General features: G+C 63.8%; 113 protein-coding genes and 1 pseudogene (1 of these 114 only partly in view). 58 read left to right on the top strand and 56 right to left on the bottom strand.

Annotated elements, in window-relative coordinates:
- Positions 1-587, bottom strand: partial view of a replicative DNA helicase gene (locus IVA96_RS25710; RefSeq protein WP_247420031.1) — the beginning only. The gene continues 919 nt to the left of window position 1, outside the view; 587 of the gene's 1,506 nt are visible here — the first part of the coding sequence; it begins with the start codon at positions 585-587; its stop codon lies off the left edge, out of view.
- A 755-nt stretch (positions 588-1,342) separates the two neighbouring features.
- Positions 1,343-2,593, bottom strand: a complete 1,251-nt coding sequence (locus IVA96_RS25705) for a cyclopropane-fatty-acyl-phospholipid synthase family protein (protein ID WP_247420028.1) — start codon at positions 2,591-2,593, stop codon at positions 1,343-1,345.
- 278 nt (positions 2,594-2,871) lie between these two features.
- Here IVA96_RS25705 and IVA96_RS25700 point away from each other — a divergent pair, with 278 nt between their 5' ends.
- The 3 genes from IVA96_RS25700 to IVA96_RS25690 all read left to right on the top strand — a co-directional run bounded on the left by IVA96_RS25700 (position 2,872) and on the right by IVA96_RS25690 (position 5,031).
- Positions 2,872-3,849 (top strand): hypothetical protein, encoded by a 978-nt coding sequence (locus IVA96_RS25700; protein ID WP_247420025.1) that lies wholly within the window; start codon positions 2,872-2,874, stop codon positions 3,847-3,849.
- A gap of 107 nt (positions 3,850-3,956) precedes the next feature.
- The gene (locus IVA96_RS25695) at positions 3,957-4,580 is read left to right on the top strand and encodes a TetR/AcrR family transcriptional regulator (RefSeq protein WP_247420024.1); all 624 of its coding nucleotides are present in this window, start codon (positions 3,957-3,959) and stop codon (positions 4,578-4,580) included.
- Complete coding sequence (locus IVA96_RS25690) at positions 4,564-5,031, top strand: PaaI family thioesterase (protein ID WP_247420023.1); 468 nt, start codon at positions 4,564-4,566, stop codon at positions 5,029-5,031. Before IVA96_RS25695 ends, IVA96_RS25690 begins: the two co-directional genes overlap by 17 nt.
- A 112-nt stretch (positions 5,032-5,143) precedes the next feature.
- Here IVA96_RS25690 and rplI read toward each other — a convergent pair whose 3' ends face one another.
- From rplI to rpsF, 4 genes are all read right to left on the bottom strand, one after another.
- On the bottom strand, positions 5,144-5,743 hold the full coding sequence (rplI, locus tag IVA96_RS25685) for a 50S ribosomal protein L9 (RefSeq protein ID WP_247420022.1): 600 nt from the start codon (positions 5,741-5,743) through the stop codon (positions 5,144-5,146).
- Positions 5,744-5,791: 48 nt separating this feature from the next.
- Positions 5,792-6,772 (bottom strand): DUF2232 domain-containing protein, encoded by a 981-nt coding sequence (locus IVA96_RS25680; protein WP_247420021.1) that lies wholly within the window; start codon positions 6,770-6,772, stop codon positions 5,792-5,794.
- A 133-nt stretch (positions 6,773-6,905) separates the two neighbouring features.
- The gene (rpsR, locus tag IVA96_RS25675) at positions 6,906-7,145 is read right to left on the bottom strand and encodes a 30S ribosomal protein S18 (RefSeq protein ID WP_212371059.1); all 240 of its coding nucleotides are present in this window, start codon (positions 7,143-7,145) and stop codon (positions 6,906-6,908) included.
- A 5-nt stretch (positions 7,146-7,150) separates the two neighbouring features.
- Positions 7,151-7,621, bottom strand: coding sequence for a 30S ribosomal protein S6 (rpsF, locus tag IVA96_RS25670; protein ID WP_247281622.1), 471 nt, complete (start codon positions 7,619-7,621; stop codon positions 7,151-7,153).
- A 336-nt stretch (positions 7,622-7,957) separates the two neighbouring features.
- On the opposite strand from rpsF, the gene IVA96_RS25665 reads away from it, so the two are divergent.
- From IVA96_RS25665 to gmk, 9 genes are all read left to right on the top strand, one after another.
- Positions 7,958-8,665 (top strand): TetR/AcrR family transcriptional regulator C-terminal domain-containing protein, encoded by a 708-nt coding sequence (locus tag IVA96_RS25665; RefSeq protein WP_247420020.1) that lies wholly within the window; start codon positions 7,958-7,960, stop codon positions 8,663-8,665.
- Between the two features lie 3 nt (positions 8,666-8,668).
- Complete coding sequence (locus tag IVA96_RS25660) at positions 8,669-9,694, top strand: fatty acid desaturase family protein (RefSeq protein WP_247420019.1); 1,026 nt, start codon at positions 8,669-8,671, stop codon at positions 9,692-9,694.
- Between the two features lie 172 nt (positions 9,695-9,866).
- Positions 9,867-10,826 (top strand): ACP S-malonyltransferase, encoded by a 960-nt coding sequence (gene fabD / locus IVA96_RS25655; RefSeq protein WP_247420018.1) that lies wholly within the window; start codon positions 9,867-9,869, stop codon positions 10,824-10,826.
- 11 nt (positions 10,827-10,837) lie between these two features.
- Positions 10,838-11,575 carry a 3-oxoacyl-[acyl-carrier-protein] reductase gene (gene fabG, locus IVA96_RS25650; protein WP_247281618.1) on the top strand — a complete coding sequence of 246 codons (738 nt, stop codon included), beginning with the start codon at positions 10,838-10,840 and terminating at the stop codon, positions 11,573-11,575.
- Positions 11,576-11,887: 312 nt separating this feature from the next.
- On the top strand, positions 11,888-12,127 hold the full coding sequence (locus IVA96_RS25645; RefSeq protein WP_008551805.1) for an acyl carrier protein: 240 nt from the start codon (positions 11,888-11,890) through the stop codon (positions 12,125-12,127).
- Between the two features lie 108 nt (positions 12,128-12,235).
- Positions 12,236-13,501, top strand: a complete 1,266-nt coding sequence (gene fabF, locus IVA96_RS25640; RefSeq protein ID WP_247281617.1) for a beta-ketoacyl-ACP synthase II — start codon at positions 12,236-12,238, stop codon at positions 13,499-13,501.
- A 125-nt stretch (positions 13,502-13,626) separates the two neighbouring features.
- Positions 13,627-14,910, top strand: coding sequence for an endolytic transglycosylase MltG (mltG, locus tag IVA96_RS25635; protein WP_247281616.1), 1,284 nt, complete (start codon positions 13,627-13,629; stop codon positions 14,908-14,910).
- A 122-nt stretch (positions 14,911-15,032) separates the two neighbouring features.
- The gene (locus IVA96_RS25630) at positions 15,033-15,920 is read left to right on the top strand and encodes a YicC/YloC family endoribonuclease (protein WP_247281615.1); all 888 of its coding nucleotides are present in this window, start codon (positions 15,033-15,035) and stop codon (positions 15,918-15,920) included.
- A gap of 3 nt (positions 15,921-15,923) precedes the next feature.
- Positions 15,924-16,583, top strand: coding sequence for a guanylate kinase (gmk, locus tag IVA96_RS25625; protein WP_247281614.1), 660 nt, complete (start codon positions 15,924-15,926; stop codon positions 16,581-16,583).
- On the opposite strand, the gene IVA96_RS25620 is transcribed toward gmk, so the two are convergent.
- A complete protein-coding gene (locus IVA96_RS25620) occupies positions 16,516-17,751 on the bottom strand; it encodes a hypothetical protein (protein WP_247420016.1) in 1,236 nt (411 codons plus the stop codon). The genes gmk and IVA96_RS25620 overlap by 68 nt on opposite strands.
- A 1,023-nt stretch (positions 17,752-18,774) precedes the next feature.
- On the opposite strand from IVA96_RS25620, the gene IVA96_RS25615 reads away from it, so the two are divergent.
- Positions 18,775-19,392 carry a cupin gene (locus tag IVA96_RS25615; protein ID WP_247420014.1) on the top strand — a complete coding sequence of 206 codons (618 nt, stop codon included), beginning with the start codon at positions 18,775-18,777 and terminating at the stop codon, positions 19,390-19,392.
- 41 nt (positions 19,393-19,433) lie between these two features.
- Here IVA96_RS25615 and IVA96_RS25610 read toward each other — a convergent pair whose 3' ends face one another.
- On the bottom strand, positions 19,434-20,135 hold the full coding sequence (locus tag IVA96_RS25610) for a Crp/Fnr family transcriptional regulator (protein ID WP_247281611.1): 702 nt from the start codon (positions 20,133-20,135) through the stop codon (positions 19,434-19,436).
- Positions 20,136-20,141: 6 nt separating this feature from the next.
- Positions 20,142-20,312, bottom strand: coding sequence for a hypothetical protein (locus tag IVA96_RS25605; RefSeq protein WP_247281610.1), 171 nt, complete (start codon positions 20,310-20,312; stop codon positions 20,142-20,144).
- 244 nt (positions 20,313-20,556) lie between these two features.
- On the opposite strand from IVA96_RS25605, the gene IVA96_RS25600 reads away from it, so the two are divergent.
- Both IVA96_RS25600 and IVA96_RS25595 read left to right on the top strand, forming a co-directional pair.
- On the top strand, positions 20,557-21,381 hold the full coding sequence (locus IVA96_RS25600; RefSeq protein WP_247420012.1) for a Crp/Fnr family transcriptional regulator: 825 nt from the start codon (positions 20,557-20,559) through the stop codon (positions 21,379-21,381).
- Positions 21,378-21,605, top strand: a complete 228-nt coding sequence (locus tag IVA96_RS25595; RefSeq protein ID WP_247281608.1) for a hypothetical protein — start codon at positions 21,378-21,380, stop codon at positions 21,603-21,605. Before IVA96_RS25600 ends, IVA96_RS25595 begins: the two co-directional genes overlap by 4 nt.
- A gap of 61 nt (positions 21,606-21,666) precedes the next feature.
- Here IVA96_RS25595 and IVA96_RS25590 read toward each other — a convergent pair whose 3' ends face one another.
- The 9 genes from IVA96_RS25590 to lptF form a co-directional block, all read right to left on the bottom strand.
- Positions 21,667-21,849 carry a hypothetical protein gene (locus IVA96_RS25590; RefSeq protein ID WP_247281607.1) on the bottom strand — a complete coding sequence of 61 codons (183 nt, stop codon included), beginning with the start codon at positions 21,847-21,849 and terminating at the stop codon, positions 21,667-21,669.
- Between the two features lie 404 nt (positions 21,850-22,253).
- Complete coding sequence (locus IVA96_RS25585) at positions 22,254-22,490, bottom strand: hypothetical protein (RefSeq protein ID WP_247420010.1); 237 nt, start codon at positions 22,488-22,490, stop codon at positions 22,254-22,256.
- Positions 22,491-22,565: 75 nt separating this feature from the next.
- The gene (locus tag IVA96_RS25580) at positions 22,566-23,624 is read right to left on the bottom strand and encodes an alcohol dehydrogenase (protein ID WP_247281605.1); all 1,059 of its coding nucleotides are present in this window, start codon (positions 23,622-23,624) and stop codon (positions 22,566-22,568) included.
- 116 nt (positions 23,625-23,740) lie between these two features.
- On the bottom strand, positions 23,741-24,598 hold the full coding sequence (rsmA, locus tag IVA96_RS25575; RefSeq protein WP_247420008.1) for a 16S rRNA (adenine(1518)-N(6)/adenine(1519)-N(6))-dimethyltransferase RsmA: 858 nt from the start codon (positions 24,596-24,598) through the stop codon (positions 23,741-23,743).
- Entirely contained in the window at positions 24,598-25,623 is a 1,026-nt protein-coding gene (gene pdxA / locus IVA96_RS25570) for a 4-hydroxythreonine-4-phosphate dehydrogenase PdxA (protein ID WP_247420007.1), read from the bottom strand. Before pdxA ends, rsmA begins: the two co-directional genes overlap by 1 nt.
- Positions 25,623-26,549 carry a SurA N-terminal domain-containing protein gene (locus tag IVA96_RS25565; protein ID WP_247281602.1) on the bottom strand — a complete coding sequence of 309 codons (927 nt, stop codon included), beginning with the start codon at positions 26,547-26,549 and terminating at the stop codon, positions 25,623-25,625. The genes pdxA and IVA96_RS25565 overlap by 1 nt, the downstream gene beginning before the upstream one ends.
- A 68-nt stretch (positions 26,550-26,617) precedes the next feature.
- Positions 26,618-29,104: an LPS-assembly protein LptD gene (locus IVA96_RS25560; RefSeq protein WP_247281601.1), complete on the bottom strand. Its 2,487-nt coding sequence runs from the start codon at positions 29,102-29,104 to the stop codon at positions 26,618-26,620.
- Positions 29,104-30,201: an LPS export ABC transporter permease LptG gene (gene lptG / locus IVA96_RS25555; protein ID WP_247281600.1), complete on the bottom strand. Its 1,098-nt coding sequence runs from the start codon at positions 30,199-30,201 to the stop codon at positions 29,104-29,106. The genes IVA96_RS25560 and lptG overlap by 1 nt, the downstream gene beginning before the upstream one ends.
- Positions 30,198-31,367: an LPS export ABC transporter permease LptF gene (gene lptF / locus IVA96_RS25550; protein WP_247281599.1), complete on the bottom strand. Its 1,170-nt coding sequence runs from the start codon at positions 31,365-31,367 to the stop codon at positions 30,198-30,200. Before lptF ends, lptG begins: the two co-directional genes overlap by 4 nt.
- A gap of 338 nt (positions 31,368-31,705) precedes the next feature.
- On the opposite strand from lptF, the gene IVA96_RS25545 reads away from it, so the two are divergent.
- From IVA96_RS25545 to IVA96_RS25535, 3 genes are all read left to right on the top strand, one after another.
- On the top strand, positions 31,706-33,205 hold the full coding sequence (locus IVA96_RS25545; RefSeq protein WP_247420006.1) for a leucyl aminopeptidase: 1,500 nt from the start codon (positions 31,706-31,708) through the stop codon (positions 33,203-33,205).
- Positions 33,202-33,654 carry a DNA polymerase III subunit chi gene (locus IVA96_RS25540; protein ID WP_247420004.1) on the top strand — a complete coding sequence of 151 codons (453 nt, stop codon included), beginning with the start codon at positions 33,202-33,204 and terminating at the stop codon, positions 33,652-33,654. The genes IVA96_RS25545 and IVA96_RS25540 overlap by 4 nt, the downstream gene beginning before the upstream one ends.
- Before the next feature lie 165 nt (positions 33,655-33,819).
- Entirely contained in the window at positions 33,820-34,311 is a 492-nt protein-coding gene (locus tag IVA96_RS25535; RefSeq protein WP_247420236.1) for a hypothetical protein, read from the top strand.
- Positions 34,312-34,547: 236 nt separating this feature from the next.
- Here IVA96_RS25535 and IVA96_RS25530 read toward each other — a convergent pair whose 3' ends face one another.
- Positions 34,548-34,916: an antibiotic biosynthesis monooxygenase family protein gene (locus tag IVA96_RS25530; protein ID WP_247420002.1), complete on the bottom strand. Its 369-nt coding sequence runs from the start codon at positions 34,914-34,916 to the stop codon at positions 34,548-34,550.
- Positions 34,917-35,013: 97 nt separating this feature from the next.
- Here IVA96_RS25530 and IVA96_RS25525 point away from each other — a divergent pair, with 97 nt between their 5' ends.
- Positions 35,014-35,484, top strand: coding sequence for a MarR family winged helix-turn-helix transcriptional regulator (locus tag IVA96_RS25525; protein ID WP_247281686.1), 471 nt, complete (start codon positions 35,014-35,016; stop codon positions 35,482-35,484).
- Between the two features lie 134 nt (positions 35,485-35,618).
- On the top strand, positions 35,619-36,584 hold the full coding sequence (locus IVA96_RS25520) for a tripartite tricarboxylate transporter substrate-binding protein (protein ID WP_247281595.1): 966 nt from the start codon (positions 35,619-35,621) through the stop codon (positions 36,582-36,584).
- A gap of 153 nt (positions 36,585-36,737) precedes the next feature.
- Here IVA96_RS25520 and IVA96_RS25515 read toward each other — a convergent pair whose 3' ends face one another.
- The 3 genes from IVA96_RS25515 to IVA96_RS25505 form a co-directional block, all read right to left on the bottom strand.
- The gene (locus IVA96_RS25515) at positions 36,738-38,597 is read right to left on the bottom strand and encodes an ABC-F family ATP-binding cassette domain-containing protein (protein ID WP_247420000.1); all 1,860 of its coding nucleotides are present in this window, start codon (positions 38,595-38,597) and stop codon (positions 36,738-36,740) included.
- Positions 38,598-38,705: 108 nt separating this feature from the next.
- The gene (locus tag IVA96_RS25510; protein ID WP_247281593.1) at positions 38,706-38,879 is read right to left on the bottom strand and encodes a hypothetical protein; all 174 of its coding nucleotides are present in this window, start codon (positions 38,877-38,879) and stop codon (positions 38,706-38,708) included.
- A 232-nt stretch (positions 38,880-39,111) separates the two neighbouring features.
- Positions 39,112-39,369: a sulfur globule protein precursor gene (locus IVA96_RS25505; RefSeq protein ID WP_247419997.1), complete on the bottom strand. Its 258-nt coding sequence runs from the start codon at positions 39,367-39,369 to the stop codon at positions 39,112-39,114.
- Between the two features lie 313 nt (positions 39,370-39,682).
- Here IVA96_RS25505 and ndk point away from each other — a divergent pair, with 313 nt between their 5' ends.
- Together ndk and IVA96_RS25495 are read left to right on the top strand one after the other, a co-directional pair.
- Entirely contained in the window at positions 39,683-40,105 is a 423-nt protein-coding gene (gene ndk / locus IVA96_RS25500; protein ID WP_035715388.1) for a nucleoside-diphosphate kinase, read from the top strand.
- Positions 40,106-40,149: 44 nt separating this feature from the next.
- The gene (locus tag IVA96_RS25495) at positions 40,150-41,010 is read left to right on the top strand and encodes a TerC family protein (RefSeq protein ID WP_247419994.1); all 861 of its coding nucleotides are present in this window, start codon (positions 40,150-40,152) and stop codon (positions 41,008-41,010) included.
- A gap of 3 nt (positions 41,011-41,013) precedes the next feature.
- Here IVA96_RS25495 and ppx read toward each other — a convergent pair whose 3' ends face one another.
- The 4 genes from ppx to IVA96_RS25475 form a co-directional block, all read right to left on the bottom strand.
- Complete coding sequence (gene ppx / locus IVA96_RS25490) at positions 41,014-42,516, bottom strand: exopolyphosphatase (protein ID WP_247419991.1); 1,503 nt, start codon at positions 42,514-42,516, stop codon at positions 41,014-41,016.
- A 15-nt stretch (positions 42,517-42,531) separates the two neighbouring features.
- Entirely contained in the window at positions 42,532-44,724 is a 2,193-nt protein-coding gene (locus tag IVA96_RS25485; protein WP_247281685.1) for an RNA degradosome polyphosphate kinase, read from the bottom strand.
- 139 nt (positions 44,725-44,863) lie between these two features.
- Positions 44,864-45,541 carry a DnaA/Hda family protein gene (locus tag IVA96_RS25480; RefSeq protein ID WP_247419988.1) on the bottom strand — a complete coding sequence of 226 codons (678 nt, stop codon included), beginning with the start codon at positions 45,539-45,541 and terminating at the stop codon, positions 44,864-44,866.
- Positions 45,542-45,630: 89 nt separating this feature from the next.
- Positions 45,631-46,173: a CDP-alcohol phosphatidyltransferase family protein gene (locus IVA96_RS25475; RefSeq protein WP_247419985.1), complete on the bottom strand. Its 543-nt coding sequence runs from the start codon at positions 46,171-46,173 to the stop codon at positions 45,631-45,633.
- 154 nt (positions 46,174-46,327) lie between these two features.
- Between IVA96_RS25475 and purM the strand changes: the two genes are divergently transcribed.
- Together purM and purN are read left to right on the top strand one after the other, a co-directional pair.
- On the top strand, positions 46,328-47,401 hold the full coding sequence (gene purM, locus IVA96_RS25470; RefSeq protein WP_247419982.1) for a phosphoribosylformylglycinamidine cyclo-ligase: 1,074 nt from the start codon (positions 46,328-46,330) through the stop codon (positions 47,399-47,401).
- Positions 47,401-48,054 carry a phosphoribosylglycinamide formyltransferase gene (gene purN / locus IVA96_RS25465; protein WP_247419979.1) on the top strand — a complete coding sequence of 218 codons (654 nt, stop codon included), beginning with the start codon at positions 47,401-47,403 and terminating at the stop codon, positions 48,052-48,054. Before purM ends, purN begins: the two co-directional genes overlap by 1 nt.
- Before the next feature lie 459 nt (positions 48,055-48,513).
- Here purN and IVA96_RS25460 read toward each other — a convergent pair whose 3' ends face one another.
- The 3 genes from IVA96_RS25460 to IVA96_RS25450 form a co-directional block, all read right to left on the bottom strand.
- Positions 48,514-48,930: a type II toxin-antitoxin system VapC family toxin gene (locus IVA96_RS25460; protein ID WP_247419976.1), complete on the bottom strand. Its 417-nt coding sequence runs from the start codon at positions 48,928-48,930 to the stop codon at positions 48,514-48,516.
- The gene (locus tag IVA96_RS25455) at positions 48,927-49,196 is read right to left on the bottom strand and encodes a hypothetical protein (protein ID WP_247419973.1); all 270 of its coding nucleotides are present in this window, start codon (positions 49,194-49,196) and stop codon (positions 48,927-48,929) included. Before IVA96_RS25455 ends, IVA96_RS25460 begins: the two co-directional genes overlap by 4 nt.
- A gap of 166 nt (positions 49,197-49,362) precedes the next feature.
- Positions 49,363-49,569 carry a cold-shock protein gene (locus IVA96_RS25450; protein ID WP_008551638.1) on the bottom strand — a complete coding sequence of 69 codons (207 nt, stop codon included), beginning with the start codon at positions 49,567-49,569 and terminating at the stop codon, positions 49,363-49,365.
- A gap of 374 nt (positions 49,570-49,943) precedes the next feature.
- Between IVA96_RS25450 and IVA96_RS25445 the strand changes: the two genes are divergently transcribed.
- On the top strand, positions 49,944-51,122 hold the full coding sequence (locus IVA96_RS25445; RefSeq protein ID WP_247419970.1) for an autotransporter outer membrane beta-barrel domain-containing protein: 1,179 nt from the start codon (positions 49,944-49,946) through the stop codon (positions 51,120-51,122).
- Between the two features lie 8 nt (positions 51,123-51,130).
- Here IVA96_RS25445 and IVA96_RS25440 read toward each other — a convergent pair whose 3' ends face one another.
- Positions 51,131-52,171 carry a LysR family transcriptional regulator gene (locus tag IVA96_RS25440; RefSeq protein WP_247419967.1) on the bottom strand — a complete coding sequence of 347 codons (1,041 nt, stop codon included), beginning with the start codon at positions 52,169-52,171 and terminating at the stop codon, positions 51,131-51,133.
- Between the two features lie 77 nt (positions 52,172-52,248).
- Here IVA96_RS25440 and IVA96_RS25435 point away from each other — a divergent pair, with 77 nt between their 5' ends.
- The 5 genes from IVA96_RS25435 to IVA96_RS25415 all read left to right on the top strand — a co-directional run bounded on the left by IVA96_RS25435 (position 52,249) and on the right by IVA96_RS25415 (position 55,798).
- Positions 52,249-52,854: a hypothetical protein gene (locus tag IVA96_RS25435; protein WP_247281583.1), complete on the top strand. Its 606-nt coding sequence runs from the start codon at positions 52,249-52,251 to the stop codon at positions 52,852-52,854.
- Positions 52,841-53,461, top strand: a complete 621-nt coding sequence (locus IVA96_RS25430; protein ID WP_247419964.1) for a GNAT family N-acetyltransferase — start codon at positions 52,841-52,843, stop codon at positions 53,459-53,461. The genes IVA96_RS25435 and IVA96_RS25430 overlap by 14 nt, the downstream gene beginning before the upstream one ends.
- Before the next feature lie 25 nt (positions 53,462-53,486).
- Positions 53,487-54,050 (top strand): isochorismatase family protein, encoded by a 564-nt coding sequence (locus IVA96_RS25425; RefSeq protein WP_247281581.1) that lies wholly within the window; start codon positions 53,487-53,489, stop codon positions 54,048-54,050.
- 32 nt (positions 54,051-54,082) lie between these two features.
- The gene (locus IVA96_RS25420; protein ID WP_247419960.1) at positions 54,083-54,250 is read left to right on the top strand and encodes a hypothetical protein; all 168 of its coding nucleotides are present in this window, start codon (positions 54,083-54,085) and stop codon (positions 54,248-54,250) included.
- A 165-nt stretch (positions 54,251-54,415) separates the two neighbouring features.
- The gene (locus tag IVA96_RS25415) at positions 54,416-55,798 is read left to right on the top strand and encodes an aspartate aminotransferase family protein (protein WP_247281580.1); all 1,383 of its coding nucleotides are present in this window, start codon (positions 54,416-54,418) and stop codon (positions 55,796-55,798) included.
- A gap of 171 nt (positions 55,799-55,969) precedes the next feature.
- Here the strand turns inward: IVA96_RS25415 and rnd are convergent, their stop codons facing one another.
- From rnd to IVA96_RS25390, 5 genes are all read right to left on the bottom strand, one after another.
- The gene (rnd, locus tag IVA96_RS25410; protein ID WP_247419957.1) at positions 55,970-57,118 is read right to left on the bottom strand and encodes a ribonuclease D; all 1,149 of its coding nucleotides are present in this window, start codon (positions 57,116-57,118) and stop codon (positions 55,970-55,972) included.
- A gap of 414 nt (positions 57,119-57,532) precedes the next feature.
- Positions 57,533-58,867: an ABC transporter substrate-binding protein gene (locus IVA96_RS25405; protein WP_247419954.1), complete on the bottom strand. Its 1,335-nt coding sequence runs from the start codon at positions 58,865-58,867 to the stop codon at positions 57,533-57,535.
- An 11-nt stretch (positions 58,868-58,878) separates the two neighbouring features.
- On the bottom strand, positions 58,879-59,748 hold the full coding sequence (locus IVA96_RS25400; protein ID WP_247419951.1) for a carbohydrate ABC transporter permease: 870 nt from the start codon (positions 59,746-59,748) through the stop codon (positions 58,879-58,881).
- Positions 59,745-60,695, bottom strand: a complete 951-nt coding sequence (locus tag IVA96_RS25395) for a sugar ABC transporter permease (protein WP_247419948.1) — start codon at positions 60,693-60,695, stop codon at positions 59,745-59,747. The genes IVA96_RS25400 and IVA96_RS25395 overlap by 4 nt, the downstream gene beginning before the upstream one ends.
- Position 60,696: 1 nt before the next feature.
- Complete coding sequence (locus IVA96_RS25390; RefSeq protein ID WP_247281575.1) at positions 60,697-61,545, bottom strand: phosphodiesterase; 849 nt, start codon at positions 61,543-61,545, stop codon at positions 60,697-60,699.
- Positions 61,546-61,736: 191 nt separating this feature from the next.
- On the opposite strand from IVA96_RS25390, the pseudogene IVA96_RS25385 reads away from it, so the two are divergent.
- Positions 61,737-62,268, top strand: a pseudogene (locus IVA96_RS25385) (transposase).
- A 175-nt stretch (positions 62,269-62,443) separates the two neighbouring features.
- Here IVA96_RS25385 and IVA96_RS25380 read toward each other — a convergent pair.
- On the bottom strand, positions 62,444-63,916 hold the full coding sequence (locus IVA96_RS25380; RefSeq protein WP_247419944.1) for a protein adenylyltransferase SelO: 1,473 nt from the start codon (positions 63,914-63,916) through the stop codon (positions 62,444-62,446).
- A gap of 196 nt (positions 63,917-64,112) precedes the next feature.
- Between IVA96_RS25380 and aspS the strand changes: the two genes are divergently transcribed.
- Complete coding sequence (gene aspS / locus IVA96_RS25375; protein WP_247419941.1) at positions 64,113-65,885, top strand: aspartate--tRNA ligase; 1,773 nt, start codon at positions 64,113-64,115, stop codon at positions 65,883-65,885.
- Between the two features lie 178 nt (positions 65,886-66,063).
- Here aspS and IVA96_RS25370 read toward each other — a convergent pair whose 3' ends face one another.
- Entirely contained in the window at positions 66,064-68,034 is a 1,971-nt protein-coding gene (locus tag IVA96_RS25370) for a hypothetical protein (protein WP_247419938.1), read from the bottom strand.
- A 248-nt stretch (positions 68,035-68,282) separates the two neighbouring features.
- Between IVA96_RS25370 and IVA96_RS25365 the strand changes: the two genes are divergently transcribed.
- Both IVA96_RS25365 and IVA96_RS25360 read left to right on the top strand, forming a co-directional pair.
- Positions 68,283-70,592 (top strand): NADP-dependent malic enzyme, encoded by a 2,310-nt coding sequence (locus IVA96_RS25365; RefSeq protein ID WP_247419936.1) that lies wholly within the window; start codon positions 68,283-68,285, stop codon positions 70,590-70,592.
- 176 nt (positions 70,593-70,768) lie between these two features.
- Positions 70,769-71,221, top strand: a complete 453-nt coding sequence (locus IVA96_RS25360; RefSeq protein ID WP_247419934.1) for a DoxX family membrane protein — start codon at positions 70,769-70,771, stop codon at positions 71,219-71,221.
- Between the two features lie 164 nt (positions 71,222-71,385).
- On the opposite strand, the gene IVA96_RS25355 is transcribed toward IVA96_RS25360, so the two are convergent.
- From IVA96_RS25355 to IVA96_RS25325, 7 genes are all read right to left on the bottom strand, one after another.
- Positions 71,386-71,640, bottom strand: a complete 255-nt coding sequence (locus IVA96_RS25355) for a hypothetical protein (protein ID WP_247419932.1) — start codon at positions 71,638-71,640, stop codon at positions 71,386-71,388.
- Between the two features lie 65 nt (positions 71,641-71,705).
- Positions 71,706-71,948, bottom strand: a complete 243-nt coding sequence (locus IVA96_RS25350) for a hypothetical protein (protein ID WP_247419930.1) — start codon at positions 71,946-71,948, stop codon at positions 71,706-71,708.
- Complete coding sequence (locus IVA96_RS25345) at positions 71,945-72,184, bottom strand: hypothetical protein (protein ID WP_247419928.1); 240 nt, start codon at positions 72,182-72,184, stop codon at positions 71,945-71,947. Before IVA96_RS25345 ends, IVA96_RS25350 begins: the two co-directional genes overlap by 4 nt.
- 417 nt (positions 72,185-72,601) lie before the next feature.
- Positions 72,602-73,153 carry a dihydrofolate reductase gene (locus tag IVA96_RS25340; RefSeq protein WP_247281567.1) on the bottom strand — a complete coding sequence of 184 codons (552 nt, stop codon included), beginning with the start codon at positions 73,151-73,153 and terminating at the stop codon, positions 72,602-72,604.
- A gap of 7 nt (positions 73,154-73,160) precedes the next feature.
- Complete coding sequence (locus IVA96_RS25335; RefSeq protein ID WP_247281566.1) at positions 73,161-74,180, bottom strand: polysaccharide deacetylase family protein; 1,020 nt, start codon at positions 74,178-74,180, stop codon at positions 73,161-73,163.
- A 162-nt stretch (positions 74,181-74,342) separates the two neighbouring features.
- Positions 74,343-74,906, bottom strand: a complete 564-nt coding sequence (locus IVA96_RS25330) for a glutathione peroxidase (RefSeq protein WP_247419925.1) — start codon at positions 74,904-74,906, stop codon at positions 74,343-74,345.
- Positions 74,907-75,066: 160 nt separating this feature from the next.
- The gene (locus tag IVA96_RS25325; protein ID WP_247419924.1) at positions 75,067-76,671 is read right to left on the bottom strand and encodes a L,D-transpeptidase; all 1,605 of its coding nucleotides are present in this window, start codon (positions 76,669-76,671) and stop codon (positions 75,067-75,069) included.
- 208 nt (positions 76,672-76,879) lie between these two features.
- Between IVA96_RS25325 and IVA96_RS25320 the strand changes: the two genes are divergently transcribed.
- From IVA96_RS25320 to IVA96_RS25310, 3 genes are all read left to right on the top strand, one after another.
- Positions 76,880-77,428, top strand: a complete 549-nt coding sequence (locus IVA96_RS25320) for a CreA family protein (RefSeq protein ID WP_247281563.1) — start codon at positions 76,880-76,882, stop codon at positions 77,426-77,428.
- 323 nt (positions 77,429-77,751) lie between these two features.
- Complete coding sequence (locus tag IVA96_RS25315; protein WP_247419923.1) at positions 77,752-78,099, top strand: hypothetical protein; 348 nt, start codon at positions 77,752-77,754, stop codon at positions 78,097-78,099.
- 34 nt (positions 78,100-78,133) lie between these two features.
- Positions 78,134-78,496 (top strand): hypothetical protein, encoded by a 363-nt coding sequence (locus tag IVA96_RS25310; protein ID WP_247281561.1) that lies wholly within the window; start codon positions 78,134-78,136, stop codon positions 78,494-78,496.
- An 8-nt stretch (positions 78,497-78,504) separates the two neighbouring features.
- Here IVA96_RS25310 and IVA96_RS25305 read toward each other — a convergent pair whose 3' ends face one another.
- Entirely contained in the window at positions 78,505-78,750 is a 246-nt protein-coding gene (locus tag IVA96_RS25305) for a DUF6719 family protein (RefSeq protein WP_247419922.1), read from the bottom strand.
- A gap of 67 nt (positions 78,751-78,817) precedes the next feature.
- Positions 78,818-80,284: a PLP-dependent aminotransferase family protein gene (locus IVA96_RS25300; RefSeq protein ID WP_247420235.1), complete on the bottom strand. Its 1,467-nt coding sequence runs from the start codon at positions 80,282-80,284 to the stop codon at positions 78,818-78,820.
- Between the two features lie 73 nt (positions 80,285-80,357).
- Here IVA96_RS25300 and IVA96_RS25295 point away from each other — a divergent pair, with 73 nt between their 5' ends.
- The 5 genes from IVA96_RS25295 (at position 80,358) to kynU (ending at position 85,591) form a co-directional block, all read left to right on the top strand.
- Positions 80,358-81,083: a pyridoxamine 5'-phosphate oxidase family protein gene (locus IVA96_RS25295; RefSeq protein WP_247419921.1), complete on the top strand. Its 726-nt coding sequence runs from the start codon at positions 80,358-80,360 to the stop codon at positions 81,081-81,083.
- Positions 81,084-81,137: 54 nt separating this feature from the next.
- Positions 81,138-82,415, top strand: a complete 1,278-nt coding sequence (locus IVA96_RS25290; RefSeq protein ID WP_247419920.1) for an ArgE/DapE family deacylase — start codon at positions 81,138-81,140, stop codon at positions 82,413-82,415.
- 281 nt (positions 82,416-82,696) lie between these two features.
- A complete protein-coding gene (locus IVA96_RS25285) occupies positions 82,697-83,506 on the top strand; it encodes an alpha/beta hydrolase (RefSeq protein ID WP_247419919.1) in 810 nt (269 codons plus the stop codon).
- Positions 83,507-83,540: 34 nt separating this feature from the next.
- Positions 83,541-84,380 (top strand): tryptophan 2,3-dioxygenase, encoded by an 840-nt coding sequence (kynA, locus tag IVA96_RS25280; protein WP_247281555.1) that lies wholly within the window; start codon positions 83,541-83,543, stop codon positions 84,378-84,380.
- 8 nt (positions 84,381-84,388) lie between these two features.
- Positions 84,389-85,591 carry a kynureninase gene (kynU, locus tag IVA96_RS25275; RefSeq protein ID WP_247419917.1) on the top strand — a complete coding sequence of 401 codons (1,203 nt, stop codon included), beginning with the start codon at positions 84,389-84,391 and terminating at the stop codon, positions 85,589-85,591.
- Positions 85,592-85,706: 115 nt separating this feature from the next.
- Here kynU and IVA96_RS25270 read toward each other — a convergent pair whose 3' ends face one another.
- Positions 85,707-86,489 carry a cobalamin-binding protein gene (locus tag IVA96_RS25270; RefSeq protein ID WP_247419915.1) on the bottom strand — a complete coding sequence of 261 codons (783 nt, stop codon included), beginning with the start codon at positions 86,487-86,489 and terminating at the stop codon, positions 85,707-85,709.
- Positions 86,490-86,607: 118 nt separating this feature from the next.
- Here IVA96_RS25270 and IVA96_RS25265 point away from each other — a divergent pair, with 118 nt between their 5' ends.
- Positions 86,608-87,009 carry a PaaI family thioesterase gene (locus tag IVA96_RS25265; protein WP_247281553.1) on the top strand — a complete coding sequence of 134 codons (402 nt, stop codon included), beginning with the start codon at positions 86,608-86,610 and terminating at the stop codon, positions 87,007-87,009.
- 148 nt (positions 87,010-87,157) lie between these two features.
- Positions 87,158-87,763 carry a GNAT family N-acetyltransferase gene (locus tag IVA96_RS25260; protein WP_247303525.1) on the top strand — a complete coding sequence of 202 codons (606 nt, stop codon included), beginning with the start codon at positions 87,158-87,160 and terminating at the stop codon, positions 87,761-87,763.
- Positions 87,764-87,822: 59 nt separating this feature from the next.
- Here the strand turns inward: IVA96_RS25260 and IVA96_RS25255 are convergent, their stop codons facing one another.
- From IVA96_RS25255 to IVA96_RS25235, 5 genes are all read right to left on the bottom strand, one after another.
- Complete coding sequence (locus IVA96_RS25255) at positions 87,823-88,128, bottom strand: hypothetical protein (RefSeq protein WP_015686575.1); 306 nt, start codon at positions 88,126-88,128, stop codon at positions 87,823-87,825.
- 94 nt (positions 88,129-88,222) lie between these two features.
- Positions 88,223-88,909: a DUF2161 family putative PD-(D/E)XK-type phosphodiesterase gene (locus IVA96_RS25250; RefSeq protein ID WP_247281551.1), complete on the bottom strand. Its 687-nt coding sequence runs from the start codon at positions 88,907-88,909 to the stop codon at positions 88,223-88,225.
- Positions 88,910-89,020: 111 nt separating this feature from the next.
- Entirely contained in the window at positions 89,021-89,701 is a 681-nt protein-coding gene (locus IVA96_RS25245; protein ID WP_247420234.1) for an SDR family oxidoreductase, read from the bottom strand.
- Between the two features lie 22 nt (positions 89,702-89,723).
- Positions 89,724-90,467: a tyrosine-protein phosphatase gene (locus tag IVA96_RS25240; RefSeq protein ID WP_247419913.1), complete on the bottom strand. Its 744-nt coding sequence runs from the start codon at positions 90,465-90,467 to the stop codon at positions 89,724-89,726.
- A 406-nt stretch (positions 90,468-90,873) separates the two neighbouring features.
- On the bottom strand, positions 90,874-91,077 hold the full coding sequence (locus IVA96_RS25235) for a DUF2735 domain-containing protein (RefSeq protein ID WP_247419911.1): 204 nt from the start codon (positions 91,075-91,077) through the stop codon (positions 90,874-90,876).
- 539 nt (positions 91,078-91,616) lie between these two features.
- Here IVA96_RS25235 and IVA96_RS25230 point away from each other — a divergent pair.
- The 10 genes from IVA96_RS25230 to IVA96_RS25185 all read left to right on the top strand — a co-directional run bounded on the left by IVA96_RS25230 (position 91,617) and on the right by IVA96_RS25185 (position 102,301).
- Positions 91,617-92,651, top strand: a complete 1,035-nt coding sequence (locus IVA96_RS25230) for a glutamine synthetase beta-grasp domain-containing protein (RefSeq protein ID WP_247419908.1) — start codon at positions 91,617-91,619, stop codon at positions 92,649-92,651.
- Between the two features lie 194 nt (positions 92,652-92,845).
- Entirely contained in the window at positions 92,846-93,547 is a 702-nt protein-coding gene (locus IVA96_RS25225) for a GrlR family regulatory protein (protein WP_247419906.1), read from the top strand.
- An 18-nt stretch (positions 93,548-93,565) separates the two neighbouring features.
- Positions 93,566-94,252, top strand: a complete 687-nt coding sequence (locus tag IVA96_RS25220) for a substrate-binding domain-containing protein (RefSeq protein ID WP_247419904.1) — start codon at positions 93,566-93,568, stop codon at positions 94,250-94,252.
- A gap of 32 nt (positions 94,253-94,284) precedes the next feature.
- A complete protein-coding gene (locus IVA96_RS25215; protein WP_247419901.1) occupies positions 94,285-95,106 on the top strand; it encodes a tetratricopeptide repeat protein in 822 nt (273 codons plus the stop codon).
- Positions 95,107-95,288: 182 nt separating this feature from the next.
- Positions 95,289-95,438, top strand: coding sequence for a hypothetical protein (locus tag IVA96_RS25210; protein ID WP_247419899.1), 150 nt, complete (start codon positions 95,289-95,291; stop codon positions 95,436-95,438).
- A 255-nt stretch (positions 95,439-95,693) separates the two neighbouring features.
- Entirely contained in the window at positions 95,694-96,398 is a 705-nt protein-coding gene (locus IVA96_RS25205) for a GrlR family regulatory protein (RefSeq protein ID WP_247419897.1), read from the top strand.
- A gap of 234 nt (positions 96,399-96,632) precedes the next feature.
- On the top strand, positions 96,633-97,016 hold the full coding sequence (locus IVA96_RS25200) for a hypothetical protein (RefSeq protein WP_247419895.1): 384 nt from the start codon (positions 96,633-96,635) through the stop codon (positions 97,014-97,016).
- Between the two features lie 51 nt (positions 97,017-97,067).
- Positions 97,068-98,774: an efflux RND transporter periplasmic adaptor subunit gene (locus tag IVA96_RS25195; protein WP_247419893.1), complete on the top strand. Its 1,707-nt coding sequence runs from the start codon at positions 97,068-97,070 to the stop codon at positions 98,772-98,774.
- A 7-nt stretch (positions 98,775-98,781) separates the two neighbouring features.
- Positions 98,782-101,901 carry an efflux RND transporter permease subunit gene (locus IVA96_RS25190; RefSeq protein ID WP_247419892.1) on the top strand — a complete coding sequence of 1,040 codons (3,120 nt, stop codon included), beginning with the start codon at positions 98,782-98,784 and terminating at the stop codon, positions 101,899-101,901.
- A 28-nt stretch (positions 101,902-101,929) separates the two neighbouring features.
- Complete coding sequence (locus tag IVA96_RS25185) at positions 101,930-102,301, top strand: hypothetical protein (RefSeq protein WP_247419890.1); 372 nt, start codon at positions 101,930-101,932, stop codon at positions 102,299-102,301.
- A 378-nt stretch (positions 102,302-102,679) separates the two neighbouring features.
- Here IVA96_RS25185 and IVA96_RS25180 read toward each other — a convergent pair whose 3' ends face one another.
- A complete protein-coding gene (locus IVA96_RS25180; protein ID WP_247419888.1) occupies positions 102,680-103,276 on the bottom strand; it encodes a phasin family protein in 597 nt (198 codons plus the stop codon).
- Between the two features lie 238 nt (positions 103,277-103,514).
- On the opposite strand from IVA96_RS25180, the gene IVA96_RS25175 reads away from it, so the two are divergent.
- Positions 103,515-104,456: an alpha/beta hydrolase gene (locus IVA96_RS25175; protein WP_247419886.1), complete on the top strand. Its 942-nt coding sequence runs from the start codon at positions 103,515-103,517 to the stop codon at positions 104,454-104,456.
- A gap of 154 nt (positions 104,457-104,610) precedes the next feature.
- On the opposite strand, the gene IVA96_RS25170 is transcribed toward IVA96_RS25175, so the two are convergent.
- Positions 104,611-105,141, bottom strand: a complete 531-nt coding sequence (locus tag IVA96_RS25170; RefSeq protein ID WP_247419884.1) for a DUF992 domain-containing protein — start codon at positions 105,139-105,141, stop codon at positions 104,611-104,613.
- Positions 105,142-105,484: 343 nt separating this feature from the next.
- Between IVA96_RS25170 and IVA96_RS25165 the strand changes: the two genes are divergently transcribed.
- Positions 105,485-107,107 carry an ABC-F family ATP-binding cassette domain-containing protein gene (locus IVA96_RS25165; RefSeq protein WP_247419882.1) on the top strand — a complete coding sequence of 541 codons (1,623 nt, stop codon included), beginning with the start codon at positions 105,485-105,487 and terminating at the stop codon, positions 107,105-107,107.
- Here the strand turns inward: IVA96_RS25165 and IVA96_RS25160 are convergent.
- Complete coding sequence (locus tag IVA96_RS25160; protein ID WP_247419879.1) at positions 107,104-108,087, bottom strand: glycerophosphodiester phosphodiesterase family protein; 984 nt, start codon at positions 108,085-108,087, stop codon at positions 107,104-107,106. The genes IVA96_RS25165 and IVA96_RS25160 overlap by 4 nt on opposite strands.
- Before the next feature lie 141 nt (positions 108,088-108,228).
- Here IVA96_RS25160 and IVA96_RS25155 point away from each other — a divergent pair, with 141 nt between their 5' ends.
- Entirely contained in the window at positions 108,229-109,104 is an 876-nt protein-coding gene (locus IVA96_RS25155; protein ID WP_247419876.1) for an MBL fold metallo-hydrolase, read from the top strand.
- 55 nt (positions 109,105-109,159) lie between these two features.
- Here IVA96_RS25155 and IVA96_RS25150 read toward each other — a convergent pair whose 3' ends face one another.
- Positions 109,160-109,408: a hypothetical protein gene (locus tag IVA96_RS25150; protein ID WP_247277308.1), complete on the bottom strand. Its 249-nt coding sequence runs from the start codon at positions 109,406-109,408 to the stop codon at positions 109,160-109,162.
- 200 nt (positions 109,409-109,608) lie between these two features.
- Between IVA96_RS25150 and IVA96_RS25145 the strand changes: the two genes are divergently transcribed.
- A complete protein-coding gene (locus IVA96_RS25145; RefSeq protein ID WP_247419873.1) occupies positions 109,609-110,037 on the top strand; it encodes a cupin domain-containing protein in 429 nt (142 codons plus the stop codon).
- The last annotated feature ends 96 nt before the right edge of the window (positions 110,038-110,133 follow it).

Genomic DNA, 110,133 nt, shown 5'->3' with positions numbered 1-110,133 from the left:
TCGCGCTGGAACGCCTTCGCCGCAAGATCGACGGCGACCGTCAGCGCCTGCGAGAATTTCTGGAAACCGCCGTCATAACGGCCAGACTCGGCAAGTTCGTAGAGCTTGCGTTCGGCGTCCTCAATCTGCGCCCGCGGCTGGAAATCGACGGGCGCGTCGTATGCGACATTGACCATGTCCTCGCCGATGCCGATCAGGTCGCGCCTGAGCGACAGGTCGTAGACGGTGCGGCCGTAATCCTGGGCGTTGATGATGGTGGTCGCTTCGGCGGCGAGCCGCGCCAGATATTGTCCGATGGTCATGCCGCCGACATCGGTATCGGCGGGAAGGAACGTCTTCAGCGTGACGGGCGTCGCGATCTTGCCCATCCGGATCAGGGTGCCGGCGGTCTCGAAAATGGTCTGGTGTAGCGGCTCGAAGAAATGCTTCGCCTCCAGGAAGTCGGAGACGCGATAGAAGGCGTCGTTGTTGACTAGGATCGCGCCCAGGAGGCTCTGTTCCGCCTCGATATTGTGCGGCGCGCTCCGATAGGCGGGCGTTCCGGCGTCGGGCGCGAGTTTGAGAACGTTCGAATCAGTCAGGGCCATGGTCGGACGTGCTTAGCAATTTTCTTGGGCGGATGCGGGGCGGGGATAAAGCGCCGCTGCAGGCGAAAGCGGAAGCAAAAGCTGACCGCTATCAACCGTTCAGTGAAAATGGTGGATGATTGGCCGCCGCAGCACGCCCGCGCTTGACGGATTTTCGCGGAACCGGGTGCGGCTTGGGAGCGGACGCACCCGCGCGGTGGAAAAAGCCTGAAGCCGTGAACCTTATGGATTGGCGCGCAGACCCATCGAAGAGCGCGCGAATTGACGCACGCTGGGAGCTTTCGGCTGGGATTCAGACCAGCAGGAGGTAGACCAGCGCAGCCAAGGCCGCCCCGACGCCAGTGACGATCAGGGCGTAATCGGTGCGGAGGTCGTTCTGCACGTCGAATGCGGTTTGGGTCTCTTTGCGCATGGCGACGATCTAAGCCAAGTCCGACCAGCTTTGTGTGAAGCAGATCACATCTTCCCGGATTCTTTCGGGTAGAGCCGGAACAGGCCGGCGGGCAGGGGGTTGTCCCCGACCCGCCAGCAGGGAGACGCAAGCGATGCGGCCAGAACGGCAGCAGCAGATGTGGCGAAGCGAGGCAGGCAGCCGGCTTTGGCTAGCTGGACTGATCGCGGCCATGGAGCACGCCGAGCGGCCTGAAGTGCGGCGTCAGCCGGTTGCACCTGAAGTGCTTTTGGAATTGCGGACGCAACTGGCGCTAAGCGCCTCCTTGCGGCTTTCCCAGATTTCCGGCCTGCATCATTAGGGCCTATTCACCTGCCAGCTTGAGCCTGGGCTTGGCGCCGCCCTCGATGGCCCGCAGCCGGGCCTCTTCGCGCGCGATGTAGTCGCGCGTCATCGGCACGATGCCCTGGCGCCGGGTGAGCTGGATCTGGAAGTTCATCATCGCCTGCTTGCGGAAGGTCATTTCGCAGGCCGCCAGGTAGAACTCCCACATCAGCGCGAAGCGCTCATCGTAGAGCTGCACGGCCTCCTCGCGCCGCGCCATGAAGCGCTCTCGCCAGGCTTTGAGCGTCTCGGCGTAGTGCAGGCGCAGGATCTCGATATCGCAGACCAATAGACCCGCCCGCTCGATCGACGGCAGCACCTCGGACAGAGCGGGGATGTAGCCCCCGGGGAAGATGTATTTGGCGATCCAGGGATTGGTCGAGTCCGGTCCCTGCGAACGGCCGATCGAATGCAGCAGCATGACGCCGTCCTCGCTCAGGAGCTCGGCGCAGCGCTGGAAGTAGGTGTCGTAGAAGCGGGCGCCGACATGCTCGAACATGCCGACCGAGACGATGCGGTCGAATGGGCCTTCGATGTCGCGGTAGTCCTGCAGCAGGAATTTGGCCGAGCCCGTCAGGCCCTTTTCGGCGCCGCGTGCATTGGCGATCCGCAATTGCTCGGTTGACAGAGTGATGCCGGTGACGTCGGCGCCCGCGATCTCGGCAAGATAGAGCCCGAGCCCGCCCCAGCCCGAGCCGATGTCGAGCACACGCTGGCCGGCCCCGACGAGCAGCTTCGCGGCGATGTGCCGCTTCTTGGCGAGCTGCGCGTCATCGAGCGTGGTCTCCGGCGTCTCGAAATAGGCGCAGCTATATTGCTTGTCGGCATCAAGAAAGAGCGAATAGAGCCGGGCGTCGAGATCGTAGTGGTGCGCCACGTTACTGCGCGAGCGCGAGCGCGGATTGAACTGCTTGAGGTGGCGTGTCAGATAGCGTAGGTGCCACCACGGTTTGGCCCATTGCGGCAATAGGTCGGGTTGATCCAGCAGGATCGCGAGGGCATCAGCTATGGTGCCGTGTTCGACCACGAACTCGCCATCCATGTAGGCTTCGCCAAGCCCGAGTTCGGGATTGATGAGGATTTTTCGTTCTGCGTCTTTCGTGACGAAGCGGACTGCGACCGGGGCGCCGGAGCCGTCGCCGACGGTGAACGTCGTCCCGCTTGCGCTGGTCACCGTCATCGACCCGCGCCGGATGAATTGAGACAGAAACTTATGCAACAAGCGGTCCATCGGCATTTCCTCTCGAGCGGACCCGAAAGATGCGACTAACCCGGCCTTCATATCTGACGCCCAGGCGCCGCAGCGGTTCCTATGCGTTTGCATCTAAAATCTAGCGAGCCAGTTCCGCCTCCGCCATTGCGCTGTGCTCAAAGCCGATATTCGAAAAGCGCTTAATCACATCCTTGCGCGGGGGCCTGCTTCCATTCGCGGCTCAATCGGATAAAAGGTGACCGCCGCCGCGCGGGACGCCGGCTGCACCTCTCGTATTTCAGTGGAGATGATGGGAAATGTCGAGCCGAGCGTTCAGTCTCGCGACGGTATTGCTTCTGATCGGCTTCGGCGCGACCGATACCATTCTTGCGCAGGCAACGAACCTCGAGGCCGGCAAGACTCCGTCCCAGCTCTTCGCGCAGACCTGCAATGCCTGCCACAAGAGCCCGCGTGGACTTCTGAAGTCCGTGGCGCCGAGTTCGCTGCCGGGATTCCTGCGCCAGCACTACACCACGAGCTTGGACATGGCGGGCATTCTCGCCTCCTACCTCGTCTCCAATGGTGCCACCGACACCCGGTATCAGGCCAAGGACGGCAGGGACAAGAAGGACGGCGCCAGGGAGCGAGAAGCCAATACAGCTCCGGGCCAGTCCGAACATCAGGGCCGCCGCCAGCGCTCGCAGGAGGCCGCCAAGCCGGAGGGCGAGGGGTCCGCTCCTGCGGCCGACGGCCCGCGCCAGAAGCGTGCTGCGCGGCCGGCCGACGAAGGCATGAAATCCGAAGGCCAGGCAGCACCCGAGGGACGCAAGGCCAAGCGCCGCGGCAAGCCCGGCACTGAGGAAGCACCGAAGGTCGACGCCGCCGCGCCGGCCACTGAAGACAAGAAGAGCGAGCCGAAGGCCGAGTCGAAGCCTGAGACGGCCAAGCCCGACAGCGCCAAGGTCGAGCCGGGTCGTGACGAGACCAAGCCCGACAGTGGCACGGCATCGGAGAAGCCCGCCGACGCCAGTCCTGATAGCGGGAAGGTCGAGCCGCGCGGCAGTGAAGCTCCGCCGCTGCGCCCGGATCCGGTGCCGCCGGTGACGCCGTCTGCACCAGCCGCCGTGAAGCCGACCGAGCCGGCCGCGCCCAGAGCGACGGAAGAGGCGGCTCCGACCGCGCCTGCTGCCAGCTCCGAACCGGCCAAGGCGCCGGCACCTCCCGCGACCGCTGCAGCCCCGCCTGCGCCGCCGGCCGAGTCGTCCGGCCCGCCGACGCCGCCGATCTCGCGCTAAACCAGCTTGGTCTTGATGGACATGCGCCGACCGCGTTGATCGCGGCCTCCGCACCGTATTGACGAGGCCTAGAGTGATACTCTAGTTTAATGCTCTAGGAGGCGGCAATGACGTCGAACGTGCGAGACGACCTGTTGGCGGCCGGGCTGATCGTGTTCGACCGCGTCGGCTTCGAAGCCGCGACGGTGGCTGCGATCCGCACCCGGGCGCGCGCCTCCAATGGCAGCTTCTTTCACGCCTTCGGCTCAAAGAAGGAGCTCGCCGGTGCGCTGTTCCTGCAGGTCCTGCGGCACTATCACGCCGCAATGCTGACCGCGCTCAATCCCGTGCCCGGTGCGGAGCAGGGCATCGATCGGCTGATCCGGGCGCATCTTGAGTGGGTCGTGACCAGCCGGCGCGAGGCGCGCTACCTCTTCGAGATTTCCCGCAGCGAGTGGGGCGAGGAGGTTCGCGATGCCCAGCGCGCGCAGAACGCGCGCCTCGCCGACGGCATCGAGCGCTGGCGCGCGCCGCTGGTTGCACGCGGTGAGCTCTTGCCGATGACGCCGGCAATGTTCATCAGCCAGCTGATCGGGCCGGCGCAGATCTTCTGCCGCGCCTTCCTGTCGGGACGCGACCACACCGACCCTCGCGGGGAGGCCGACATGCTGATCGCCTGCGCCATTCGGGCGCTAAGGCCGTTCGACCGCATCAACCAGCAACAGGAGAGAGTGCATGTCAGCCGCAGCTGATCCGGAGTTCGCACCGATTGCCGACCGCATCCACGCCAATGTCGGCCGGCAGGGCTTCATGACCCTGGTCGGCGCCGAGCTTTCGGACTTGTCGCGCGGCAGCTGCACGATCGCCGTGGATCGCCGGCCGGAGCTGCTGCAGCAGCACGGCTTCTTCCACGGCGGCGTCACCGCCTTCCTGATCGACAACGCCACAACGATCGCAGCCGCGACCTCGCGTGGCCAGCCGGCGCTGACGGCGGAGTACAAGCTCAATTTATTGTCGCCTGCAGTCGGCGAGAAGCTGATCTGCCGTGGCCGGGTGATCAAGCCGGGCCGTCAGGTCTCGGTGGTTGCGGCCGACGTATTCTGCGTCAGCGACGGCGTCGAGAAGCACACGGCAACGGCGCTGGCCTCGATTGCGATGTTGAGCGAGGACGTCGCCGCGAAAACGAAAAGCCCGGCCGCCTGAGGCAGCCGGGCTGATTTTGAGCTCGTCATTCCGGGGCTCGCGAAGCGAGAACCCGGAATCTCGAGATTCCGGGTCTGGTCCTTCGGACCATCCCGGAATGACGACATTGGAGTTACTTCTCTTCCGTAGCCGGCACCGGCTCGACCTCGTCGTGCTGGGCTTCCGGATCGAAGAACTCGCCGGCCGCGGCGATTGCCTCGGCAGCCGCGTCGCGGTCCTCGTTGCGGGTCGAGATGTCCTCGCCGCGGTTGATGCGCTCGGCCTCGTCCTGGCTGCGCGCGACCGTCACGGTGATGTCGACCTCGACCTCCGGGTGAACGGCGACGGTGACCGTGTGCTTGCCGATTGTCTTGATCGGTGCGTCGAGCTGCACCTGCGGGCGGTCAAGATGGACGCCGTCGGTTTCGAACGCCATGACGATGTCGCGCACGGTGACCGAGCCGAATAGCTGGCCGGCTTCGGAGGCCTGGCGGATCACGATGATGTTCTTGCCCTGGATCTTTTCGGCGACCTTGGACGCTTCGCCCTTGGCCTGGAGGTTGCGAGCCTCGAGCTCAGCCTTCATGCCGTCATACTTGGCACGGTTGTCGGCAGTGGCGCGCAGCGCCTTGCCGCGCTTGAGCAGGAAATTGCGGGCATAGCCGTCGCGAACCTTCACGACTTCGCCCATCTGGCCGAGCTTGGTGACGCGTTCCAGCAAAATGACTTCCATATTCGTTCTCCTTTGAAGGGATCTGAGTTTCAGTTTCCGGGGTTGAACTTAAGAGGTTGGCAGCGGCGGCGGCCGCCGGCTGCGCAGGAAGCGCTCGCGGAAGCCGAACACGGCATCCGCAAGACCGAGGATCACCATCGCGATGACGGGCCATCCGAACACGACGACGACGGCGTAGGTCGAGCCGAGCCAGAAGGTGCGGCTCTTCAGCGCCAGTGTCAGCGTATGCAGCACGGCAAAACCGGTCAGCGCATAGCCCATCATCAGCGCGGCCGTGGTGATCTGCGCGACGATCGCGAGCAGCCCGCCGGTGAAGCAGAAGGCGAGCGCGATGCAGAGCGCCACGAGCGTCATCGGCGGCAGCTCGGCCGCCTTCAGGTCCGGCCAGGGACGACGCAGCCGGCCCGACGTCGCGGTCACCTTGGCGCTGAGCCAGAGGCTGAGAGTCAGCGTCATCATCGCGACGATGGTGGCGGCGGCCGGTGCAATGCGCACGAGTGCGTCAACGAACTGGCTGGCTTCACCCGAAGTTTGCGGATCGGCGGCGGGGAGGAGGCGCATCAAGCCCCGCCGCAGCGTGCCGCTGATGGTGTCGGCGTCGGTGCCGAGCGTGAGCAGGGCGGCAATGGTGGTCAGCGCGGCGAAGCCTGCGATCCAGAGCAGGATGCGGCCGACCGGATACCACTCGATCTCGGGCTCGGCCGGCGGCTCGACGGCAGAGGTGTCTGGTGCGACGCTTCCCACTGGCCGGCCAAGCAGGACGAGATGGCCGAGCCACCAGGCCGGCAATGCGACGGTGACGGCGAAGGCGATGCAGTAGGGCAGGCCGAACAGCGCGCCGAGGCCGATTGCGGCGGCAATGCCGCCGAGGCACGCGCAAAGCGGCCCCCAGCCGATCGCGGCGACCATCAGCGGCAGCGGTGCGAGATAGAACAGGACGAGCGAGATCAGCGCGCCCGAGATGATCGAGGCGAACATCAGCGCCGACGCGGCGCCGGCGATCAGGGCTATCAATCCAAAGGCCATCATCAGCTGTCCCGCTCCCTTCGAGCGGTTAGAGGCGTCGTTTGCCCCAACCATCGGCGACCGGATGACCCGGAGGCCTTATGAGTTCAGAATATGACGACCGGCGGCTCGGCGGCCGCCGGTCGAATTGGTCGTGTCAGCGAATGACGTAGGGCAAGAGGCCCAGGAACCGCGCGCGCTTGATGGCGCGGGCGAGCTCACGCTGCTTCTTCGCGGACACCGCGGTGATGCGGCTCGGCACGATCTTGCCGCGCTCAGAGACGTAACGCATTAGCAGCTTGGAGTCCTTGTAGTCGATCTTGGGAGCATTGGTGCCCGTGAACGGGCAGCTCTTGCGACGACGGAAAAACGGACGGCGTGCACCAGCTTCAGCCATTGATCTTACTCCGCATCCGCAGTGGTTTCAGCTTCTTCGCGCGGACGGCGCGGGCCGCGGTCACCGCGGAAGCCGCCCTCGCGGTCGCCACGGAAGCCGCCTTCACGCTCGCCGCGGAACCCACCGCCGCGGTCGTCACGCTCGCGATCACGATCGGCCTTGCGCATCATCGCGGACGGGCCTTCCTCGAGTTCCTCGACGCGGACGCTGAGATAGCGGATCACGTCTTCGCTGATGCGCTCCTGGCGCTCGATCTCGGCGATCGCCGCGGACGGCGCATCGATGTTGAGCAGCACGAAATGAGCCTTGCGGTTCTTGTTCATGCGATAGGTGAGGGAGCGAACGCCCCAATTCTCGGTCTTGGTAACCTTGCCGCCGAGGCCCTCGACGATACCGGTCATCTGTGCAGTCAGCTCTTCGACCTGCTGCGGGCTCGCGTCCTGACGCGCGAGAAAAACATGCTCGTAAAGAGGCATGGAAGTCCTTTCCTCATGTTGGCGCATCGCCCGGCGTCAAGCCCTTAAGAGACCTTCGGAAAGGACTCTGGGATTAAGCTCAGAAGGCGGAAACACGGGACGACGGGCCGACTGGCCCTGCCACACCAAAATCACGAATGATTTGCTGAGACCGTCCGTTCAGCTCCCGGCCGGGGTCTGCGGATGGGCGCCTTATACGGATTTTGCCTGGCTTTGCAAGGTTGGGGCCCAAGTCTCGGCTCGCACAATCGAAGGCGGGTGGTGGTCGGCCCTCAAATCGAACCAGCTTGACCTACTTGTTTGTATAACATACAAACAAGTCAGCGGGAGGATCCAATGGCAGACAATTCTGCCCATGCTCCGTTCGAACCGGGCGCCAGCGACCCCAAGCACGCCGCGCGCGCCACACGCACGGCCGGCCGCAAGATGCGGTCGCTGCTGTTGGATGCGGCAAGCCCGCTGTTCCGGGAGCGGGGGCTGTCGGGCACGTCGATCACCGACATCGCGGCCGCGGCGGACGCGTTCCCGAGCCAGATCACTTACTACTTCCGCACCAAGGAGGCGCTGTTCGTCGAATGTGCCTGCCGCGAGCTGCTGTATCTGGCGCGCGCGACGGAACAGGCGGCGCTGAGGACGCGCACGCCGCAGGAATACACGCACGCGCTGGCGGAGACGGTCACGGCGAGCGATTCGGTCGCCTTCTTCGCCGAAGCCCTGACACTGACGCGGCGGCGGCAGGATCTGGCGCCACTGGTTGAACGCACCATCGAACGGCTGCACAGCGAAGGCGCGCGGGCCTATGCAAGCCAGGTTGCACGACACGGCTGGCGCTCGCTGCGCGCGCCCGATGAAAGCTCGCGGCGGTTCTGGGCCGTCGCTATCGGCGTCATCCTCGAAGGCTACGCCATGGGCCGATCGCCGGAGGAGCTCTGCAGCGAGATGCTGCGCGTGCTCGGTGAGCAGGCGAAATCCACGGGCGAGGCTGCGCGCCTGCGTCTCGTCGAGCAGCGCGACGCGCCGAGCAATTCGAACGAGGAGAGTTAGGCCATGACCGCGCTTCGCATGCGTGCCCGCGATTTCCTGACGGACGATCAATTGGCCGACGTGCGCCAGCGCGTGACGTGGAAGGGCGTTGCGCTGATCGCGCACGCCTGGGCGCTCATCATCGGTGCGATCGCTCTGGTCGCGTGGTGGCCCAATCCGCTGACGTACATTCTCGCCGTCGCCATCATCGGCTCGCGCCAGCTTGGACTTGCCATCCTCATGCATGACGGCGCGCATGGCTGCTTGTCCGCCGATGAGAAAACCAATCTGGCGCTGAGCCAATGGTTCTGTGCCTATCCGCTGTTTGCGGAGACGCGGAGCTACCGGCGCTACCACTTGCAGCATCACGCGCGCACCCAGCAGGACGACGATCCCGATCTGGTGCTGTCGGCGCCGTTTCCGATCACCAAGCTGAGCTATCGCCGCAAGTTCATTCGCGACATCACCGGACAGACCGGCTACCAGCAGCGCAAGGCGCAATTGCTCAACGCGCTCGGGCCAAAGGACTGGGCATGGCGGCAGCGTGCGGCGCATTTCTGGGGGAAGCTCGGCCCACAATGCGTCGTCAATGCCGCAATGTTCGCTGCGCTCGCGGCGGCCGGCGTGTGGTGGGCCTATCCATTGCTATGGCTGGTGCCGCTGCTGACCTGGATGATGGTCATCACCCGCATCCGCAACATCGCCGAGCACGCCGTCGTCCCTGACAGCAATGATCCCTTGCGCAACACTCGGACCACGCATGCCAATTTTCTCGAGCGCCTGTTCATCGCCCCGTACTACGTGAATTATCATCTCGAGCATCACCTCTTGTTCTATGTGCCCTGCTACAATTTGCCGAAGGTGCATCGCCTGCTGAGCGCCAGCCGGCATGCCGACCGCATGGAGGTGCAGCCGGGCTACGCCGCGGTGCTGCGGCTTGCCACCGCGAAGCCAAACCAGGACGATCGGCCGGGGCAGCTGGTCAACAGCGCGCGCCGCGCGCGGGCGGGGGCAGAGGTCGACGTCAACCAGACGGCCGGCGGATTCTAGGAAACCGTATCACCGGTTGAATCCGGCCGGGGTTCCCATCTTGGCTTGACATTCCGACCCCGGACAGTGTCTACGGCCCCCTTTGGAGCGTGATCCGGAACCTTGGGCTGAGGCCGCGCGTAGTCGGCTGCCGGTTCTCGTGAGGATCACGCCCGACATGCAGGGAGCGCCGATGACGGCAGCATTTACATTTCCGGGGCAGGGGTCCCAGGCGGTTGGCATGGGCAAGGCCCTCGCCGACGCCTTTCCGGCAGCGCGCGCCCTGTTCGACGAGGTCGATGCTGCGCTTGGGGAGAAATTGACGGCGACCATTTGGGATGGTCCGGCCGAGACCCTTCAGCTTACCGAAAACGCCCAGCCAGCGCTGATGGCGGTCTCCCTCGCAACCCTGCGCGTGCTGGAGAGTGAAGCCGGTTTTTCCGTCGGGCGGGACGCAGCCTTCGTCGCTGGCCACTCGCTTGGTGAATATTCGGCGCTGGCTGCGGCCGGCAGCCTGAGCATCTCCGATACCGCTCGGCTGCTTCGCACCCGCGGTCTCGCAATGCAAAAAGCCGTGCCAGTCGGTGCCGGCGCAATGGCCGCGCTGCTTGGCCTCGACTACGAGGCCGCCATCGAGGTCGCCGATGAGGCGGCGCAGGGGCAGGTCTGCCAGGCCGCCAACGACAATGGCGGCGGGCAGGTGGTGGTCTCCGGCGACAAGGCGGCGGTCGATCGCGCCGTCGAGATCGCCAAGGGCAAGGGCGCCAAGCGCGCGATGCTGCTGCCGGTGTCGGCGCCGTTTCATTGCAAGCTGATGCAACCGGCCGCCGACGCCATGGCGGAGGCGCTCTCGACGGTCACGATCAAGGCGCCGGCCGCGCCGTTGGTGTCGAACGTGCTGGCGAGCGCCATCACCGATCCCGACGAGATCCGTCGCCGCCTGGTCGAGCAGGTCACGGGCACGGTGCGCTGGCGTGAATCGGTCGCCTATATGGCAGGGCAGGGCGTCACCCGTTTCTTCGAGATCGGCGCGGGCAAGGTGCTTACGGGACTCGTCAAGCGCATTGCGGACGGTGCCGTCGGCGTTGCGGTTGGCGGTCCGAGCGATATCGCTGCCGCCAAGGATGCACTGGCCGCTGCCAAGCAGGCTTAGAGGAGTACTTCATGTTCGATCTGACTGGCAGAAAGGCGCTCGTCACCGGCGCGACCGGCGGCATCGGCGGCGCGATCGCGCAGGCGCTGCATGCGCAGGGCGCTGCCGTTGCGATTTCCGGAACACGCAAGGACGTGCTGGACGAGCTTGCCGGCAGGCTCGGCGAGCGCGCCTTTGTGCTGCCCTGCAACCTCTCCAAGGCCGATGAGGTCGAAGCGCTGGTGCCCGCCGCGGAAGCCGCGATGGGACAAGTCGACATCCTCATCGCCAATGCCGGCATCACCCGCGACAATCTCTTCGTGCAGCTTCGTGACGAGGATTGGGAGGAGGTCATCAATGTCAATCTGACCGCGACCTTCCGCCTGGCGCGCGCGGCGACCAAATTGATGATGCGCAAGCGCTTCGGCCGCATCATCGCCATCACTTCGGTGGTCGGCGTCACCGGCAATCCGGGACAGGGCAATTATACAGCATCGAAAGCGGGCCTGATCGGCATGATCAAGACGCTCGGCGCCGAATACGCCAAGCGCGGCGTGACCGCCAATTGCATCGCGCCCGGCTTCATCAAGACGCCGATGACGGATGCGCTCAATGACAAGCAGCGCGAAACGATTCTGACCAAGGTTCCGGCTGCCCGCCTGGGGACGCCCGAAGACATCGCGGCAGCCGCCGTCTACCTGAGCTCGAACGAAGCGGCTTACGTCACCGGGCAAACCATCCACGTCAACGGCGGCATGGCCATGATCTGACGCCTCGTGCCGCACCGCCGGTCAGGCCGGTGCCGGATGCGGCAAACGGCCGTTTCCGGAGCGAAATGAGGCTTGTAGTCAAGGCAATTGAAGTATGATAACCGGACCTACAACGGATGGGCAAAGAACGCCATTGCAGGTTTTTGAAACCCTGTATATTGGCGATGCGGAGCCTTTGGCCGTCGTTCGCCGGGGCCTGCATCGGTTAGGATGGGCCAAATCAAAGTTCGTAAGCGAAGGCAGTCAAACGACCACGACGGCTCGTATCGTCCCGGGGGGTCGGGTCTACAGGGAACAACACGAGGTTAAGCAATGAGTGACATTGGCGAGCGGGTTAAGAAGATCGTGGTCGAACACCTTGGTGTTGAACCCGAGAAGGTTGTCGACAACGCGAGCTTCATCGACGACCTCGGCGCCGACAGTCTGGACACCGTCGAACTGGTGATGGCGTTCGAAGAGGAATTCGGTTGCGAGATTCCGGACGACGCTGCGGAAACGATTCTCACCGTCGGCGACGCTACGAAGTTTCTCGAGAAGAACGCGAAGAGCTAAGGCTCTTCAATTTCGCGGGGACAACATTGAAACCGGACGGGCCGCTTCGCAGCGGTCAGCCGGTTTCTTGTTATTGGCCGTGAATCTTTCGATACGGAGTTTTCGGATATGAGGCGGGTCGTCGTCACGGGTCTCGGCATGGTGTCGCCACTCGGCTGTGGCGTCGAGCCGACCTGGAAGCGCATCCTCAACGGCGAGAGCGGTGCGCGCAGAATCGAGAGCTTCGACGTCTCCGATCTTCAAACCAAGATCGCCTGCACGGTCGTGCGCGGCGACGGGTCGAACGACACGTTCAATCCTGACAAGTGGATGGAGCCGAAGGACCAGCGCAAGGTCGACGACTTCATCATCTTCGGCATGGCCGCAGCCGGCCAGGCGCTCGACGATGCCAACTGGCATCCCGAGACCGAAGAGGACAAGTGCGCGACCGGCACCATGATCGGGTCCGGCATAGGCGGCCTCAACGGCATTGCCGACACCGCGATCCTGCTCAAGGAGCGTGGGCCGCGCCGAGTGTCGCCGTTCTTCATTCCCGGTCGTCTGATCAACCTCGCCTCTGGCTACGTGTCGATCGCGCACGGGCTGAAGGGACCGAACCATTCGGTGGTCACAGCCTGCTCGACCGGCGCGCACGCGGTCGGCGATGCCGCTCGCCTGATTGCGCTCGGCGATGCCGACGTCATGGTTGCCGGCGGTGCGGAATCGCCGATCAGCCGTATCGGCATTGCCGGATTCAATGCCGCGCGCGCGCTGTCCACCGGTTTCAACGAGACGCCCGAAAAGGCCTCGCGTCCCTATGACAAGGACCGTGACGGCTTCGTGATGGGTGAGGGCGCCGGCGTCCTGGTGCTCGAGGAGCTCGAGCACGCCAGGCGACGCGGCGCAAGGATCTATGCCGAGGTGATCGGCTACGGCCTTTCCGGCGATGCGTATCACATTACCTCGCCGTCGCCCGATGGCGATGGCGGCTTCCGCAGCATGTCGGCCGCGCTCAAGCGTGCTGGTCTCACGGCATCCGATCTCGACTACATCAATGCGCACGGCACCTCGACACCGCTCGGCGACGAGATCGAACTCGGTGCGGTGGAGCGCCTGCTCGGTAACGCTGCCTCCAAGGTTGCGATGTCCTCGACCAAATCGTCGACGGGTCATCTCCTCGGCGCGGCCGGTGCGATCGAGGCGATCTTCGCCATTCTCGCGATTCGCGATAATGTCGTGCCGCCGACCATCAATCTCGACAATCCGTCGGTCGAGACCGCGATTGATCTCGTGCCGCACACGGCGAAGAAGCGTGAGGTCAATGTCGCATTGTCGAACTCTTTTGGTTTTGGTGGCACCAATGCGTCGGTGATCGTCCGGCGTTTGGCCAATTAGTTTGCGTTTGAGACGAATCCACCGTTTTGCCGTATTCGGCGATAGTCATAGAAGTGGGCGCGTGCATTTGGCTCGGCAAGTCATTGTCAGGCCGCGATTGAACCGGCAGGATTCAGGTTGCTTCGATGAGTGAAAGGCCGCCCATTTCGCCCCGGAGTCCGCGGGCTGCACTCGAGCCCGAGCAGGTCCCGCCGCCGCCCAAGCGATCGGACCGTGCGCGCAATCCCTTCGTGGTGGTTGGCAACGCGATCATCACGCTGCTGTTGCTCGCCATGCTCGGTGCCGGCGGCGTCTATTATTACGGCCGGCAGGTACTCGAGGCGCCAGGACCGCTGAAGGAAGACAAGATCGTCAACATCCCGCAGCGCGCGGGCAAGCGCGACATCGCCGAGACGCTGAACCGGGAAGGCGTGACCGACGTCAATCCGTGGGTGTTCATCGCCAGCGTCGCCGCGTTGAAGGCGAGCTCGGACCTCAAGCCCGGTGAGTATTCGTTCCAGAAGAACGCATCCTTGCGCGACGTCATCGCCACCATCGTCGAGGGTAAGGTGGTGCAGCATGCCGTGACGATCCCGGAAGGCCTGACCTCCGAGCAGATCGTGGCGCGGCTGTCCGACAACGACATTTTCACCGGCACCGTGCGCGAGCTGCCGCGCGAGGGCACGTTGCTGCCGGAGACCTACAAGTTCCCGCGCGGCACCACGCGCGAGCAGGTGATCCAGCGCATGCAGCAGGCGCACAAGCGGGTGCTGGCCGAGATCTGGGAGCGCCGCAACCAGGACATTCCCGTCAAGACGCCGGAGCAACTGGTGACGCTGGCGTCCATCGTCGAGAAGGAGACCGGCAAGCCGGACGAGCGCAGCCGCGTCGCGGCGGTGTTCGTGAACCGCCTAAAGCAGAGGATCAAGCTGCAGTCCGATCCCACGATCATATACGGCCTCGTCGGCGGCAAGGGCACGCTGGGCCGTCCGATCAAGCGCAGCGAGATCACGCAGCCCTCTCCCTACAACACCTATGTGATTGAGGGCCTGCCGCCGGGGCCGATCTCCAATCCGGGCCGAGCCTCGCTCGAGGCCGCCGCCAACCCGGCCCGCACCCGCGATCTCTATTTCGTCGCGGACGGCAGCGGCGGGCACGCCTTCACCGAGACCTACGACGCGCATCAGAAGAACGTCGCGAAGCTTCGTGCGATCGAGAAGCAGATCCAGAACGACACGGTCGAGCCGGCCGAGGACGCGCAGCCGCCGGCCGCTGCTGCGCCCGGCGCCGCCGATACACCGACCGCGACCACGCCGGCGCGGTCCAACCAGCAGAAAAAGCCACCCGCGGCCCGGCCGGCCAATCCAGCCAATCCCGCGCCGGCCCGGCAGGGCGCGGTGCAACCCTCGCCGCCGGTGGTCCAGCGCTAGGCCGGGGCTGCGCGCAGCGCCGTCCATCACACTTTGCGGATTACACTTTCCGGCAAAATAGTCTTAAGATTCGCGTGGCTTGATGTCCTCGCGAATCCCGAGTTTCTGGAGAATCTCAACCGATGGCGCTGTCGTCCATGACCGGGTTTGCCCGAAGCAACGGCGCAAGCGGGCCGTACACGTTCGAATGGGAATTGAAGTCGGTCAACGCCAAGGGTTTTGACCTCAGGGTGCGGCTGCCGCAGGGGTTCGACGAGCTCGAGGCCCACGCCAAGAAGCGCGCCGGCGAGCTGTTGTCGCGCGGCACGGTCTACGCCAATCTCAACGTCAAGCGCACCAACGCCGCCGCCACGGTCCGCATCAACGAGGACGTGCTCAACGCCGTGCTGAAGGCGGCGGCGCTGATCGCCGGCAAGGTCGATGCGGTGGCGCCGAGCGTCGACGGCCTGCTCGCCATCAAGGGCGTCGTCGAGGTCGCCGAGCCCGACGGCGACGAGGAGGAGGACAAGGCCGCACGCGCCGCCGTGGCGGAGGCCTTCGACAAAGCGCTTGCCGATCTCGTAGGGATGCGCAAGCGCGAGGGCATCTCGCTGGGGCAGATCCTGACCCAGCGCGTCGACGAGATCGAGCAATTGGCGAAGAAAGCGGAGGCTGCGCCCGGCCGCAAGCCGGAGGCGATCAAGGCGAAGCTCACTGAGCAGATCGCGGCCCTGCTCGACACCTCCGATCGTTTCGATGCCGATCGCCTGATGCAGGAAGCGATCCTGATCGCGACCAGGGCCGACATCCGCGAGGAGCTTGATCGCATCGCCTCCCACATTGCGCAGGCGCGCGAGCTGATCGGCAAGGGCGGTCCGATCGGCCGCAAGCTCGATTTCCTGGCGCAGGAGTTTCACCGCGAGGTCAATACCTGCTGCTCGAAGTCGAATGACATCGAGCTCACCAATACGGGACTCGCCATGAAGAATGTGGTCGAGCAGTTCCGCGAGCAGGTCCAGAATCTGGAGTGATCGATGACGACGGGCAGTCACGGAACTGACGGTGTCGAGCGCCGCGGATTGATGTTCGTGCTGTCCTCGCCCTCGGGCGCGGGTAAGACGACGCTGTCGCGGATGTTGCTTGAGCGGGAGCCCGGCCTGAAGATGTCAGTGTCGGCGACCACGCGCGAGAAGCGGCCGGGAGAGGTCGAGGGGCGCGACTATTTCTTCGTCGGCAAGCGCAAGTTCGAGACGATGGTGGAGCAGGGCGAACTGCTCGAATGGGCCACCGTGTTTGACAATCTCTATGGGACGCCGCGTGCTCCGGTGGAGGCAGCACTGTCGGCCGGGCAGGATGTGCTGTTCGACATCGACTGGCAGGGCACGCAGCAACTGCACCAGAAAGCGAGCGTCGACGTCGTTCGCGTCTTCATCCTGCCGCCCTCCGCGGCCGATCTCGAAAAGCGCCTGCATTCGCGCGCACAGGATTCCGACGAGGTGATCCGCAAGCGGATGAGCCGCGCCAGCCACGAAATGAGCCACTGGGCCGAGTACGACTATATCGTCATCAACCACGACGTCGACCAGGCCTTCGCCGAGGTACAGTCGATCCTGAAGGCCGAGCGCCTCAAGCGCGAGCGGCGGATTGGCCTTGTAGGCTTCGTGCGAAGTTTGCAAGGTCAGCTTCAAGGTTAGGCCGCGACAGGCGCGGCCCTTCCTTCACCAGCTGTTCCAGCATCGTCGTGATGACGTCGACGTCGACCGCATCCTCGTCGCGGCCTGCAGGCGCCTCATCGCGATCCTTGCCGATCTCGTTGGCGGCGAGCCGGGGCGCAGCGGCCTCGATTTCGAAATCCCGGTCGAACATCTTGATCTTGGCCTCGGCGGGCCTGACCTCGTCGGGTTCTGCGGCAGGGATCGCGGCACGCGACTTGCGCGCGTCGATCAGATCGATCTCGCGACCGATCGCGGCAAGTTTTGTCGCTTGTTTCGTCGCTTGCGGACGCGGCGCATCGAAGTCGATGGGGCGCGACGGCTGGGCGTTGGCCGACGTCGCATCGAGCCAGGGCGCGCGGCTTGCGTCCTGTTTCTGCGGCTCCCAATCGTCCCAATGTATGCGGCGGTCGGCGGACTGGACCCGGACGCGCGCGCCGGCGAAGCGGTAGATGAGGCTGGCGAGGATTCCGGCGAGCGCCAGCGCACCGCCAATCACGAGCAGCAGCATCTGGACCGAGCCGGTCGGCTTGTCGGTCGTGCTGTCTGCCGCGGCGGGTGCCGGGGAGGAAGGGGATTTTGATGGCTTTGCGCTCGGCTGGGCGGCTGTCGCGACAACGGCAGGCGCCGGCTGCGGCGCGGGCGGGGCGGAGGTTGCGGAGACGTCGGGCCACGGCGTGGCGGATTGTTGCGCGTTGCCGTCAGCGGTCTGATCTGCAGATGGTTGCGCCGGTGTCGCGCCTGCGGCTTGCGCAGTTGCGTTTGGTGCTTTGGCGGCGACACCGCTCCGTGCTGTCAGATATTCGGCGCGCGCATCCTGCGCCGGGTGCTGCTGCTGTTGCTGCTGCTGCTGCGCCGGCGCGACTCCGGTCGGCGTATCGCTCGTAGCCTGCGCGCTCTGCACGGATTTCGCGCCGTCCTTGTCGTCGGCGGCGCGCAGATACCAGCACTGCCGCTTGGTCCCGCGCTCGATGCGATAGTACCAGTGCTGCCCCTGCGGCGCGGCGCCCTTGGGCGAGACGAGGCAGTCGGCGGCCGCGTTGGCCGTGCTCGGCGCGTTCTGCGCGTTCTGCGACACGGCGGCCAGTGGCGCGCCGGCAATGATGCTGCCGACTAGCGCGGATATGAATTTTGCGGTGCGGTTGCCCATCCTGGTCTCCCGGTTACGCATGACGCAACTCTTACTCGCCCCTTTGTCATCAAAGACTTGGGTGGCAATGAGCCGCAAATCCGGAGAGGATGTGGCTTGAATCGGGCTCGCGGCGCGTTGGTTCCGCCGCGAAATCGGGCCTTTTCGCGTCGCTGCTGGTCCCGCCGAACTCCAGGTCCGCCGCAGCTGCAACCGCTGCGGCCGCCGGCGCGCTCCCCGCGGCGCGTTTTTATTGCCCCCGTCGCCACTGCCGATGATTGATGCACGTGCCCGGTCGGGCCGCCACATCACCGCAGGACTTGACGCACAGACCCCGAGCGTCAGGACCACACGACTTCTCCGTCCGCGGACGGTCCCGCCTGAATGGCTGGAGGCTTGCGTGTGCCCGCCCCCGGCATCAACGAGACCGCTGTTACAGCATCGTGTCGCACCGCGCCGTGTGAGGACTCACGGTTGGCCGCCCTGTCAACCCACGGTTCGCGCCGACGCTGCCGCGTCCACCGCCACCCGGCCCGCGTCTCGTGACGGTCGCGAACGCCCCTTTGGGAGGGCCGGGTTGTCGCGGTGTATGCCACAATCCGAAATTCGGAAAAGAAAAATCTTTCGCGGCGAGGGCTTGACGAGGTGTTTTGCTCGGCGGCCCCGGGGGCAACATCAACCCCGCCGCCCGTCGTCTCGGATTCTACGTCATTTGCAAGCAAGCGGAGCCGAAGCGGCTACGCACTGGCAGCCTTCGTTTCTGGGCGCTCCTTCTATTAGTCGTGATGGAAATAATCCGAACGTATTTCGTCGTGACTGGAAAGGTTGCGGCCAACGCCCTCACGTCAGACAACTCCGGACTATCGCCCTTCATGCAGCGCCGCGCACGGCCTCACCAATTGCATCGAAGGTCTACCGATTTTCGGCGGCTTGTTGCGGCGGCTGCGCAACGTACCGGAGTAGAAATCAAATGGCAGGCTGCGCAGGTTCTCCGTTGGAAACTTATCATCTCCGCAGCCGTTGAATCGCGGCTGAGGCGACGCTATGCCGGTTAAGGACCAGATCAAGAATCTCGCCAAGAAGCTGGTGGAGGAGCATCCCGACGCGGCGACACTGCGGGCGCTGGTGCGGGCTCGGAAGCCGGTGGCCATCCATTTCAGGGACGACGGCGTCGTGCCGAACAACCCGCATTTTCCGCTCTTGCACTATCGCGGGGCGGTGAACCTCAAGCCTCGGCGTTTTGCGCCAGAGGTCATCATCGACACGCTGTTCGATGCGAACGGCTGGGGCCGGTCATGGCGCGATACCGTGTACGACTTTGTGCACTATCATTCGCAAGTCCATGAAGTGATGGGTGTGGCGCGCGGCACGGCCAAGATCGAGTGCGGCGGGATCAAGGGGCGGGTTCTGCGCGTGAAGGCCGGCGACGTTCTGGTGCTTCCCGCAGGCATCGGACACCGGCTCATCGAGGCCAGCCGAGACTTTCTGGTCGTCGGAGCGTATCCGCGGGACGGAACGTATGACGAGTGCACCGACACAAGGGAGCGTCCAGACGCCATCAAACGCATCACCAAGGTGCGCAGGCCGAAAACAGATCCGGTGCTGGGACGTAACGGCCCGCTGCGCAAATCATGGCGGACGAAGCCGCGAGCGAGAGGGTAATGCGTCCAGCCCCAGCTCGAGCATGCGTTCACTCGCTGCGTTCAGCTCAGATAGTCAGGCGCAAAATCCGCAAGCCTTCGCAGTTCTTCGGGCTGCAACAGCTCGATCTCGCTGCCTTCCCACGCGATCAATCCGCGATGTCTCAGCTCCTGAATGGTGCGATTGACATGGACGATGGACAGTCCGCAGGCGTCCGCCACGTGCCGCTGTGTCATCGGCATCTGAAAGCAGCCGTCGGTGACGAGCCCGACGATCTCCAGCCTCGCGGCGAGCTCGCAAATGAGATGCGCTACCTTCGGCAGCGCTGCCTGAGCGCCGAGGCGGGCGATCCATTGCCGCGAGATCGCCGCGTCAATCAGCGTCTCGCGCCAGAACGCGCGGGTCAGGTGGACGGAGCCATCGAGAAGCTGCCTGAGCTGACTGTGCGCGACGGTGCCGACGATGCTTGGCCCGAGGCCGACGAGGTCCGCATCCATGGGTGATACCAGCAGCGTGTGCAGGCACGGCATGTCGCCGGGCACGTGGAATGCAAGGATCTGGCTGCGATCACCGACGATGCGGGCCTGATAGAAGAAGCCGCTCACAACAAAGACACAGCGCGTGGCGGCCTCGCCCTGGCGCAACACGATCTCGCCGTCCGCGACCTGGCGCAGCGTAGACGGCAAGCCGGCGATTTGCCGGCGTTCGTCCTCGGAAAGGCCTTCTATGGCATCGAGGCGCGCGATGAAATTCGGATGCGGCATGAGACTTCAGTCGTCACGGGGCACGTCGACGAAGCGCCGCGAGAGCTTTGCGACGGTCCAGTCGGAGACGGGCATAGCGCGGAACTCGCGGATAACGTGGGCGAGTTCCTGATCCGACATCGGCCGGACCGGCTCGTTCAGCGTTCCCTTCAGGAAAGCATCGTTGATGCTGTCCAAGTGCTCGCTTCCCAAGTGCTCGCTTCCCAAGTGCTCGCTTCGCTCCGATGCGAACAGACGGCAGATGCGCTCCAGGATCGTGGTAGGGCTCATGACAAGGCCGGCTCGGTTCGCGGGTGGAGTGGAAGCGAACCGGTGCCATCGCAAACCGGTTAGCAACCTGTGCTTCCGGCTCGCGTTCTAATCCGCTGGATACACGTCAGATGTATCATTTGATAGAACCAATGCGATTTTTGGCGGCCGTATGGAAAAAGCCCACGAGGTGCTGATCCGGAACCTGTGCGAGCACACCGCGCTCGAAGAGGAGGATATTGCCGAAGTCCGCGCACTCACCTTCACGGTGCGCGACTATGCACCGAACGAGGATTTCATCCGTCAGGGCGACGAACCTGAACATTCGGTATTGGTCGTGTCGGGCATGGTCGCGCGCTACCATCTGCTTGGTAGCGGGCGGCGGCAATATCTCGCGTTCCATCTCACCGGCGACCTGCCGGACGCGCAAGGCCTGTTCATCGACCAAATGGATCATGGGCTGAGTGCGTTGGGGCCTGCTTCGGTCGCCTTCATCCCGCATCGCGAATTGTTCGCCGCGTTCAGGCGGCGATCGCTTTTCGGAATGGCCGTCTGGCGCGAGACGCTGCTCGACGCGGCGATCTTTCGCGAAGCCATCACCAACAACAGCGCCCGTCCCATGCAGGCGCGCATGGCGCACCTGTTCTGCGAGCTGTTCTATCGCGCCCGCGCCGCGCAGCTGGTCCGCGGCAATCGATGCCGCATGCCGATCAGCCTGGCGCAGCTCGGCGAGACACTGGGCATGGCGATTGCGACCGTGAACCGGACGCTCGCCGATCTCAGGCGGAGCGGGGCCATGGATCTTCGCGATGGCGAGCTGATCGTGCTGAAATGGCGCGAGTTGCAGCGGCTCGGGGATTTCAACCCGGCCTATCTGCACCAGAAGCGCCAGTCGCCGCCGCAAGCGGCAGCGCACGTCGGCGCGAGGTCCGGCTCGAGAGCGGGGAACAACTCTGTCGCGGGCACGTCATCCATGGGACGAGGGAGATGCCCATGAAAGCACTCATCGTAGCAATTACATTTGCAGCCATGGCCGGGCCCGTCATCGCTCAGAATACCGGGCCCGCTCCACAGAGCGGCATGGAAAGGCCGGAGAACACCAACGGCGCCACGGAAAAGGGGACGATGGATACCACCGGCATGAATGCAAATCGGGCAAATCGGCCCGGCATGACCGATGCGTCCAAACAAGAGAACGGGACCGACCGCAAGAAAAAATAAGGGCCGGCGCCATCCACGGCGCCGGCTTTGCAGACATATTTGTGTATGATCTGCAATTGTCTCACTCGCGCGCGCAGCAATCGACCAGCGCGCGCCAGATACGTTCGGCCTGCAATTTCCGTTGACGTTCGAAGACGGCGTCGTCCTCCGCCCGAGGCGATGTCGCGGTCGGCGTGTCGCGCGGCTCAATCCAGCGCTCCGAGATGGGATCGTACCATCGGCCGAGACTGGTCACATCCAACATTCCCCTCATCGTCTATCCCATGTGCCTGTTGCTGGTGTTCTGGGTGAGTTTGCCATGCGCATCCTGCTCGCGAATGTCTTGCTTCTCGTCATCGCGGGAACTGACGGCGCGCGACCGGCCGCCGTGGGACTCCGGTTCTGCTTGGGAACCGATCGCACCGTTTCGCCCACGGCTTTGTCCTGCGCACCAACTCCACCGTTGCTGATGTAGGATCAATGCAATGAACGTTCGCGGCGTTCCAAATGGTGCCGTTACGTTCCAGATCCCATTGAACTCTGTTCTCTGCCGGAGAACTACGGGCACCGGCGCCGGTTGCGCGTGCCTGCGGTGTTCAGGAGTGAACACACAGGAGTGAACGCCTGGCAACCGGCGTCTCGGATGCGCCGGGTAGCCGCCGAACACCATCATCCAAGGCGCGCTTCACGTTGCGCGGCGGCGTTGCTGCTCGCCGCATGCACGCGGTAAGCATCGATCGCCCGGTTGGCGAGCATCAACTGCCGGCGCTCCCCGGTTCGAAGCTGCGCTTCAATGGCGTCGAGAATGACATTGGCGCTCTCGTCCGGAGGACCGAGCTCGCCGCTCTTCTCCAGGCAGCTCCAGGCGATGAAGAATGCGCTTTCGACGGTGCAACGGATCGACATGCGCTGCCAACGCGGCGCGGCCGCAGGTGTTCCGTACGGGCGGGCGAGACTTGCGTCAGGCCCGTCGCGCTTCGGTCAGTTCTTGAGCACGATGCGGCCGACCACCTTGCCGGCGCGGAGCTCGTCGATCCATTTCTGGACCTCGCCCATCGGCTCCTCGCGCATCGGCGTCGGTTTGATCTTGCCGGCGCGTGCGAGCGCCATCAGCTCGTGGGCTTCCGCGAGGGTGCCGACCATGAAGCCCTCGATGGTCATGCGCTTGTAGACCCATTGCACCATCGGCAGCGTGAACTGGCCGCCCATGAGGCCGGAGACGACGATCTTGCCGCCGCGCGCGGCAACCGCGACGGCAAACGCCATCGATTTCTCGTTGCCGGCGAAATCGACGATCTCGTCGAAGCCGCCCTCGCTCTCCTTGAGGATGCGCTTGATCACGTCGGGCTCGGCCGGATCGTAGGCGTTAGCGGCGCCGTTCTTCAGCGCGGTGTCGCGAGCGGCCGGTGAGAGGTCGGCGACCGTAATCGGCTGCTTGAACATCGCCTGCGCAAACGACAGGCCCATCATGCCGACGCCGCCGAGCCCGATCAGCAAGAGGTTACGCTGGCGCGGACGGTCGACCAGGCGCTTGAGCGCGCCGTAGGCGGTCACGCCGGAGCACATCAACGTCGCGGCCTGGTTGACGGGCAGAGGATCGTAATCGAGCAGATACTTGGCGTCGGGCACCAGCACATGGGTGGCAAAGCCGCCGTCGATGGAGACGCCGAGGAAGCGCTGCTTGACGCAGAGATTCTCGTCGCCGTTCTGGCAGTCGCGGCACTGGCCGCAGCCGATCCACGGGAATACCGCCTTCTTCGCGCCGACGAGTCCGGCAGGAACGTCGGCGCCGACTTCGTCGACGACGCCGGCGATCTCATGGCCGAGCGTGAAGGGCAGCGTCATGCCGCGCGTGGTGTCGAGCTTCTTGCCGCCGCCGAGATCGGCATAGCCATCCTGGATATGCAGGTCGGAGTGGCAGAGGCCGCAGCGCTCGATGCGCACCAGGACCTCGCGACCTTGCGGCTTGGGCGTTTCGACGATGGTCTCGCACAAGGGCGCGTCGAACTTGACCAGGGACTGCCTGCGCATCAGCGCCATATTCTTTCCTCCGAAATTACCGCTAAAACGCTTGGCGCTTTAGCCGATTGTTCGAGCATGATCTGTTTGGGAAAACCGCTTCACACCTTGCGCTAACGCGGCCCTTCGCGTTCGGATCACGCTGCTTCGCTTCGTATATTGGCCAATTCACGGGCCATGGCAACAAAGCCGGCAATCGGAATGGTCTCCGCACGCCGCGTCGCATCGACGCCGGCAGCTTGCGCGAGCCGCGCCGGATCGACGCCCAGCGACTTCAGGCTTTGCCGCAGCATCTTGCGGCGCTGGCCGAAAGCTGCGGCTGCGACCTGTTCGAGCAGCCGGCGATCACAGGCAAGTGGGTGTGCACGCGGCTTAAGGCGCACCACGGAGGAGGTGACCTTCGGCGGCGGCACGAAGGCTGACGGCGAAATGTCGAACAGGATTTTGGTCTCGCAGCGCCAGTTGGCGAGCACGCCGAGCCGGCCATAGGCCTCCTCGTCCTCGCGCGCAACGATGCGCTCGCCGACCTCGCGTTGGAACATCAGCACCATCGTCTCGTACCAGGGTGGCCAGGGCTCGGTGGTGAGCCAGTTGATCAGCAGCTGGGTCGCGATGTTGTAGGGCAGGTTGGCGACGATTTTTGCTCTTTCGCCATCGAGCAGCGGACGCGGGTCGAAGGTCATGGCATCGCCATGCACGATCTCGAGCCGGCCGGGATAGCGCGCGGCGATATCCCCAAGCGCCGGGATCGCGCGCTCGTCATGCTCGATGGCGATGACGCGCCTCGCGCCGAGCGCGAGCAAAGCGCGCGTCAGCCCGCCCGGGCCGGGGCCGATCTCGACGATGGTGGAGTCCTCGAGCGGCGCGGCGGCGCGCGCGATGCGCGCGGTGAGGTTGAGGTCGAGCAGAAAGTTCTGGCCGAGCGATTTGCGGGCCGACAGCGCATGCTGGCGGATGACCTCGCGCAGCGGCGGGAGGTCGTCGATCGCGTTCATCAGAGGTTCGCAGCCGCCATGCGGCTGGCGAGCCGAAGCGCGGCGATCAGGCTTGCCGGATTGGCCCTGCCGGTGCCGGCGATGTCGAAGGCGGTGCCGTGATCGGGCGAGGTGCGGATAAAGGGCAGGCCGAGCGTGACGTTGACGGCGTCGTCGAAAGCGACCGTCTTGATCGGGATCAGCGCCTGGTCGTGATACATGCAGACGGCGCAGTCATAGGTCTGTCGCGCGGCCTCGTGGAACATGGTGTCGGCAGGCAATGGACCCCTGGCTTCGATGCCCTCGTTGCGCAGCGCCTTCAGCGCCGGCGCGATGATGGTCTGCTCCTCGTGGCCAAGCGAGCCGTCCTCGCCGGCGTGCGGATTGAGGCCGGAGACTGCGATGCGCGGCCTCGTGATGCCGAAGCGGGATTTGAGCTCGGTCGCAACGATTCGAACGGTCGAGGCGATCAATTCGCTCGTGAGTTGGGCCAGCGCCTCGCGCAGCGAAACGTGGATGGTCACGGGCACCACGGCGAGCTGCGGCGACCACAGCATCATCACGGGCTGCGGGACGTGGCCGTCCGTCGCGGCGAGCTCGGCGAGGTATTCGGTGTGGCCGGGATGACGGAATCCTGCGCGGTAGAGCACGCTTTTGGCGATCGGATTGGTGACGACGGCGCCGGCGCGGCCCTCGCGGACGTCGGTGACCGCCTGGCGGATCGAGGCGAGCGCGGCCGGCGCGCTCGATGCGTCGGGCTTGCCGGGCTCGGCCGTGGCGTGCTCGCCGGTGGCAACCACTGGCAGGGCGTCCGCGAAGGCGGCGTTGGCCTCACTGGGGTTCACCGCGGCAATGCTGATGTCGGCGCCGAGCGCCTTGGCGCGCCGGGCGATCAGCGCCTCGTCGCCGAGCAGGTAGAAGGCGGGCAGGTTCAGCTCACGGCGCCTGAGCCAGGCCGCGATGGTGATGTCGGGGCCGATGCCGGCGGGCTCCCCCAGGGTCAGGGCGAGGGGTTTTGCTGGGCGCGCTGAGGAGGGCTCGGCCATCAGCGGTTGCGATATTCGATCATCGCCGCTTTGCGGAGCTCTTCGAGATAGGCCTTTTGGGTCTTCTCGTACTTCTCCTGATACATCTTCTCGCGGACCTCGCGCTTCTTCGGCGTGTCGATCATGGTCGGCTTGCGCGCGCACAGCACCACCATCTCGATGCCAGCCTTGGTCACTTCGGGCGCGGTGAGGTGGCCGATCGGCGTGTCGTCGAGTACCTTGCGCAGCGCCTCGGGCAGTTCTGCGGTGGTCTTGGTGACGGTGTCGCGGATGGTGGCGTTCGGTGTCGAGCGGAACAGCGAGTTGGCTTCCTCGCAGCTTCCGACGCGCGCGCGGTAGGTGTCCGCTTCCTTCTTCCGTGTTTCCACGAACGCCGGCGAGGAGCCGCGCGGCACGATCAACACGATCGGCTGCATCTTGTATTCGGTGCCCTCGACCTGAAGCTTGTCGCCGGTCTGGGCCTGCACGGCTTGCGCGACGTCGCGCTCGCCGACCTGGAGGCGCTCCTTGTAGCGGCCGCGGACGAGGCTGGTCCAGACCATCTCGGCCTTCATGCGGCCCTTCAGCGTCTCGGGGCGGACGCCCTTGGATTCAAGCGACTTGGTGAGCTGGTCCGGCGTGATGCGCATGCGCTGCGCCATCCCCTCATAGGACTGGTTGATGTCGGAGACGCCGGGATCGACCCCGTACTTCTTGCCTTCCTTCATCTTCACCTTGTCGTCGATCAGCTCGTTGATGACCTGCTCGCGGCTCGGGGTCTTCTGCGTCGTGAGCTGGTCGAGCTTGGAGCGCTGCTCGATGTCGAAATCGGTGATGGGATCGCCATTGACCATGACGACGATGTTCTGCCCCCGCGCCGGCGCACCGGCCAGGAACAGGGCGGCGAGGACGAGAAGGAGGCGGAAGATCGGCAACGGAATCGTCATGGTTATCGCTCGCATGTCAGCCGCGCCGAGCCTGTGGTGGGGCAAGCGCGGCCGGCACTTCAAACCGCTCACTGGAGGCCCGAGGAACCGCTGGTCGTCGAAGAGGTCGCCAGCGTGCGCAGGCCGATCTGGAACATGAACGCGTGGCTCAGAACGGGCGGTGCGGATCCCGCGGAATAGCTATAGGAAGTTACATAGTTCGCCGCCAGCACGAAGCAATCGTCGACATAGCCGGCCCCGAGCACATACTGATTGATCTTGTTGGCCTCGAGATCCCAGCGGGCCGAGCCCGACACCACCCAGTTGGCGGCGACCTTCAGCGAGCCTGTCGTCAGGATGCCCTCGCGGCGGGTCAGGTAGCCGAGTTCCGGCTGCGCTGCGTAATTGCCATACAGCATGCTGACTGACCAGCGATTGAAATTGGCGCGGCCTTCCGCCTCGAAACGCTGGACGTTCCAGGTCTGCTCGTCCATGCGGGAGCGGACGCTGAACGTATACGTGCTGTTGGGTGAGTAGCTGGCGCTCGTGACGTAATCGGAGCGCGGCTTGTCGAGGCCGGAATTGAGACCGGTATTGAGGGTGTCCTGGACCGTAAAGGAGTTCAGGCCGAACAGGTGGTAGGACTGGCCGAACAGCACCTTGACGGCACCGCCCTTGTCGAACTGCGTGGTGGATTGCACGCCGACATTGGCGCGGCCACCGCCCTCGACGCGATCGTAGCCGGAGAACTTGTCGACGCTGAACAGGTTCGAGGCGTCGAACACCATGCTCTGGGCGTCCTCGTTCGGGAGCTTGCCGGCATAGGTCTCGTTCGGCCGGATGATGATCTGTGCGATCGGCTCGATGGTGGTCGAGCCCCAGGGCTGAATGTTGATGAAGGGGTAGCGGTATTCCAGGCCCACGGTCGGCATCAGGCGGAACGCCTGGGTGTCGCCGACGGGCAGGTAGTTCGACACGCCCGGCTGGTTGGAGACCGAGGAATTGATCGCATCTGCGCGCAGGCTGGCGAACGGCGTCCAGATCTGGCCGAACGGATCGGTGAAGGACTTGCGCCACTGCGCTTCTGCGGTGAGGCGGGTGTAGGTGCCGGGGAAGCCGCGCAGGAGGCACTGCGAGGGCGTACGGGCCAGCGGATCGGCCGATGCCGTCGTGCACAGGCTGCTGGTATTGGCGACCGTCGTGATCGGATCGAACACCGCTCCGTCACGCGACAGGTTCACGAAATTGGTCTTGTAGCTGAACTCGCCGCCGAAAACGGGATAGTTGAGCACGTTCGAATAGTCGATCACCGGATAGACGATCGGCACCTGGCTCTGGTTACCCGAATAGCTCAGCCAGTACATCGTGCGCGCATCGAAGAAGCTGCGATTGCCGACGCCGGTCAGATAGAGCTGCGACAGCGCTTCCGTCGGCAGCAGCAGGAACGAGCCGAGCGGGTCGCGGTACTGATAGAGCCGGTAGTCCGAGAAGAAATAATAGTCGGACATCAGGACGCCGTCCCAACCCCAGACCCATTTGTCGTTCAGCGCGAACTGGCCCTTGGTGTCGACCGCGCCGCGGAACTGACGGTCGCCGGGCTGCCCGGCGAACGCTCCGGGATCGAGCTGGTCGATGCCATAAGCGCGGATCTGGTAGGCGCCGTCGATCAGGCGCTGCCGGAATTCGCCCTGCAGCATCACGCCCTGCCGCGTCATGAAGCGGGGGGTGATGGTTGCGTCCATGTCGGGCGCGATCGCCCAATAATAGGGAATTTCGGCGCCGAAGCCGGTGTTCGTCGTGCCCGGGAAATAGCCCGGCATCAGGAAACCGGACTTGCGCTTCACCGTCGGGTCGGGCGTCGAGAAATAGGGCATGTAGGCGAGCGGCACGCCGAAGAATTCGAGCTGTGCCGTCTCGAAATACAGCATCTTCTCCTGCTGGTCGTGGATGATGCGCGCACCCTTGACCTGCCACAGGGGCGGCTTCTTCGGATCGTCCTTACACGGTGCGCAGGCGGTGTAGACGCCGTTCTCGAACACCGTGTAATTGCCGCTGGAGCGGTCGGCGCGGCTCGCGGCCATGCGGGTCTGGTCGGCGGTATCCACGCGCAGCGAATCGACGAAACCGTCGCGGTAATCGTCGGAGAGATCCATGATCTCGGCATAGGTGATCTTGCCGTCGGCATCCGTCATGCGGATGTTGCCTTCGGCATGGAGCCGCTTGGTCTTCTGGTCGTAAATGACCCTATCGGCCTCGACGCTGGTGCCGTTGTAGAACAGCTGGACGTTACCGACCGCGGAGACGCGCGAATTGTTGTAGTCGTAGTCGACCTCGGTCGCCTGCACCAGCATCTGGTTGTCGTTGGGGCCCCTCTGCGGCTTCGGACGCGGTGGCAGCGGATTATAGGTGTACTGGGCGGAGGCGGGCATCACTGCAGCAAGGTCGATCACCGCGCCGAGCGAAGCGGCAGCGGCGACTGCGAGCAGAAGCCTGCGAACGGACCAGCCGCGCCCGTTCGCGCGCACCAATGTGCGCCGCGTCGAACGAGACACGAGCCCTCGGTGGACGGCAGTCACTATCCGTCCTCCTGATAGAGCAAGGCCAAAAAGCCGGTGAGGCCGCCCACCACAACGGGCAACCACGCCGCAGCGATCGGATGCATCAACTCAGCCTTGCTCAAATCCTCAGTTACTTTCGACAGGACGTAGAGCAGAAAGCCTGCGCCCACGCCACTCAAAACCATCTTCTGCACGCCGCCCATCCGGAAGAAGCGCAACGACACGGAGGCCGCCAGCATCACCATGGCCGCCAGCAAAAACGGCTGTGCCAGAAGCTTCTGATACTGGAGTCGGTATCCTGCTGTCGCGAAGCCCGAGCTTTCGGAGGAGCGGATGTAGCTCGGTAGTTGCCAAAAGGACACAGTCTCTGGTGTGGAAAAGCTGTTGCGGACCTGCGCCTCGGTCAGTGTCGTCGGGATCTCGAGGCGGGCCTGGTCGACTGGCGGGGAGTCCAGCGAGAAGCGGCGGACGCCCTTGAACAGCCAACGGCCAGCCTCCAGCGTCGCCTCGCGCGCTTCGATCCGTTCCTTGAAGTGCTGCTCCGTATCAAACCGGAACAGCGTGAGGCCGGTGAGCCGGACGCCCTGCTGCTCGCTGCGCGCCGCATTGATGATGGTCTGGCCGTCGCTGGTCACCTGATTGAGCCAGAAGCCGGACGCATCCTGGATGCCGCCGCCGGGCGCCGAGCCGAACAGCTCCGCCTCCATGCGCTTGGAGAGTTCGCGCAAGTTGGCCGACATCGGATTGTAGGCGACGGTGGCGATCACCCCGATCAGGAGCGCGCTGCCGAGCGCCGGCGAGATGAACTGCCAGGCGGAAATGCCGGCAGCGCGCGCGACCACGAGCTCGAGCCGGCGGGAGAGCGCGAGATAGCAGGTCATCGCGCCGATCAGCATGCAGAACGGCGTCAGCTTCTCCAGGAGCTGCGGCACCCGGAACAGCGAGGTCTCGGCCACCATGATCGCCGAGGCGGACGCAAGGCCGGAGGTCTTGCGCACCATCTCGATGTAGTCGACCAGCACCAGCAGCAGGAAGATGCTGGCGAACACGCCGAGCGCGGCGACCACGAAGCGGCCGGCGAAATAGCGCCCGAGTGTGTTGGTGAGCATGCTCATGCGATGGCCGGCCGTCTGAACAGCCGCGCGATCCGTGCGTTCGATCTGTTGATGGCCTCCATGAGGCGCGGAGGCGGCTCGACCACCACGCCGCCGATGATCATCCAGAGCCCGACGCCGATGGCGCCCATGACCATCGCGTATTGCACCAGCACCGCCCCCGGCGATTTCACCGCCATCACCGAGCAGGCGAAGCCGGCCATGCGCAGGCCGAACACCGCGAGGATCGAGGAGCCGATCGAGAAATTGCGGCTTTGGCGGGTGGTGCGAGGCGCACCCAGGAATGCAAAGGTCAGCACAGCAAAGGCGAAGGGATAGATCGGCGCCAGGATGCTGTCGTGCAGGGCCGAACGGAACTGGCCGGGAATCTGCTTGTAGACCGGATCGTCCTCGGACGGCGAGAACAGCTCCCAGAGATAGCGTTCGCGGATGCCGAGGGTGACGTCGCGGCCCTGGCCCGAGAATTTGGACATGTCGAAGCCATAGCGGCCGAACGCCACCAGCGCCGGGTCGCGCTTGCCGGCTTCGAAGCGCTGGAGATTGCCCGTCTCCAGCACCAGGAACGATCCGGTCTCGTTCTTCACCACCTCGCCGTGCTCGGCGACGATCGAGACGCGCTCGTTCGGATCGCGGCGATCGTCGATGAAGATGCCGGCGAGGATGCCGCCGGGCTGGCGCTCGCGGATCCGGATCGTCAGATTCTTGTCGAGCTGGGCGAAGCGGCCGGGTTGGAGAATGTTGGTGAGCACGTCGGCGGTGATCTCGGCGTCCCATTGCTTGATCCGCCGCATTCCGTCGGGAGCGAGATAGGCCGCGATGAAGGCGACCAGCAGCGCCACCACACAGGTGGCGTAGAAGAACGGATAGAACAGGCGGAACGGCGAGAAGCCCGCCGCATTCATCACGATGATCTCGGAATCGGTCGCCAGCTTGTTCAGCGTGTGCGAGATCGCGATCATCAACGCGATCGGCGAGATGATCAGGACCAGGGCCGGGATGACGAGGCTGGTGATGCCGAGGAAGGTGAGGATGGTCTGACCCTGGCTCGTCATCAGGTCAATGCCGCGCAACGCTTGCGTAATCCAGATCACGCCGGTGAGGCTGACCAGGACCAGCGCAAACGACGCGAGCGTCGTGCGGAAGATATACTTATCAATCGACCCCATGCGCTACCGCACGAATCCCACCAAGCCCCAATGCCGGCCGGAATCCGGCTGCCCGACCCAATCCCGAAACGGGATCCCCAAGGGACGGCCAGCCATCGGTTCCGCCAGCTTACTCTCTCACTAGCATCCCTTTGATCCGTCAACAAAATGGCTGCCCCGTGGCACCCTCAATATATGGTTAATATTTCGCTCGTTGTGGCCTGAGGGCCACGGCGGCGCTTGGCATCTGGCGGGCTGCTGGCCCATAGTACGAAAACCTCAGTGAATCGCCGTTCAGCTCCGGCCCCTGGCCGGGATCGCAGGACGGCGAAAAGCCCCACATTTTGGAGGAGTTACCCATGTCCGATGCCATCAAGGTCGGCTTTGTCCCGCTGTCTGCCGCCCCCCGTGGCATCCTGGTTGTGTTCTGCGACGATGGCCTGAAGCTCGGCCCCGCGACGGCAAAGGCGCTCGGCAGCGCCGCTGACCTCGTGAAGCGGGCGGCCTCCGCGGCCGCCTTCAAGGGGAAGAGCGGGGCCGCGCTGGACATCCTGGCACCTGAGGGTGTGAAGGCCACCCGCCTGATCGTGATCGGCGCGGGCAAGGCGGCCAGCCTGAAGGCGAACGATTTCCTCAAATTCGGCGGCGTGGCGGCAAGCAAGCTTCCGGCCGGGACCGCGGCCATGACGATCCTGGCGGAGCTGCCCGATGGCGCCATGACCAGCGAGCAGGCGGTCGCGGTCGCCTCGGGCCTTCGCTTACGCGCCTACAAGTTCGACCGCTACAAGACCAAGAAGAAGGACGGCGAGGAGGGCGGCTCGCGCGCCGACATCTCGCTTGCGGTCGGCGATGCCACTGCTGCGAAGAAGGCGTTCGCCGCGGCCGGCCACGTCGTCGATGGCGTGATCATCGCGCGCGATCTCGTCAACGAGCCGCCGAACGTGCTTTTCCCCGAGGAATTCGCGCGCCGCGCCGGCCAGCTCCGCAAGCTTGGGGTCAAGGTCGAGGTGCTCGACGTCAAGGCGATGCAGAAGCTCGGGATGGGCGCGCTGCTCGGCGTCGGCCAGGGCTCGACGCGGCCCAGCCGCACCGTGATCATGCGCTGGGACGGGGCCAAGAAGGGCGAGGCGCCCGTCGCTTTCGTCGGCAAGGGCGTCTGCTTCGACACCGGCGGCATCTCGATCAAGCCGGCCGGCAGCATGGAGGACATGAAGGGCGACATGGGGGGAGCTGCCTGTGTCGTCGGCCTGATGCATGCGCTCGCGGCGCGTAAGGCCAAGGTCAACGTGGTCGGCGCCATCGGTCTCGTCGAGAACATGCCCGACGGCAATGCGCAGCGGCCGGGCGACATCGTCACCTCGATGTCGGGCCAGACCATCGAGATCATCAACACCGATGCCGAAGGCCGCCTCGTGCTCGCCGACGTGCTCTGGTACGTTGCGAAGAAGGTGAAGCCCAAATTAATGGTGGACCTGGCGACGCTGACCGGTGCCATCATGGTCGCGCTCGGCACCGAGCATGCCGGCATGTTCTCCAACAATGACGAGCTCGCCGACCGGCTGATCGCGGCCGGCCTCGAGAGCGGGGAAAAGGTCTGGCGCATGCCGCTCGGTCCCGAATACGACAAGCTGATCGATTCCCAGTTCGCTGACATGAAGAACACCGGCGGCCGTCACGGCGGCTCGATCACCGCGGCGCAGTTCCTGCAGCGCTTCGTCGACGATGTGCCCTGGGCGCATCTCGACATTGCCGGCACCGCCATGGGCGCGCCGAAGACCGACATCAACCAGAGCTGGGGAAGCGGCTATGGCGTCCGTCTGCTGGATCGTCTGGTCGCAGATCATTACGAGCGCAAATGACCGAAGTGCTGTTCTATCATCTGCAAAACATGACGGTGGAGAACGTGTTGCCGCCGCTTCTGGAGAAATCCCTCGAGCGCGGCTGGCGCGTCGTGGTGCAGTCGACGTCGGAGGAGCGCGCCGATGCGCTGGACGCGCATTTGTGGACCTATCGCGACGATTCCTTCCTGCCGCACGCGACATGGCGCGTGAACGATGCCGCCGACCAGCCGATCGTGCTGGCGATCGAGGCGGACAATCCGAACGGCGCCAATGTCCGCTTCCTGGTCGACAACGCCGCGCTGCCGCAGGACGCGGAGGGCTACGAGCGCATGGTGTTGTTGTTCAACGGGGACGATCCGGACGCGCTTGCGCTCGCCCGCAGCGCCTGGGCCGATTGCAAGGCGCGGGGATTTGATGTCACCTATTGGCAGGCCGACGAGCGGGGCCGGTGGCAGAAGCGGAATTAGAGACTGCTCGCAATTAATGATAATTTGCACTTTTCGAACGATGCTGGCTTCGGTCACCTTCGTGCCGCAAAGGGATGTTGGGACAATCGTTTAGGGCTGGTCCTTCACGCGGGGAATTAGTTTATCGTGCGACATCAAAAGCTTCCCGGCTCGCTCATGATTGCGTTGGCTGCCGTAGCACCGCTGGTCGCGGGCTGCTCTGGCGGGACTGATCTGTTGTCGAAGGACGCAGAATGGTTCCAGAAGCCCGGCCGTCTCTTCATCAAGAACATCTCGATCGAATCGCCGCCACTCACGCCTGATAAACCGGTGGGAGCCGAGGATCTCGTCAGTGCCGACGGTGGCTGTCCCGGCATGGCGCCGCCTCCCGGGCCGGCAGACGCCAATGCATCGAGCACGGCGCCCGCGCCGATGGGCGGCACGGTCGCGCTTGGCCATACCGAATGCGACGTGGTGCGCGGCATCGGCGCGCCTTCGTCGGTCAACCTCTCCAACGACGCCATCGGCCGCCGCGTTGCTGTGGTGACCTGGACGACCGGTCCGCGAGCGGGGATCTATACGTTCACCGCCGGACGCTTGTCCTCGATCGAGGGCAATCCGGAGCCGCAGCCGGCGCCGAAGGCGACCAAGCCGAAGCCGAAGAAGAAGTCGGCATAAGCGCGGCCGCGTGACATGACTTGTTTCCCAGAGAGCCGACGCTTGCGGTCGCCATTGTTCTCTGTGTCTAAGCGGTTCAATCTCAACGCTCCGATGAACGCGGCAGGAAGCCGTTGAATTCGGAGTCCCATTGCTGGCTCTTTGCCATCCGTCTCGGCTGAACACATGCGCCGAAGAAGTTGGTCGCCTTTTCGGTTCTGATTGCTGGCTCCCTCCGCGAATGCTCGCGGGGCGGATTACGCCGTGCAGACGCCTGCCACCGCGACCTTCTGGAACAGATGCGGAGAAGCGGCTGCGGACGCGGGATAGGCCGCGATCTTTGATCTGAATTCGGTGTGCGTGAACGCAGCCCTGAAGTGGGCAGTCGATTCCCAGACAGCATAGTTCAGATAGGTCGGACTCTCGCCGATCGCGCGATGAAGCTGAGTGGCAATGAAGCCGGGCTGCCGCTTCATGAAGACCGCATCGTCCTGCCAGACCTCGAGGAAGGTTTGCTCATCGGCCTTGTCGAGGGTGAAGACATTCACCAGGACGACGGGGCCGGCGTCAATGCCGAGTTGACGGTCGATCGGAAAGGAAGGGTCCAGCGGGCGTAGCAGCGACATGAAGGCCTCCGGCAACTTGGTTGTATGATGTCAGTGTGGTACTATGGATACGATGTCAAATCGACATTATGATGTCAATACGGTCTATGGTGACGATATGTTGAAGTCGCAGCGAACGTCGGCCGGCGATGCCCTGACCAAGCTCATGCTTGACTTGTTCCGGCTGAACAGCCTGCTCTTGACCGCGGGTGACCGTCTGGTGGCCCGGCTCGGACTTACGAGCGCCCGTTGGCAGATACTGGGCGCCATTGTGCAGGCGGAGCGTCCCCAACCGGTGGCTTGGCTCGCCCGCGATCTGGGCGCCAACCGCCAAAATGTGCAGCGGATCGTCAACGACCTGCACGCGGACGGCCTTGTCGCCTTCGAGGCCAACCCGCATCACCGCCGAGCGCAGCTTGTTGTCCTCACTGACAAGGGACGGCGCGCTTTCGATGCCGCGATGGCTTTGCAGGCGCCGTGGGTCAACAGCCTTTCGGAAGGGCTTGCGGTGAAGGACCTGCAAACCGTCCATCGCATCGTCGCGGCACTACGCAAGAAGCTCGAGAGCGAGACCGAGGAGCAGACGTAACGCTCGGCGAGCGTGGCACGCGCGTCCGGGGTGCGTCATCATCGTGATCGCGACATGGCTGTTGAACCTGCTTTCCTGATGGTCTTGCCGCCACGAATACGCTCATATGGAGCTACAAGAATTTGGAGGAGACTATGCGGTTCATTGCCTTCATATCGGCTCTGCTTCTGCCGCTCGGCGCGGCGGTCGCCCAGGACTATCCGGCGAGGCCCATCACCATCCTGGTGCCCTTCGCCGCCGGCGGACCGACCGACACCATCGCGCGCCTGACCGCGGCAGGCATGGCGAAATCCCTGGGACAGCAGGTCATCGTCGAGAACGCGACCGGCGCCGGCGGCACCATCGGCACGACCCGCGCCGCGCGCGCGCAGCCGGACGGGTACACGCTCTTGATCCATCACGTCGGCATCTCGACCGCCGCGACGCTCTACCGCAATTTGAGCTACGACACGAAGACGGCTTTTGCGCCGATCGGACTTGTGACCAACGCGCCGATGACCATCATTGCGCGTCCGGATTTCCCGGCCGACACGCTCAAGGACCTGGTCGCCTATGCCCAGCAGCAGGGCGACAAATTGACCTACGCCAATGCCGGGCTCGGCGCGGCGTCGCATCTCTGCGGCATGCTGTTCATGACGGCGATCCAGAAGCAGCTCACCACGGTGCCCTACAAGGGCAACGGCCCCATCATGAACGACCTGCTCGGCAGGCAGATCGATCTCACCTGCGACCAGGCGACGAACACCACCGGACCGATCACGGCCAAGCAGGTCAAGGCCTATGCGATCACCACCAAGGAGCGGCTGAGGAGCCTGCCCGATCTGCCGACGGCCGACGAGGCCGGCCTCAAAGGTTTCGAGCTCGGCGTCTGGCACGGCATCTATGCCCCCAAGGGCACGCCGCCGGCGATCGTTCAAAAGCTGACGGCTGCGCTCCAGACGGCGCTCAAGGATCCGACGCTGATCGCCCGGTTCAACGACATCAACACCGAGCCTGTCCCGCAGGACAAGGCGACGCCCGAGGCGTTGGGTGCGATGCTGACGAGCGAGATCGACCGCTGGGCGCCGATCATCAAGGCAGCCGGCCAATACGCCGACTGAGTCATCCCAGTATAATGGTGCCGACATCGCCGCCGGGCGGCGCCGACCGCGCCGTAAAAGAACATTCAGTGCAACGGCTCATTTCCAGGTATTTACATACCGGTACTGTGCATGGGGTTGTTTTCACGATTTTGATGAGGCGGCCTTTCGGCGTTACCCCGCCGCCTCATCGTATTGCGTGCTCGCCTCGAGCCATTGCTCCTCCGCGCGCGCCAATGCGTCGGCCGCGTTCGCGCGGGCCTTCGACAGTTGCGCAGCCTGCTTGGGGTCGCGGGTGAAGATGTCGGGCAGCGCCAGCGCCGTGTCGATCTTGCTGATGATCTCGCTCACGCGGGCGATCTCGGCTTCGGCTTCCGCGATGCGCTTCTTCAGCGAGCCGCGATTGTCCGACCTCACGCGCTGCGGCTTCTCGCTCGCGACGCTGCGCTCGCGCGGCGCTTCGGCGTTGCGCGCGGACAGCACCAGGCGGCGGTACTCGTCGAGGTCGCCGTCGTAATTGGTCACGGTGCGGTTGGCGACGATCCAGAGCCGCTCGGCGCAGGCCTCGATCAGGTAGCGGTCGTGCGAAACCATGATCACTGCGCCGGGAAACTCGTTGATCGCCTCCGCGAGCGCGGCGCGGCTGTCGATGTCGAGATGATTGGTCGGCTCGTCCAAAATGATCATGTTGGGGCCGAAGAAGGTCGCTAGCCCCAGCAGCAGCCGTGCCTTCTCGCCGCCCGACAGTTTTCCGGCTATGGTGTCGGCGGCCTTGCCGGAAAAGCCGATCGCGCCGGCGCGGGCGCGCACCTTGGCTTCCGGCGCATCGCCCATCAGCTTGCGCACATGGTCGTAGGCGGAGGCGTCCTCGTTCAGTTCGTCGAGCTGGTGCTGGGCGAAATAGGCGGTCGACAGCTTGTCCGCGCGGGTCACTCTGCCAGAGAACGGAGCGAGCCGTCCGGCGAGCAGCTTGACCAGCGTCGACTTGCCATTGCCGTTGGCTCCGAGCAGCGCGATGCGGTCGTCATTGTCGATGCGTAAGGTGACGCGGCTCAGCACAGGCGTTTCCGGATCGTAGCCGACCGAGACGTTGTCGACGGCGATGATCGGCGGGGACAGGATCTTCTCCGGCGCCGGAAAGCTGATCTCGCGCACGTCCTCGGTGACCAGCGCCGTGATCGGCTTCAGCCGCTCCAGCATCTTGACGCGGGACTGCGCCTGCCGCGCCTTGGAGGCCTTGGCCTTGAAGCGGTCGACGAAGGCTTGCAACCGTGCGCGTTCGGCTTCCTGGCGCTTGACCTGCTTGGCATCGAGCAATTCGCGCGCGGCGCGCTGCTCCTCGAAGGAGGAATAGGTGCCCTTGTAGAGCGTGAGCTTGCCGCGCTCCAGATGCAGGATCTGGTCGACCGAGCTGTCCAGGAGGTCGCGGTCGTGGCTGATCACGATCACCGTGCGCGGATAATGCGCGAGGTGATCCTCCAACCACAGCGTGCCTTCGAGATCGAGATAGTTGGTGGGCTCGTCGAGCAGCAACAGGTCGGGCGCCGCGAACAGCGTCGCGGCGAGCGCGACGCGCATGCGCCAGCCGCCGGAGAACTCGGCGCAGGGGCGGAGCTGATCGGCGGCGGAGAAGCCGAGGCCGGAGAGGATCGCGGCCGCACGGCTCGGCGCCGAATGCGCGTCGATATCGACGAGGCGGGTCTGGATCTCGGCGATCCGGTGCGGATCGGTCGCGCGCTCGGCCTCGGCGAGCAGCGCGTCGCGTTCGAGATCGGCCCTGAGCACGACAGAGATCAGGCTCTCGGGGCCGTTCGGCGCCTCCTGCGCCAGGCTGCCGACGCGCCAGCGCGGCGGCAGCGTCACCGAGCCGTGCTCGGCCGCGAGATCGCCGCGGATCACCTTGAACAGGGTCGACTTGCCGGTGCCGTTGCGCCCGACCAGGCCGACGCGGGACCCGGGCGTGATCTGCACGGAACTCTGGTCAATCAGAAGGCGTCCGGCGAGGCGGACGGAGAGATCGGTGATGGACAGCATGCGGCCTTGTCACCGCAGGGCGCGTCGAACGCAACCCGTTTTTCCAAGCTTGTCGTTCAGCGTGACCCTTCGGAAAACCGCTTCACACCTTTCCCGATCATGCTCCCATCAGTGCGATTCGCGCTCGCGCTGCCTCAATTCGTTGAGCAACTTCTCGAGGTGCGTCGGGAGGCGGGGATCGGGGCGCAGACTCTGCTGAAGCCGTTCGCCCACGGCATCGCGAATCGAGCGGCTGGTGCGCCGGTCGATCTGTTCGCTGTCATTGGCAAAAAGGCCAGCCATCGCGCGGTTCCGTGTTCTCAGAGTAAGGACACGGTACCAAGTCATTGCGCCCAAAATGGTTTCGCTGCTTGCGGGGAATCCCCGGGATTCTCGTAAAAATTGTATTATGCCAGCCATGTCCGCCCAAATAAAAGGCCCCGGCGCGGACGCCGGGGCCTCTCCTGAAGGGTTACCTTGGGGGCATAGGTAACCCCTTTGTTCAGGAAGGTGCTTGCGGAAGGTGCTGTCGGGCTCAGTAGCAGCGGTTGATCAGCCGCCAGCGGGGTCCCCAGGGGGTCGGGACCAGCCGGCGCACGTAGCAGCCGCCATAACCGTAGGAGACGGGACCGCCGACATAGAAACGCGGTCCGCCCCAGCCGCGGTGCCAGCCGCCGCCGTGCCAGCCTCCACCGTGCCAGCCGCCATGCCAGTGGGCGGAAGCGGAGGTCGGCGCCAGCGCGGCACCGAGCGCGACCGCGGCAACGGCGGCAAGCGAAAGTTTCCTCAACATGGTGATCTCCTCAACAACTGCCGGCGCGGGGCTATCGCGCCGATGGAAAGGCCGCCGAAACGCTCTGCCTCATGGTCAGGCTTCGGTTTCGATAGCCCCGACCTTACGCCCGCGAAGCTGAACCGAACCCTGATGCGGGTTTCAGATTCGGTTCATCTGAGTGAAATCGGTGTAATCCATGTTGAATCGCGGGCTGCGAGGCCTGCGGCGAAGCGCCTATGCGGCTGTTTCGGCGGTCGCTTGCCGTCCGGCAATGGCGCCGATATAAGCCCCGCAACTGCGAACCCCCGCATTCTCCCCGAGGACAAGATTTATGGCCATCGAACGCACTTTCTCGATCATCAAGCCCGACGCGACCGAGCGTAACCTGACCGGCGCGGTCAACGCCGTGATCGAAAAGGCGGGCCTGCGCATCGTCGCACAGAAGCGTATCCGCATGACCAAGGAGCAGGCCGAGACCTTCTATGCCGTGCACAAGGCGCGCCCGTTTTTCGGTGAGCTCGTCGACTTCATGACCTCGGGCCCGGTCGTGGTGCAGGTGCTGGAAGGCGAGGGCGCGATCGCCAAATACCGCGAGGTGATGGGCGCGACCGATCCGGCCAAGGCTGCCGAGGGCACCGTCCGCAAGCTCTACGCCAAGTCGATTGGCGAGAATTCGGTGCACGGCTCGGATGCGCCGGAGACGGCCGCGATCGAGATCGCGCAGTTCTTCTCTGGCAACGAGATCGTCGGCTGATCTATCAGCCGATAGGTTAGGTACGACGGGCGAAAGGACTCATTGTGGACTGGCTCTGGCAGATCTTCGATCCCGCTACGATCGGGGCATTCTTCACCCAGTTCCGCAACGAAATGGCTGCGCCGACCTTCTGGATCGCGGTTGGCAAGATCATCTGGATCAATATCCTGCTTTCCGGCGACAACGCGCTGGTGATCGCGCTCGCTTGCCGCGGCCTCAGCCCGCGGCATCGGCTGTGGGGCATGATCTTCGGTGCCGGCGCGGCGGTGATGCTGCGGATCATCTTCACCGGCATCGTCGCGACGCTGATGGAGCTGCCGTATCTCAAGCTCGTCGGCGGCCTTGCGCTGATCGTAATCGCGGCAAAGCTCTTGGTGCCGGAAAACGAGGACGAGGATGACGTCGAGTCGGCCTCGCATCTGTTGCAGGCCATTCAGATCGTCGTGGTCGCCGACATCGTCATGAGCCTGGACAACGTCATTGCGGTCGCTGCCGCAGCCAACGGCAGCGTGCCGCTGCTGATCCTCGGCCTCGCCATCAGCGTGCCGCTGATCGTCGCAGGTGCCGCGCTGATCATGGCGCTGCTCGCAAAGCTGCCGGTCCTGGTTTGGGCTGGTGCTGCGCTGCTCGGCTGGATCTCGGGAGAAGTGATCGCGACCGATCCCGGCGTCGCGCCGAAGCTGCACACGCTGTTCGACGGCCCGCTCGGCGCCTCGCTGGACAGCATGCTCGGCGCACTTCGCATCCCGCCGCAATTCACCCATGGCGGCGGAGGCGGCGAATATCTTTGCGCGCTTCTCGGCGTCGTCGTCGTGCTGGTCGTCGGCACCATCTGGCGTCGGCGTAGCCTGGGCGCGGCCGCGCTCGAATCCTCGGAGCGCCACGCCAAGGCCTCGGTCGAATAGTTTTCAGCGACGGACGATCGAGCCGGCGCGGCCAATCAGGCGGGCGAGCTGGCGGAAGCGGCTGCCGACGCGGTCGGCGACGAGATCGCCGAGGCGGTGTTCGAACACCAGCATCAGCTTGCGGCTCTGGCTGCGGAAATGCGTGGCGGGTAGCACGCCCGGCCGCGCCGCCGAAATCAGGTGCGCGACGCGGAACGCTGCTCCCAGGAGGCGGGCGCGCTCGAGCTGCGCCGGCGTCAGCAGGCTCTGCATGGTGAGCGGCGGCTGGTTTTCCTCGCTCAGGCCCGCATAGCGATAGAAAACCGACAAGCCGACGAAGGCGCGCTCGGTGTGGGTGATCGCGCCGAAATTACCATTGACGACGAGGCTCAGCGTCTGCTCGCCGCGATGATCGGGGTGCACGCGCCAGCCGATGTCGGAGAGCAGGCACGCGGTGTGGCGCAGGCGGCGGTCCTCTTCGGTCTCGCGCAGCTTCACGACGCGCGCAAGGCGGTCGGTCCAGGCGATCAGCTCGCGGGCATGCTTCGCCGAGCGCGACAGCAGCTGGTTGAGCTCCTCTGCGGCGCAGATCAGCCCGTCCTTGTTGCGTTCGGAGTCCGAGAGCTTCTCGTGCAACAAACCCTCGCGCACGCCGAAGGTCGAGAACACGATGGTTTTCGGCTTCGCCACGCGGATGATGTGCTCGAGCACCAGGGCGGCGTAGGTGAGGAGGGGGCGGCGTGCATCAGCAACGATCTCGATATCGGCCAGCATGTCGGCGGCCGCAAGCCGGCGCAGACGCCGCGAGAAGTCGAGCGCCTCGGCCGCCGAAATCGAATAGCCGTGCATCACCTGGAGCGGATAGCCGCTCTGGATGATGTGAATACGCGCGAGCGCACGCCAGGTGCCGCCGACCGCGTAGAAAGTGCGGCCGCGACCCGCGGCGAGCTGCGGCACCTCGTCGAGCGCCTCGCGCACGATGCGGTCGGCGCGCTTGAGCGATTTGTGTGCGAGGTCCTGGAGCGCGAGGCCACCGAGCGGCAGCGTCACGCCGCTGCGCACGCTATTCCTGCGCACGTCGATCAGCTCGAGCGAGCCGCCGCCGAGATCGCCGACGATGCCGTCGGGATGATGGATGCCGGAGATCACGCCGAGCGCCGACAGCCGCGCTTCGCGCGGCCCCGACAGGATCTCGATCTTCACGGCGCAGATGCGCTCGGCCTTCGCGATGAAGTCGGGACCGTTGGAGGCGTCGCGGCAGGCGGCAGTCGCAATCGCGAACACGCGTCCGACCTGCATCACGCGGCACAGGGCGCGGAACCGCTTCAGCGAGGTCAGCGCCTTGTCGACGGCGTCGGGCGCGAGCAGGCCCGTGCTCTGCACTTCGCGCCCGAGGCCGCACAGCGTCTTCTCGTTGAAGATCGGAATGAGGCTGCGCGCCAGCGCCTCGTAGACGACGAGGCGGACCGAGTTCGAACCTATGTCGATGACCGCGACGCTCGAGCCGCGCTTGCGCGGCTGCTTCACGTTGAGAATCCGGGATCAGGATTGATGACGTTCATTACGCCGCGTGAGACGGCGCGGCGAGGATTCCTTGAGCGACTTTCCACGGCCAGACAGACTCGGATTCGTCATGAAGTAGTTGTGGACGTTGAAAGGCTCCTCGCCCTTCGCGGCTTTCATACGCGTTGAGGACCCGTCCGGCAACAATTGCCAGCTCTGCTCATTGTCCTTCAGGTTCGCGACCATGATCTGTTCGAGAACCTGCTGATGCACCGTGGGATTTTGCAGCGGACACAGCACCTCGACGCGGCGGTCGAGGTTGCGCGGCATCATATCGGCCGAGGAGATATACACAGCCGCTTTTGCGCTCGGCAGGCCTTGGCCCATGCCGAAGCAGTAGATTCGGCCGTGTTCCAGGAAACGTCCGATGATCGACTTGACACGGATGTTCTCCGACAGACCGGGGATCCCGGGCCTGAGACAGCAGATGCCGCGCACCACGAGCTCGACCTGGACGCCGGCCTGCGAGGCCTCATAGAGCGCGTCGATGATGTCGGGGTCGACCAGCGCGTTCATCTTCATCCAGACCGCGCCGTGCCGGCCGTGCCGTGCATGCGCGGTCTCGCCCTGGATGTGCTCGATGATGCGCTTGCGCAAGGTCAATGGCGACACCGCCATCTTCTCCAGATCGCTCGGCGCGGCATAGCCGGTGATGAAATTGAATACGCGAGCCGCGTCGCGGCCGATGGTCGGGTCCGACGTGAAGTAGGAGAGGTCGGTGTAGATGCGCGCGGTCACCGAGTGATAATTGCCGGTGCCGGTATGCACGTAAGTTGTGAGGCTGCCGCCCTCGCGGCGCACCACCATCGAGAGCTTTGCGTGCGTCTTCAGTTCGAGAAAGCCGTAGACGACCTGCACGCCGGCGCGCTCGAGGTCGCGCGCCCAGCGGATGTTGGCCTCTTCGTCGAAGCGCGCCTTCAGCTCGATCAGCGCCGTGACCGACTTGCCGGCCTCGGCGGCTTCGGCGAGCGCACGCACGATCGGCGAGTTGTTGGAGGTGCGGTAGAGCGTCTGCTTGATCGCGACTACATCTGGGTCGCGCGCGGCCTGCTGCAGAAACTGCACCACCACGTCGAAGGATTCGTAGGGGTGATGGACGATGAGATCCTTCTGCCGGATCGCAGCGAAGACGTCGCCGGCATGCTCGCGCACGCGCTCGGGATGGCGAGGCACGTAAGGGGTGAATTCGAGGTCGGGACGGTCGAGACGAGTGAGCTGCGAAAGCTCGTTCATGGCGAGCACGCCGTCGACGAGAAACACCTCGTCGTCAGCCGTCGACAGCGCATGCTGCACGAAGCTGCGCAGCTGCTCCGGCATCTTGGCGTCGATCTCGAGCCGGATCACCGACCCGCGGCGGCGCCGCTTCAGCGCGGTCTCGAACAGGCGAACGAGGTCTTCGGCCTCTTCCTCGATTTCGAGCTCGGAGTCGCGGATGATGCGGAAAGCGCCCTGGCCATGCAGATTATAGCCGGGGAAGAGACGGTTGATGAACAGGGCGGTTGCCTGCTCCAGCGAAATCAGCCGGACGGCCTTGCCTTCGGCCGGCAGGCGGATGAAGCGGTCGATCTTGCCGGGCATGCGGATCAGGGCGTTCATCTGCTTGCCGTCGGCAGCGCGCGTGAGCTGGAGCGCGATGGTGAAGCCGAGGCTAGGAATGAACGGGAAGGGGTGGGCCGGATCGATTGCGAGGGGAGTCAGCAGCGGGAACACGTTATTGAGGAAGTAGTCCTCGATCCAGGTCCGTTCCGGCTTGGTGACGTCCTTGCCGTCGACCAGGACGATGCCGACCTCGGCGAGCGTGCCGCGCAGGTCGCGCCAGATCGCCTGCTGGTCGGAGGCAAGTTGGGAGACGGTACGATTGATCAAGGCAAGCTGCTCCGACGGGGTCAGGCCGTCCGGGCTGCGCTCGGCAATGCCCTCGCGCACCTGGGCCTTGATGCCGGCGACGCGGACCATGAAGAACTCGTCGAGATTGTTTGCCGAGATCGACAGGAATCGCACCCGCTCCAGCATGGGATGGCTGGGATTGACCGATTCTTCCAGGACACGGCGGTTGAAATGCAGCCAGGACAGCTCGCGGTTGATGAACCGTTCGGGGCTCGAAGCGATCGCCGGCAGGCTCTCCGTTTCCGGGGCTTTTTCTTTGATTTCAACAGCTTGCGCAGAGTCCATGAGAAGTCGATCCATCCAGTTCACCCCAATTGCGACTTACGCGCAAAATCGGTGGGAGCATGTGTTAGAGCGATGACGTTTCGATGACATTGATGTTCCGCCGCTCCGCCGCGTCAAGCGGCTGGTGCCAGCGAACTGGTCAGACGTCCCGAAGCAGCTCGGCCGCCAGCGCCCGGGTGACGGGGCGGCCAAGCCGCAGGGCCTCGCTGTCGAGCAATTCTACCGCCTGCCGGGCGGCGGCCGAGGATCGCTCCAGCCGGGTAGCGAGGTAGCTGACGATGCTCTCATCCACCGTGAGCTGGCGGTCAGCGCAGAATTTGACGATCAGGCCGCGGAAAAGCTGGTCGTCCGGCGACCGCAACGCGACCACCGGCACGGCGCGCAGACGCGAGCGTAGGTCGCGAAGCTCGATCTCGAGCGATGCGGGTAGCTCGCGCCCGGTGAAGAGGACGTAGGCGCCATCCTCGCGGGCGAGGTTCATCAGGTGGAAGAGGGCGCGCTCGTCAAACTCTTTCGCCTTGAGATCTTCGACGACCAGCGCTCCGGTCGCGAGCGCGCCCGGGACCGCGGCGGCGGCCAGCGCATTGGCCGTGGTCGAGCGGGCGCCTGATACCTCGGCCCAGATCGCGGCGAGATGGCTCTTGCCGCTGCCTTCGGGGCCGGTCAGCCACATGATCCGGTTCGGCCATTCCGGCCAGGCGTCGATCAGGCCGAGACCGGCCGCGTTGGCGGGGCCCTCGAGGAAATTGTCCCGGCTGAGGCTTTCCGCATGCGGAAGCGAAAACGCCAATTGTCGGGGATGAACGCGGCCTGCCACGCTTGCCTTGCTCCATGCCGGCGTCCCGGCCTCGTTTGAAAAGATTCGACTTTCGAGCGGGAGTTGGCCTTTTGCGGGGCCACATCCACTCATTTGGCCTCGATCGTGCTCATGTGCCGCAGCCACTCGACGAGATAGAGCGACACCGAGGAGAGCGTGAACACCGTGACGAGGCCCATCAGGATCATATCATAGGGTGCCGGCTTGAAGCCGAAGGCAAGCGCCGCCAGCACCAGCGCCGCGAATGCCACTTGTGCCACAGTATTGAGCTTGGACACCTTTGACGGCTTCATCTCGACCGGCCGGTCGAACAGCCAGGATACGATCACGGCGGCGACGATCATGATGTCGCGCGAGACCACCAGGATGACGATCCAGCGCGGAATCGCCCCCCAGATGCCCAGCGCCATGTAGATCGAGACCAGCAGCGCCTTGTCCGCGAGCGGATCGAGCAGGGCGCCGAGCTCACTCGCCATGTTGAACCGCTTGGCCAGGAAGCCGTCCACGGCGTCGCTGATACCGGCGATCAAGAAGACCGCGAACGCCACCTCCATTTGGCTCGACACGATGGCCCAGACGATGATCGGGACCAGCATGATGCGGCCCAGGGTAATGATATTCGGAATACTCACGCGGCGCTTCCCGGCACCCGGCCTGACCTCGGATCCGGCCCCTTGGGAGGCTGAACCGGTTGATATCTACATACTATAAGGCGGGGCGCCACGCTTGCCATTGCGTGTCCCCGGAATTCGACGTAACCAGCCGCAAACCCACTGGAAATCGGGCATGACCGACCGCAAAAACGGCCTCACTTACGCCGATTCAGGCGTCGATATCGACGCGGGCAACCGCCTCGTCGACCTGATTAAGCCGATGGTGCGCGCCACCGCGCGGCCCGGCGCCGACGCCGAGATCGGCGGTTTCGGCGGCCTGTTCGACCTCAAGGCGGCCGGTTTCAAGGACCCCGTCCTGGTCGCCGCCACCGATGGCGTCGGCACCAAGGTCAAAATCGCGATCGAGACCGGCCTGCATGGCGGCATCGGGATCGATCTTGTCGCGATGAGCGTCAACGACCTCGTGGTCCAGGGCGCCGAGCCGCTGTTCTTCCTGGACTATTTCGCCTGCGGCAAGCTCGATCCGGAGGCCACCGCCGCGATCGTCGCGGGTGTTGCGGAGGGCTGCCGCGAATCCGGCTGCGCCTTAATCGGCGGCGAAACGGCCGAGATGCCCGGCCTCTACAAAGACGGCGATTACGACCTCGGCGGATTTGCAGTGGGCGCCGCCGAACGCGGTACGCTGCTGCCGCGCCCGGACATCGCGGCGGGCGACGCCGTGATCGGGCTCGCGTCGTCGGGCGTGCATTCCAACGGCTTCTCGCTGGTGCGCAAGATCGTGGAACAATCCGGTCTCGGCTTTCAGGCGCAGGCGCCGTTCGCGCCGGTCATGACGCTCGGCGGCGCGCTGCTGACGCCGACGCGGCTCTACGTCAAATCCTGCCTGCGTGCGATCCGCGAGACCGGCGCGGTGAAGGGGCTGGCCCACATCACCGGCGGTGGTTTCACCGACAACATTCCGCGCGTGCTGCCGAAGAACCTCGGCGTCGGCATTGACCTCGCACGCCTGCCGGTGCTGCCGGTGTTCAAATGGCTGGCCGCGCAGGCTGGCATCGCCGAGCTCGAAATGCTGCGCACCTTCAATTGCGGTATCGGCATGATTGCGATCGTCGAGCCTGACAAGGTCGAGCAGGTGGTTGAGGTCTTCAACGATGCCGGCGAGACCGTGGCGCAGCTCGGCACCGTGATTCCCGCCGAGGGCGAGCACCGCGTCGTCTATAACGGCCATCTCGACCTGGCGCTGTGATGAAGCGCCGCGTCGCCATCCTGATCTCCGGCCGCGGCTCCAACATGACCGCGCTGATCAAGGCAGCAAGCTCGGCGGATTTTCCGGCGGAGATTTCGCTGGTGATCTCGAACAAGACCGGTGCGCCGGGGCTGGAACGGGCCAGGGCAAGCGGCATCACGACCGAGGTGATCGAGAGCAAGCCGTTCGGCAAGGATCGCGCCGGCTTCGAGAAAGTATTGCAAGCCGCGCTCGACCGGCACGGCATCGAGCTGATTTGCCTGGGCGGCTTCATGCGCCTGTTCACGGCGGATTTCACCAAGGCCTGGTACGGGCGGATGCTCAACATCCATCCGTCGCTGCTGCCGTCCTTCCCCGGTCTCGATCCGCACGGCCAGGCCCTGCGTGCCGGCGTCAAGCTATCCGGTGCGACGGTGCACTTTGTCATTCCAGAGACCGACGCAGGCCCGATCGTGATGCAGGGCGCCGTCCCCGTCAGCGATCACGACACGGTGGATACGCTGTCCGAGCGCATCCTCGAAGTCGAGCACCGCATTTATCCCGAGGCGCTGCGGCTGCTCGCGACCGGCAAGGTCCGGATCGAGGGTGATGTGTGCAGGACGGTGGGCAGCGCGGCGTCGGAGAATTTTCTGATTGCGCCGGTGGTAGGCTAAAGCATGATCCGGAAGCGTGCGAAGCGGTTTTCCGAAAAGATCATGCTCAAACAACAACCTAAAGCGCGATGCCGATTCATCCTGATCTCGTCGCGCTTTAGGGCTGCGCAGCTATTCGATATAGCTTGCCGGCTCGCCGTTGCGCACATATCCGAAAATGCGGAAACCTTCGGCCGTCTCCTCTCCTGCAAATCGGATACGTGTCAGGATTGCGCGGACAGTTCGCGCTGCCGTGTCGTCTGTAGGAACAGGTCAACCCATTCCATTCCCAGCCGCCTTGCAGCCGGTGGTAATACCATTCGCCGTCCCGAGCGCCCAGGACGCCGTTTTCCAGGTCCTTGCAGCGAAAATCGGGCTGATCGGCTTGATCCAGATCGAGCATCGCTATTCGCAGTTCTCGCCATTTGGTGTCGTTAGCGACAGAGAAATACTCTGATCGTTGGATCATCGACCTCTCCATCAGCACGCTGCAAACGGATCGAGCAGAGCTACGCCGGTGGACTCAATATCAGCAGTGTTGCGCGTCACCAGTGTCAGGCCGTGGACCTTGGCCGTGGCGGCGAGCAGACTATCAATGAGCGGCAGCGGGTTCGGAATTCCAAGGAGAGCCCAAGTCTCGGCGATTGTCTCGTCAATGGCAAGAACCCGATCAGCAAGTCGAGTCCTCATTTGCGAAAACCATCTGTCGAGAGATTTCGCCTGGAGAGGATCATTCCGCCTTTTCAGCTCGATACCCCGGCGAATTTCGGCGAGAACCAAGACACTGGTTCCGATATCCTCCGCCGGGGTCTGACTAACCCAACGAACGACGTTGGGGTGCGCTCGCTCGCGCTTGCGTATTTCGGAAATGACATTGGTGTCGAGGAGGTATCTCATAAATCAACCTTGCGCCAGCCATCGCGTCGCGGCTGATCAAACACGCCGTCGAAGACTTCGTCAGCAAGCTCGGAGCCGAAGACGTCGAAGGCTGTCTTGACGTCCGGACTTTGGAGGGCGCTAGCAAGTGTTGATCGAAGTGCCGCGGCTCGCTCCGGTCTGTCGCGCAGGGTTTCGGCCAATGCGCGGATGAGGCCCGCATCCTTCTTGGCGGCTTGGACTTCGACCCGTACCAGCCCCCGCGCCGCAGCGCGGCGCCGATGCATCCGAGTTGCCTTGCGCTGGGATCTGGTTGCCACGGCTCACCCTTAGAATTTTCCGGTAATATAACCGGACATGCTGGAGTGTCCAAGGGAATGGGCAGAGTGCCAAACAAAATCCCCCGGCAGAGCCGGGGGCAACGTCATGATCTCTCGCGTGTCGTGAGAGGCATCAGGAGACCTTGAGGTTCTCCGCGGATGATTTGCCGCGGTTCTCCACGAGGTCGTATTCAACCACCTGGTTCTCGTTGAGGGTCGAGAGTCCGGCGCGCTCGACGGCGGAGATGTGGACGAACACGTCCTTGTCGCCGCCGTTCGGCTTGATGAACCCATAGCCCTTGGTTGGGTTGAACCATTTGACGGTGCCCTTTTGTGGCATCGCTAGTCTCCTCCACTAGATAGAAAAAAGACGCGGCCGCTTTTTCGCGTGCCACGCCACAAACGGCCTTCCGAAAGTCTGTCGAGTCTTGAGTCAATGTCGCGAAACGCACAGCCAGCGGCCAATTCCGTTGTGGCCAATATTGCAACATGAAAACCGTGCGTTAGCAAGCAGAGCACGAATTTCAAGATCGCCCCGGATGTGCCCGGGCCCAATTTCGACCTGTGGCCGGGGAACCACAATCAGGAGCAATCCCCCTTATCTGGAGGCGTCCCGTGGTTGACCCTCCGTAACAGTTCGGCGCAAATCAGCTCATGGGTGTGCCGCTCATGTTGCATTTTTGCGCGCCGCCATTTGCTTCGGGTTTTGTCGTCATGCGCTGCACTGCGCAGCCACCAGGGACACGGCAGACGATCGGGCTGAACCGCGTCCGCCGGGTCGCGGCAGCGATCGCCACGACCTTCACCCTTATGGCGTTTGAGCTCATCGTGACGATGTCGGCGGCTACGGCCGTCCTCGCGCAAAGTCCCACGCCGACGCCGACCCCGACCCCGACACCCACGCCGTCGCCGACCCCGGTCCCGATGCCGACCTCGGCCAATTATGACCAGTCGGCCGGCAACAGCACGCTCAATCTCGGCTCAGGTTTCCTGGAGCGCCTCGGCAACCAGGCATCGAGCGGCTTTAACCGGGCGTTGCGGACCAATCCCGGCGGTGGCGGCGCATCGGCGAGCACCGAAGATCCGCGCTACCGCACCTGGTTCGAGGGCTACGGCATCTCGGTCCGCACCGATGCGCAAGGAGACTTCGTCGGCGACAAGCGCAAGACCTTTGGCGGCGTCGCCGGCATCGGCGCACGTCTCGCGCCGGGTGTCAGTATCGGCTTTTCGGTCGACCAGAGCCACACCGACGTCGACGTGCCCTTGGCGCTCCAGTCCGCGACACTCGACCTCACCCAAATCGGCTTCAATGGCTCCGTCGACAAGGGGCCATGGACCTGGGCCTTTGCGGTGGTGCACGGCTTTGGCAAGGTCCGTTCCAGCCGTGATACCGGCCTTGGGCTTGCGCGGGCGGGCTACAGCGCCGCGGTCGACGGCGCGCTGACCGAGATCAGCTATTACTGGACCAAGGACCAGATGCGCATCGTGCCGAAGGGCGCGGTCGAATATGTGCGCGGTACCAGCGCGGCGTTCCAGGAGGTCGGCGGCCTTGATCCGCTCAACGTCGGCGCAACAGCGCTGTCGCGTGCGCGCATCATGATCGGGGCCGAGATCGGCCGCTATTTCGTCATCGACCAGAAGATCCTAGACCTGTCCGCCTACGGCAAGTTCGTCGACAATTTCCACCAGGACCTCGGATCGATCCAGGTCAGCCTGGGCACCCAGAGCATCGTCGTCCCCGGCATCGGCGAGAGCCGCTACGGCATGGATGCCGGCGCCTCGGCCTCGCTCAGCCTGACCAGCGTCGCGCGGCTCTACGTCAATTACGAGGGCAAGCTCCGCAACGAGCTCACGTCGCACCAGGGCACGGTCGGCTTCGAATACAAATGGTGAGCTGAAGTTTATGCGGGTGTTGCCGCGACATAGCCCGTCAGCCCAAATCCCTCGCGCGCGGCCGTCATCATCGGCACCAGCGCGTTCGGATGGATGAACTCGTCGCGGAAGCAGGGATAGGTCCTAGGATCGAAGATCTTCTTCAGCCAGTCGACCACAATCTTGTGCCGCTCGGAGGTGCGGAACTCCTTGTGATAGGTGAGCCAGAGATCGGCGTGGTGGCTGACGCCGAGATCGACGGCAACGAGCGGCGCACCAAGCGCGATCGAAACCGTCGGCAGGAAGCCGATGCCGGCGCCGCGTTCGACGGCATAGAGCGCACCGACCGAGGAATTGATCTTGATGCCGACGATGCCCTCCAGCGACGTCAGCCCGAGCACGCGGGCATAAGCGCCGTCGTCGACTTGCGGCGCGCTCTGCTTGATGATGCGGTGGTTGTTGAGTTCGGCGAGCGTTGCCGGGACGCCGTAAAGGCTCTCGTACTCCTTGGAGACGAACGGATAGATGTGCAGCCGGCCCAGCTTGGCGACGATCAGATCCGGATTGGTGGGTGGCTCGAGCTGGATCGCGATGTCGGATTCCAAGCGAGCGACGTCGGCCTGCTCCATCGCACAGCGCAGATCGACGGTGATCTTGCGATAAGTCTTCTGGAAATCGATCAGCCGCGGCAAAATCCAGAAATTGCCGGGCCCCTCCGTCACCGCGACGCGCACGGTGCCGGCAGTGTCGTTCGACGAACGCGAGGCGCGACGGAAGACGTTGAAGGCGTGACGCTCCATATGCGCGACGTCGGCGATCATCGCGGTGCCTTCATCGCTGAGCGTGAGCCCGCTCTGGTCGCGCAGGAACAGCTTGCAGCCGATGCTCTCTTCGAGCCGGTCGATCCTGCGCATCAAGGTGGTGGAGGTGAGCCCGAGCTCTTCGGCTGCATTGCGAAAACTTTTATATTTTGCGCACGCTAAAAACAGCTTCAAATCGTCCCAGGACGCACCCAGGGCTTCTTCACGGTGCTGCATCATCGCAGCACCCCGGTGCAATAACTGCTGCATACTGTTGGTCCCCAACCGCTAAGCTCGTCCTCATAGCGGGGTACGAAAGCGGCAAACGATAGAGAGGCGATATCGGTATGGAAAGGGGCTCGTTTGACGCACGGCATGATTTCGATGCGCTGCCGCTGAGCCCGGACGTCGATGTCCGTTGTGCGCAATCTTCCGAAATCGCGGCGCTTTCGGAGATGGCGCATCGGCTGGTGCCGGGTGTGCGGATCGAGGCGGCGGAGCTTTCGAAATATCTCACGTTCGATCCTCAGAGCATCCTGACTTTCAGCCGGAAGGGACTTCTGCTCGGCGGCATGGCCTTCCTGTTCCTCAATGATCGCGGGCACGATGCGCTGCTGCTCGACGAGATCTGCCTGACTGCGCCGGAGACGCGCCATCTCGCTTCAGCGAAGGACGACGTTGCGGCCATCTACATCTGGGCGATCGCGGCGACGGGGCGCGGCATCGCCGGTCTCGGCAAGGCCGCGGCTCATCTGCGACAGCTAAGGTTTCGCGGCGCCGATTGCTATGCGCAGCCGTCAACCGTGGCCGGACGCGATATCATGAGGGCGACCGGCTTTGCGCCCGTTCCGAGCTTCCAACCCGACCTCTGGTGCTACGAGCGCCCCTGGCATCGCCGGCCGATGCCGGGTGCAATCATCCAAGCAAGGAGTTTTGCAGATGCACGGTACTAGAATTCCTCTCGCCAAGCCCGACTCCCGCGCCGTTACCATTCGCCTTGCGCGCGATCCCAGCGATCTCATGCTGGTCACCGCGATCCGTTCCGCGGTCTATCTCGCCGAGCAGAATTGTCCGTTCGAGGAGGAGTTCGACGGCAACGACATGGTCGCCGCGCATTTCATCGGCTTCGTCGGTAACGAGCCCGCGGGCTGCCTGCGCGTGCGCTTCTTCGGCGACTTCGCCAAGGTGGAGCGGCTTGCGGTGCGTCACCAGTACCGGCGCTCGCGCGTCTCGTTCAAGCTGGTGCAGGCGAGTGTCGACTATGTGAAGCGCAAGGGCTTCCGCAAGATTTACGGCCAGGCGCAGGACCGCCTGGTGGATTTCTGGGCCCATTTCGGCGCCAAGCCGCTCGGCCACAATCGCAAGATCACTTTTTCCGATTTCTCCTACACCGAGATGCTGCTTGAGATCGAGCCCGGCCCGGACGCCATCACGCTGGACAGCGATCCCTATGTGATCATCCGGCCCGAAGGCGATTGGGACCGGCCGGGCGTGCTCGACGCCTCGGCGGGGCGGGCGGTGACCTCGCCACTGCGGCACCTCGCGGCCGCCGATCACTGAGCTAGGTGCAACTGCGCGCAAGACAATGCCGGTTTCCATCCACGATGATCCTCCGATCCTGGTCTGCGCGGACCTGCAGGTCGAATATCTGACCCCTGGGCGCCGCCACGTCATCCTCGGCGGCGATGCCGCCACCGCACGCTGCCTGGAACTGCTGACGCTGTGGCGCAGCAATCTCTGGCCGGTGATGCATTTGAAGCGCATCGCGCAGGCGGCCTGGTTCAATCCGGCATCCAGGCTGACCGATTGGATCGCGGAGGCGAAGCCGCGTCCGGGAGAAATGACGTTCGAGCATCCGCTGCCCTCGGCCTACAGCTCGTCGCGGTTTGTGGACTACATGTCCAATATCCACAATGTGCGCTGCGTGTTGGCCGGCTTTTCCCTGGACGAGACCATCCTGGCCACCGCCGTGGACGGGTTTCACCGCAGCCATCGTTACGAGGTGATCACTGACGCCGTGGCCTGCCGGCAGCCGGGCACGGGCGATGCCGCCGCCTACAAGCGTGCAGTAGTGAATGTCATCGGGAATTTTGCTACGATCCATTCCAGCGCCGAACTGATCAGAACCAGCGGCGCCGTTGCGGTGTAGGCGGCCGCGATCGACGGGGTGGGGTTGAGACATTGTCCCGGGGAGAACACCTCAAGGAGCTGGCAAGCGATTTGTCGCGTGCCGTCGAAACGGCGCGCCGCGTCGGCTTGCCCACGACGGTCTATCTGCTCTCGATGGCGCTCGTCGAGGTGAGGGAGGCCGCCGCCGCTGAAGACGGGGATGACGACGACGCGGCCTAAAAAGCCGTCCAATCCCGATATGCGGCTTTGTGCAACGCTGCTGAGCGCTTGCTGCCGACGAATTGGCGTTGCAAGCTTTGTCTCATCGAAATAGCCAAGTAACTTGATCATCAAGTGATGACGCTGGCTGTGCCGGCGGTGTCACGACTTTAGGGATCCCTGCAAATGTCCATGCTGCCGAATTCGCAAGAGGCCCGGGATGTGGCCTACCAGCTCCATCCCTACACCAACGCGCGCACCCATCAGCAGGCCGGTCCTCTCGTGATCGAGCGCGGCGAGGGTCCCTACGTGTTCGATGCCGCGGGCAAGCGCTATTTCGAGGCGATGGCCGGCCTGTGGAGCGTCGGGCTGGGCTTCAATGAGAAGCGTCTGGTCGACGCCGCGCACAAGCAGATGCAGGCGCTGCCGTTCTATCACACCTTCTCGGCCAAATCGCACGGGCCCTCGATCGACCTCGCCGAGAAGCTGGTCGCGCTCGCGCCGGTGCCGATGAGCAAGGTGTTCTTCACCAATTCCGGCTCGGAAGCCAATGACACGGTGCTGAAGCTGATTGCCTACCGCTCCAACGCGCTGGGCCAGCCGCAGCGCAAGAAGGTGATCAGCCGCCTGCGCGCCTATCACGGCGTCACTATCGCCTCGGCCAGCCTCACGGGCCTGCCCAACAATCACCGCTCGTTCGACCTGCCGCTGCCGAACATCCTGCACACGGGCTCGCCGCATTTCTACAAGGACGGCGCACCCGGCGAGAGCGAGGAGGCGTTCGCGACGCGCCGGGCCGAGGAACTGGACGCGCTGATCCAGAAGGAGGGCCCGGATACGATCGCGGCTTTCTTCGGCGAGCCGGTGATGGGTGCGGGCGGCGTCATCGTTCCGCCGGCGACCTATTGGGACAAGATCCAGAAGGTCTTGAAGAAGTACGACATCCTGCTGGTCGCCGACGAGGTGATCTGCGGATTTGGCCGCACCGGCAAGATGTTCGGCTGCGAGACCTACGGCATCAAGCCGGATGCGATCGTGGTGTCCAAGCAGATCACTTCGAGCTATTTCCCGCTGTCGGCGATCCTGCTGAACGACCGCATGTTCGAGCCAATCGCCGACGAGAGCAACAAGATCGGCGTGCTCGGCCACGGCTTCACCGCGGGCGGTCATCCCGTCGGCTCGGCGATTGCGCTTGAGAATTTGAAGATCATCGAGGAGCGCGGCCTGGTCGCGCATGCTGCCGAACTCGGCGGCTACATGCAGGGCAAGCTGCGCGAGCTCGCCAGCGGTCCGCTGGTCGGCGAGGTCCGCGGCGTCGGCATGATTGCCGCCCTCGAGCTCGTGCTCGACAAGGGGCGCAAGACCGCAGCCGCTACGCCGGGCGCCGTCGGCGGCATCGCCAGCCGCATGCTGCAGGAGCGCGGCGTTATCTCCCGCAACATGCTCGATGCCATCGCCATCTGCCCGCCGCTGATCGCCACCAGGGCGCAGATCGACGAACTGATCGCGGCGATCTCGGGTGTGCTGGAGGACATGAAGGGGGAAGTTGCGAAGCTGACACCGGCGTAAAATCTCTCCTCATTATTGCGAGGAGCGAAGCGACGAAGCAATCTAGCCTGCCTCCAACGAAAGATTCTGGATTGCTTCGCGGAGCCTGTCATCGGGCCGCGCTTCGCGCGGACCCGTTGGCTCGCACTGACGACGCGGCTGGCAGAGCGCCAGCCACAGGCCTTCGCGGGCCTACGCCCGCTGCACCCCGATCACGCGGCCTTTTTCGATTGCGAGCGCCAGCTCGCCCCGCTTCAGTTTCAGCGCGGCATCGCCGAACAGCTCGCGGCGCCAGCCACGCAAAGCCGGCACGTCGGCCTCGTCACTGGCTGCGATCTCTTCGAGATCGTCGACGGTGGCGATCACCTTGCTGGCGACGGCATGGCGCTCCGCGGTCATGCGCAGCAGCACCTTCAACAATTCGACGATGGCCGCTCCATTGGAATTGTTGCGCGGCTTCTCCAGCTTCGGCAGCGCCGAGAAATCCCGCGCCAGTCCGCGCTCGACGGCGGCGACGATGTCCGCGCCCCATTTGGATTTCTCAAACCCCTTCGGCACCGAGCGCAGATGGGCGAGCTTCTCAAGCGTAGTCGGCGCATGCGTTGCGATGTCGCTGACCGCTTCATCGCGCAGCACGCGGCCGCGCGGCACGTCGCGGCTCTGCGCCTCCTGCTCGCGCCAGGCCGCCACCTCCATCAGCACGGCGAGGTCCTTCGGCTTGCGCACCCGGGTCTTCAGCCGCTCCCAGGCGCGCTCGGGGTGGAAGTCGTAGGTTCTGGGCGAGGTCAAAACCTCCATCTCGATGGAGACCCATTCGCTGCGGCGGCGCTTCTTCAGGTCGGCATCGAGCGCCGCGAACACGTCGCGCAAGTGGGTGACGTCGGAGACCGCGTAGTGCATCTGCTCCTTGGAGAGCGGCCGGCGTGACCAGTCGGTGAAGCGGTGGGTCTTGTCCGGGCGGTGCCCGGTGACCTTCTCGACAAGCTGGTCGTAGGCAATGCTGTCGCCATAGCCGAGCACCATGGCCGCGACCTGGGTGTCGAACACCGGGTGGGGAATGATGCCGGCCTGGTGCCAGATGATCTCGATGTCCTGGCGAGCGGCGTGGAAGACCTTCAGCACGGCCTCGTTGCCCATCAGCTCGAAGAACGGCTTGAGGTCGATGCCCTCGGCCAGGGCGTCGATGACGACAGCTTCCTCGGCGCTCGCCATCTGCACCACGCACAACAGCGGGTAATAGGTGGTTTCGCGCAGGAACTCGGTATCGACGGTGATGACGGGGTGCTTGGCCAGCCGGCTGCAGGCAGCCGCAAGGTCAGCGGTGGTGGTAATCAAATCCATGAACGGCCCATGACGAGACCATCAGCCGTTCTGCCGAAAGTGCAGTGATGTCAAGGGGCTCGATGCGAATTCGAGCCTTGCATTTGGGCCGGAATCGCCTTTTCCGACAAAAATCCTATTCGTAGCGGACCCGTTGCGAGGATTTCCGGACACATGGCAGTGCCACCACAAGCACGCACATGCCGACCAGAGCCAGTCCCAGGAACTCGAATACCAACAGGTCCACGGTGAAAACCCCTCAGAAACATTGCTAAACTTGTCCGGGACGAATTGAGGGTCTGTTAATTCTCGTGGTTACCGGCCGCGGGGCGGGCCGGATGGTGGACAAGGCGTTAACGGGCGGGGCCCGTCGAAACGCATTCGGCGCCCCGCATGACGGTGCGCCGAAGTTTGTTCGCGCGATGAGTTGCGGGCTTACGGCAGTTTCAGCGACGTCTCAGCGTTGTACGGCTTGAGCGTCTCGTCGGCGGCTCTCTGAGCGGCGGCGAGGGCGTCCTTCGGCTGCTTCTTGCCGTTGAGGACCAGCATTACCTCGTCCTCGAGGTTCTTGCGCACCGGCACAGTCTTGTAGGTCGCAAACCACGGCTTTGCGACGTCGAGCTGTTCGACGGCGGTCTTGGCGTCCGGGTTCTTGTTCAGGAAGTCGACCATATCGGGCGTCTTGTAGGCGGCCATATTGGGCGCGAAATAGCCGGTGGCGCGGCTCCACCAACCGCTCTTCTCGGGCGAGGTCATCCACTTGATCAGCGTCCAGGCGGCCTTCTGCTTGTCGGCTTCGAGCCCTGCCGGAATGATCAGCGATGCGCCGCCGATCGGCACGGCGTTGCGGACGTTGCGAGGAATGAAGGCGACCTTGTAGCTGAACTTGGCGTTGTCGCGCACATAGGTCAGCGACCCTGTCGAGAGCATCATCATCGCAGCATTGCCGGAAATGAAGGAGGTGCTGACGGCCGGGCCGGGCGTCGCGCCGGGCGCATGCACCTTGTGCTTAAAGATGAGGTCGTTCCACCAGGTGAGCGCACCGAGCATCGAAGGCGTGTCGTAATAAACTTCGCCGCCAAACTCCTCGTTGTAGTAGCGCCCGCCGTTGGACATCGTGAGCGTTTCCATCATCCAGCCGCAATAATCATAGGCGCATGGAATGGCGATGCCCCAGCGCATGACCTTGTCACCCTCGCGCTTGGTGAGCTTCTTGGCCCATTCGGTAAGCTCGGCCCAGGTCTGCGGCGGCTTGTTCGGATCGAGGCCGGCCTCCTTGGCCTGATCGGCATTGATGTAGAGCAGCGGCGTCGAGTTGTGGAAGGGCACGCCGTAGACCGAGCGGTTGATCACCGCGTTGCCCTGCAGCGCCGGGAAGAACTGGCCCAAGAACTTTTCCTTGGTAGTGCCGTCGGCGGCGATCAGAGGGTCGAGATTGGTAAGCTCGTTCTCGATCTGCATGTCGAGCAGGAAGTTGGCCGACATGATCACGGCTGACGGCGGCTTGCCGGCCTTGATCGCCGCGCGCGTCTTGATCAGCGTGTCGTCGTAGGAACCGGTGTAGACCGCGGTCGCCTTGACCTCGGGGTGGGTCTCGTTGAACTCCTTGATCAAGGTCCCCATGTCGCGGGCGAGCTTGCCGTCGACCGGGACGGGGAAGAACAAATCGATCTCGGTCGGGCCTTCGCCGGCAAGGGCCGGAAAGGCGAGGGCGCCAGCCAATGTGCCTGCAATGGCAAGGCCGAGCATGAGCCTGCGGGAGAACAGCATCGGAAAATCTCCTATTTGATGCCTGAGGTGACGAAAGAGCTGATGAAGCGCTTCTGGAAGATCAGGAAGGTGACGAGCAGCGGTGCGATCACCATCAGGGTTCCCGCGGCGATGGTGCCCCAGGCCTGCGTGCCCTCGGCCGTCTTGGTGAAGACGGAGAGCCCGACCGTGAGCGGCCGCTTGTCCGGCGAATTGATCACCATCAGCGGCCACAGGAAATCGTTCCAGTGGCTGGTCACGGAGATGATGGCGAAGGCCGAGAAGCTCGGCAGCGACAGTGGCACGTAGATGTGGCGGATGCGCTGGAATAGGCCGGCGCCGTCGATCAGGGCGGCATCCTCCAGCTCCGTTGGAATGGCCTCGAACGCTTGTCGCATCAGGAAGGTGCCGAAGGCGGAGGCAAAGAAAGGCATCATCACGCCAGTGAGCGTGTCGTAGAGGCCGAGCTGCGCGATCAGGCTTAAATTGGGCACGATCAGCAGCACCGGCACCAGCATCAGCTGCATCAGGAACAGGTAGAAGATCAGCGTCTTGCCGGCGAAGGCGAGGCGCGCAAAAGCAAAGCCCGCCAGCGTGATCGTGACGAACTGCACCAGCAGGATGCCGGTGCAGATGATTGTGGTGTTGAGGGTGTAGCGCGGGAAGTCGCCGATCTCCCAGGCATCCCTGATGTTGTCGAGCGTCGGCTTCAGGCTCGGCATCAGCTCGGCCATGAGGTTGATGCCATCGGAGGCCGGGCGCAGGGTCGCCACGCCCATCCAGACGAACGGGATCAGCCAGACCAGTGCGAGCAGCACGGTCAGTATGAAACCGAGCTTTGGCGTGATCTCGCGGCGGGTGGCGAGCGGAGCATCCCTGAACAGACGGTCGATCAAATTCATGGGCCGCTCTCGCGGTCCGCCAGCGTCCGGAACGAAAGCGCGGTGAGGCCCATCAACGCTGCCAGCGTCAGCAGCGTCGCCGCCGACGCCTTGCCGACGTCATAATGCTCGACGGCCTGCTGATAGATGTAGAACAGCACGAGATTGGTCGAGTTGGACGGGCCACCCTGGGTCAGGACGAAGACGTGGTCGACTTGCGTCACCGCATTCAGCGTCGCGATCACGGTGACGAACAGGAAGGTGGGCTTGAGCTCCGGCAGGATGATGTAGCGCAGGCGCTGGAACGGACCGGCGCCGTCGAGATGGGCGGCCTCCATGACGTCCTCCGGCACCGCCTGCAGGCCCGCGAGGAAGAACAGCATGTGATAGCCGGCGTTCTTCCAGATCGTGATCACCATGATCGCTGATAGCGCGATGTCGGGATCGCCCAGCCAGTTCGGCAGCACCGGAAGTAGCCGGCCGATGTAATAATCGAGCAGGCCGACATTGGGCAGGAAGATGAACAGGAACAGCGCGGAGGCTGCGACCATCGGGATCAGCACCGGCAGGAATAGCGCGGCGCGGAGCGCGCTGGTCACTGCGCTGGTGCGCGAGAGCGCGAGTGCAAACAAGAGCGCGAGGCCGATGCTCGGGATCGCTGTGCAGACTGCGTAAATGAGATTGTTGACGACCGCGCCGGTGAAGGCGGGGTCGGCAAGCACCGCGCTGACATTGTCGAGGCCGACGAAGCGCACGGGCTCTTTCGGCGTCGTGCGCTGATAGAGCGCATCGATAAGCACGCGGCCCATCGCGCCATAGGTGAACAGCGCCAGGAAGACCAGCGAGGGGAGCAGCAGCAGATAGGCCGGCAGCGACGCCGTGAAGCCGGCGGTGAAGCGTTTCAGGACATGCAGACGCGGTGCCCCCGAGGTCGCGCGCGGGAGAGCCGCGGGTTCAGCGAGGCTCATCTCACCGGGCCAGGAAGTTGAGCGCATAGTCGCGGTCACCGATTCCCGCTGGCGCGGCGAAAGGGAAGCGTGGGCTTTGGTCGAGGAAGTCGTGGCTGTGCACGACCAGGTTCTCATCGTCGATCAGCACCACGCCGTAGGCCGGCGGCTCGTGGCTCGCCAAATGCGGCGCGTTGGCATTCAGCTCGAACCAGACCTGGTGGTTGGTGCCGCGCAGCGTGGAGAAGGGAGTCTTGCCGTAGCTGCCGAAGATCGGCCGGTGCACATGGCCGAAGAAGAGGTGGCGGATGCGCGAACGGTAAGGCGCGATCACCTCGGCGAATTCGGCGCTCTGCTTCAGCGCGATCTCGTCCATTGCGAGTACGCCGACCGGGAAGGGCGGATGATGCATGAACACCACGAACGGCATGTCGGCCGGCGCGGCGGCCAGCGTGCTTGCGAGCCAGCCGAGGCGCTTGCCGCACATCTCGCCGGCATGGCTGGTCTCGTCCAGCGTGTCCAGGAAGACGAACAGGCCGTGCTCGGTCGTCCGCGTGCCCTGCACGAAGCCGTTCTGATCGCGCGGCGCGGACCGAAGGCGGTCGAGGCAAGCGTCGCGGCGGTCGTGATTGCCGACCATGGCAACGTACGGGATTTTCAGCGCAGCCATGGCGTCGGCGAAATTGGCGTAGGACTCCGGCTCGCCCCAATGGGTGAGGTCGCCGGTCACCACAGCAAACGCAGCGTCCGACTGATGCTTGTTGATGTCGACAATCGCGGCATCCAGCCGGGCGCGCGGGTCGAGGCCATAGAGCTTTTGCCCGGGATTCGCGAGATGCGTGTCAGTGAGATGGATGAATTTGAAGGACATGGCGCGCTGTGTCGGGACTGTTGGAGGATGGACGCCTCCGGCAAGACGGCCCTGACAGGCGGTTAGAGCGCCAGTGTTTCAGTTTGATGACAGCGGTTCCCGCGTCCACAAGTGGCGACGTGGTAGGGTGGATTAGCCGAAGGTGTAATCCACCACTGTGAGCCCACTTCAAGTTGTGCTATCGCTGATCCATGTCCAACTATCGCCGCGCATTCGTCCCGGGAGGATGCTGGTTCTTCACGGTGAACCTGCTCGATCGGCGGAGGGCTCTTCTGATAGACAAGATCAACATCTTACGGGGCGCCGTGGCAGCAACGCGCCAGAGCCATCCATTCGAGATCGACGCGTTTGTGGTCCTGCCGGATCATCTGCACGCGATCTGGAAGCTTCCGCCGGGGGACGCCAATTTCTCGGTGCGCAGGCCGTTGATCAAGACACGTTTTGCCAAGGCACTCCCTGCGAATGAGCCGCTGAGCGCTTTTCGTGCCGCTCGGAACGAGCGCGGCATCTGGCAACGCCGGTACTGGAGCATCTCATCCGTGACGAGACCGACTACGCGCGTCATGTCGAGTATTGCTATTACAATCCCATCAAGCACGGTCATGTCTCGAAGGTGTGCGACTGGCCGTACTCGTCGTTTCACCGTGATGTCCCGCCGGTTTGTTTCCAGAGGATTGGGGCGGCGACGTCAAGATCGCGGGCGAGTGCGGCGAGCGGGCGTGATGCTCGCGGCAGCGGCAGCCGGTAGGGTGGATTAGCGAAGCGTAATCCACCAATCTACTTTCCGCTGGTTGAGAGAAGAGGTGGATTACGCCTCCGGCTAATCCACCCTACGCAGCTACGTCAGGCGAGTTCAGCTCCACGAACAATCTTTCTTTGTCCGGGTGATCAGGGGGAGTTAGGTGCCACAAAAAGTCTGCAGCACCCGCTGGTCCGGCAGCGGCGGATCGGCATAAGCCTCATACTCCGGCTGGTCCTCGTAGGGCCTGGCCAGCACCTTCACCAATTCTTCGAACGGGGCGTAATCGTCGTTGTTGACGGCGGCCTGGATCACGGCTTCGACGCGGTGGTTGCGCGGGATGAACATCGGGTTCACGGCGTGCATGGCGGCTTGCCGCTCGGCCGCGCTCTGCGGCTCGAGCGCGATGCGCGCGCGCCAGCGTCCGGCCCATTCGTCAAACACCGCGGGCTCCATGAACTGCGCGCGCACGTCTGCGCCTCCGTCGCCTGCGGCATCGCCGAGCTTGCGGAAGGTGAGGGTGAAGTCCGCCTGGTTCTTCGCCATGGCATCGAGCAGGTCCTGGATCAGCGCCTCGTCGCCGTCGCGCTCCGTGAACAGGCCGATCTTCCTGCGCAGGCCGGCCTGATAGGCGGCACTGAACGTCTCGGCGAAGGCGCCGAGAATGTCCTGGGCTTCGGCGACCGCCTTTTCCTGCTCGTCTGAGAACAGCGGCAGCAGGCATTCGGCGAGCCGGGTCAGATTCCACAAGCCAATGCGCGGCTGGTTAGCGTAGGCGTAGCGGCCCATCTCGTCGATCGAGGAAAACACCTGCGCGGGATTGTAGGCATCCATGAAGGCGCAGGGGCCGTAGTCGATGGTCTCGCCGGAAATGGACGTGTTGTCGGTGTTCATCACGCCATGGATGAAGCCGACCAGGAGCCAGCGCGCGATGAGCTCAGCCTGGCGCGCAACGACGGCTGCGAGCAGCGCGTGATGGGGCCGCTCCGCTTGAAGCAAATCCGGGTAATGACGGGTGATGACGTGGTCGGCGAGCCGGCGGATGGCCTCGGTGTCGCGGCGGACGGCAAAGAACTGGAAGGTGCCGACGCGGATATGGCTGGAGGCGACGCGCGTCAGCACCGCGCCGGGCAGGGCGGTCTCGCGGATTACATGCTCGCCGGTGACGACCGCGGCGAGCGAGCGCGTGGTCGGAATGCCGAGCGCGAACATCGCCTCGCTGACGATGTATTCGCGCAAGACCGGCCCGAGCGCGGCACGGCCGTCGCCGCGGCGGGAGAACGGGGTTGGGCCGCTTCCCTTGAGCTGGATGTCGCGGCGGATGCCGTCTTTGTCGATGACCTCGCCGAGCAGGATAGCGCGGCCGTCGCCGAGCTGGGGCACGAAATGCCCGAACTGGTGGCCGGCATAGGCCATAGCGATGGGATCGGCGCCCACGGGAACCGTCTTGCCGGCCAGGATTTCGGCGCCTTCCGGGGTCTCCAGCATATCAGGGTCGAGCCCGAGCTGGACCGCCAGCGGCCGGTTCAGCTTGATCAGCCGGGGCGCCGCCACGGGGGTCGGCGGGACGCGGGCGAAGAAGCTGTCCGGCAGCGCCGCATAGGAGTTCTGGAAGGGGAAATGAACCGTCATGAGCTCAAGATAGGGTTGGAACGCCTGATGGCAAAGGTTGGACCCCAGATAAGCCAAAAATGGGCGCATCTGGTCCGAATCAGGCCGTTCCCTTGGTTGCCGCTTTGGGCCTCGTCGGGTAAACCCTGCCGCAACTTCGGACCGGCCGTTACAGGCCGTTCGATTCGCTTCCTCCGAGATTGAATTTGGGACGACCATGCATCGCTACCGGTCACATACATGCGGCGCGCTCCGCGAGAGCAACATCGGCGAAACGGTTCGCCTCTCGGGCTGGGTCCATCGCGTTCGCGACCATGGCGGCGTGCTGTTCATCGATCTGCGCGACCATTACGGTCTGACCCAGTGTGTGGTCGACCCGGATTCGCCGGCATTCTCGCTGGCCGAGAAGCTGCGTTCGGAATTCGTGGTGCGGATGGACGGCAAGGCCCGCCGCCGCCCCGAAGGTACCGACAATGACGATCTGCCGACTGGCAAGATCGAAGTTTACGTCAGCGAGATCGAGGTGCTGGGTCCGGCCGGCGACCTGCCGCTGCCGGTGTTCGGCGACCAGGAATATCCTGAAGACATACGCCTGAAGTACCGCTTCCTCGATCTGCGCCGCGAGAAGCTACACCAGAACATCATGACGCGCGTGTCGATCATTGACTCCATGCGACGTCGCATGAAGGAGCAGGGCTTCTTCGAATTCAACACCCCGATCCTGACCGCGTCCTCACCGGAGGGCGCGCGCGACTTCCTGGTGCCCTCGCGCATTCATCCGGGAAAATTCTACGCGCTGCCGCAGGCGCCGCAGCAATACAAGCAGCTGCTGATGATGAGCGGCTTCGACCGTTACTTCCAGATTGCGCCCTGCTTCCGCGATGAGGACCCGCGTGCCGACCGTCTGCCCGGCGAGTTCTACCAGCTCGACGTCGAGATGAGCTTCGTCACGCAGGACGACGTGTTCGCCGCGATGGAGCCGGTCATCACCGGCGTTTTCGAGGAATTTGCCAAGGGCAAGCCGGTGACAAAGGCCTGGCGCCGGATTCCGTTCGCCGAAGCCTTGCGCAAATACGGCAGCGACAAGCCGGACCTGCGCAACCCCATCGAGATGCAGGACGTCTCCGAACATTTCCGCGGCTCCGGCTTCAAAGTCTTTGCGCGCATGCTCGAAGATCCCAAGAACCAGGTCTGGGCAATTCCGGCACCGGGCGGCGGCAGCCGTGCGTTTTGCGATCGCATGAATTCCTGGGCGCAAGGCGAAGGCCAGCCCGGCCTCGGCTACATCATGTGGCGCGAGGGTGGCGAGGGCGCCGGTCCTCTCGCGAACAACATCGGTCCCGAACGCACCGCCGCGATCCGAGCGCAGCTCGGCGTGAAGGAAGGCGATGCCGCCTTTTTCGTCGCCGGTGATCCCGACAAGTTCTGGAAGTTTTCGGGTCTTGCCCGCAACAAGGTTGGCGAGGAGCTGAACCTCACGGACAAGGAGCGGTTCGAGCTCGCCTGGATCGTCGACTTCCCGATGTACGAGTACAACGAGGACGACAAGAAGGTCGACTTCTCGCACAACCCGTTCTCGATGCCGCAGGGCGGCCTCGACGCGCTGAAGGGCCAGGACCCGCTGACCATCAAGGCGTTCCAGTACGACATCACCTGCAATGGCTACGAGATCGCCTCGGGCGGCATCCGCAACCACGTGCCGGAAGCAATGGTGAAAGCGTTCGAGATTGCCGGTTACGGCGAGCAGGAAGTGGTCGAACGGTTCGGCGGCATGTACCGCGCCTTCCAATACGGCGCCCCGCCGCATGGCGGCATGGCCGCGGGCGTCGACCGCATCGTGATGCTGCTCTGTGGCACCACGAACTTGCGCGAGATCTCGCTGTTCCCGATGAACCAGCAGGCCATGGACCTCCTGATGGGCGCGCCGTCGGAGGCCACCACCAAGCAGCTGCGCGAGTTGCATATCCGGGTGAACCTGCCGCAGAAATGAGTGGCTGAGTGGGGCTTTGGTCTCGTGCCCCGGACGCAGCGCAGCGCTACTTCGGCGATGCGCTGCAGAGCCGGGGCCCACATTTGCGGGAACAACGGGCTTTCTGGGTCCCGGCGCTGCGTCGCGTCATTTCATGCCGCGCCGCGTCCGGGACACGCGACCGTCGCAACCGCTCGCCCTACAGCCCCGTCGACGCTTCGATCTTGAACTGCGCCAGCGTGCCCTCCGGGTCGGCATTGAAGAGCTGCATCAATTGCATCAGCGGCACCTTCGTGCGCGGCGTGACCTTGATGACGAGCGTCTGGCCCGGCGTCTCGACAAAGCTCGCGATCGCGTCCACCGCCGTGTCCGCCTCCGGATTGGCGGCGGCGACATCCGCTCGGTACGCCCTGACGCTGTCGACGAGTGTCCGGCGCGCCTCGTCGCGGCTGACATTTCGTCCCCGTGCATTCTGCGTCACCGCGGAATCGACGAAACCATTGTCGCGGACCGAGAACTCGAGCGCGACAGCCTCAACCTGGGCGGCCCGACCCATGAACTGAGCGGGGTCAGCCGAAAACAGCTCGCGTGGCACATTGCTAAGCGTGATGCGCAATTGCGCGCTGGCGATCCCTCCGATGTCGAGTGTCGCGGGCGTCAAATTGAAGCTGTTGGACGACTCTGTCCACGCGGCGCCGAGATCGAGATCGATCGCGAGCTTGTCGATCCCGCTGAGAACCAATGGAAGTTGTTTTGGGTCGGATGGATCGGTGGGCGTGACGAATTTCGCAATCAGGTGCGCCTTGCTCGGGATCGAGCCAATCAGCTGTCCCCACTCCAGTGTCATCGTATCGATCGTGATCAGCCTTTTGGTGTTCTTGTCGGGCGCCACCACGCCCTTGATCTCGGCGCCTTCCAGCACGCGGAACAGGCCCAGCACCTGATCGGGCGAGGGTGCCTGCCCGTGATTGCTGAAGCCTGCCGCCCAGCGCATCAGGTTTGCCGCGCTGAAGGATTTCAGCGCGAAGCGCTCCATCCTGAACTGCCCCTGCGGGGTCGGCGTATCGACGCCTTCGACCGCGAATTCGCCACCCCGATATCTGACGGCGTTGATCCTCGCGGTGCCTTGCGGCATGCTGATCGACGTCTTGCCGACCTGGATTTTGCCGATACGGAGGCCATCATAGAACCCGGCGAGCTTCTCCATCATCTCGCGCGATTGCGCGGATGTCGGGAGGACCGACCGGTCTGTCGGCATGAGCGCAACGATCTCGGCCGGCCGGAATTTTGACGGCTGCGCCGCGACGTCCTCGAAGGTGATCCCGTCGATGTCCATCCGCATGCCCTGGGTCGATTTGAGCACATAAGGGCCGGCGGAGATTTGCCGGTAGACGCGGTAGTAGCCGTCGTCGCCGGTCTTGTCTGGGTCGAGTACCGCGGCGATCGCGGTCGCATCGAACTCGTTGACGATGATGTTGGAGAGATCGCCGGTCAGCTTGTCCTGCTTGCCCGGCTGCGGCACGTCGATGGTGAAAACAGCGCGGTCCGCCTTCATCGCATCGAACTTGCCGTGCTTGAGATTCTGGATGGCCAGGCCGGAATAGGCGACCTCGCCGCTGCCGGCGGCGCTGCCGCTCGCATCGAAGCTCATCGTCAACGTCGGAGCGGTCAGTGACGATGCCGTGACGCGTGCGTATTGACCGAGCACATAGCGGTAGATATCGATCACGGAGCCACCCGTCGGCACATTCCCGGCGTGAAGGGGGCCGGCATAGTCACGCAGGGTGAGTTGCGGGATCTTATAGGATGCGTTCAGCTTCGCGGGGCCGACCTGGTTGAGCGCGACTTCGAAACCCGTGACGTCGATGTTGTCGGCCGAAAAGCTGCTCTGGTCGAGCAGGCGGACGCCGGTGCCCTTGATGCCGGCGATCTTGATCTGCGCCTGGGACTCGTTGCCGGGAGTCACCGCTATATCATCGACCCTCAGTGTCCGGCTCATCACGTCGAATTCGACCTTGCCGTAGCTCGCCTTGCCGCCTTGCTTGCGGATCTGCTCGAAGGCGGCCTCGACCTCGGTGGTGGCGCGATATTTTGCATAGAGGTTGAAGCCGAACGATCCGCCCGCGCCGAGCACGGCGAGTGCGATCAGGCCGATCAGGAATCGCTTCATTTCCCTGCTCCAGTTGCTGGTTTTGCACCGCGCAACCTGCCATATTCGCGAAACGCCGCGCGGTCCAGGGAAAGCTATGGTTTTCAAATATTTGACCACGCGTCCTGTTGATGGGGTCGCAATCGGATGTTGCCACCGGGGCGGCTGCCGTGCTTCATCCCGTTTCCATGACCCGGAAATAACGTCCGCATTGGGCGGCCGCTCCCGGTGATGCATTTTGAGGCCGGTAACGCGAGGCGAGACACCGCATGTCGTCCTATTCTGATGATCTCCACCAGGCGGCGCTCGCCTATCACCGTCTGCCGCGGCCCGGAAAGCTCGAGATCCAGGCGAGCAAGCCGCTTGCCAACCAGCGCGATCTCGCGCTGGCCTATTCTCCGGGCGTCGCCGCCGCCTGCACCGAGATCGCCAAGAATCCCGCCGAGGCCGCCTCGCTCACCACCCGCGCCAATTTGGTCGCCGTTGTCTCGAACGGCACCGCCGTGCTCGGCCTCGGCAATATCGGCCCCCTGGCCTCCAAGCCGGTGATGGAGGGCAAGGCGGTCCTGTTCAAGAAATTCGCCGGCATCGACGTGTTCGACATCGAGATCGCCGCCGACACCATCGACCGCGTGGTCGAGACCGTGGCGGCGCTCGAGCCGACCTTCGGCGGCATTAATCTGGAAGACATCCGCGGACCGGAATGCTTCGAGATCGAAACGCGCTTGAAGGAGCGCATGAAGATCCCGGTGTTCCATGACGACCAGCACGGCACCGCCATCATCGTCGCCGCCGCCATCACCAACGGCCTCAGGCTGAACGGCAAGAAACTGTCCGACGTCAAGATCGTGGCCTCGGGAGCAGGGGCCGCGGCAATCGCGACGCTGAATCTCCTGGTGTCGATGGGCGCGCAGCGCAAGAGCATCTGGGTCTGCGACATCGACGGCCTCGTGCACGAGGGCCGCAACACCTCGATGGACCGCTGGAAGGCGGTCTATGCGCAGAAGACCGACAAGCGCACGCTCGCCGACGTCATCGGCGGCGCGGACATCTTCATCGGCCTGTCCGCGCCCGGCGTGCTCAAGCCGGAGATGGCCGAGGCGATGGCCGACAAGCCGTTGATCATGGCGCTCGCCAATCCCGTGCCGGAGATCATGCCGGAGGAGGCGCGCAAGGTGCGCCCCGACGCCATGATCTGCACCGGCCGCTCCGACTATCCGAACCAGGTCAACAACGTCCTGTGCTTTCCCTTCATCTTCCGCGGCGCGCTCGACGTCGGCGCCAGCGCCATCAATGAGGAGATGAAGCACGCCGCCGTCGAGGCGATCGCGCAGCTCGCGCGCGAGGCGCCGTCGGATGCAGTCGCGCAGGGTTTTGACACCGGCGAGACGCAGGGTTTTGGCCCGGGCTCGCTGATCCCGAGCCCGTTCGATCCGCGGTTGATCTTGCGGATCGCGCCGGCGGTGGCGAAGGCGGCGATGCAATCGGGCGTCGCAACGCGGCCCATCACCAATTTCGATGAATACACCGCGCTGCTCGAGCGCTTCGCCTTCCGCTCCGGCCTCGTCATGAAGCCGATGTTCGCCAAGGCCAAGACTCAGCCGGTGCGCGTGATCTACGCCGAAGGCGAGGACGAGCGTGTGCTGCGCGCCACCCAGGTGGTGCTGGAGGAGAAGCTGGCGCGGCCGATCCTGGTTGGCCGCCCCTCGGTGGTGGAGGCACGCATCAAGCGGTTCGGCCTGTCGATCAAGGCCGGCAAGGATTTCGACCTCATCAATCCTGAGGACGATCCACGCTACCGTTCCTATGTGCAGTCCTATGTCGAGGTCGCCGGCCGCCGCGGTGTGACGCCCGACGCAGCGCGCACGGTGGTGCGCACCAATAACACGGTGATCGCGGCACTTGCGGTGGTGCGCGGGGAGGCCGACGCCATGCTCTGCGGCGTCGAGGGTCGCTATATGAGTCATCTGCGCCATGTCCGCGAGATCATCGGCTTCTCAGCCGGCGTCAGCGACTACGCCGCGCTGGCACTGCTGATCACCAGCAAGGGCGCATTTTTTATCGCGGATACGCAGGTACGCCCAAATCCGAGCGCGGAAGAGCTTGCCGAGATCGCTTCGCTCGCGGCGGTCCACGTACAGCGTTTCAACATCAAGCCGAAGATCGCCTTCGTCTCGCATTCGGATTTCGGCAGTTACGATACCGACTCCTCGCGCAAGATGCGCCGGGCGACCCAGCTTCTGAAGGAGAAGCATCCCGAGATCGAGGCCGACGGCGAGATGCAGGGCGACACCGCGCTTTCAGCTGCTGCGCGGAAAATGGTGCTGCCGCACTCCAAGCTCGAGGGCGAGGCCAACATCCTGATCATGCCAAGCCTGGATACCGCCAACGTCGCCTACCAGATGATCAAGTCGCTGGCGGACGCGCTCCCGGTCGGCCCGATCCTGATCGGCCCGGCACGGCCGGCGCATATCCTCACGCCCTCGGTGACCGCACGTGGCATCCTTAACATGACGGCGGTCGCGGTGGTCGAAGCGCAGGAGCGCGCCGCGAGGCAGCAGCCGACGTTGTTTACGTAAGGGTCGATCTGCGCGAAAGATGCACATCCTTCTCCGACAAGGGGAGAAGGGGCACCGGTCGCGCGGCTTATTTTGAATTCCTCGCGGTTCTCCATTTCCCTGTTTGAAAACCGCAAGCGGACTCTTCATAATCCCTCGCGCATCCCGTGCTTAGCGCTCTTGCCAAGAGGCCGATCATGCCAGCGTTCGTGACTTTCGGGCGGATCCTGTTCGCCGTACTGTTCATCTACACGGGCGCGTCCAAGCTGTTCGCCATCCAGGCGACGGCGGACTTCATCGCCACCAAGATCATGGTGCCCGATATGATTGCGCCTTACGCCAAGCAAGTCGAGACCGCGACCGCCATGACGACGCCGCAATTGCTGGCGATCGCGGTCGGAGGACTCGAGGTCATCGCCGGGCTGATGATTGCGCTGAATTTCGGCGCGCGCTTCTTCGCGATGCTGCTGATCATCTACGTCGCGGTCGCGACCGTGCTGTTCGATGACTTCTGGAACCAGGCGCCGCCCGACAACGCCAAGGTGGTGATCGACGCGCTGAAGAACCTGTCGATCATCGGCGCACTGTGCATGATCATCGGATACGGCCGAACCACGCGTCCGGCCGAAGCGGCCTACGGGGACGTGTAGGCAGGGTATGACCGCCGCTCCGCGCGGTCCTGTAGGGTGGATTACGCTGACGCCAGCCCGCACCTAAAAGCGTGATGAGATTGGGATGAGTCATCGCCGCGCTTTAGGTTGTTGTTCAAGCATGATCTTTTCGGAAACCGCTTCGCACTTTTCCGGATAATGCTCTAACGCGCCCCAAGGATGCGCTGCCAGAACGTGCCACCGAGCACCTTCCAGCCAAGATAGAAGTACAGGGTGATCAGGGCAAACAGCACAAGAGCGGATGCGCCGTGCAGGCTGAAACCGTCCTTCGTCGTCTCGCCGGTGGCGGCGCCAATGGAATAGCCGCCGACGAAGAACACCGTCAGGAAGTCGAGAAAGCCGGCGAGGCCACGGCGCCAAAGGGGTTTGGGCGTCGATGGAGTATCGCTTGTCGACATCAAAGCAGCCTCCTCTTGGCAGCCGCGGCGGATCGCCGCTCAGGATTTCCCATCTCGGCTTCTTGTCAGAGTTTCTTGGCATCGACGTCGATGCCGATGATCTTCCAGGCATTGTCGTTCTGGGCAAAACGCAGCCTGTACTTGACCCGGACCTCGTCGTTCTTGAACTCGCCGGCGAGAACGAGCGCACCTTCCGAATCGAGCTTGGGTTTCTGCTGTGATTCGTAATCGTCGGTGACGATCCCTTCGAAGAACAGCTTCTTGCTGCGGAAGGATTCGAACGCGGCCGCCAGCTTCTCGGGCGTCATTTGTCCTGGAACTGCCTCGAGCCCTTGGCAAGCAGGACCGAGTAGTTCCCGGTGATGTTGGCGTCGTTGAAGGTCATCAGCGTCGTGCGGACCAGCACGTCCTGCTCGTCGTCGGTCGGCAGGTCGATCGCGTAGGCCGATGACGGCGACATCACTGACAGAAAGGTCAGCGAGACCAGGACCGCGATGGCGCCGAGAAACTTGCGGCAGGAGAGGGAGGCAAAAATCGAACTCATGGTCTCTTTGTCCTTAATGAGGGGCCGGGCGTATGCCAGAAAGCGGAATGAAGTCGCCACATGCGATCTGCATAACAGAGAAGCTCTAATTTTTCGCTCGAGTGGGAAGGAGTTTTGGCCTCGCCGGTTCACGCCGCATTAAACAGGCTCGGGATGAGGAACGTCGTAACTCCGCCGCACCGTCGCCCTTCGGCACTGCTCTCTCTGACTCCAACTGGCGCACGAGAATCTGCCGCGCAGGCCGATTTCGGGATTGTTGAAACTCTCGGCACATTGAGCCATCGCCGGACCTGCCGGGGACGCGGGAGCGTGCGCGACGACGGGGCACGGGCCGCGGCGATTGACGTTGCCTGAGGACGGGCGGCTGGCTTCGGCGGCTCACAGCGGACTGGCGGCGATGCGCACCTTGATCTTGCGCTATCCCCGCCGCCACGGCGTGACGGCGACATCATGTGCCGCGTCGAGCAGATACGGCGCGCTGGGCTTCATTCCGTGCGAGGCGAGCACCTCGTGCGGCGTCCGCTGGGGCACGCCGCCAAAACAGCCTTCGCCGCCGGGCAGTCGCACATGCGGCGCCTCGGACAGCCAGAACGTGTCGTAGCGGTCCATGAACATGTCGAACACCATCGGGCCGCCGATGATCGCGACCGTGCCGGATGCGACGTTGGCGAAGGCGCAAGCTTCCGCGAAGCTGGCGTGACCCGGATTCCACAATGTCGCGTTCGGCATTTCAGGGTCGACGGTCAGCGCCCTGATCTTGCGGGTCAGGATCAGTCGCTTGCGCTTCGGCGAGTTCGGCTGCTGCTCGTGCGAGTTGCGGCCGTGCACGATCAGCGCGGCGCGATCGAGCGCCTGCTCGAAGAACAGCTTGTCGCCTTCGAACTTCAGACTGTCCGGCATCACATGCGCGGCGTCAGCGAGCATGCCGTCCGCCGAGACGATGACGTAGCCTTCGATGCGAAAAGACAATGGCCGTCTATTCGGAAACGGTCGTCACCACGGAATTGACCGGGCGCTGGCTCACCGTCGGCAGCTTGACGTCCTTGAGCAGCTCCTGGTCGTATTCGGGCAGCGTCGATGCCGGGAATTTGGCGCGCATCGCTACCACCTTGTAGCCGCCCGCCTTCAGGCGCTTGAGCAGCTCGGGCAGGGCCTCCGCCGTGTGCTTCTGGAAGTCGTGCATCAGGATGATGCCCTTGCCCTTGGTGTCGAGCTTCTTCATCACGGTCTCGACCACCTTCTCAGGCTTGGAGGCTTTGAAGTCGAACGAATCGATGTCGCAGGAGAAAATTCCGATGTTGCGGTTGCCGAGATAGGTGACCATCTCCGGCGGATGCTGGAGCGCCGGGAAGCGGAAGAAAGGCGAAGGCGAGATGCCGCCGAGCGCCCATTTCACCGCGGATAGGCCCTTCTCGATCTCTTCCTTGCGCTGCGCTTCGTTGAGCTTCTTGTTGTTGAGGTTGGCATGCGACCAGGTGTGGCTGCCCACGGTATGGCCGGCCGCATAGACCTGCTTCAGGATCTCCGGCTCGTAGGTCGCGTGCTTGCCGATGGAGAAGAAGATGCCGGTGGTGCACTCGTCGGCGAGTGCCTTCAGCACGGCGGGCGTGTTCTTGGGCCAGGGGCCGTCGTCGAAGGTCAGCACCACCTCGTGGTCGCGCAGGAAGTCGAGCTCCTTGAAATGCTCGAAGCCGAAGCCGGGGCCGCCGGTGGTGTCGATCTCGACGGTGCGGGCGACACCGAGCGCGCCCGGCGTGCTGCAGGCTGCACGCGCCGGCTGCGGCGCCTGTTTCGGTGGCGGCGGGTTAACGAAGCCCGCTGGCGCGGCAGCTACTGCCGGAGCGGGTGCCGGCGCAGCCGCCGGTGCGGAAGCTGCCGGTATCGCCGGTGCTCCTTGGGTGGTGGCCGCGGGTTTTGCGGCGGTCTGCGACCATGCCGCGCCGGTCATGCCCAGAGACATCGCGCTTGCCAAAATCAGTCCTGCCGCCACACGCATGGTGTTGTCCTCGAGATTGATCCCGTTGTTCCGCCGCGGCTTTTTCTGCGGCAAACCGTCCTGCCCCAAACCATCCTAGCCTAGAGGGTGGGCCCTCGCCATTGCAACGGCTGTTTGATGCCCCGCCACAATTGTGCCCAACCGGATGGGGCGCAACTCGCGTCAACTGTCGGCCAGCGCCTTGGCAATGGCCGTTTTGACCCGCGTATCGGTCGGCGCGACGGCGGACGCAAAGACCTCGGCGATATAGCCGTCACGGCCGATCAGATATTTGTGGAAGTTCCACTTCGGAACCTCTCGCGGCCGTGCGTCGGCGGCCCATTTGTAGAAGGGGTGCGCTTTCGATCCGATCACAACGGACTTGGCTGTGATCGGGAAGGAAACGCGGTATTGGTGCGCCGTCTCAGAGATTTCGCTGGCGCCGCCGGGCTCCTGGCCACCGAAATCGTTGGAAGGCACGCCGATCACGGTGAGCCCGCGCTCGCGAAACTCGTCCCAGAGCTCCTGGAGGTCTGCATATTGCGGGGTGTAGCCGCAGAGCGAAGCGGTGTTCACCACCAGCAGCGGCTTGCCGGTGTACGCGGCAAGGCGGATGTCCTCGCCGGACAACGCGGGGAAGGAGAAGGCATAGGCCGAGATCCGGCTCATGCCGCCGTCGGCAAACGCGCGCTTCATTGGCACGAGTGCGCCTGCAAGCGCGGCGAGCATGGTCCTGCGGTTCATCATGACGCCGTCCCCGAAATGATCCGGGGTGCATGTTACTCCGCCGCTGCAACCTCACTCGTCAACACCGCGTTATCGGTCGCGGCGAGGCGCTAGACGTTTGGCGCGTTTGCTTTGCGCGAAGCGGTATCCACTTCGCTCAAAACGCTCTCTAGTGAAGGCGCTAGTAAAGGCGGACGATGAAGTCCGTGCCTTCGCCGGTCTCCCCCTGGTTGATGCCCTGGTCGGAGACGATGATCGAGCCACCTGATGTCAGCATCTCGTTAATCTTCGCCATGGTGTCGGCCGGAATTGAGATGCGGTCGAGGGCTTCAGTCGGGCTGTCCGGCGTGACCACCGGCTTTGCGGCAACGGGGATCACGGCAGCGCCACGCTGGCGGCGTGACACGCGTCCGTCGTCATCGCGCGCAGCGGCGCGGACCGAGATCGGCAGCGACACCACCGACCAACGCAGCGCGTTGGAATCGGTCTTATCGACTTCGGCTGTGAAGACGTGCGTGCCGAGCGGCCGGTCGCTCGGGGCGATCGTGACGGGCACCTCGAATAACGGCGCAAAGTTCTGTCGCACGTAGAGCTTGGAATCCTTGCGGCTGATGAAGACGGCGATCTGGCCGGCCCGCCGCGGCGCATCCGGCTTCGCCGCAGGTGCCGGATCGGCAACGCGGGTCTCGTCCTTCTCCATGTCGGCCGAGGTGGCGAGTGCCGGAGCATCAGTCTTCTTCCGGGAATCGGCAGCTTCGGTCTTGGCAGCGCCGAGCTTGTCGTCGGTCACTGTCGAAGCCTTGGGCGCTTCCGCGGCCTCAATCGACTTCGCGTCCATGTTTGCGGGCCTGGCGGTTTCTTCGGATTGCGGCTTGGCCGCGTCAGATGCCCCGGCGATCTTGGTCGTGATCTTGTCGGCGGGCGCAGCCGCTTCCTCGCGGGCGGGCGCATGGCCGGTGGTCACATCCGACATCACGGTGTGGCCGACGGAGGCGCGCAGCTCGAGCACGCTGTCTGCGCTCGCGGTCTTCGTCTCGGCCGGCGTGGCTTCGTTGACTTTGGTTTGCGCCGCGCCCTTATCGGCTTTGTCGCTGGCGTTGATCTGCGGCGCGAGGCTGGCGGCGGGCTGCGGCGCTACGCGCACCGAGGCGAGCAGCGGATGCGAAAAGCTTTGCGGCGACATCTGGCCGGGCGCGACGATCACGCGCGCGCCCATCCTGGTCCAGTTCCACATCTTCACCGCGAACGCCATCGGCATGCGGATGCAGCCATGCGAGGCCGGATAGCCCGGCAGCACGCCGGCATGCATGGCGACGCCAGACCAGGTGATCCGCTGCATGTACGGCATCGGGGCGCCGCTGTAGATGTTGGAATGGTGGAATTTGTGCTTCTGGATGACGCTGAACACACCCATCGGCGTCGAATGGCCCTTCATGCCTGTCGACACCGGGGATTCCGCGAACACGCCCTTGCTGTCGTAGACCGTCACCTTCTGCCGGTCGATCGAGACGACGATGACGAGCGGTCCTTGCGGCTTGGTGCCCGCTTCCTTCTCGGCGACGATCTCCTTCTTGCCCGCCGTGCCGCGCTTCGGCGGCTTGTGGCGCGGTAGTTCGGGATGCCGATCCTGCCGGGCGTAATAGGACCCGTCGGAATAATCCGTCCAATAATAAAACGCTGCGTCAGCCTGGCTTGCCGTCCCGATCGCACCCGCCGCCGTCAAAATGGCGATCTGCCAAATCCGCGTTGGCTTGGCAGCAAAACCGGACCCGTTCACGCTGTTCATCCTCGAATCCATAATCCAAATCAGACGTTAGTCTCGCAAAGGGGATACGCGTTCACCCTCAAGGTGGTTCTGCCGTCAGCTACTTTTGTTCAACGCGTAGCAAAAAAGCCTCACAGAGCGGTAAACGGCGGCCGTGCCGACTGGCCGCTCGTCTTCCTGACCGGCCGCCTGATGCCTACATTGCGGGGACTTGTTACCGGAGAACTTCATGTCATCTCGTTTCCACGGTCTTTTCGGCATCCGTTTGAAGGGCCTCGCTTTATTCCTCCTGGCTCTGACGATTTGGGCGGCGCCCGCCCTTGCTGCCGACGAGCCCGATCTGATCTTCCGCCGCTCGACTGTATTCAAATGGATGAGCCCGAACGACAAGCTCGCGACTTACGGCCTCGACGACCCCGAGGTCGAGGGCGTCGCCTGTCACTTCACGGTGCCGGAGAAGGGCGGCTTCAAGGGCTGGCTCGGCCTTGCCGAGGAGGTCTCGGACATCTCGCTGGCCTGTCGCCAGGTCGGCCCGATCAAGTTCAAGAACAAGATGGAGCAAGGTGACGACATGTTCCGCCAGCGCCGCTCACTGTTCTTCAAGAAGATGCAGATCGTGCGCGGCTGTGACGCCAAGCGCAACGTGCTGGTCTACATGGTCTATTCGGACAAGCTGATCGAGGGCTCACCAAAGAACTCGACGTCGACCGTGCCGATCATGCCGTGGGGACCAGCGGACGCAAGCGTCCAGAAGTGCGGTGAGTTCTTCACTCACTGACGACTGCGAGGTCCTGCAAGATGCGAGCCAGTCAGCGGCGCGAATGTCTGCGGCGCGGCTTCAAGGTCGCGCTTGGCTTGCAGCGCCATTTCGCCAGCTGACGTCGCGCTGTTGCGAACGGGTCGTTGTCTCCGCGGCCCATCCGCTGGTCCGTCTCGCGCGTCGAGCGCGATCTGCCGCCATCATGATGGCCATTGCTCACGTGAACGCGCCCGGTGGTCCCGGCGTCGCGATTTCGATGGCTTAGGTCGTAGCCGAAGCGTCCCCGACCACGTGGAGGCTCGTTCCGAACCGAGCGGGAATTTGTCAGGCTACTTTGGGCCGTGGCGCGCCCCCCTGAAAAGATTGGCATTTTCCGGCGAATGTTTCGTCGTGCCGGACACGACGAAACAATTCTCACGAAAGATGAAACCATTTTCCGCTTTTGGCGCATCACGCACGAAACCACCCATGGTTATCAGCTTCACAACGACGGCACCGCCGGCCACCGATTCGGAGACAAGACCATGCGCGCGCTCAGCTTCATCCTTGCCTTCGGCTTCGTGCTTGCCGGTTCCTCGTTCGCGGGCTCGCCGGATGGCAGTCTTCCCGGTGTCGGCACCTTCCAGTACACCGGTTCGTCGCTGACGATCATTGCACCGCAGCCGATCGTGGTCGCCACGCGCTTCTGATCGCCAACAAGAAAAATTGCCGGCAAAGGCCATCATGATTGCTCGTTTCTGCGCCGCAGCGTTCATGTCCGTTCTGACGCTCAGCGCCGCTGCGGCGCAGGTGCGCGCTCCCTCCAGGCTGCCGGATTCCCGTGCCGAATTCGTGCGTCAGTGTGCGCCGCGCATGCTCGGGCGCTGGGAGCACCCGGAGGAGGTCTGCGGTTGCCTGCACGACCATGCCGCTGCCGTCGTCGAGGACCGCGACTTGCGTGAGGCGCTGCTGCGCGGCATCAGCGAGACCGGCGTGCCGACGATCGAGACCGACTGGGTGCCGACGTCCAAGCAGGGTGAAATCGGCCCGACCTTCACCAAAATCGCCAAGCCGACCTTGCAGTGCATGTTCGATCCGGCGAAGTGACGTTCAGATTATTTGGTTTTCGGACCGTATCGTGGCACGCAGGTGCTCGTCCGTGAAACGCCCTTGTCGGTCATCTTCGCGCCGCGCACTTCCTTGACCTGTCCGGCGGGGCAAGTTCCGTCATCCACTTGTACGCGCTGGCCGAGCTTGAGATCCACGATGTCCTGCTCGCGGCCGACCATTGTTGCGCGCGCCGTGGAGGCGAGCGCGAGGGACATCAGGAGCGAAAGGCAGGTCGCGCGGTGTAGCAGCATGATTTGAAGTCCGGCGTCGATGCCGCAATCTAGGGAGCCGGAGGCGATTCTGATAGGTGAAGCTTCGTTACGCCTGCCGGGCTGAGCTCCTCGCGCACAAGATAGCGCGCGACTCGCGCGCCAGCCGTTCGGCAGAGGCCACCAGTTGCGGAACCGTATGCCCTGAAAATCCAAGCACGAAACCGGGCAGGGGACGCGCGAGTGAATAGGTGTCGGCCAGGAGCCAACCTTCCGCGCCGGCCGCCCGCTTGGCCTCGGCCGCGCGCGACGGATCGACCGGGGGATTGAACCGTGCGACAAGATGCAACCCTTGCGACGGCACCGGCACGGATAGCGCCCCGTCCGATTTCGCTTCCAATGTCTCCGCCAGCGCATCACGCGCCTCGCGATAGAGCTTGCGCACCCGCTTCAGGTTCGCGGCGAAGGCGCCGGAATTGAGCATGTCGGCCACCGCGCCTTCCATCAGCGTGCCGGGAAAGCGGTCGAGCGCAGCCCGTGCAGCCGTCACGTCCGCGATCAGGCGCTCGGGCAGCGCGCAATAGCCGATGCGCAGGCCCGGAAACAAGGTCTTGGCGAAGGTGCCCAGGTAGATCACGCGCTGGAGGTGATCGATGCCGGCGAGCGACATCAGCGGCGCGCCGTCGTAGCGGAACTCGCTGTCGTAATCGTCCTCCAACACGAAGGCACCGGCCTGCTTTGCCCAGTCCAGCAGTTCGAGCCGCCGTGGCATCGACATCTGGACGCCCAGCGGAAACTGGTGCGACGGCGTGACATAGGCCGCGCGCGCAGACGGTGCCGCCGAACGACCTTTGGCCACGTGCAGCCCGTACGCGTCGACCGGAATGGGTACGGTGCGATATCCGCAATGTCCGATCGTCTGGCGCGCGATCGGATAGCCGGGGTCCTCGCACCAGACCTGGTCGCCCGGCTTGAGGATCGCGCTCAGCACGATGCGCAGCGCATGCAGCGTGCCGGACGTGAGCATGATCTGATCGGGGTCGCAGCGCAGCCCTCGCGCCGACAGCAGGTGATCGGCGATTGCCGCACGCAGCTCGCGACTGCCGCGGGGATCGCCATAATGCAGATGCTCGGATCCGAATGCGCGCATGCGACGGCCCACGAAGGCGCGGAAGCGCTGCACGGCGCGCTCGTCGATATGGGTGCAGCCGAGCGCGAACGCGCCATGCTGCGGCGCTTCGACAACCGCCTTGGGTTTGTTCGCCTCGGCTGCTCGTGCAGGGATGCGCGCGGCGACAAAGGTGCCGGAGCCGACGGCTGCCTCGGCAAAACCGTCGGCGATCAGCCGCTCATAGGCAGTGACGACGGCGTTGCGGCGCAAGCCGGTCTGGTGCGCCAGTGTCCGTGAGGGCGGCAATGGCTCGCCGGGCCTGGCGAGACCGGAGACGATCATCTCGCAGAGCGCTTGGTAGAGCCGGTGCGCCGCGGAGGCGCCGGCCGTGACGTGCGGACCGGTGAGGTCGAGCGGCAACTCGGCCTTGGCCGGCGAGGGAGAATTGGTCGGAATTTTTCGCATGGAATTGGCACTATCGCAGACCAAATCCACGGCTACAACTCTTCCGAATTGTTCCAATCTCGGAGGTGCGGCCGTGAGCCAGGTTGAAAACTCAGACTCCTATCCGACGTCAGCGCGCAACCAGGTGAAGCGCCGTCACGACCGCGGCTTCTACGATCACGCGACCGTTCACCGCATCCTGGACTCCTCGATGCTATGCCACGTGTCCTATGTGATCGACGGTCAGCCCTATTGCACGCCGACCTTCTTCTGGCGCGAAGGAACGAAGCTGTACTGGCATGGGAGCAGCGCCAGCCGCATGCTGCGCAACCAGACCAGGGGCGAGCGCGTCTGCCTGACGGTCGCTCATCTCGACAGTCTCGTGCTGGCGCGCTGCGGCTTCAATCACTCCGCCGATTACCGGGCGGTGATGGCGTTCGGCACCGCCTACCTCGTCACCGACCACGAGGAGAAAGAGCGCGCGGTGATCGCGATGGTCGACCGCTTCTTCCCGGGCCGCACCGCGGGCCTGCGTCAGAGCACCGCGCAGGAGACCAAGGCGACCTCCTTCATCGCGATGGAGATCGAGGAGGCCTCGGCCAAGATCCGTGCCAAGGGCGTGGCCGATGACGATGAGGACTACGAACTCCCGATCTATGCCGAGCGCATCCCGGTGCGCACGGTGCTCGGCGCGCCCGAGCCGTGTCCGCGTCTGCTCGACGGCGTCACCCGGCCTGCGACATTGAATGGCTACTTCGAAGGCCGGCTGCTCGAAGATGCATTGCGGGATGCTTATTTTGTAGAGTACCCGAACGGCTGAAATCGGCTAGCTTGCGCTCCATCGATGATCTGAACGCCCGATTGGAGTTGCCTGATGAATGCCGAGACGCAGCAGAGGATTCTTGACGCCGTCGACGCCGGCTTCGAAGCCCAGCTTGCGACCACCCGCGATTTCGTCGCGATCCCCTCGACCCGCGGGGCGGAGGGACCGTGCCAGGACATGATCGGCGACCTCCTGCGCGAACGCAGCTATGAGATCGACGACTGGCACATCAATATCGACGACCTCAAGGATCTGCGCGGTTTTGGCCCGATCGAGCATGATTTTTCGAAAGCGCGTTCGGTGGTGGGCACCTACCGTCCGCAAACGAACGTTGGAAAATCGCTGATCCTCCAGGGGCACTGCGACGTGGTGCCGGCAGGTCCGCTGGAATTGTGGGATACGCCGCCGTTCTCGCCCGTCATCAAGGACGGCAAGATGTTTGGCCGGGGTGCCTGCGACATGAAGTCGGGCACGATCGGTGCGCTCTACGCGCTGGATGCGATCAAAGCCGCGGGCTTGAAGCCTACGGCGCGGATCCACTTCCAGTCCGTGATCGAGGAGGAGAGCACGGGCGTCGGCGCGCTCTCGACGCTTCAGCGCGGCTACCGCGCCGATGCCTGTTTCATTCCGGAGCCGACCGGCGGCAAGATGGTGCGCTCTCAGGTTGGCGTGATCTGGTTTCGCCTGCGCGTGAAGGGCCATCCGACCCACGTTGCCTTCGCCGGTTCCGGCGCGAACGCAATCATGGCGGCCTATCATTTGATCCAGGCCCTGCAAAAACTCGAGATCGAATGGAACGAGCGCGCCAAAGCCGATCGTCACTTCAGGACGCTCAACCATCCCATCAATTTCAATCCCGGCATCATCAAGGGCGGCGATTGGGCCTCCAGCGTGCCGGCCTGGTGCGACGTCGACTGCCGGATTGCCGTGTTGCCGGGCTGGTCGATCGCCGAGCACCAGAAGGAGATTTTGGCATGCGTCGCGGCCGCTGCGCGCAACCACCGCTTCCTCGCCAACAACCCGCCGGAGATCGAATGGTCGGGCTTCCTGTCGGAGGGGTATGAACTGACTGACGCCGCCGCACCCGAGGCCGCGTTCGGCAAGGCCTTCAATAAGGTCTACGGTGGCGCAGTCGAGGACCTCGTCTTCACCGCACTCACCGATACCCGCTTCTACGGCCTCAATCATGGCATCCCGAGCCTGTGCTTCGGCGCGAGCGGCGGCGAAATGCACGGCTTCAACGAGTTTGTCGAGCTGGAGTCGCTGAAGAAGACCACCAAGGCGATGGCGCTGTTCATCGCGGAGTGGTGCGGAGTGGAGAAGGCGTAAGCAACCGCGCTTGCCCTCTCTGCCGTCAGCGAGGAGCGAAGCGACGAAGCAATCCAGACTGCCGCCGCGGAGCGATTCTGGATTCGGTTCACGGCGCTCGCAGTCCTGGAATGTGACGGCGGCTCCTCAGGGCAAAGGACATACCTTGCCGGTGCGATCCGCTGTCCGAGACACAGGCGCGGATCAATCCTTTAAGCTTAAAATAAAGACTAGGATGGCGGCCCTGCCGGTGGCAGACTGGCCTCCGTCGCAGAGGCCTTAAGTCCGCCGAGGAAATCACGATGCGCGATTGGGATGATGCTTATGCCAATTCGACCCATATCCCTGGCTCGGACAAAATGCCGGCGCTGTGGGCGGAGCGGGCGGCGGCTTACCGTACGGGGTTGAGGGATTTTCGTCCCGACGTCGCCTACGGCGCCGGTGAGCGGCAGCGCCTCGACCTGATCCTGCCCGAGGGCGACAGCAAGGGCCTCGTCGTGTTCGTGCATGGCGGCTACTGGATGCGCTTCGACAAGTCAGCCTGGACCGATCTTGCCGAAGGCGCAAGGCATCATGGCTGGGCCGTGGCGCTGCCGAGCTACACGCTGACACCGGCCGCGCGCATCTCCGACATCACTGCCGAGATCACCGCCGCGGTCGCTAAGGCGGCCTCGCTGGTGGCAGGGCCGATCCGGCTCGCCGGCCATTCCGCCGGCGGCCATCTGGTCACGCGCATGCTGTGCGACGACAGCCGGCTCGAGCCCGCCGTCTACGACCGTATTGCCGGCACGCTCTCGATCAGCGGCCTGCACGATCTGCGGCCGCTCTTGAAGACAAGGATGAACGAGACCCTGCGCATGACCATGCAGGAGGCGACGCTCGAGAGCGCGGCGCTGCATCTGCCGCGGGGGCAGTCGCCTGTGACGGCCTGGGTCGGCGGCAACGAGCGCCCTGAATTCATCCGCCAATCCGACCTGATGGCCAACGTCTGGACCGGTTTCGACGTGCCGACGCACCTCGTCATCGATCCCGGGCTCAACCATTTTACCGTGATCGACGGGCTTAAGGATCCGTCGTCGCCGATCACCGCGCGTCTGATCGGCCTCGACTGACGAGGCGAGGGAAGATGGATCGAGAGGACCTATCATGACGTCCAGCGATTACGATCCTGCAAGCGAAGGCGCCGAGACGGATTTCGCCCGGCGCATGTCCTACGGCGACTACCTGGCGCTGGACGCGATTCTCGGCGCGCAGCATCCGCTCTCGGAAGCGCATGACGAGATGCTGTTCATCATCCAGCATCAGACCACGGAGCTGTGGATGCGCCTTGCCATCCACGAGCTCAGCGCCGCCCGCCGCGCCATCGCCAGGGACGAGGTGCAGCCCGCGATGAAGATGCTGGCGCGGGTGTCGCGCATCTTCGAGCAGCTCAATGGCGCCTGGGACGTGTTGCGGACGATGACGCCGAGCGAGTATACGCGCTTCCGCTCGCAGCTCGGGCAGTCCTCGGGCTTCCAGTCGCGACAATACAGGCTGATCGAATTCTTGCTCGGCAACCGCAACCACGCCATGCTCAAGCCGCACGCGCACGATGCGGAGACGACGAAGCTGCTCGAAGCCGAGCTCGCGACCCCAAGCCTATATGACCAGGTGCTGCGGCTTGTTGACCGCAACGGGCTCAAGATGCCTGCGGCCGTGCTGGCCCGCGACGTCCGCGAAACCCACAGTTTCAACGAAGGCGTGCTCCAGGCCTGGCGTATCGTCTACGAAGCGCCGGAGACGCACTGGACGCTCTATGAGCTCGCCGAGAAGCTGGTCGATTTCGAGGACTATTTCCGCCGCTGGCGCTTCAACCACGTGACAACGGTCGAGCGCGTGATCGGCTTCAAGCGCGGCACAGGTGGTACCGGCGGCGTCAGCTATCTCAAACGGATGCTGGAGATCGAGCTATTCCCCGAGCTCTGGCGCGTGCGTACGATTTTGTAGAAATGGCCATGACCAAGCTACGCGTCTACGACGACACCAAGGCTTTGTTCCATCTGCCCGACGGTGTGATCTATCTCGACGGCAATTCGCTCGGCGCGCTGCCGCTCGGCGTTGCCGAGCGCGTCAATCGCGTCATCACGGCCGAATGGGGCAATGAGCTGATCCGTGCCTGGAACACCGCAGGCTGGTATGCCCAACCGCGTCATGTCGGCGATCGCATTGCGCGACTGATCGGCGCCGAAGCCGGCTCCGTGATGGTCGGAGACACGCTCTCGCTCAAGGTCTACCAGGCACTCGCGGCTGCGCTCGATATGAACGCGTCGCGCAAGGTAATCCTGTCGGACACCGGCAATTTCCCGACCGACCTCTACATGGCCGAGGGCCTGATCGAAACGCTTGGGCGCGGCCATCGATTGCGTCTGGTGGCGCCGGAAGAGATCGAGGCCGCGCTGTCCGAGGAGGTCGTGGTCCTCTATGTCACCGAGGTCGACTACCGCACCGGCCGCCGCCATGACATGGCGAAGCTCACCGCGAAAGCGCGTGCGCTCGGCATCGTCACCGTCTGGGATCTCGCCCATTCCGCCGGCGCGCTGCCCGTCGATCTCTCCGGCTGCGGCGCCGATTTTGCTGCGGGCTGCACTTACAAATATCTCAACGCCGGCCCCGGTGCGCCGGCCTTTCTCTACGTTGCGCCGCGCCACGCCGACAATGCCCGCGCCGCTCTGTCGGGATGGATGGGCCATGCCAAACCGTTTGCGTTCGAGCTTGCCTATGCGGCGGCCGGCGGCGTCGAGCGCATGCGTGTCGGAACGCCGCCAGTGCTGGCGATGGCGGCGCTGGAGGCCTCACTCGACATCTGGGATCGGATCGACATCCGTGAGGTCCGTGCGCGTTCGTTGGCGCTCGGTGATCTCCTGATCGCCGAAGTCGAGCGTCGCTGCCCGTCTCTGAAGCTGGTGACCCCGCGCGCGCATGAGCGCCGCGGCTCGCAAGTCTCCTTTGCCTTCGACGGCGGCTACGCCGCCATGCAGGCGCTGATTGCCCGCGGCGTCATCGGTGATTTCCGCGCGCCTGAGATCATGAGGTTCGGGATCACGCCGCTTTATATCGGTGAGGATGAGATCGTCGGAGCCGCCGAGATCATCGAGGAGGTGATCGTAGGCGAGGTGTGGCGCCGGCCGGAGTATCAGGTCGTCAATGCGGTGACGTGAGGAAAGACGCCTCCACAGGCGTCATTGCGAGAAGCCCGTGCGACGAAGCAATCCAGAATCCCTCCACAGAGGCAGCCTGGATTGCTTCGCTTCGCTCGCAATGACGGCGGAGGGATCACGTCCCCCACAATGCCATCACGACCGCATCGAGCCCATCCGTCAGCGCTGCCGGTCCCGGCTGCAAGATGATCGGCGACTTGATTTCCACGATGCGGCTGTTGCGCACCGCCGGAATCTCACCCCAGCCTTCGCGCGTGCGGATACGGGCAGGGACAACCTTCTTGCCGCACCACGACGCGAGGATCACATCGGGCGCTGCCTCGCGCACCATCTCCGCCGACACGATGCGGTCCTTCGCCGCCTGCCGCGATCGCAACTCCGGGAACACATCCCCGCCGCCGGCGATTTCGATCAACTCGGAGACCCAACCGATGCCCGAGATCAGCGGATCGTCCCACTCCTCGAAATAGACTCTTGGCCGGACCGAGGGCCGGGGCGTTGCCGCGATCGCGGCGAGGCGTCGCTCAAAACCTTGCGCGAGGTTCTCCGCGCGCTCGGCCGCACCGACAAGCGCACCAAGCGTGCGGACCATCGCCAAGATTCCGGCGACGTCACGCTGGTTGAAGACGTGGACGTTGACACCGGCCCGGACGAGATCTGCGACGATGCCGGCCTGCAGATCGGAGAAGGCCAGCACCAGCTCTGGCTCCAGCGCCAGGATCTTTGGGATGTCGGCCGAGACGAACGCCGACACCCGTGGCTTCTCCCGTCGCACCTGGGGCGGGCGCACGGCATATCCGGAGACGCCGACGATGCGGTCCTGCTCGCCGAGCAGGTAGAGTGTTTCGACCGTCTCCTCGGTTAGGCAGACGATGCGGTGCGGGGGGAAGTGGCGCATGCGAGCAGCCTATGCACAATGTCGGCGCCGATGTCAGCCCGCCCATTACCTTGGATGTCATTGCTTTGCCGCACGAAGCAATTCACGTTGAGACAACAAGGAATTGGAAGGAGATCCGATGACGCCGCTCGAGAAACTTAAAGTCATGAAGATGCCGTTCGCCGAGCTCAAAGGCGTCGAGTTCGTCGAGGCCGAGAAGGACCGCGTGGTGGCGCGGATGACGGTCAGGCCCGACCTCTGCACGCTTCATCACACCATCCATGGCGGCGCGGTGATGGCGCTGGCGGATTCCGTCGGTGCGGCTGCGACCGTGATCAACCTGCCGGACGACGCCAAAGGCACCACGACGCTGGAAAGCAAGACCAACTTCATCGGTGGGGCCAAGGAGGGAACCACGGTGATCGCGACCGCCACCCCGGTCCACCGAGGCCGGCGGACCCAGGTCTGGACCACCCGGCTGGAAACCGAGGACGGCAAGCTTGTGGCCATTGTGACCCAGACGCAGCTCATCCTCGTATGAATGAGGGTCCTTGATTTTGTTAACGAAATGGTCGCGCCCGGTGCCACTCTTGGGCAGGCTCGCATCTTGAAAAGCTTGTTGCGATGCACAATATAGGCGGCCTAGGGATTCGAACGCCTCCTCGAGGGACACCAAGAGGAGTTTTGACGTGGTACTTGAAGAGACCGTCCGCACCGCTCCGGGCTATGTACGGACCTTGATCCAGCAGGAAGAATTGCCGCTCCTGCGCGACCATCTGCTGAGACTGGATCCCGCAAGCCGGCACGACCGTTTCAACGGTTTTCTCGACGACAGCTTCATCGAGCGTTATGCCGCCCGCTGCGCCGACGACGGCACTGTGATCGTCGCCTACATTGTCGATGGCATGGTCCGCGGTGCGGCCGAGCTGCATCCGCCGGAGGATGATTCGCTGCCTGAGGTCGCCTTCAGCGTGGAGGCTTCCGCTCGCCGCCAGGGCGTCGGCACCGTACTGTTCCGCCGTCTGATCGCGGAAGCGCGCTGGAAGGGCTATAAGCGCCTGCGCATCACCACCGGCGCCGAGAACCACGCCATGCGGGCGCTCGCCAGGAAGTTCGGTGCGCATCTGGCTTTCCGCCACGGCGAATCGACCGGGACGATCGACCTCACCAAGACAACCGAGGCCGAGCTTGCCGATCTGGCGGCTTCGCCCTTCACAGCCGGCCGGGCCTTGCTCAGCTTCAACTCGACCTGCTGGAAGATCATCTCCAGCATGTACGGCAGTCGCGCCGCATAAGACAGAAAGCGGACCGGCAAGGCCGGTCCGCTTTCACAGTCTGGGTAGGAAATGAGCGCTCAGGTGCCGGTGCGCTTGTCGTTGCCGAAACGTCGGACGACGCGGCGCTCGACCACTACGGAGCGTTGCGCGCCCTGTTCGCCGGCGATCACGCGGGTTGCGGTGATGCGGCTGTTGGTGCGGGCCTGCTTCTTGACCTCGGCCTGCACGACATCGAGCGGCATGCCCATCAGCGCTGCTGCGATCTCGGCCTGCTGCTCCTGGTCGTCGGTGATGCCGACGGCGGCGAAGATCGCCTCGTCCAGGGTGGGCGGATCGTGACGCACGCGCCGCGTGCCATATTTGGTATTCCAGTCTGCGCTCATAACGGCCTCGTTTGATGCCGGGATACCTAGTGCCGCTAATGTTGCATTGCAATATGGAATCGGTGTGGCATCTCAGCTATGCACCGGTCGGGTGTCAGGGCGGTGACGCGACACCTGCACCGAGTTCAATCCCTTGCTGTGGCCAGCGTTTCAGTGCCGCGTGCCCCGCTTCGGTGAGCCCGTAGATTCCCCGTTCAGCACGTGCGAACCAGCCATACACATTGTTAAGCAAGATCTTGCCGGCATCGGGACAGCGTTCGCGCAACTCGCTCACTCGCCGGGGGCCTTCGGCGAGGGCGGAGGCGCAGGCCAGCGCCTGCTGCCGATAGGCCGTCATGATCGGGGCACGAGTGCTGCCGCCGAGCACGGGATCGCCCTGCCGGCGCTGATGTTCTGCGACGAGCCGCGAGCGAATCTTTGGCTCGCGGCGCGGCGCCGCCGTCGGCGGCTTCACCAGCACCTCGACCTGGCCGCGATCGGTGACCCCGAGCATGCCGAAGCCGAGCCGGCGGCACAGATTGCGATAGCGCGCATCGCTCTCACGCCCTTTGCCGCGGGCCGACATTCTGGCGGCGATCCAGATCTCGTCGCCGGCCGGCGCGCGGTCGACCGCTTGAAGGATCAGCTCGAGATTGAAGGCGAGCTTGAGCTCGCCGATGACCACGACAGGTGGATCGCCGGCGCTGAGGCCCACGAGATCGCAGCCGCCGATCTCCCCCTTCACGGTGAAGCCGAGCTCTTCGAGGAAGCGTTTGACGGGCAGATAGAGCGCGGTTTCCAAAGACAAGTTCCGTGTGTGACGTCCGATCGGAGAATCAGTGCAGGCAGTTTAGAGCCTTCTCGGCTCCGATTGAATCATTGCCGTCTGGCAGAGACTCGGAACGCGATCCGCCTACACCCGCCCACCCACCGGAATCAGCGCGCCGGTGACGCCGCTCGCGGCATCGCTGGCGAGAAACAGGATAACTTCGGCGAGCTCCTGCGGCGTCACCCATTTGGAGAAGTCGGCTTTCGGCATGTCGGCGCGGTTGGCCTTGGTGTCGATGATCGACGGCAGCACCGCATTCACGGTGACCCTGCCTTTCAACTCATTGGCGAGCGCCTCGGTGAGGCGATGCACGGCTGCTTTCGAGGCCGCATAGGGGCCCATGCCGGGGCCTGCCTGGAGTGCACCCATCGCCCCGATGTTGACGATGCGGCCGGCCTTGGAGGCGGCGAGATGCGGCAGCGCCGCGCGCGAGGTGTTGAGCGCGGTCAGGACATTCAGCGCATTCATGCGTTGCCAGGTCGCAACATCGCCGTCGCCGACGGTCTCGAAGGCGAAGCCGCCGGCGATGTTGATCAGCGCATCGAGCTTGCCGAAGTGCTTTGCCGCCGCCTCGATCGCCGTCTTCGCCTGCGTTGCATCGGACAGGTCGACGCCGCCGATCTCGATGCTTTCAGGCGTTGCGGAGCCTTGTGAAGCCGCGTGATCGATGCGGGCCGTGCGCGCGCCGCGCGACTGCGCAATCTCCGCAACGACCTTGCCGAGCGCGCCGCGCGCGCCGGTCACGATCAGAACCTTGCCTTGCATCATCGATCTCCCGGCACGCCGCCTACGATTGCAGATAACGCGCCTTCAGTGCAGTCCGTTCGGCCGCGCCGAGCTTGAGCCCATCGCGCAAATAGGTTTCGATATCGCCATATTCCTGTCCGACGGCTTCGAACGCCGCAGCAAGGTAAGAGGCTTCGACGCTGCCGATGGCATTGCGTACGTCCTCTGGCAGATCGATCGCAGCTGTCGCATCGCGCTTGTAGTGCTGATTGGTGAGCAGGTAGTCCTCGGCAATGACGTCATCGGGTACGCCGAGGGCATGCAGGATCAGCGCGCTCGCAAAGCCGGTGCGGTCCTTGCCCGCCGTGCAATGGATCACGAGCGGCGCGCAATCTTCCAGGAGATGGCCGAACAGGTTGCGAAAGCTGTGCGTGTTGTGGCGAACGTAGTTGCGATAGGATTGGCGCATGATCTCCAGCGCGACCGGTGCCGTCAGCGTGCCCCGAGCGAGCTCAGCGCGCAGCGCAGCGACGACGGTCGGCTCGATCGGCAGTGAGTGCACGGTGATTTCGTTCACGACGCAGACGCCGCCGGCGCGCTCCTCCAGCCCACGGAAATCGAAGGCGCTTCGCACCCCCAGCGCTCGGACGATCTCGATGTCGGCTGCGGTGAGGTGGCCGAGATGGTTGGAGCGGAAGATCTGCCGCCAGCGCGTGATGCGGCCGTCGGTGGTCGGATAGCCGCCGAGATCGCGAAAATTGCTGGCGCCTTGCAGGGCGAGGTGGCGGGCAGGGGAGTCGGACATGAGATCAGCTTGGGTTATGGTTCCACCGGACGCGCTGCGGCGCCCTTAACGTCCATTACAGAGGGCGATCATGGGTCGGCACAAGGCCATTGTTTTGGCCATCACCATGCTGTCGGCCGGAAGTTTCGACACCCGGCCGGCCGATGCGCAGACCTATCGCTGTACCGATGGTACGCAGTTCATCATCTGACTTTATGACGGTCTCTGGCGCCCGCTATTCGAAGCTGGGATCACGCTGGCGATCGGCAGGACCGGGCCACCACGATCAGACATCTGAAGCGGCCGCTCACGCCTGCGCGGTGATCTGAACGGCATTGTATCTGCAGGAATCAAAAAGGGCCGAAACACCGTGGCTTCGACCCATTTTTGAACTGCCGCCGGCGTTTGCGAGAGCGCGACGGTATCATCAGCGATCCCATTTCGGCTTGGCTTCGTCCACCGCGTCCTGGTGATACCAACTGTCGCTGCAGATCGAGACGTTGGAGGGGGGCGAAGCATGATCGGCGGGAAGACGGGTCTCGCCATAGCGGCGTCCCCCAAGAGCTGCGCGGCCCCCGGCAGGGAATTGGTAGATCTTCGCAGTTCCGTGACTTAGACCACTGTTCATCATTGCGATTTCTCCTTGGTCAAAGCGCCTTGGCCTCCATGGTGCGCCCGACTCGTTCGATTGTGGTTACTGAAATCTCCATATCGGCGGCGCGCTCCGAATTGGAAAGTGCTGAAAAGGAAATCAGTTGCCGCCCAATTTGTAGGCAGATGCTCTGTTGCATCTCCTAAGGCACGAGCTCGCTGACCAACGGCTGGGCTATTCCAAAGGTTGCTAGGCAGTGCTCTAGGACTTTACGAAAGTTGCTGGGCATTGATGCGCGTTTCATCGGCGGCGTTCAGCATTGTCGCGCCTGCTTCAGAATCGGGCGCTTTTGGCGGGATTTTTGCGGTGCAGCTTCACGCTAAGGTGCGCGGCTATGACGCATATTGTTGGGGCTGTCCGGTCAGCTCCGGGCCGATGCCGACCGCGCTGGAAAACCTCCCGCAGTGCAGCCTTTTGGCACGTAAAATGCTTGTAGGGGGCCGGCCGATGGTGGCCGGGTACAAACGTGCGGGGACCCCAGGGCCCCCAACCTTTCGCATCATCTACAGAGAGGCTCAATGACCAAGTACAAGCTCGAGTACATCTGGCTCGACGGATATACGCCGACTCCGAATTTGCGCGGCAAAACTCAGATCAAGGAATTCGCGTCGTTCCCGACGCTCGAGCAGCTTCCGCTCTGGGGCTTCGATGGCTCCTCGACCCAGCAGGCCGAAGGTCATAGCTCCGATTGCGTGCTGAAGCCGGTCGCCGTCTTCCCGGACGCCGCGCGCACCAACGGCGTGCTCGTGATGTGCGAAGTCATGATGCCCGATGGCAAGACCCCCCATCCGTCGAACAAGCGCGCCACCATCCTCGACGATCCCGGCGCCTGGTTCGGCTTCGAGCAGGAGTACTTCTTCTACAAGGACGGTCGTCCGCTCGGCTTCCCGTCGTCGGGCTATCCGGCCCCGCAGGGTCCGTATTACACCGGCGTCGGCTACTCGAACGTTGGCGATGTCGCCCGCAAGATCGTCGAAGAGCATCTCGACCTCTGCCTCGCTGCCGGTATCAACCATGAAGGCATCAACGCGGAAGTCGCCAAGGGCCAGTGGGAATTCCAGATCTTCGGCAAGGGCTCCAAGACCGCTGCCGACCAGATGTGGATGGCCCGCTACCTGATGCTGCGTCTGACCGAGAAGTACGGCATCGACATCGAGTTCCACTGCAAGCCGCTCGGCGACACCGACTGGAATGGCTCGGGCATGCACGCCAACTTCTCGACCGCCTATATGCGCGAAGTCGGCGGCAAGGAGTATTTCGAAGCGCTGATGGCGGCATTCGAGAAGAACCTGATGGACCACATCGCCGTCTACGGCCCGGACAACGACAAGCGTCTGACCGGCAAGCACGAGACCGCGCCCTGGAACAAGTTCAGCTACGGCGTGGCGGACCGCGGCGCCTCGATCCGCGTTCCGCACTCTTTCGTCAACAACGGCTACAAGGGCTATCTGGAAGACCGTCGTCCGAATTCGCAAGGCGACCCCTACCAGATCGCTTCGCAGATCCTGAAGACGATCTCATACGTGCCGACCGGCAAGAAGGCCGCGGCGTAAGATCGTTCCGCCCCAGGGCTGGGGGCTGACCCGGGTTGGTCTCAAATCCGCCGGAGCTGCAGGGCTCCGGCGGATTTCTGCATTCTGATGACAGCTGTTCCTGTGGCCTGTCCGCCGCTTCCTGCGTCAAGCTTGTCGATTGCGTTGGAATGCGGGAGAGTGCGCCCGGATGCGCAGGGCCGGGGACACGGCTGGTGTTTGAAGGCTTCTACAAGGTGAGATTTCAGCTCGGCGACGCGGTCGGCCGGAGCGTGATGCATGCCGGCAATGGCAAGATGCTGGGCGGCAATTCGGCCTTCGCCCATATCGGCACCTACGACAAGACTGATGGCGGCGTCGACGTCATCATCAAGACCGTCCGCCACAACCCCGATCCGAACTATCGCGCCATGGCCGGCACCGACGATGCGACCCTGATCGCGAAGGGCTGGGCCGACGGCAATCTCTATCGCTTCAAGGGCGAGCTGAAAGAGCTCCCAGGCGTACCCTTCCAGTCGGTGATGACGCCGATCACCGCAGACGAGGTGCCGGTCGCTGGCGGCGTCGGCGAAGCCGGCATCACTGATGGTCTCTATTCGATTCATCTGCGTATGCTCGATGGTCTCGATGGCGGCCTCACCGGCGTGATGCTACTCAACCAGGGCCGCATCCTCGGTGGCGATGCGGCGTTCTATTATCTCGGCAGCTACACCGCCGCGAACGGCCGCTGGAAGGGCCAGATCCTCAATCAGGAGCACACGCAGGCCAAGGACGATCCGATCTTCGGCGGCCACGAAGTCGGCATCGGCTTCTCCGGCCGCTACCATGCGGAAGAGGCGGTGCTGGAGGCCACGGCGCTCGCCGGCAAGCGCAGCCTGCGCCTGACCGCCGCGCTCAAGCTGATGCACCGCGCCTGAGCGCCACGGGATAAGCACATGGACAATTTCGTTCGCATGCTCTCGACGCTCGGCCTGATGGGCGCGATGCGCAGCCTGTCGTCTGCGTATGAGACTGCGACGGGCGTCCGCATCGACGCCGATTTCGCGCCGACCCAGGCGCTGCTGAAGCGGCTCCGCGACGGCGAGGCCGCCGATCTCGTCATCCTCACCCGCGAGGGGCTCGATGCAGTGATCGCTGAGGGTCGCGTGGTCGCCGATAGCGCGGCTGACCTCGCGCGTTCCTATGTCGGCATCGCCATCCGGGCAGGACAGAGGCATCCCGATATCGCGACCGAAGCCGCGCTGCGCAAGACGCTGCTTGCGGCGCAGTGCGTCGCCTATTCGCGGCTTGGCGCCAGCGGAATCTACTTTGCGCAGTTGATCCAGCAGCTGGGCATCGCGCCGGAGATCAACGCCAAAGCCATTATCGTGCAGCAGGGCTTTACGGCGGAGCGGCTCGTCAATGGCGAGGCCGATCTCGCCGTGCAGCAGATCAGCGAACTGAAGCAGGTCGGCGGCATCGAGGTGGTCGGTCCGATCCCGCATGATTTGCAGACGCCGGCGGTGTTCTCCGCCGGCCGCATGGCGAATGCGACACATGCCGAAGCTGCCGATAGGCTGCTGCGCTATCTGGCATCGCCGGAGGCCGTTCCTGTCCTCCGCCAATCGGGACTCGAGCCTTGAATGTGCCAGGGCGGGGACGCAACGTAATGGTCATGCGCGCTTATCTCCTCGCAACTCTCCTGACGCTCGCCGTGCCGCTGGCGGCACAGGCGCAGTCGGCCGATCTCGTGCTGTGCGACCGGGTGGCGGCCGATCCCAGTGATCCCGACAAGCCGGCCGACGTGAAGGGCGTGACGGAGATCGCTTCCTCCGACGTCAGGACGGCCATCAAGTTCTGCAAGCAGGCCGCATCCTCCTCGCGCCGCGCCATGTTCGCGCTCGGCCGCGCCTATGCGGCCAACGGGCAGACGAGCGAGGCGATCATTGCCTGGCGCAAGGCCGCCGACAAGGGATCGAGCGCGGCGATGGTCGAACTCGGCGTCGCCTACGGGACAGGCTCTGGGATCGCGAAGGACGAAGCACAAGCGCGAAAACTGTTCGAGAAGGCGGCGCAGGCCGGCAATCCCCGCGGCGTCAGCAATCTCGCCGCGCTCGGCGGCGCAAGTGGCGGCGCGCCCGCCGATCCCGCGCAGGCGCGCGCGCTGCTGGGCAAGGCCGCCGAAACCAATGCGGAGGCGCAGTACCAGCTCGGTCTGATGCTGGCGAGCGGCAATGGCGGGGAGAGGGACGACGTCGCTGCGCGCGCACTGTTCGAGAAGGCAGCCGCGCAAAACCATCCCGGCGCGCTGGAGCGAATGGGCGCCTTCGCCCAGGAAGGCCGCGGCGGGCCGAAGGACAAGGACGCCGCAAAGGCCTATTACGAACGCGCCGCAGCCCTCGGCGACGATGACGCCAAGAAGGCGCTGGAACGGCTGCGCTGTCCCTATGCGATCAAGGACAAGCAGGGCAAGCTCGTCACCACACTGTGCTTCTAATTCGCCTCTCCCTTCGCGAGAGGCGGTTCGAGCGCTCCGGCGGACAGCAAGGTGATTAGAGGGCTCGGCTCGCTTCAAGTTGTCGGCGAGATCGTTGCGGGCGTTCTGATGGGTGACAGGCGGGCGCCCGGGAACTTGACCATGCGCCGGTCGTTGCCATGGGCAGACTGGGAGATGCAACCATGATCCGCAAACTGGCATCCGGTGAATATCGCCTCTGTTCGCGCAAGGTGAACCCGAAGACCGGCAAGCGGCGTAATCTCGGCACGTTCAAGAGCCGCGCGGCGGCCGAGAAGCACGAGCGCGAGGTGCAGTACTTCAAGCGGCATTGATGGCCGGCGAATGCCGTCCAGGAGCCGGCAAGACAAAACATGCGAAAACAACCCCATGCACAGTAGCCAAGGGATTGAAATCGCACGTATTACGGATTAAGCGAAATTGGTTTGACCCGTCGGGCAAAACAGGTGCATAATGGCATCATAACGGCGGTCGGTCGCGGACGGGCCTGCGCGGAAAAGCCGATGACTTCGATGCGGCGACGATGCTAGCTAGCCCGCAAATCTTTTCCGGATTTTAGGTTCAAGACGTTGCTCAACGGGCTCTACAAGGTTGAATACGGCATCAACGGTGCCTTCGGCCGCAGCATCATGTGCATGCATGACGGCAAGCTGCTGGGCGGCAATTCCGCCTTTGCGCATCTTGGGACCTATGACGTCAGGGATGGCGCAATCGAAGCCAATGTCATCACCGAGCGCCACAACGACGATCCCAACTACAAGCCGCTGATGGGCGCTGATGTCGCCACGATCAAGGTCCGCGGCAGGACGGAGGGATCGACGATCCTGTTCGAGGGCAAGGCCGATCCGATGCCGGGCAGCGTGTTCTGGGCCAACCTCGCGCCGCTCGATGATGAGGCGCTGCCGCCGCGCGGCACCGTCGCTCCCGGCGGTATCATCAACGGGCTGTACTCCATTCACCTTCGCGCGCTCGACGGCGTCGAGGCTGGCCTCTCCGGCGTGATGCTGCTGATGGACGGGCGTATCCTCGGAGGCGATGCGTTCTTCTACTATCTCGGCTCCTACTCCTCGGCGCATGGCCGCTGGAAGGGCGAGATGCTGAACCAGGAGCATACGCCGGCGAAAGACGACAATCCCGTGTTTGGCGGCCTGGAGGTGGGGATCGGCTTCTCCGGGACCTGCACGGAAGACAGCGGCGAGCTCGAAGGCATCGCGCTCGCCGGCAAGCGCAGCCTGCGCCTTGCCGCCTCGCTCAAGCTGATGCGGCGAGCGTAGGGCGCGGACATATAGGTGTTGGATACCCGTTTCCTGAAGCAGTCCTGAGCCGTCCCCGTGGCAACACAGCCGTCGACCCGCAGCTGAGAACGGACACGCTATTGTGGGCGACCTTCAGTCAAGTTCCCGTTCGATGCTGCTGCGAACGTCGTTGAAATCGCCGCTGGGATGACCTAGTTCTTTGCCGTGCAGCACGGTCTTGTCCAACATCTTCGTCCACTCGCCAGAACGGCCATGTTCGTGGCGATATGGGCCTTTGTGCTTCAGGTGTCCCTGATTTCGGTCTCGCAGGTGAAGGCGGCTGTTGGCGCTATGCCGATGCCTGCCGTCACGCTCAGCGGTTCCTTGCATTTTCACGATCAGTTGGCAGGGCACGTGCATTCCCACGCTGGCGACGCCGCCGAAGGCCACGTACATGATGGACCGGATCACGACGACGATGGCGCTCCAAGCGTGGCTTGGGACATGTTTGGTACCTCGATCGCCTCACCGCAGTTCATTCACGTGCTCGGCTCTTTCGAAGTGCTCGGCGCTATCGAATTGCCGCTTGCGCGAGCCATCGTCGGGGTAAGCCCCGAGGCACTCATCCGGCCACCAAGTACCTTCAGCATCGCGTAGCCCAGGCGGCCCTACGGCCGCCGCCTTTTCGCATGTCTGAGGGAATTTTCCATGTTTATGAATCAGCGCTGCCCGAAAGGGCGGCTCGCAATCTTTGGGCTGGCCGGATTTATCTGGCTGGCGAGCCTGATCTTTGGTCTGTCCGGAACCGTTGCCCATGAAGGCCACGATCACAGCGATGCCGACAAGCCGACGTTTGTGTCCTCAGCCTATCCAAGGGTTGCCGCGCGCTCCGAGCTTTATGAGATCGTCGGCATCCTAAAAGACGGCAAGCTTTCGGTCTTCCTTGATGATGCAGTTTCGAACGACCCGGTTTCGGACGCTGCCCTGCAAGTCACGATCGGGGATTCCGCCCCGATCGAGGCTTCAAGCCAGGAGGACGGAGTCTACACCGCCGCGATCCCGAACGGCACGCCGGCTGGATCGGTTGAAGTCATCTTCTCAATCAGCGCCGGCAAGGGGAATGATCTGCTGGTAGACTCGTTCATACCGACGCGTGCCGGCGATGCCCGGCTCCCAGAACAGAAGCACGAGCATGGCTGGCTTTTCTCAAGCCGAACCGCCATGGCTGCCTCCGCGCTAGTCGCCTTGGGCCTCGGCCTTCTCTTCGCCTATTGGAGGCGACGCGGCCGCAGCATGGCTGCCTCCATTTCCGCCGTGATGGCAGCGGCGTTCGCCGTTCTCGCCGCCATCATGTTCGGCGAGGGGCGGACGAACGCAACGCAACCAAATCCGCCGGATGCTCCCGCACTGAGCGATGCCCCGCGGCGCCTGCAAGACGGCACCGTCTTCGCGGCCAAGCCGACGCAGCGGTTGCTTGATGTCCGGACCGCTGCAGCCGAGCTGCAGACAATTCATCCCGCGGTTACGCTGATCGGCCGCGTCATGGCCGACCCCAACCGCAGCAGCATCGTGCAGAGCGTCTACGGGGGCCGCGTCGTTCCGATCGATGGCGGCATACCTCGCATTGGCCAAACCGTTCGCAAGGGCGATCTGCTCATCCAGATCGAGCCGCATCTGCCGGTCGCAGACCGCACGACGATCCTCGAAAAGGTGGGCGAGATCGAACAGTTGATGGCAGTCACGGAAAACAAGCTGCGGCGTCTGCGGCCGCTGGCCGAACGCGGCGCGGTGCCGCATGGGCAGGTCAACGACCTGGAAAGTGAATTGGAGGGCCTGCGGGCGCGCCGCGAAACCGTCCGAAATTCCCGCACCGGGTTCGAGGAGCTGCGGGCATCGACCGACGGCGTCATCACGTCCGCCAAGGTCGTGCCCGGCCAAGTCATTCAACCGCAGGACGTCCTGTTCCAGATCGCGGACCCAAGCAGCCTCTGGGTCGAAGCATTGGCCTATGATGACATAGGATTGAAGCAGCCTGAAGCTGCAACGGCGATGGCCCCGAATGGGCAGCAGATTGCGCTGACCTTCGTCGGAACGAGCCGGGCACTGCGCCAGCATGCCACCGTGGTTCAGTTTGCGATGCCGGATCCGCCAACGGGCCTCAACATCGGCCAGCCGCTGAACGTGATGATCCAGAGCGGCGCCCCTGTCGCCGGCCTGATCTTTCCGCGCAATGCGGTCGTTCGCAGCGGCAATGGTGAGAACATCGTCTGGCTGCATGCCGGGCCCGAGCGCTTCGAGCCGAAACCCGTTCGCGTGCTGCCGGTCGACGCGGCCCGCGTGATAGTGGCGGCCGGCGTCAAGGAGGGCGAGCGCATTGTCATTCGCGGCACCGACCTCATCAACCAGATCCGGTAGACCGCTCATGTTCAAGCTCATCGTGCAAACAAGTTTGCGCAATCGCCTGTTCGTTCTGGCAGTAGCCGCCGTGCTGGTTGGCTACGGGCTGGTCGTCCTGCCGAGCGTCTCCGTCGACGTCTTGCCGGATATCAACCGCCCGACCGTCAACATCCTGACCGAGGCGGAGGGACTGGCGCCCCAGGAGGTCGAACAACTGGTGACGTTTCCGATCGAGACGTCAATGAACGGCATGCCCGGCGTGATCCGGGTACGCTCGGTCTCGGGCGTCGGTCTGTCGGTCGTTTACGTCGAATTCGATTGGGGCATCGACGTCTACCGCGCCCGGCAATTCGTCTCCGAGCGGCTGGCGCTGATCCGAGAACAATTGCCCTCTTCGGTCAATCCCCAGATGGGGCCGGTGACATCGATCATGGGCGAGATCATGCTGATCGCGCTGACGAGCGATGGCACAGCTTCGCCCATGGAAGTGCGCGAGATCGCCGACTTCGTCGTCAGGCCGCAACTCCTCGCCATTCCCGGCGTCGCGCAGGTGATACCCATCGGCGGCGAGGTCCGGCAATACCGCGTGACGCCGAACGTTGCCACCATGCAGGCACTCAGCATCACCCACGACCAGATCGAGCAGGCGGTCGCCAAGTTCGGCACCAACAGCGGCGGCGGCTTCGTTGACCAGCATGGCCGCGAATATCTGATCCGCAATGTCGGGCTCACCAGGCGTCTCGAGGACCTCGGCAACACCGTCGTTGCGAGCCGCGACCAGCAGCCGATCCTGCTGAAGCAGGTCGCCGCCGTCGATTTCGCGGCGCGCACCAAGCGGGGCGACGCCGGGTACAATGGCAAGCCCGCCGTCATCATCAGCGTCATGAAGCAGCCGGCTGCTGATACCGTGGCATTGACGCGCAATATCGAAGCCGGGCTGAAGGAGCTGCAGCGCACCATACGTTCGGGAATTAACGTGACCAACATGCAATTCCGTCAGGCCACGTTCATCGAGACATCGATAAGCAATGTCGAGCACGTTCTGGCCGAAGCCGCCATCGTCGTCGCCGTGGTCCTGTTCGTGTTCCTGATGAACGGACGGGCCGCGTTGGTTTCGCTGACGGCCATTCCGATATCGATCCTTGTGACAGTCCTGGTGTTCCGCGCCTTCGGCCTCACGATCAACACGATGACCCTTGGCGGCCTTGCCATCGCGATCGGCGAACTGGTCGACGATGCCGTGGTGGACGTCGAAAACATTTTGCGGCGCTTGCGGGAGAACGCCGCGTCGAGCACGCCGCGTCCTGTTCTGGACGTGATCTCCGGGGCGAGCCAGGAGGTTCGTTCCAGCATCGTCTATGCAACGATGATCATCGTTCTCGTCTTTGTGCCGCTATTCGCCCTTCCGGGCATCGAAGGGCGGCTGTTCACGCCGCTTGGCGTGGCCTATGTCGTCTCGATCCTTGCTTCGCTGCTGACGTCGATCACGGTGACGCCTGTTCTGTCCTACTATCTGCTTTCGAAACGAGCGCGTTCGGGTGACCGCGAGAGCCTAATCGTCACCAAGCTGAAGCAGGCCAATCGGCGGGTGCTGGGTTGGGCTTTCGAGCGGCGGGGTCTCGTGCTGAGCTCCGTCGCGGCGGCGATCATGGTGGCAGGCTACGCCGCGAGCCAGATGCCCCGCAGTTTTCTTCCACCCTTCAACGAAGGGACGCTGGTGCTGTCGCTGCAGTACAATCCAGGCATTTCGCTTGCGGAATCGAACCGTCTTGGACTACTAGCGGAACAGTTGCTCGCAAAGGTGCCCGAGGTGAAATCGGTCGGACGCCGCACCGGCCGCGCCGAGCTCGATGAGCACGCCGAAGGCGTGCACTTCAGCGAGATCGATGTCGATCTCGTTCCGTCCAAGCGCCAAAAGGCGGACATCTATACGAGCATCAGGGAAGTTCTATCCGCACTGCCGGCGTCAGTTGCCATCGGACAGCCGATCAGCCATCGCCTGGATCATCTCCAGTCGGGTATTCGTGCCCAGATCGTGCTCAAGATCTTTGGGCAGGACATCGAGATGTTGCGCCGCCTGTCCGAAACGGTGCGCCAACGTCTATCGACGATTCCCGGTCTGGTCGATCTCCAGGTCGAAAAGCAGGTGCTTATTCCGCAGGTGCGGGTTCAGGTCGACCATGCCCGCGCCGCACTTCATGGCCTGACGCCGGCCGCGATCACCCAGGCACTCGACGCGCTGTCCAACGGCCGGAAGGTCTCTCAGATCGTCGACGGCAATCGCCGCTTCGACGTCATCATGCGCCTTTCTGAGCAAGACCGGTCGACAACAGGCCTGCAAAACCTGCTTATTCCGACCGGCTTGGAATTCGTTCCGCTCAGCGCTTTGGCTGAAGTCGTCGAGACAGACGGGCCGAACCAGATTCAGCGCGAGGGGACCCAGCGCAGGATCGTTGTCTATGGCAATGGGGACGGACGCCGCGACATCGCCGATATCGCTGCCGACATTCAGAAGGCGATTCGGGAACTTGAGTTTCCGCAAGGCTACACGACCAACCTTGAGGGCGCCTTTCAGGCCCAGCAGGAGGCGTCGTGGCGCATCGGCATTCTGTCGCTGGCGTCCCTGACGCTGATCTTCATCATCCTCTACGGCCGTTACCGATCAACCGCGCTATCGCTGATTATCATGGGCGGCATACCGCTCGCCCTGATCGGCAGCGTCGTCGCGCTGAAGATCTCCGGCCAGCCGCTGTCGGTGGCGTCGATGATCGGCTTCATCACGCTTGCCGGCATCTCGGCGCGCAACGGGATCCTGAAGATCTCCCACTACATCAATCTCGCCATTCACGAGGGCGAGCGTTTCGGAATCGGGCTGGTCGTTCGCGGTAGTATGGAGCGTCTCAGCCCCGTTCTGATGACGGCGCTTTGTGCAGGATTGGCGCTTACGCCGCTCTTGATCGGCGCGGACGAGCCGGGCCGGGAGATCCTGCACCCCGTGGCTGTGACGATCTTCGGCGGCCTGCTCAGCGCCACAATCCTCGATACGGTCGTGACCCCAATTCTGTTTCTGACGTTTGGCGAGCAGCCATTGGAGCGGCTGATGGCCGGGCATGCTGCAAGGTTTACCCCCGCGGAAGCTTACTGACTTCGCACAAACAACTGAGGAGCCACCAATGAGAAAATACATCTTCCCGGCCGTGATGGCTGTGATCGCCACAATGCCGGACCTTGCCATGGCACAGACGAAGGGCAGCAACGGCGGTCCCGTCGTCAAATCGCAGGGACATCCGATCGAGTTTGTCCGCAAGGGCACGGAAATCGTCTTTTATGTGGGCGACGACGATGGTTCTCCGCTGTCGACCAAGGACATGCGGGGGCGCGCAACGATTCAAGACGGCGGCAAGACCGTCACCGTTCCGCTTGCGCCGGCCAATCCCAACATGATGACGGGAAAGCTGCAGGCCGAGCTGTCACCAAAGGCCATCGTGGTGTTTTCCGCGAGCTTGCATGGTCATTCCCTGACGGCCAGGTACACCGCGGAATAGTCAGCGCACAATTATAAAAAGGCGCGGCACTTGGCGCCAATGATGCAGGCCGCCGAGGTCGGGATGCGGGCTGCGGTGCCTGGACAGCGGCGCGTGACCCCAAGTCGGACATCCTCCTAGACTACGGCTCACAAGTCCGCGGCAAAGTGCTAGGCTCCCTCTTGTCGCAGCGGCGTGGTTCGTCTGGCCGTTCGGAGGGCACTTCGACCGAGCAGCGGGTTCAAAGGCGACTAGCGGCGATTTAGCCGCTGACGTGGTCGTCTACTCCGCGCTGATGCAGTGCGCTGAGGAATCTGGAGCGGCGAGGCCGCAGCTCCAGCAAGGCACATGAGCGGCTGAGGTTCAGCCGCGCACGTACCCCATGATTATGCCGGCGTGCTAGGCAGCCTGCCGCATGCGTTCGATACTCTGGGTTATATGGTTTCCGGCGTCGTCAGCCACCTTCAGAGACATGTCCGCCATCCGGCGGCTGGTATCCAAGGCGCTACTGACCGTGTCGCGCATCAGATCAGTCTGCAAGGCCGCCAAATCGTGAGGAGTTCGGCAGCGCCAGAGTTCATTCATGCGGTCCATGGTCCTCTCGATCTGCTGTCGAACGAAATCAAAGTACTCGCGTGACATGCCATTCATTCCTTTGGCCACTGCGGTCGTAGAGTACATGATTGCTTCGGCGTTGCGGACCGAGCGTTCCGTTGCCCGCTGCGCTTCATTGCCCGTCAAACCGAACGTGCGACCAAGCTGATCAGTCGAGCGGCCCATCATCGCGGTGGCCATGTCGACGCCGAAGCGCCAAGTGTTTTGCAGCATCTCGGCATTTTGTCGCAGCAGATGGCCGCTGGCTTGGGCCACCTCCTCGCCGGCTTCAGCGGTAGCTAAGCCGATCCGTCTGGTCTGCTCCGCGGTCCTCTCGGCGGCGCGGCGGATTGTGTCCTCGGGGCTTTGGGTAGACTTTTCCTCCTGGCGTGGATTGGCCATTTGTTGCTCCATCGTTGTTGTTGGTGAGGTCGGATCCTATGCTCTCCGTCACAGGTGCGATCCTACGCGAGCAAACGTGGGCATTTCTGGACCGTTCCGGGGCGAGCGATTTTTTAATCAATCCTCCGCCATTGCGCGCAGGAACGAGCGCTTCAACTTCCAATTATTCGATGGATTGGCTGATCTGCTCGGCACCGCGGGTCTCGTGTTCTGACCCCTCGATCATCAAGGCTCGATCATGACCGCCGCCGAAACCGTATTGCTCATCGCCGCCTTGTTATTAGCACTTCTCATCATCGGCAACGTCGGCTTCTCCAAACTGGCCGCGTGGAGGAATCCACCAATCGGCAAGTTCCTCGAGTGCGACGGCGTGGTACTCCACTATATCGATCGGGGCGATCCCGCGGCTCCTTGTGTTGTGCTGCTCCATGGCAACGGATCCATGATCCAGGACTTCACGATCAGTGGCCTGGTCGATCTTCTTGCTCGTAGCAATCGCGTGGTGTGCTTCGACCGCCCGGGCTTTGGCTATAGTCAGCGGCCGCGGCGCCGAATATGGACCGCAGCAGCTCAAGCAGCTCTATTGGTGAAGGCGCTCAATCAACTCGGGATCCGCGATCCTGTGGTGCTGGGCCATTCTTGGGGCGCCTTTGTCGCTATCGCTCTCGGCGTGCGGAAGGATTATCCGATCCGGGGTCTTGTGCTTGCGTCCGGGTATTACTTCCCGACCGTCCGATTGGACGTGTGGCTGATGGCCGGTCCAGCCATACCGGTGCTAGGCGACTTGGTCAGTTACACTGTCGCGCCGATCATTTCGTGGGCCGTCTTGCCGGGAGCTCTCCGTAAGATCTTCGCGCCCCGTTCTGTCCCGCAGACGTTCAAGAATGAATTTCCAGCGTCTCTCGTTCTCAGACCCACACAGTTGAGGGCGGCTGCGGAGGAAAGTGCACTCCTCATTCCAACTGCGGCACAATTCCAATCCTATTATTCGACCATGGCCCATCAAGTGCAAATATTCCACGGAACAGAGGACCAGGTGGTCGAACACAACCAAGCGCGAGATTTACATCAGGCACTGCCCCGGTCCGATCTTCATCTCGTTCCGAATGTCGGGCATATGGTCACGTACGCAGATCCCGCCGCCATTGTACAAGCCGTTAATTCAATAGCAAATTCCTGAGGCCGGTGGCTTGTCTATCGCTTGGACCTCGCCGGAAGAAGAGCACTCGGCTTGCGCAAAGCGAACCTTTGGGCATCTTTGCGATGAGCCAGCAGTGACGTGCTGAGAGCACCGATGGCCACGGCGGACCCGGCCTCACTAACAAGCGCCATTTCTACTTTAACCTGCGACGCACTGGCGCAGCAGCCGGCCGCAATTCCATTCTCGATATGCCTGCCGCGATGTTCACACCCGTTTGCGCCTGAACGGATACCGGTTGCAAGGCGATCGTGCGATCCGACCCGCCCACAAGAAGGTTGGCACCAACTCCGGCGCCAACAGTGCCGCCGGCGGTCGCGCCTGCATAGGTTCCAGCCAACGCGGCGTGGCGAACCGCGGTCGGGGCATAAACGGCCCAAACGAGCTGACCGCCGGACGTGGCCCCTATATCGAGACCAAGCGTGCTGACGGTGCCTTCATAAGCCTCGCGCGCCCTGCCTCTCGCCGATGCATAGATGCAGCTCAACTGCCGTTGTCCAGCAACAATCATGCCGACCCCGGGCGATATGTTGCACGTGAGTGTGCCGACTCTCGGTCGTCCGGCCTCCTGCGCCGCTGCCGGAACCGTGGCGAGCACGAGGGCCAGGGCCGCGCACGCTGTCGCCAAATTGGTCAGCCTTGTTTCGTTCAGCTTTGTCCCAATCATGAGGGCCTCCGTCGAGCCTATTCTGATGGTCCTTCAATACGCGCTCACCCAGCGATGTTCCTGTTGTTGGGGAAGCGAATAAGAGTACAGAACAAATCTCTGATCTGTCGAAGCAGCGCCGGACGCGACGTGTGGCCGGGCTCTGACGCTCATGCGACCAGCTGCGAGGACGATTATTTCAGGTGCCGAGGTGTCTTCAAGGTGGACAGAATTGCCAAGCGATTTGTAGCGGCGGCGAATGAGATGGAGGCGCCCTAGCCGACGCGCCAGGACCCGCCGGGCTTCCCCTGATGGCCGGCATGGCCTATGACGCTGCAACGCAAAAATTCCCCCAAAGACAAGCATGATCCGCCTCGACAACGTCAGCAAGCAAGCCGGCCACCAGATCCTCTTCATCGAAGCCTCCGCCGCTCTCAACAAAGGCGAGAAGATCGGCCTCGTTGGTCCGAACGGCGCCGGCAAGACCACCTTGTTCCGCATGATTGCCGGAGAGGAACTGCCCGACGAGGGCCAGGTCTCGACCGATCGCGGCATCAGCATCGGCTATTTCAGCCAGGATGTCGGCGAGATGAGCGGCCGCAGTGCCGTGGCCGAAGTCATGAATGGCGCAGGTCCCGTCAGCGAGGTCGCGGCCGAGCTGCGCGAGCTCGAGGCCGCGATGGCCGATCCTGACAAGGCCGACGCGATGGACGAGATCATCGCCCGCTATGGCGAGGTGCAGCACCGGTTCGAGGAGCTCGACGGCTATGCGCTCGACGGCCGCGCCCGCGAGGCGCTCTCCGGCCTCGGCTTCAGCCAGGAGATGATGGATGGTGACGTCGGCAAGCTCTCCGGTGGTTGGAAGATGCGCGTGGCGCTGGCGCGCATCCTTTTGATGCGTCCCGACGTGATGCTGCTCGACGAGCCGAGCAACCATCTCGATCTGGAAAGCCTGATCTGGCTGGAAAAATTCCTGCACGATTACGAAGGCACGCTGCTGATGACCTCGCATGACCGCGAGTTCATCAACCGCGTGATCTCCAAGGTGATCGAGATCGATTCCGGCTCGCTCACCACCTACGCCGGCGATTACGAATTCTACGAGCAACAGCGGGCGCAGAACGAGAAGCAGCAGCAGGCGCAGTTCGAGCGCCAGCAGGCCATGCTCGCCAAGGAGATCAAGTTCATCGAGCGCTTCAAGGCGCGTGCCTCGCATGCCGCCCAGGTGCAGAGCCGGGTCAAGAAGCTCGACAAGATCGAACGCGTCGAGCCGCCGCGCCGCCGCCAGAGCGTTGCGTTCGACTTCCCGCCGGCGCCGCGCTCGGGCGAGGATGTCGTGGCGCTCAAGAACGTGCACAAGGGCTATGGCAACAAGCGCATCTATGATGGTCTCGACTTCATGATCCGCCGCCGCGAGCGCTGGTGCGTGATGGGCGTCAACGGCGCCGGCAAGTCGACGCTGCTCAAGCTAGTTGCCGGCGCGAGCGAGCCGGACGAAGGCACGGTGGCGCTCGGGGGCAGCGTCAAGATGGGCTATTTCGCCCAGCATGCGATGGATTTGCTCGACGGGGAGCGCACCGTGTTCCAGTCGCTGGAGGACGCGTTTCCAACCGCGGGGCAGGGCTCCTTGCGCGCGCTCGCCGGCTGCTTCGGCTTCTCCGGCGATGACGTCGAGAAGCGCTGCCGGGTGTTGTCAGGCGGCGAGAAGGCGCGCCTGGTGATGGCCAAGATGCTGTTCGATCCGCCGAACTTTTTGGTGCTGGACGAGCCGACCAACCATCTCGACCTCGCGACCAAGGAGATGCTGATCACGGCCCTGTCGGATTTCGAGGGCACCATGCTGTTCGTCTCGCACGACCGGCATTTTTTGGCGACGCTATCCAACCGCGTGCTGGAGCTGACGCCGGAGGGCATCCACCAATATGGCGGTGGCTACACGGAATACGTCGCACGCACCGGGCAGGAGGCGCCGGGATTGCGGAGCTAATCTTTGCTCTTGCCCGCGATCTTGGCGATTGTCTCGATCTCGTTGGTCCAGATGCCGCCGGAATAGCCTTGCGGCAGACGCGCGAATGTTTCCGGCGTATCGATGCCGGTGGAGAACTCGCCGCCGCTGTAGGGACCGAGCACGAACACCGCGCTGTTGACGTCGTTCATTCGTGCAAGGAAGCGATCGGGCCAGCCCCATAGCCAAGGTGCAGCGTTGATCGGCACCAGCACCATGGCGTTGCGGCAAGCCGCAGGCACCAGGCCGGTCCAGCCATAGCCGATATAGCGGATCAGACAGGTTCGGATGGCGGCGCGTGAAATCGTGCGGACGTCCGGGCTGAGGCGCCGGATCGCGTCGATCGGCTCGTCGCCGCCATAGACCATGATCGTCCGGCGGCGCTCGGCCGGCAGCGCGTTCAGTACGGTGGCAAGTTTCTCGCCTTCACTTGCGTCGCGGCTCTTCACGTTGACGAGGAACTGCCGGTCGGGGAAGGCGGCAAACACATCGGAGAGCGTTGGCATCATTCCGACGCCTTTGCTGCGAAACGGGAATGTCTTGCCGCCGTCGGCGGTGTAGCCGTAGCCGACATCGAGCGTTTTCAGACTCGCCATGCTCTGCTCGCGCGTGACGCCGTGGCCGTCGGTGCGGCAGTCGAGCGTCCAATCATGGAATACGGCGAATTCGCCGTCGGTGGTCGGGTGCACGTCGAGTTCGAGGACGTCGGCACCGGCGTCGAAGCTCGCGCGCATCGAGCGCAGCGTGTTTTCCAGATAGTCGTGCGTCGTCGGCAACATTCGCGCGGCGGTGCAGGTGTCGCTCTTCAGGTCGCGCTCGTCGAAGCGTTGCGCCATGCCTCGATGGGCAAGCAATACCGGCTTGCCGTCGCGATGGGGCGCCAGAAGACTGGTGTTGTTGATGTAGAGGCTAGCAGCGATGGCAATCATGGCTGCCGTCGCGAATTTCAATTTCCTGCCCACGAGGTATTCCTATTCCGTGATCATAATCTGCGGGGTTTAGGGTTGATTTGCGGCGATCCAGGCATGGGAGACCTATGCGCAGCCGGGTTGAACGCATCGAGTCCGTCCGTTACGCTTTCTCAAAAGGGGACCGAAACAACCATGAAGCAACTCCGGATCGGCGACATCACCATCGATGCGGTGATCGAGCGGGAAGGGCCGTGGCGGCGGCCGCAGGACTTTTTCCCGGCTTATGACGAGGGCGTGTTCAAGCGCCATCTGCCGACCATGGAGTCCGAAGTGTTCGACGCCGCGCGCGGCATGATGGTGATCACCTACCAGACGTTCGTGGTGCGCACGCCGCGCTACACCATTCTGGTCGACACCTGCACCGGCGAGGACAAGGGCCATCCGCCGCCGTTCGATTTTCCGGGCAAGGAGCGCTGGCGCAACGAGCTGTTCGCGCTCGGCATCGGCTTCGAGCAGATCGACTACGTCTTCTGCACGCATCTGCACATCGACCACACCGGCTGGAATACGACCTTGCGCGACGGGCGCTGGGTGCCGACGTTTCCAAACGCGAAATACGTCTTTCACAAGGGCGAGTATGCGGCCTGGGAGGCCGAGCATGCCAAGGGCAGCAACCCGCCCGGCACCGTGTTTCGCGACAATTGCCTGCCGGTCGTCGAGGCCGGGCAGGCGCTGCTGGTGGATGATGACTACGCGCTCGATGACACCGTGACGCTGACGCCGACGCCTGGGCATTCGCCCTGCCATTGCTGCGTGAACATTGTCTCCAAGGGCCAGCGCGCGGTGGTCGCGGGCGACCTCATGCATCACCAGATCCAGTGCCGTGAGCCGGAATGGTCGGCGAAGCCGGATTGGGATCCGAAGCAGTCGGCAGTGTCGCGGCGAAAATTCTTCGCTTCGGTTGCGGACACCGACACGCTAATTCTGCCGGTGCATTTTCCGGCGCCGACGGCGGGATGGATCAAGCCGCTGGACGGCGCGTTTGATTATCGCTTCAACCGGGGGTGAAGCTCTGACTCCACCTCTCCCCGCAGGCGGGGCGAGGGAGTAGAGGCAGCGCGCGTTACGCACCGACCTCGCACTTCTTCATAAAACTGTTCTTGGCGGCGCCGGCGAGCGGCTTGCCGTCGGAGCCGACGGCCTTGGGTGCGCAGGCGTCGGCCTTGCACTTTTTCAGGAACGAGGTCTTGGCGGCGCCGGCCAGCGGCTTGCCGTCCTTGCCGACCGCCTTGCTCTCGCAGGTGTCCTCGGCGAAGGCCGAACCCGCTGCAAAGGTGGCAACGACCGCCGCGAGCAAAATCCGCTTCATCATGGATGTCTCCCTAAGCCAGAATGGCGGGAGGATTGGAGCCGGGAATCATGGCGCAATCAAGCGGGATGAGCGGGCGTCGTCCGGTCGGCCTGTCGATTTTTCGGGCGCGACCGGCAAAGGCCTCCACTTGTTGCACTGCTCGCTGACCGGGCGGGGCGATCCTGCTAGCTTCGAGCGGTCGAGAGAGAGGGAGCATCGTGATGGACGCCGTGAGCCCCGAAGACCAGGCAGCCGCGGATCGGCATTCTCATCTGGTTCGTCCCCAAGACATGGACTGGCAAAAGACACGCTTTCCAGGCTGCGAAGCCAAGCCGCTGCTGTTCGACCGCGGCAGCGGCCTGATGACCGCCTTGATGCGCTTTGCCCCGGGATCGGTGCTGCCCGATCATGAGCATGTCGGCATCGAGCAGAGCTACGTCATCGAAGGCGCGCTCGTCGACAAGGAGGGGCCGGCCAAGGGGATCGTCTGCAAAGCCGGCGAATTCATCTGGCGCGAGGCGGGCAGCCGGCACGCCGCCTGGTGCCCCGAGGGCTCCCTGATCCTGGCGATCTTCCAGGTGCCGAACAAGTTCTTCGAAGCCGACGGCCGCGTCGTCGACGCCGCCGGCCAGGATTGGGACGAAACCTGATGTGGTGGAACGGCCCGCTCCAACAGCATCAAAGTGCTAGAACGTGGTCGTTGTTCGAACGCCACAAAGGAAGGACCGTTCCGTGAAACAGGTTAG

The sequence above is a fragment of the Bradyrhizobium sp. 159 genome, from assembly GCF_023073795.1.
GTDB lineage: Bacteria > Pseudomonadota > Alphaproteobacteria > Rhizobiales > Xanthobacteraceae > Bradyrhizobium.
This window is presented reverse-complemented; position numbering and strand designations above follow the sequence as displayed.

What these genes read in the sequence shown, in the direction of transcription:
- kynU (WP_247419917.1), top strand. Translation starts at nt 84,389, where the DNA reads ATGACCAAGCTACGCGTCTACGACGACACCAAGGCTTTGTTCCATCTG.
- IVA96_RS25245 (WP_247420234.1), bottom strand. Translation starts at nt 89,701, where the DNA reads ATGCAAGGCAAGGTTCTGATCGTGACCGGCGCGCGCGGCGCGCTCGGC.
- IVA96_RS25620 (WP_247420016.1), bottom strand. Translation starts at nt 17,751, where the DNA reads ATGGGCAACCGCACCGCAAAATTCATATCCGCGCTAGTCGGCAGCATC.
- IVA96_RS25210 (WP_247419899.1), top strand. Translation starts at nt 95,289, where the DNA reads ATGATCCGCAAACTGGCATCCGGTGAATATCGCCTCTGTTCGCGCAAG.
- IVA96_RS25180 (WP_247419888.1), bottom strand. Translation starts at nt 103,276, where the DNA reads ATGGCCAATCCACGCCAGGAGGAAAAGTCTACCCAAAGCCCCGAGGAC.
- IVA96_RS25165 (WP_247419882.1), top strand. Translation starts at nt 105,485, where the DNA reads ATGATCCGCCTCGACAACGTCAGCAAGCAAGCCGGCCACCAGATCCTC.
- IVA96_RS25325 (WP_247419924.1), bottom strand. Translation starts at nt 76,671, where the DNA reads ATGAACAGCGTGAACGGGTCCGGTTTTGCTGCCAAGCCAACGCGGATT.
- IVA96_RS25590 (WP_247281607.1), bottom strand. Translation starts at nt 21,849, where the DNA reads ATGTTGGATGTGACCAGTCTCGGCCGATGGTACGATCCCATCTCGGAG.
- IVA96_RS25235 (WP_247419911.1), bottom strand. Translation starts at nt 91,077, where the DNA reads ATGATGAACAGTGGTCTAAGTCACGGAACTGCGAAGATCTACCAATTC.
- IVA96_RS25150 (WP_247277308.1), bottom strand. Translation starts at nt 109,408, where the DNA reads ATGATGAAGCGGATTTTGCTCGCGGCGGTCGTTGCCACCTTTGCAGCG.
- IVA96_RS25270 (WP_247419915.1), bottom strand. Translation starts at nt 86,489, where the DNA reads ATGCGCCACTTCCCCCCGCACCGCATCGTCTGCCTAACCGAGGAGACG.
- IVA96_RS25190 (WP_247419892.1), top strand. Translation starts at nt 98,782, where the DNA reads ATGTTCAAGCTCATCGTGCAAACAAGTTTGCGCAATCGCCTGTTCGTT.
- IVA96_RS25510 (WP_247281593.1), bottom strand. Translation starts at nt 38,879, where the DNA reads ATGGCTGGCCTTTTTGCCAATGACAGCGAACAGATCGACCGGCGCACC.
- IVA96_RS25525 (WP_247281686.1), top strand. Translation starts at nt 35,014, where the DNA reads ATGTTGAAGTCGCAGCGAACGTCGGCCGGCGATGCCCTGACCAAGCTC.
- IVA96_RS25460 (WP_247419976.1), bottom strand. Translation starts at nt 48,930, where the DNA reads ATGAGATACCTCCTCGACACCAATGTCATTTCCGAAATACGCAAGCGC.
- IVA96_RS25450 (WP_008551638.1), bottom strand. Translation starts at nt 49,569, where the DNA reads ATGCCACAAAAGGGCACCGTCAAATGGTTCAACCCAACCAAGGGCTAT.
- IVA96_RS25300 (WP_247420235.1), bottom strand. Translation starts at nt 80,284, where the DNA reads ATGCGAAAAATTCCGACCAATTCTCCCTCGCCGGCCAAGGCCGAGTTG.
- IVA96_RS25255 (WP_015686575.1), bottom strand. Translation starts at nt 88,128, where the DNA reads ATGAGCGCAGACTGGAATACCAAATATGGCACGCGGCGCGTGCGTCAC.
- IVA96_RS25445 (WP_247419970.1), top strand. Translation starts at nt 49,944, where the DNA reads ATGCGCTGCACTGCGCAGCCACCAGGGACACGGCAGACGATCGGGCTG.
- IVA96_RS25630 (WP_247281615.1), top strand. Translation starts at nt 15,033, where the DNA reads ATGGCGCTGTCGTCCATGACCGGGTTTGCCCGAAGCAACGGCGCAAGC.
- IVA96_RS25395 (WP_247419948.1), bottom strand. Translation starts at nt 60,695, where the DNA reads ATGAGCCTCGCTGAACCCGCGGCTCTCCCGCGCGCGACCTCGGGGGCA.
- IVA96_RS25615 (WP_247420014.1), top strand. Translation starts at nt 18,775, where the DNA reads ATGCCGGTTAAGGACCAGATCAAGAATCTCGCCAAGAAGCTGGTGGAG.
- IVA96_RS25390 (WP_247281575.1), bottom strand. Translation starts at nt 61,545, where the DNA reads ATGTCCTTCAAATTCATCCATCTCACTGACACGCATCTCGCGAATCCC.
- rsmA (WP_247420008.1), bottom strand. Translation starts at nt 24,598, where the DNA reads ATGAACGCGATCGACGACCTCCCGCCGCTGCGCGAGGTCATCCGCCAG.
- purM (WP_247419982.1), top strand. Translation starts at nt 46,328, where the DNA reads ATGACCGACCGCAAAAACGGCCTCACTTACGCCGATTCAGGCGTCGAT.
- IVA96_RS25170 (WP_247419884.1), bottom strand. Translation starts at nt 105,141, where the DNA reads ATGATTGGGACAAAGCTGAACGAAACAAGGCTGACCAATTTGGCGACA.
- IVA96_RS25565 (WP_247281602.1), bottom strand. Translation starts at nt 26,549, where the DNA reads ATGACGATTCCGTTGCCGATCTTCCGCCTCCTTCTCGTCCTCGCCGCC.
- IVA96_RS25265 (WP_247281553.1), top strand. Translation starts at nt 86,608, where the DNA reads ATGACGCCGCTCGAGAAACTTAAAGTCATGAAGATGCCGTTCGCCGAG.
- mltG (WP_247281616.1), top strand. Translation starts at nt 13,627, where the DNA reads ATGAGTGAAAGGCCGCCCATTTCGCCCCGGAGTCCGCGGGCTGCACTC.
- IVA96_RS25360 (WP_247419934.1), top strand. Translation starts at nt 70,769, where the DNA reads ATGCCAGCGTTCGTGACTTTCGGGCGGATCCTGTTCGCCGTACTGTTC.
- IVA96_RS25350 (WP_247419930.1), bottom strand. Translation starts at nt 71,948, where the DNA reads ATGACGCCCGAGAAGCTGGCGGCCGCGTTCGAATCCTTCCGCAGCAAG.
- IVA96_RS25380 (WP_247419944.1), bottom strand. Translation starts at nt 63,916, where the DNA reads ATGACGGTTCATTTCCCCTTCCAGAACTCCTATGCGGCGCTGCCGGAC.
- IVA96_RS25485 (WP_247281685.1), bottom strand. Translation starts at nt 44,724, where the DNA reads ATGGACTCTGCGCAAGCTGTTGAAATCAAAGAAAAAGCCCCGGAAACG.
- IVA96_RS25365 (WP_247419936.1), top strand. Translation starts at nt 68,283, where the DNA reads ATGTCGTCCTATTCTGATGATCTCCACCAGGCGGCGCTCGCCTATCAC.
- IVA96_RS25430 (WP_247419964.1), top strand. Translation starts at nt 52,841, where the DNA reads ATGCACGGTACTAGAATTCCTCTCGCCAAGCCCGACTCCCGCGCCGTT.
- IVA96_RS25610 (WP_247281611.1), bottom strand. Translation starts at nt 20,135, where the DNA reads ATGCCGCATCCGAATTTCATCGCGCGCCTCGATGCCATAGAAGGCCTT.
- IVA96_RS25305 (WP_247419922.1), bottom strand. Translation starts at nt 78,750, where the DNA reads ATGCTGCTACACCGCGCGACCTGCCTTTCGCTCCTGATGTCCCTCGCG.
- IVA96_RS25690 (WP_247420023.1), top strand. Translation starts at nt 4,564, where the DNA reads ATGTCAGCCGCAGCTGATCCGGAGTTCGCACCGATTGCCGACCGCATC.
- IVA96_RS25665 (WP_247420020.1), top strand. Translation starts at nt 7,958, where the DNA reads ATGGCAGACAATTCTGCCCATGCTCCGTTCGAACCGGGCGCCAGCGAC.
- IVA96_RS25505 (WP_247419997.1), bottom strand. Translation starts at nt 39,369, where the DNA reads ATGTTGAGGAAACTTTCGCTTGCCGCCGTTGCCGCGGTCGCGCTCGGT.
- IVA96_RS25355 (WP_247419932.1), bottom strand. Translation starts at nt 71,640, where the DNA reads ATGTCGACAAGCGATACTCCATCGACGCCCAAACCCCTTTGGCGCCGT.
- IVA96_RS25695 (WP_247420024.1), top strand. Translation starts at nt 3,957, where the DNA reads ATGACGTCGAACGTGCGAGACGACCTGTTGGCGGCCGGGCTGATCGTG.
- IVA96_RS25585 (WP_247420010.1), bottom strand. Translation starts at nt 22,490, where the DNA reads ATGTCGATCCGTTGCACCGTCGAAAGCGCATTCTTCATCGCCTGGAGC.
- IVA96_RS25545 (WP_247420006.1), top strand. Translation starts at nt 31,706, where the DNA reads ATGTCCGATGCCATCAAGGTCGGCTTTGTCCCGCTGTCTGCCGCCCCC.
- IVA96_RS25405 (WP_247419954.1), bottom strand. Translation starts at nt 58,867, where the DNA reads ATGCTGTTCTCCCGCAGGCTCATGCTCGGCCTTGCCATTGCAGGCACA.
- IVA96_RS25435 (WP_247281583.1), top strand. Translation starts at nt 52,249, where the DNA reads ATGGAAAGGGGCTCGTTTGACGCACGGCATGATTTCGATGCGCTGCCG.
- kynA (WP_247281555.1), top strand. Translation starts at nt 83,541, where the DNA reads ATGACGTCCAGCGATTACGATCCTGCAAGCGAAGGCGCCGAGACGGAT.
- fabD (WP_247420018.1), top strand. Translation starts at nt 9,867, where the DNA reads ATGACGGCAGCATTTACATTTCCGGGGCAGGGGTCCCAGGCGGTTGGC.
- IVA96_RS25320 (WP_247281563.1), top strand. Translation starts at nt 76,880, where the DNA reads ATGTCATCTCGTTTCCACGGTCTTTTCGGCATCCGTTTGAAGGGCCTC.
- lptG (WP_247281600.1), bottom strand. Translation starts at nt 30,201, where the DNA reads ATGAGCATGCTCACCAACACACTCGGGCGCTATTTCGCCGGCCGCTTC.
- IVA96_RS25425 (WP_247281581.1), top strand. Translation starts at nt 53,487, where the DNA reads ATGCCGGTTTCCATCCACGATGATCCTCCGATCCTGGTCTGCGCGGAC.
- IVA96_RS25700 (WP_247420025.1), top strand. Translation starts at nt 2,872, where the DNA reads ATGTCGAGCCGAGCGTTCAGTCTCGCGACGGTATTGCTTCTGATCGGC.
- IVA96_RS25370 (WP_247419938.1), bottom strand. Translation starts at nt 68,034, where the DNA reads ATGAAGCGATTCCTGATCGGCCTGATCGCACTCGCCGTGCTCGGCGCG.
- IVA96_RS25645 (WP_008551805.1), top strand. Translation starts at nt 11,888, where the DNA reads ATGAGTGACATTGGCGAGCGGGTTAAGAAGATCGTGGTCGAACACCTT.
- IVA96_RS25200 (WP_247419895.1), top strand. Translation starts at nt 96,633, where the DNA reads ATGTTCGTGGCGATATGGGCCTTTGTGCTTCAGGTGTCCCTGATTTCG.
- IVA96_RS25335 (WP_247281566.1), bottom strand. Translation starts at nt 74,180, where the DNA reads ATGCGTGTGGCGGCAGGACTGATTTTGGCAAGCGCGATGTCTCTGGGC.
- rpsF (WP_247281622.1), bottom strand. Translation starts at nt 7,621, where the DNA reads ATGCCTCTTTACGAGCATGTTTTTCTCGCGCGTCAGGACGCGAGCCCG.
- IVA96_RS25220 (WP_247419904.1), top strand. Translation starts at nt 93,566, where the DNA reads ATGGACAATTTCGTTCGCATGCTCTCGACGCTCGGCCTGATGGGCGCG.
- rpsR (WP_212371059.1), bottom strand. Translation starts at nt 7,145, where the DNA reads ATGGCTGAAGCTGGTGCACGCCGTCCGTTTTTCCGTCGTCGCAAGAGC.
- IVA96_RS25155 (WP_247419876.1), top strand. Translation starts at nt 108,229, where the DNA reads ATGAAGCAACTCCGGATCGGCGACATCACCATCGATGCGGTGATCGAG.
- IVA96_RS25440 (WP_247419967.1), bottom strand. Translation starts at nt 52,171, where the DNA reads ATGCAGCAGTTATTGCACCGGGGTGCTGCGATGATGCAGCACCGTGAA.
- IVA96_RS25595 (WP_247281608.1), top strand. Translation starts at nt 21,378, where the DNA reads ATGAAAGCACTCATCGTAGCAATTACATTTGCAGCCATGGCCGGGCCC.
- IVA96_RS25680 (WP_247420021.1), bottom strand. Translation starts at nt 6,772, where the DNA reads ATGATGGCCTTTGGATTGATAGCCCTGATCGCCGGCGCCGCGTCGGCG.
- IVA96_RS25230 (WP_247419908.1), top strand. Translation starts at nt 91,617, where the DNA reads ATGACCAAGTACAAGCTCGAGTACATCTGGCTCGACGGATATACGCCG.
- IVA96_RS25660 (WP_247420019.1), top strand. Translation starts at nt 8,669, where the DNA reads ATGACCGCGCTTCGCATGCGTGCCCGCGATTTCCTGACGGACGATCAA.
- IVA96_RS25515 (WP_247420000.1), bottom strand. Translation starts at nt 38,597, where the DNA reads ATGCTGTCCATCACCGATCTCTCCGTCCGCCTCGCCGGACGCCTTCTG.
- IVA96_RS25185 (WP_247419890.1), top strand. Translation starts at nt 101,930, where the DNA reads ATGAGAAAATACATCTTCCCGGCCGTGATGGCTGTGATCGCCACAATG.
- IVA96_RS25600 (WP_247420012.1), top strand. Translation starts at nt 20,557, where the DNA reads ATGGAAAAAGCCCACGAGGTGCTGATCCGGAACCTGTGCGAGCACACC.
- lptF (WP_247281599.1), bottom strand. Translation starts at nt 31,367, where the DNA reads ATGGGGTCGATTGATAAGTATATCTTCCGCACGACGCTCGCGTCGTTT.
- rplI (WP_247420022.1), bottom strand. Translation starts at nt 5,743, where the DNA reads ATGGAAGTCATTTTGCTGGAACGCGTCACCAAGCTCGGCCAGATGGGC.
- pdxA (WP_247420007.1), bottom strand. Translation starts at nt 25,623, where the DNA reads ATGGCCGAGCCCTCCTCAGCGCGCCCAGCAAAACCCCTCGCCCTGACC.
- IVA96_RS25330 (WP_247419925.1), bottom strand. Translation starts at nt 74,906, where the DNA reads ATGATGAACCGCAGGACCATGCTCGCCGCGCTTGCAGGCGCACTCGTG.
- aspS (WP_247419941.1), top strand. Translation starts at nt 64,113, where the DNA reads ATGCATCGCTACCGGTCACATACATGCGGCGCGCTCCGCGAGAGCAAC.
- IVA96_RS25240 (WP_247419913.1), bottom strand. Translation starts at nt 90,467, where the DNA reads ATGTCCGACTCCCCTGCCCGCCACCTCGCCCTGCAAGGCGCCAGCAAT.
- IVA96_RS25400 (WP_247419951.1), bottom strand. Translation starts at nt 59,748, where the DNA reads ATGAATTTGATCGACCGTCTGTTCAGGGATGCTCCGCTCGCCACCCGC.
- IVA96_RS25345 (WP_247419928.1), bottom strand. Translation starts at nt 72,184, where the DNA reads ATGAGTTCGATTTTTGCCTCCCTCTCCTGCCGCAAGTTTCTCGGCGCC.
- IVA96_RS25415 (WP_247281580.1), top strand. Translation starts at nt 54,416, where the DNA reads ATGTCCATGCTGCCGAATTCGCAAGAGGCCCGGGATGTGGCCTACCAG.
- purN (WP_247419979.1), top strand. Translation starts at nt 47,401, where the DNA reads ATGAAGCGCCGCGTCGCCATCCTGATCTCCGGCCGCGGCTCCAACATG.
- IVA96_RS25520 (WP_247281595.1), top strand. Translation starts at nt 35,619, where the DNA reads ATGCGGTTCATTGCCTTCATATCGGCTCTGCTTCTGCCGCTCGGCGCG.
- fabF (WP_247281617.1), top strand. Translation starts at nt 12,236, where the DNA reads ATGAGGCGGGTCGTCGTCACGGGTCTCGGCATGGTGTCGCCACTCGGC.
- IVA96_RS25145 (WP_247419873.1), top strand. Translation starts at nt 109,609, where the DNA reads ATGGACGCCGTGAGCCCCGAAGACCAGGCAGCCGCGGATCGGCATTCT.
- IVA96_RS25540 (WP_247420004.1), top strand. Translation starts at nt 33,202, where the DNA reads ATGACCGAAGTGCTGTTCTATCATCTGCAAAACATGACGGTGGAGAAC.
- IVA96_RS25530 (WP_247420002.1), bottom strand. Translation starts at nt 34,916, where the DNA reads ATGTCGCTGCTACGCCCGCTGGACCCTTCCTTTCCGATCGACCGTCAA.
- gmk (WP_247281614.1), top strand. Translation starts at nt 15,924, where the DNA reads ATGACGACGGGCAGTCACGGAACTGACGGTGTCGAGCGCCGCGGATTG.
- rnd (WP_247419957.1), bottom strand. Translation starts at nt 57,118, where the DNA reads ATGGATTTGATTACCACCACCGCTGACCTTGCGGCTGCCTGCAGCCGG.
- IVA96_RS25705 (WP_247420028.1), bottom strand. Translation starts at nt 2,593, where the DNA reads ATGGACCGCTTGTTGCATAAGTTTCTGTCTCAATTCATCCGGCGCGGG.
- ndk (WP_035715388.1), top strand. Translation starts at nt 39,683, where the DNA reads ATGGCCATCGAACGCACTTTCTCGATCATCAAGCCCGACGCGACCGAG.
- IVA96_RS25290 (WP_247419920.1), top strand. Translation starts at nt 81,138, where the DNA reads ATGAATGCCGAGACGCAGCAGAGGATTCTTGACGCCGTCGACGCCGGC.
- IVA96_RS25175 (WP_247419886.1), top strand. Translation starts at nt 103,515, where the DNA reads ATGACCGCCGCCGAAACCGTATTGCTCATCGCCGCCTTGTTATTAGCA.
- IVA96_RS25580 (WP_247281605.1), bottom strand. Translation starts at nt 23,624, where the DNA reads ATGGCGCTGATGCGCAGGCAGTCCCTGGTCAAGTTCGACGCGCCCTTG.
- IVA96_RS25310 (WP_247281561.1), top strand. Translation starts at nt 78,134, where the DNA reads ATGATTGCTCGTTTCTGCGCCGCAGCGTTCATGTCCGTTCTGACGCTC.
- fabG (WP_247281618.1), top strand. Translation starts at nt 10,838, where the DNA reads ATGTTCGATCTGACTGGCAGAAAGGCGCTCGTCACCGGCGCGACCGGC.
- IVA96_RS25455 (WP_247419973.1), bottom strand. Translation starts at nt 49,196, where the DNA reads ATGCATCGGCGCCGCGCTGCGGCGCGGGGGCTGGTACGGGTCGAAGTC.
- IVA96_RS25215 (WP_247419901.1), top strand. Translation starts at nt 94,285, where the DNA reads ATGCGCGCTTATCTCCTCGCAACTCTCCTGACGCTCGCCGTGCCGCTG.
- IVA96_RS25195 (WP_247419893.1), top strand. Translation starts at nt 97,068, where the DNA reads ATGTTTATGAATCAGCGCTGCCCGAAAGGGCGGCTCGCAATCTTTGGG.
- IVA96_RS25285 (WP_247419919.1), top strand. Translation starts at nt 82,697, where the DNA reads ATGCGCGATTGGGATGATGCTTATGCCAATTCGACCCATATCCCTGGC.